Below are 111,274 nucleotides of genomic sequence, written 5' to 3'. Positions count from 1 at the left end.
TAGTATCGTTGCGTGGTTTTACGGTTGGATATGCGCGATCACAAGTGTTCAGAAGCCCGTAATCGAGCCATATATAGATTTCCACTTGGCCTTTATGGTGCGTGCGGGCTAATTTGGTGGTTAACGCGCTATAGGGGCCGCATATGAAATACGAAAAGCGGGACCGTGCGCTTTGGCATCGTCTTGAGGGATACAGCTTTCATGAACGGCCGTTGACCCGGTCATTGATCGATCAAATTGAAGATGCGACCGGCCATTCGGTGGATGTTTGTTATACGATGGCCGAGGAATACAGGCGTTTCATGTATTTGATTGGCAGTACAGGAGAAGACTTAACGCCTTCGCCAATTGTTGATCAGGTTTGGCGGTTACACATCGCCGATAAACGCGCATATTTCGAAGATTTTTGCCCACGTATTATCGGGCGTATTATTTACCGCGCCGAAGACCTGCCACCGATCGAAGACGACCCTGCCTATGGCTTGACGCTTGAATATTACGCACAAGAATTTGGCCGTCCGCAAGTGCAATACTGGCCTGACCCAGATGATGGGCTCATGAAGCTATCGCGTTTTCTGATGTGGGCCGTCGGCTGTGCTGCGTTTGCATTGTCGATGATGTTTTCATCATTTCTTTTTGCATTTTTCGGCGCAATGGTAATGACAGTTAACGCATTTCTACAGTGGAAGTATTCCTCGCTCCCCCTTCAAAGCGCTAAACCAAAGGAAAATAAAATTGATGGACCTGTTTGATGATGCGCCTGTTGACAACACGCCTGAGTTTTCAGTTGGGGAACTATCTGGTGCTGTCAAAAAGGCGATAGAAGGCGGCTTTTCGCACGTGCGGGTCCGCGGAGAGGTCGGGCGCGTTTCGCGGCCTGGATCGGGCCACCTGTATCTTGATCTAAAGGATGATCGCGCTGTTTTGTCTGCCGTCATTTGGAAAGGTCGCGCCCAAGCGTTGGCCCACCGTCCTGAAGAAGGCATGGAGGTCGTTGCGACTGGTAAGCTAACTACATTTCCCGGTCAGTCCAAATATCAGATGATCATCGAAGATATAGCACCTGCCGGAGCGGGCGCGTTGATGGCGATGCTTGAAAAGCGCAAAGCAGCCTTGGCTGCCGAAGGTCTGTTCGCGCCTGAACGCAAACAGCCATTGCCATATCTGCCAGAAATCATTGGGGTGGTCACATCCCCTTCAGGTGCGGTGATCCGAGACATTTTGCACCGCTTACGTGACCGTTTCCCACGCAAGGTTTTGGTCTGGCCTGTGGCCGTGCAAGGGCAGCGTTGCGCGCCTGATGTCGCCGCAGCAATTGAAGGGTTCAACCGTTTAACACCGGGTGGTGCGCTGCCCCGGCCTGACCTTTTGATTATTGCCCGTGGTGGCGGATCGCTAGAGGATCTATGGGGCTTTAACGAGGAGATCGTGGCCCGCGCGGCCGCTGCTTCGCAAATTCCGCTCATATCTGCCGTAGGTCACGAAACGGATACGACACTGATCGACTTTGTTTCTGATCACCGTGCACCGACCCCAACTGCGGCTGCCGAATTGGCGGTGCCTGTGCGGATGGAACTGCTGGCTTGGGTCGATCAGCAGGGGGCGCGTCTTGGGCGTGCTTTGTCGACTGGCGTGCAGCAAAGGCAGCAACGCGTTCACGATTTGGGCCGCGCGTTGCCAAGTAAAGACAGCTTGTTGAACGTCCCGGCGCAACGTTTGGATCACTTAGCTGAACGGTTACCTATTGCGTTGAAAACAGCAGCGGCAAAAAAACGTCTGCAATTGTCAGAGGCCGCATTGCGCCCAACTATCCTCAGCCGACGGGTCGCCGAGGACCGCCGTCGTTTCGCGGCACTGTCAGATCGATTAACGCCAACGTTACTTGGCGCGCGTATTTCCCGACAGTCAGAGCGCCTAGAGATGGCGCTGTCTCGTTTGTCAGACCGTGCATCGCGACAGCAGGCAGAACGGGTTGCACGGTTGGCAGCGTTAGAACGCTTGCGCGAAACGCTTGGCTATAAAGCGACGTTAGATCGTGGTTACGCCGTTGTGCGCGGCGAGGCCGGGGTTGTGACAAGACAGGACCAAGCGACCGGCAAGCTTGAAATTGAATTTGCGGATGGACGAGTTGCTGTGAGCGCCGATTGATATGATCCGTCAGGAGGATAGGTCGCTGCAGATCAGCGGATCGTTCCGGTCGGGCATTTCACGAATAACCGTAAACGGTGGGCGGTTCGTAAAAATGCCGCGAAGGCCGCCGGGTTCGTCATAGACTGTCCAGCATTTTGGTTCTGGGTCATGGTCATAGCGAAAGCAAATGTCGCCTTTGCTTTCGTACCAGACCCCATATTGGCAGATGCCTGCCTGCGACGACCACATCACACGACGTCCTGCGAGATAACGTTCAATGCCGATACTGTCGTCCGCGAGATACCTGTAAACGAGCGTGCGGCCTTCGACATGTGCTTCGAAATCGGTCGCGCCCATCCTGTCTTGGGCCTGCGTTGCCGTCGACACTGTCAGCAAGAAAAATAGCGGTCTAAGCATCTGTATACCTGTCTAGAAGTGGATCCATGATATTGCGCCAAACAGGTGGCACTAACGCAATAGCACCCATCACGGGCAATGGTTTTGGCAGCATCGGCGCTTGATCAGGAATCGTGAGGGCAGGGTAATGCCTTGATGGATGCGCGTGGTGATCTGAATGCCGGGTCGCGTTCAGCATCATGGCAGAGGTGAACCAATGCGGGCTGTTCCAGCTGTGCTCTGGTCCGATGGGGGTGGGTTTTCCGTTTTCACCCATTGCGCGCATTAGCCCATAATGCTGCACATAGTCAGACATAAGCAGCTGCATCTGCGCGTGGCCCGCCAGCAAGACATAGGCGATCAGCGCCTCCGGGCTGATCATCAGCGCAAGCAGCATAAATCCAGCGGCCCCAGCTAAATAAACGACATATGGGTTGCGCCATGTTGGACGGTTAACCTTTGCGAGACGTGCGGCCTCTGCAGCGTACCCTTGACGAAACGATCCGATCCATGCGCGAAATGCAAAGCGGTAAAAGCTTTCTCCGCGTCGCGATGTGTTTGGGTCTGTTGGTGTGGCGACATAACGGTGATGCACCAGAACATGCGCCGATGTGTGATGCCCAAACAGCAATGAAATATAAACCCACATGCCCAACCGATGCAGGGTGCGGCTACCACGGTGGATAAGTTCATGAGCGTTTGCATTGCTGACTTGGCCAAAGAACATCCCGGCAGCGATGAAGAGACCTAGTTTTTCCATCAAGGCGTGGTCATTGCCAGCAAGGGCAAACACGGTAAGTGCAAGCAGCACAAAATGCGCCAGTGCCAGCGCCACAGACAGCGTCGTGCCCGCCGGAAATTCGGATGCAGGCCTGTCAGTTTTGACAGCATTATCAACAAGTCGCGCAAAACCTGTCAGGTAGATCAACGCGGCAAGGACCCAAAGCCCACCTTGAACCGCAGCCAGGCCAAGCAAGGCAACCGGGACTAAGGTAATTATAGCAAATTGGCGCATTTGTGGGGTCATATGGCATCGGTACCATGGTGATTTGGTTGCGTCACTTCAAATGTGGCGTGAGGCGTTAACTGGCGCGTTGCGTCGCTTTCTTGTGGTCGCCCATGGGGCGTGACGATATGTTTTTGCCAACGACGAAGGGGAATGAAATGGCAGCAGACGGACAAAGCGGTGTCTGGAAATCCGGCAAGGGCAAAGGGCGTCACACCCCCAAAGGCCGTCAGTTGGACGATGCTGCTTGGGCAGAGGTCAAAGCACTTTTGGGTGATCGTCCGCGTCGCCGGGATTTGCTGATTGAGTTTTTGCACCTCATTCAAGACGCATATGGGCATCTGTCAGCGGCTCACATGTATGCATTGGCCGAAGAAATGCGATTGTCACAGGCTGAAGTTTATGAAGTCGCGAGCTTTTACGCACATTTCGACATCGTCAAAGAAGAGGACACGCCGCCGCCTGCATTGACGATCCGGGTCTGCGATAGCCTATCTTGTGAACTTGCAGGGGCGCAGCAATTGAAAACAGCATTAGAGGATGGGGTGAACCCTGCCGAAGTCCGCGTTCTGCGTGCGCCATGTATGGGGCGTTGCGATACCGCGCCGGTGTTAGAGATCGGTCACAACCATATTGATCACGCAACCGTTGATAAAGTGCAGGCCGCGATTGCTGCCAATGATACCCACGCCCATGTTCCCGAATATCAAACCTATGCAGCCTATATCGCCGACGGCGGTTATCGTGTCTTGAGCGAACTACGCGACGGTGGAGACTGGGAGGCCGTCCAAGACAAACTACTATCATCTGGCTTGCGCGGTTTAGGCGGCGCGGGTTTCCCGTCAGGCAAGAAGTGGGGCTTTGTACGTGCAAACCCTGGACCACGCTATTTGGCGGTAAACGGCGACGAAGGCGAACCGGGTACTTTTAAAGACCGATTCTACCTCGAACGCACCCCGCACCTGATGCTTGAGGGTATGTTGATCGCTGCGTGGGCGGTCGAGGCCGACACTTGTTTTATCTACATGCGCGACGAATATCCGGCCGTGCTTGAAATTTTGCGTCGCGAGATTGCCGCCTTAGAGGACGCGGGTATTGTCGCGCCGGGTTACATTGATCTGCGTCGCGGGGCTGGCGCATATATCTGTGGCGAAGAAAGCGCGATGATCGAAAGCATCGAAGGTAAACGCGGCATCCCGCGTCACCGTCCACCGTTTGTGGCGCAAGTTGGCATTTTTGATAGGCCAACGCTTGTGCACAACGTTGAAACGCTACTTTGGGTGGCGCGTGTCTGCCGCGAAGGGCCAGAGGTGCTGCACCGCAATGAATTGAACGGGCGCAAGGGCCTGCGTTCTTATTCGGTTTCTGGGCGTGTCGCCAACCCGGGTGTCTATTTGTTAGAGGCAGGATCGACCATCACCGACGTTATTGGTGCCGCTGGTGGAATGGCTGACGGTCATGTGTTCAAAGCCTATCAACCGGGCGGCCCATCCTCGGGGTTGTTGCCTGCAACGATGAACGACATTCCGCTAGATTTTGATACGCTGCAACCGCACGGCACATTCATCGGATCGGCGGCAGTGGTCGTGTTGTCAGACCAAGACAGTGCACGCAGTGCGGCACTGAATATGCTGCGGTTCTTTGAGGACGAAAGCTGTGGTCAGTGTACACCTTGTCGGGTTGGCTGTGAAAAGGCGGTTAAACTGATGCAGGCCGATCACTGGGATCAACCGCTTTTGACCGAACTTTGCACTGCGATGTCTGATGCATCGATTTGCGGGCTGGGGCAGGCGGCGCCGAACCCGATTAAACTGGTCATGCAGCATTTCAGCGACGAAATCTGACCGGGTCTTTTCAATCACTGCCCAAGGGATTAGGTCATAAGACGTAATTTACCAAAGGCGCTGGCGTATGTCGTTTTTCAAAAAGCTCAAAGATCGGCTAACGGGATCATCTTCCAAAATTGACGAAGGTCTGGACGCGATCGTAAGCGAGGGCGGGGTAGAAGAACCGCCCGTCGTTGAGACGCCCAAGGTCGAAGTACCCGAGCCTACGCCGGTCCCGGAACCTGAAGTGGCCGTTGATGAACTTGAGCAGGTCAAAGACGCTCCAGAAGTCCCTAAGAAATCAGGTATTCTGGGTCGTATGTTCGGTGCTGAACAGGCAACCGTTGTGCGCCGCACGCTTGACGATGAGATGCTAGAGCAGCTTGAAGAATTGCTGATTACGGCTGACATGGGTGTGGATACCGCGCTGCGCGTCACGGCGAACATGGCCGAAGGGCGCTTGGGCAAGAAACTGTCGGTGGCTGAAATCAAACAGCTCATGGCGGATGAGATCACGCGGATCATGGAACCTGTCGCGCGGGCCATGCCGCTTTATGCGAAGAAACCGCAGGTGGTTCTGGTCGTTGGCGTGAATGGCGCAGGTAAGACAACGACAATCGGTAAGCTAGCTAGCCAGTTTCAGGCGGCCGGCAAAAAGGTCGTTATCGCTGCGGGTGATACATTCCGTGCTGCTGCCGTTGAACAGTTGCAGGTATGGGGTGATCGCGCGGGTGTGCCTGTGCTGACAGCCCCCGAAGGGTCCGACCCCGCGAGCCTTGCATTTGATGCCATGACACAGGCCGAAGCTGATGGTGCGGATCTGTTGATGATCGACACTGCTGGGCGTCTGCAAAACCGGACCGACCTGATGGAAGAATTATCTAAGATCGTGCGGGTGATCCGCAAAAAGGACCCTGATGCGCCGCACAACACGCTGTTGGTTCTTGATGCCACGACAGGCCAAAACGCTGTGCAGCAGGTCAAGGTGTTCCAAGAACTCGCAGATGTGTCTGGATTGGTGATGACTAAGCTGGATGGCACGGCAAAGGGCGGCGTGCTGGTCGCATTGGCCGACCAATTCGGCCTGCCTATTCACGCGATTGGCGTTGGTGAGCAGATCGATGACCTTGCGCCCTTTGATCCCGAAGAATTCGCATCGGCGCTGGTTGGGGTTGAGGCATGAAGGCGTTCATCGCTGCGGCATGTCTGACAGCATCACCAGCATTCGCCTATGACACGATGACTTCCGAAATTTGCCAAAACAGCTGGGATGCGCTCAAAGATGCCGTCATTCCCTATAGAGAAATATTTCAAGCGTTTACCCAAACAAAGGTTGAATTAGCCGCGGATGGATGGTGCGAAGTTCACGATCGGCAGCTTGGCTGGGATGGTGCGGCTCAGTCATCATGGCGTGCTAAGGGGGTGTCCGGATTGGGTTTTCGTATCGAAACGGTTGATCCACTCCTCAATGGACAAGGCTTGCCGGATGCGATGGCAGTCAGATTGAGCGATTTCGAGGTCGGAACACGCAATTATGACGCGTCATTGCGATTGCGCCGTATGCCCGAAGAAGGTCAGCTTATCGTTGAGAGCTACACCTTGCGCCATGAAGACGGTAGCGGAATAGCTGCAAGCATGATCATGGATGGTGCTTATTTTAGCTCGATTGGGAATATGCAAACCAGTTTAATCGGTATGCGCATGTCCGATCTGCGGGCACAAGTCGTGGTAAACCAGCCATTGTTGGACGATCTCGATGTCGATCTGTCGGATGTAAACCGCGTTAGTGTTGGAAGTGCTTTACGCGACGTGCCGCGTTGGAATGTCAGCACTGACAGTCGTCAGGCATTTCTCGCGATGGTCGCCGATAAAGAAGGCACAATTGATGTTGAGATCAGCTCAGAATCTGGCTTGGGTATCATGCAGGCGGCATTGCCGTTCTTGAATATGCCTGACGCGCATAGTGATGATGATATCGCGACTGCGGTTGGTGTTGCTTTGTCTGGTGTGACCATCGATGTTTCTTGGAAGTCAGGTGAATTTTGAACAATCTAGCTGATTGGCTGGTATCGATTGCGGGCACCCCAGAGGGTGCGAGACTTGCGACGATACTTGCATTGGTGTCCGCAGTGGCACATGCGTTTTTTGGGGCCTTACAAAAGGGACGTTATGACCCTTGGCTATCGCGTGGGGCGATTGATGCTTGGCTTGCCGTGATTTCGGCACCGGTTGCACTGTTTTTGGTGCCATGGCCTAATGCAGCGACTGCGCTGGTGCTTGTCGGGGCAATTGTCGTGCATTTTGCATATAAGGTCACAATGGCGCTGGCGTATGAAAAGGCTGCATATACAGTCGTTTATCCGGTTGTGCGCGGCACCGGGCCATTGGTTACAGTTTTCGCGGCGTCGCTGTTCTTTGGTGAACACTTTAGCGCGGTGCAGTGGGTCGGTGTTGCCTGCCTGTCAGGCGGGATTTTGTTGCTGGCACTACGGAACTTGTCGGAAGAGGTGATTGATCTTGCCTCGCTTAAGACTGGGCTGTTGTGGGCCTTGGTCTGCGGGATGCTGGTTGCGCTTTATACGACGTATGATGCCTATGGCATCCGGCAATCACCTGATCCATTTACGTTCTTGGCGTGGTTCTTTTTTGTGACCGCAATCGACATGCCAATTCTTGCGGTCTGGCGCTATCGCCGTATGGAAAACCCGCCTGTGCTGCGTCCGTTGATGTGGCGTGGGCTTGCCGGGGCGCTGATCGCGTGGGTCAGCTTTGGCGGCGTGATGATGGCAACTCGCCTTGATAAAGTCGGTGAGGCGGCAGTTCTGCGCGAAACGTCAACTGTGTTTGCTGCGTTGATCGGTTGGTTCATTTTAGGTGAAAAAGTCGGACCGCGGCGCCTGTTCTTAATGGCGCTGGTTGCACTAGGCGCTGTGATCGTAGAGATGGGAGGCTAAAGGAGACATCCATGCCAGAAAAACAGATCAATCCCGTCGTGAAGCAGGTGCTTGAACTTGGTCCGACGCTGGCTTTTTTCTTGATCTATGTGAGGATTAAAGAAGAAACCTATCTGATTGGCGGAACGGAATATACCGGCTTTATCGTGTCTGCGCTGGTGTTCATTCCGATCCTATTGCTGTCGATGGCGATCTTGTGGAAACTGACAGGTAAGCTAAGCCGGATGCAGGTATTCACGGCATTCATGGTGATCTTTTTCGGTGGTCTGACCGCTTATTTTAACGATGAGCGTTTCTTTAAAATGAAAACCACGATTGTGTACGGTTTTATGGCAGGCATTCTTGGGGTTGGGCTGCTCCGGGGCCAAAGCTATTTGCAGTACGTCATGGAAGAATTCCTGCCGATGGAGCGTGAAGGCTGGATGATTTTCACAAAACGCGTGACGGGCATGTTTGTTGTTTTAGCGGTCGCAAATGAAATCATTTGGCGGACCCAATCAACAGATTTGTGGGTCAAGCTGGAAACCTTTGCATTCCCGGCCGCGTTGTTTGTTTTCCTTTGGGTGCAAATCGTCGGGCTACAAAAGTACCTGATAGAAGAAGACGCGAAAAACATTCCCGATTAACGCATTTCCATTAATCCAAATCCAACCGCACCGCGATGTGATCCAGCGCGAGCATCGCGCCGATAGCGTAATGTATCAAGAATATCGTCGTTGATGTGTGGGCGAAAGATGATCCCAACTTGATCGCTGGTCGACCATACCACGACGCCATTGACGGGTCGGCCTAAAACATTGAACGAAACCTTGCTGCCACGAAGCATTGGTCGGGCGCGTTCGATCCGGGCACCGTGATTATTCACGTCAGCGATTTTCCCCATCACAACACCAGCTGGGGTGCGCATTTCAACTGGGTATTGGGTGCGGTATCTATGAGAACGATGTTGCATAATTTCACCTGATAAAAGACTGTACTGACGCTAACCCGACAGGTTTAAGAAAGCGTTGCAGCAGGCCCATATATTTGCGCCGCAGTTCACGTGGATCAGGTTTCACCTATGCCTGCGTTCGCGATGACACGTGCTTCTTGACGTATATCTGCATGAGGCATATGCAAACGAGGTGGCGATTTGTTACCAGATTGCGGGCCACGTTAAACATTCTGCTAAAGAGGGTTGCGGTTTATACTGCCTCGATACCCTTTTCCCGGTGTCGGGGTTTTTTAATGCGTAAATGCGCGGGGATATGACGATGAAAAATTGGAGCAAACGTACCAAAGCGGTGCATGCAGGAACACGGCGCAGCCAATACGGTGAGGTCAGCGAAGCGATCTTTATGACGCAGGGCTTTGTCTATGAAACGGCAGAAGATGCCGAAGCGCGTTTTGTTCAACTAGGCGACGATGAATTTATCTATGCGCGCTACGGTAACCCGACTGTGCGTATGTTCGAGGACCGTATCGCAACGTTGCTGGGGTATGAGGATTGTTTTGCATGTACGTCAGGCATGGCTGCTGTCACAGGTGCGTTGACCGCCCTACTGAAAGCTGGCGATCATGTTGTGTCGTCACGTGCGTTGTTCGGATCGTGTCTGTATGTTCTTGAAGACGTTTTAGGCCGTTTTGGCGTTGAGATTACTTTGGTTGACGGCATGGATAACGCGGCATGGGATGCTGCGATCCGTCCAGACACAAAATTGGTGTTTTTCGAAAGCATCTCAAACCCGACACTTGAGATCGTCGATATGGCACATGTGGTTGCGGCAGCGCATGCTGTTGGGGCTTTGGTTGTCGTAGATGATGCAATGGCCACCCCTGTGTTTTCATATGCAAGTGAACACGGTGCAGACATTGCTGTGATTTCAACAACAAAGCACGTCGACGGGCAGGGTCGTATGCTAGGCGGCGCGATTTGTGGATCACGTGAACTTATCCGTGGGCCGATTGAAACCTACATGAAGCATACGGGCGGAGCGATGAATCCGTTTACGGCGTGGTCGCACCTTAAGGCGCTTGAAACGATTGACCTGCGTGTGCGGGCGCAATGTACGGCGGCACTCCAAGTCGCGGAGGCGTTGAATGGCCACCCCAGGCTGACGCATGTGCGTTACCCAACGCATGAGGCCCACCCACAACAGGCATTGGCCCAGTCGCATGCGCCATCAGGGGGCACGGTCTTGGCATTTGAAGTAGCGGGCGGTCGCGAGGCTTGCTTTCGCTTTATCAATGCGCTGGAAATTTTCACAATTTCAAACAACTTTGCCGACGCGAAATCCATTGTAACCCACCCTTCGACGACAACCCACCAGCGGTTGCCGCAAGATCAAAAAGACACGTTAGGTATTTCCATGGGTTTGATCCGGTTGTCAGTTGGGCTTGAAGACCCGGCTGACCTGATTGCTGATCTGATGGCAGCCCTAGATAAAGTCTAAGGATATTTACTGGCCCGAAAGCGATCGGGCCAGTAAGATGATCTGCCCTGCGCTATTGCCAAGGTTGGAACAATGACCAAGGCATAGGGCGCCACATCATGACCTAAATGAACTTTCCATGATCATTGCGCTGTTGTCGTCGTATCACCGTGTTATGGTTATCTACGTTCTCGCGACAAAAGTGGAAGCCAGTAAAATGACTGATCCAACCCAAGATGTTCTGCGTATATATCAAGACATGGTTAAAAACGCGCATGCAAACCCCCATGTAGTAAAGGGAAAGCATGATGCTGGAGGTCAGGAAATGAATGTACACGTAGCTGATTTGGATAAAGCCCCAACGCGTGAAGACGCCGACGCGGCGCTTGCGGTATTGCGCCGATGGGCTACCGATGTGACAGCAGAAGAAGTTGCGACATTAGACCCACTGGTGTCGCGTTTGATCCCGGGTCAAGAGGTTTCGAACTACCCAGCCTTGGCGCGCGCCTATCCAGACGCGTTTGAGGTGGATGATGAATACAAAGCATCTATGCCTGATCTTCAGAATGGACCGTCAAGCCTGATCAAGGGTGCAAAACAGCAAATCCAGCACGTTGGAATTTCGAATTTTCGCCTGCCGATCCGTTTTCGAACTCGTGATGGCGACGACATCCGACTGGAAACGTCGGTGACTGGGTCTGTGTCACTCGATGCCGAAAAGAAGGGCATTAACATGTCTCGGATCATGCGGACGTTTTATAAACACGCAGAAGAGACGTTCAGCTTTGATGTGATCGAACGTGCGCTTGATGCCTATAAGAACGACCTCGAAAGCTTTGACGCGCGTATCCAGATGCGATTTTCCTTTCCAATGAAGGTCGAAAGTCTGCGGTCAGGCCTGTCTGGCTATCAATATTACGACATTGCACTGGAATTAGTGGAAAGCGCAGGGGTGCGAAAAAAGATCATGCACCTTGACTATGTTTATTCGTCAACCTGCCCATGTTCATTGGAATTATCCGAGCACGCCCGCCAGTTCCGCGGACAACTGGCCACCCCGCATTCGCAGCGGTCCGTGGCACGTATTTCTGTGCTACTTGACGAGGCTGGCGATTGTCTGTGGTTCGAAGATCTGATCGATCGCGCCCGTGCTGCCGTGTCAACCGAAACTCAAGTCATGGTCAAACGCGAAGACGAACAGGCCTTTGCGGAACTAAACGCCGCCAACCCGATCTTTGTCGAAGACGCCGTTCGGTTGTTCACAGAACAGTTGCAACAAGATGACCGCGTTTCAGATTTTCGCGTGATCGCCAGTCACCAAGAAAGCTTGCACAGCCACGACGCGGTGTCGGTGCTTACCGAAGGCGATACATTCGCGAGCGAGAGCCTTGATCCAAAGCTGTTTTCGACGCTGTTCCATGTCGGGTAGGCTATGCATCAGCCTGCATAGTTTAAAAGAACCCTCCACGCATTTTCGTGGTGCATGGAGGGGCAAGTAAGAGGCCGTCGACGTTTATTTCGCGTAGCCACCTGTGTAGTCGTCGCTCTTTCTACGCACCTTAGAATGCTCGACAATGCGTTCGCGAGCGACACCGCGGAACGCTTCAATTGATGAATAATTGTTGCGTTGCAGATAGTCGCTTAGGTCGTCTTTCAATTCTTGAATCAGCTTAACGCCGATCCCACCGCTGCCTTTTTCTTCCATCGCGGCCGTGCACACTTGCAAGTTGCCAGCGCCATGCACAATGAAATTGAACGCTTCGCGAAAACCACGAATTCCGCCAATACCAGAGATAGATTTATCTGGGAAAGCGCGAGAAATATCTGACACACGCTGCAAGGATTGGTGCAAGATTGCTAATCCGCCAAGCCCACCAGAAGTAACAAGGCCATCTACTTCGACCTCAAACTTCATGGTTTCGGGGTCCATTAAGGGCAGCGACGGGAACGTGTTGCAAAGTGAAATTGAAGACGCTCCTGCAGCGTAAGCCGCCGCTGCGCCTTCGACCAGAGAGGAACTTGATGGTGTCAGTTTGACCCAAATTGGCACGTCGACAACACTGGTGACAGCTTTCAGAATTGATTTGATGATTTCTTCATCGTTGGCGATATGCGCGCCCATGTCTTTGCGGTCCATATGTGGGCATGACATATTCAATTCGAGAGCATCGCAGCCGGCATTCACGCAAGACGTTGCAAGTTTGCGCCAATTGTCCATTTCTTCTTCGCCGCCAGCACCTGCCATGATCGACCCGATAAGCATCCGATCGGGGTAGGTAGTTTTGATTTCTTCTAAATCAGGTAACCATAGATCCAGTGGTTGATCCGAGATCAACTCCCAATTCCAAGAAGAATGGGACACGGTGTCTGGTCGCTTTATGCGCGAGACATAAGGTTTTGTTTCGCTTGCGCGTTGATAGATCGTTTTTGGACCTGCCACGTTTTCGACAGGGTGCAAACCGATTGTCTTGGTGACAACACCACCCCAGCCAACCTCAAAGGCCTTTAGAATTTTGCGCTTACTTTCGGTCGGCGGCGCAGAGGCCAGCACGAATGGGTTTACGAAATCAAGACCAGTAAAATTTGTATGAAGCTCAGTCGGCATAGCACATCCCTATATTGTTATTTATTAGGAGCTTTATTTTTTACCAAATAGTCAATAATTTTTCCGACTCTTTCGGCATTCACGTGATAAACGGGTGAAATATGAAGCGGATTGATTGAAACTTGGGCAATAGCTCGTTTTGACCACACTATCGAAATCGGTCATTCCCGATTTCTGGACGGGCGTATTTTGTTCATATGTTGAGAAAGCACTAAGCGTCGATACACGCGTTTGCGAAACTACAAAAGCATCCAAGTACCGAATGCCACGCCGTGAGATAGCAGGTACTTACAGCATCAGCGATTGGCCCCAGGATATCAAAGCCGCCGTGTGTCAGATCGCACTGTGTACCGGTTTGGGTTGCCTTGAAGCTTATTGCGACGACAGTAGCCTTGGCTGCGGGTTGACCGGGGTGCCATGTGAACGACAGGAACCTACCAGGGTTATAGGCGATGATTTCGCCCCAGATGCATTCGGCGCCGCTTTTTGTTGTTTCGATGATCTTGCCACCTTTGTGCGTTTCAATCCGGATGTTGCGCGGCGTGCGGCCGTCACTGAAGGATTCTGAGTAGGCCGCACCGGGCCACCAGCTGTCGATTCCATCGGTGAATAGGGCAAAAGCGTCTTCTGGTGTTAGCGGCACATCTACGATTTTGTGGATCGGGTCGTTCATTTTTTCGGTCTCTTCGCTTGGTCATGGGCGGCACGGGCAAAGGCAGCTAGCGCATCACCCCACAGGTTATCCAGATATCTTCGCAGTTCATCGATGCCATCAGGGGCAATGGCGTAAAGCCTGCGATTCCCGGATGGTGTGACGGTCAACAGCCCTGCATCCGATAGTACGCGCAGGTGTTGACTGACGGCAGGACGGCTGATGTCCATTCCGTATGCAATCGCCCCAACAGGCAGTGGACCGCTACGCAGGCGGTCAATTATGGCGCGGCGTGTTGGATCGGCGAGGGCAGTGATTGCATGTTGGTAGGTCATGACTTACCGTAAGTCACTGCTTACGATTCGTCAAACGTACCCTGCAACCCTTGAAGCCCCTGACGCCTGTCACTAAGACTCTGTCAGGACTTTTGAATTAGGACGACACCGTCCAAGAGTGAGGCACTACATATGCAAGACCCCGTCGAGACCTACATGAACCTTGTCCCAATGGTCGTTGAACAGACCGCTCGGGGTGAACGCGCCTATGACATTTTTTCGCGCCTTTTGAAGGAGCGGATCATTTTTGTGAACGGCCCAGTGCATGACGGCATGAGTCAACTGATCGTGGCGCAGCTTCTGCACCTCGAATCGGAAAACCCGAAAAAAGAAATCAGCATGTATATCAACAGCCCCGGTGGCGTGGTGACATCTGGTTTGTCGATTTACGATACTATGCAGTACATCAAACCAAAGGTAAGCACGCTGGTTATTGGTCAGGCTGCATCTATGGGATCACTATTGTTGACTGCGGGCCATGCAGGCATGCGTTTCTCGCTGCCAAACAGCCGCGTGATGGTGCACCAACCATCTGGTGGATATCAGGGGCAAGCAACGGACATTATGATCCACGCCCAAGAAACCCAAAAGCTGAAAACACGCTTGAATGAAATTTACGTTAAGCATACCGGAAATACGCTGAAAAAAGTTGAAGCGGGACTTGAGCGCGACAACTTTATGTCTCCTGAAGAGGCTAAAGATTGGGGTTTGATCGACGAAATCGTTGAGAACCGCGAAAAAGGCGAAGATTGAGAGTAATGTTAACCTGACCACGACTTGGTCATTTTGACATTGTGGACCTTGCCGGGCTGCCCTAAAGTTGCGATAGGGGCAGCCCGAATTATGTTTGACGGGCCTATAGGCCAAGGGGTTTGAGATGGCGACTACGACCGGAAACGACAGCAAAAACACGCTTTACTGTAGCTTCTGTGGCAAAAGCCAACATGAGGTGCGTAAGCTGATTGCGGGTCCAACGGTATTCATCTGTGATGAATGTGTTGAACTTTGCATGGACATTATCCGCGAGGAAACCAAAACCGCAGGCCTTAAGGCTGGCGATGGTGTGCCGACCCCAACTGAAATTTGTCAGGTACTTGATGATTATGTGATCGGCCAAATGCACGCAAAGCGTGTTTTGTCTGTTGCTGTGCATAACCACTATAAGCGCCTTAACCACGCCGATAAATCTGATATCGAGCTGGCGAAATCCAACATTATGCTGATCGGCCCAACGGGTTGTGGTAAAACACTTCTTGCCCAAACTTTGGCGCGTATCCTTGATGTTCCATTTACAATGGCGGATGCGACTACTCTGACAGAAGCTGGTTATGTTGGTGAAGATGTTGAAAACATCATTCTAAAACTGCTGCAGGCGTCTGAATACAATGTTGAACGCGCGCAGCGCGGGATCGTTTATATCGATGAGGTCGATAAAATCACGCGCAAGTCTGATAATCCTTCAATCACCCGTGATGTATCGGGTGAAGGCGTGCAGCAGGCATTGCTAAAGATCATGGAAGGTACAGTTGCATCTGTGCCGCCGCAGGGTGGCCGTAAGCACCCGCAGCAAGAATTCCTTCAGGTCGACACGACGAACATCCTGTTCATCTGTGGCGGTGCGTTTGCTGGTCTGGATAAGATCATCGCGCAGCGTGGCAAGGGCACAAGCATGGGCTTTGGCGCTGAAGTGAATGACGTTGATGAGCGCGGTGTCGGCGAGGTGTTTCAAGACTTAGAGCCAGAAGATCTTTTGAAGTTTGGTCTCATTCCTGAATTTGTTGGCCGTCTGCCTGTCATCGCAACATTGACTGATTTGGATGCTGACGCGCTTATCACGATCCTGACCAAGCCGAAGAACGCATTGGTTAAGCAGTATCAGCGTCTATTCGAACTTGAAGATACTAAACTAACGTTTACAGATGATGCGCTAACTGCCATCGCTGCGCGTGCGATTGAACGTAAAACTGGTGCGCGTGGTCTGCGTTCGATCATGGAGGACATCTTGCTCGACACGATGTTTGACCTGCCGGGCATGGACACCGTGACCGAGGTTGTCGTGAACGAAGAGGCCGTGACATCCGACGTCGCACCTTTGATGATCCACGACGATGGTAAACAAGCCAAAGAAACGGCCTCAGCGAGCTAAACGATGAAACGGATCAAATCGGGCGGCATTTTCGAAGATAAAATCGGATATTGCCGCGCGGTTGTTGCCGATGGCTGGGTTCATGTGTCAGGGACTGTCGCGCCGGGTGACGATATTTCTGACGATGTCGCCACCCAATGTGCAGCTGCTTTATCAGTGATAGAAAAGGCGCTGACTGAAGCAGGGACGAGCTTTGCTGATGCTGTTCGGGTGACCTATGTGGTTCCTAATCCAGCAGATTTTGAGCCGTGCTGGCCGATCTTATCGCAAGCATTTGGTGGCAACCCGCCAGCTGCCATGATGATTTCTTCTCCGTTGATTGACGCAAAGTACAAAATCGAAATTGAACTGACCGCGTATCGCGCGGGGCTTTAACCGGACTGGACCTTTCTGCCTATTTCAGGCATGCACAGGTAACGCAAACGGAGACGCGACATGGGCCTTGGTCACAATATCAAACGCATCTTTACATGGTGGGACGGTCAATCCTTTGGCACCCAACTATGGACGAGCCGGAACGGCAAAAAAGTCGGCGAAGATGCCGAAGGTAACGTGTTTTACCGTAATGCTGACGATAGTCGACGCTGGGTGATTTATAACGGTGAAAACGAGGCATCACGCGTGAGCCCCGAATGGCATGGTTGGTTGCATCGTACTTGGGACGAGCCTCCGACAGAGGTGGCGTTGAACCACAAGCCATGGGAAAAGCCTCATCAGGAAAATCTGACGGGTACTGTTGCGGCGTACGCGCCAGCGGGTTCTATTCGTAAATCAACACCTGCTGAACGGTCCGATTATGAGGCATGGGCGCCTGAATAAGGGCCCGTTAATCATGTATAAGTCACTGATCATTTCTGCGATGCTTGCCGTGCCGTTGTCTGCTGCTGCGCAAGAAGAGGTCGCAGTCTCGGCCGATACTGGTGTGGTGCGTGTGCTGGATAAGCTAACTGGCGACCACATTGATTTGACGCTGCATACTGGTGAAACAGGTCGACTTGGTTACTTGCATGTTACTCTAAATGATTGCCGCTACCCAGAATCAAACCCTTCTGGGGATGCATATATCGAATTGGTGGTAAAATATCGCGACCAAGAAGAACCTGCATTCGCGGGGTGGATGATTGCGTCGTCACCAGCGCTCAATGCGATGGACCATCCGCGTTATGACGTTTGGGCGTTGCGCTGTATCACATCCTGAGCTGTCGGAACGCCGCCGGGTGCGACGAATGATGCTGGTCTGCTAATGGCAGCATTTAGATAGGCGTGATAGGTTTCTCGCGGTACTTCGACGGCACCAAGGCTTGCCAGATGATCGGTGATAAATTGCGTGTCGCACAGTTGAAAGCCGCCCATGCGTAGCCGATCAACGAGATAGGCAAGCGCCACCTTGGACGCATCGGTGGCACGGCTAAACATGCTTTCTCCAAAGAAGGCTGCGCCAACGGTGACGCCATATGCGCCACCGACCAGTAGCCCATCGCGCCATACTTCGACAGAGTGCGCGTCGCCGCGCCTGTGCAGTGTGCAATAGAGGTCAAAGATAGTATCATTGATCCAAGTTTCGTCACGGTCTGCGCAGCCTTGCACAACAGCGGCAAAATCGGTGTCAAAGCTAACGGTAAAGTCCTCGCGTCGCATGGTTTTCGCCAGACTGCGCGAAATACGGAAGCCATCCAATGGAAGCATCCCACGCATCGTAGGATCCACCCAAAAAATGTCAGGGTCATCGCGGCTTTCTGACATCGGAAAGACGCCTTGGGCATAGGCAGATAGCAATAAGTCTGGCGTAAGGTCTTGCATCGATAAACGCCCAACGCGTCACAGAATAAGAAAAGCGCGGCCCGATAAACCGGACCGCGCGAATTTGTTTAGCCGTTTAGGTTTTCTTCTAACCAGTGCTCTAGCCAGTGAATGTTGTATTCACCCGTTTGAACGGCTTCTTCAGCAAGTAGCGCGTGAAACAGTGGAATTGTTGTATCGACCCCATCTACGATAAGTTCGCCCAAGGCGCGGGCCAGACGGGCCAATGCTTCTGGGCGGTCGCGACCATGTACGATCAGTTTGCCAATCAAGCTGTCGTAATAGGGTGGAATGCGATAGCCGTCATAAAGTGCACTATCCATACGTACGCCAAGTCCACCCGGCGTGTGATACTGTGTGATTGTGCCGGGGCATGGCGCAAAGTTTGGCAGCTTTTCAGCGTTAATCCGTACTTCAATCGAGTGACCGTTGATCTGCAGATCATCTTGGGTAAATGACATCGGCATGCCAGCCGCAACGCGCAGCTGTTCGCGCACCAAATCGACACCAAAGATTGATTCGGTAACAGGGTGTTCCACCTGCAAACGTGTGTTCATTTCAATGAAATAGAATTCATCGTTTTCGAACAGGAATTCGATCGTACCCGCGCCGATATAGTTGATCTTCGCAACCGCATCCGCACAGACTTTGCCGATTTTCGCACGCAGCTCAGGCGTGATACAGGGGCCGGGGGCCTCTTCAAACACTTTCTGGTGGCGGCGTTGTAGCGAACAATCGCGTTCACCCAGGTGCACTGCGTTACCTTTGCCGTCACCGAAAACTTGAATTTCGATATGGCGCGGTGTTGTCAGGTATTTTTCGATGTAAACTTCGTCGTTACCAAAAGCGGCTTTGCCTTCCGCGCGCGCAGAATGGAACGCTTGTTCCATGTCAGCGGCTGTTTGCGCCACTTTCATGCCGCGTCCACCGCCGCCGGCTGTCGCCTTGATGATAACCGGATAGCCGACTTCTTCACCGATGCGTTGCGCGTCTTCTAACGTTGGCACGCCACCGTCAGAACCGGGGACACATGGAACGCCAAGCGCCTTCATCGTGTCTTTGGCAGTGATTTTGTCACCCATTGTGCGGATATGTTCCGCTGTGGGGCCGATAAATGTCAGGTCGTGGTCTTCGACGGCCTGCACGAATGCAGCGTTTTCAGACAAGAAACCATAGCCGGGGTGAATCGCCTGTGCGCCCGTGATTTCACAAGCCGAGATGATCGCAGGAAACGATAGATAGCTTTGCGCTGACGATGGGGGGCCGATACAGATTGCCTCATCTGCCATACGGACATGCATTGCGTCAGCATCAGCTGTTGAATGGACCGCAACGGATTTTACACCCATTTCGCGGCAAGCGCGTACAACGCGCAGGGCAATTTCGCCCCGGTTTGCAATAAGGATTTTATCGAACATGGGTCCGCCCTTATTCGATGATCACAAGAGGAGCGCCAAATTCGACAGCGCCGCCGTCTTCGACCAAGATGCGTTTGATTGTACCTGAACGCGGTGCTGGAATGTGGTTCATCGTTTTCATGGCTTCGATGATCAGCAACGTGTCGCCTTCGTTGACGGATGCGCCAACAGTTGAAAATGCGGCAGCGCCCGGTTCAGGGGCCATGTATACCGTGCCAACCATCGGTGAAGTAACCGCGCCAGGATGGCTTGCCGGATCAGCGGATTCTGTAGCTGGCGCAGCGACGGCCGCAGCAGGCGCTGCAGTGGCGACTGGGGTAGGGGTCGCTGCAGGCACCGTGGCTTGCACAACTGTCTGGGTTTGGCGGCTAACGCGAACGTTCAGGCTGTCATTTTCAGCGTAGTCACGCTTGACCTGCAATTCGGTTAGATCATTTTCGCGCAACAGCTCTGCCAGAGCCTGAATAAAGCTGACATCGCTGTCGTGAGAAGTTTTGTTGCTCATTTTGTCCTCGGCCGTTTGCCCTGAATTCCTTAGCCTTTGCGACGCTACGTCACAAAAGATTAGGTCACTTATAGGGCAAGCCTGCCGGGGGGGGAAGCGGGCGCGCATGAAAATGCAGCGCTTTGGCAAAATGGTGCGTTGCCATAGGGGGATAGCCGGGCGTTCACGCAAGATACGCCCGACTAAACGTCTTTAAATTGCGAGATATTGCGCGCGCAATTCATCATTTTCGAGAACTTCAGCCGCAGAACCGTCAAAAACAACAGTACCGGTATCAAGGATCACAGCACGGTCGGCCAATTTTAGCGCAGCAACAGCGTTTTGCTCGACGATCACGGTCGTGATGCCTTGGTCGCGGATGATGCCGAGTGTCTTGGCGATTTCCTGCACGATAACAGGGGCCAGGCCTTCGTAAGGTTCATCAAGCAGCAACACTTTGATGTCGCGAGCAAGCGCGCGTGCGATGGCCAACATCTGCTGTTCACCACCAGAAAGCGTAACGCCTTCTTGCTTACGGCGTTCACCTAGGCGAGGAAATAGATCGTAGATGCGGTCTAGCGACCAGCCTTTTGGTGGTGCGATTTGTGCAAGCTGCAGGTTTTCTTCCACTGTTAGGCCCGGAATAATCCGGCGATCTTCGGGAACCAATGCGATGCCTTCGGCAGCTGCTTGGTGGCTTTTCATTTCGTGCAGCGGTTTATGGTCTAGCCAGATTTCACCGTGCTTCAGCTCTGGGTCGTCAAGACGAGCGATTGTGCGCAGTGTTGACGTTTTACCAGCACCGTTACGGCCAAGAAGCGCGAGGATTTCGCCTTCGTGGATGTTGAAGCTCACGTTTTGGACGATATAGCTTTCGCCGTAGTAGGCTTCGATTTCCCAAACGCTAAGAAAGGCGGGGTGGGTGGCCGCGTTATTTGCGTGTTTGTTGAATGGTTCGTTCATGTTTGTCTCCGGGGTGCCAAACTCTGTGTCAGAGTTTGTGGCCAATTCCTGATACAAGAATTGGCCGCTGGATGAAGGTTAGACCTGTGCTTCGCCAAGGTAGGCTTCGCGCACTTTTGGGTGGCCTTTGATGTTTTCCGGGATGTCTTCGACAAGGGGTGTACCCTGTGCCAACACGGTGATCCGTTCCGCCAATGAGAACACAACGTTCATGTCGTGCTCAATAATGGCCATAGTGATGCCGCGTTTGGTCCGGATCTCTTTGAGCAGGTTGATCGTGTTTTCCGTATCAGCCCGCGCCATGCCTGCTGTTGGCTCATCGAGCAACAGCAGTTTTGGATCCTGCACCAGACACATCGCCATTTCCAAACGACGTTTGTCACCACGTGAAAGGCTGGATGTCAGCATGTCACGCTTTTCAAGCATGTTCACGTCGGCGAGCATTTCTTCGGCCTGTGCCCGAATACCTTTTTCGGACACGATGCTTTCGATCGCGTGCATACGGAATGCACCGTCACGTTTGGCAAAGCAGGGGATCATCACGTTTTCGAACACTGTCAGATCGGTGAAGATTTCGGGTGTTTGGAACACCCGGCTAATCCCCATCTGATTGATCTCATGCGGCTTGCGCCCCAGTACTGACTGCCCGTCAAACATGACCGAACCGCTATCAGGGATCAGTTTGCCAACCAGAACGTTCAGTAGTGTGGATTTACCCGCACCGTTCGGCCCGATGATCGCGTGGACGGTGTTTTCTTCCACGCTTAGGTTCACATCACCCAGCGCTTGCAGGCCACCGAACCGTTTGTTGATGCCTTTTACTTCAAGGATTCCCATATCCGTTTCTCCTTATTCGGCCGGTTTAGTGGCGCCGGGATTGGCGTCATCGGTTTTTTTGCGGCGCAAGGTAGCGAGGATTTTCTGACCACCTTGAACAAGGCCACCTGGCAGGAAGATCACGACAAGCATGAACACAATACCCAGTGTCAGGTGCCAGCCCTTACCCACGAATGGGTAGATCAGAGTGACAACAAAGTCTTCGAGCCCATCTGGCAGGAAGCCAAACCATTCGTGCAGAACTTGGCTGTTGATCTTGGAGAAGATGTTTTCAAAGTACTTGATCATACCTGCACCCAAAACTGGGCCAATCAGCGTACCTGCACCACCGAGGATGGTCATCAGAACAACCTCGCCTGAAGCAGTCCACTGCATACGCTCAGCACCAGCCAGTGGATCCATTGAAGCCATCAGGCCACCAGCAAGACCCGCGTACATGCCAGAGATGACAAATGCGGCCAGTGTGTAAGGGCGTGCGTTCAGACCTGTGTAGCTCATGCGCGTTTGGTTGGATTTAATCGCACGCAGCATCATGCCAAATGGTGACCGGAAGATCCGGATCGCCAGATAAAAGGCAAGCACAAGGATGATCGCAGCAAGGTAGTAACCTGCGTTAAAGGTGAACGACCATGCGCCGACTGCCATTTCGTAAGATGCACGCATCTCAAGTCCGAACAGGGATGGCACTGGGATGTTGCCGCTTGCTGTTTGTGACGCACCCAAGATACGTGGATCATCAAGTGCAAGTTGCAAGCCAGTTTCACCACCGGTGATAGGTGTCAGCACCGAATAAGCCAGCGCGAATGACATTTGCGCAAAGGCAAGTGTCAGGATCGAGAAGTAGATCCCCGAACGGCGCAGCGAGATGAACCCGATCAGCAGCGAGAACAGGCCCGCGATGATGACGCTAAGGATGATTGCTGGCAGCACGTTCATGCTAAGCAGCTTGAACATCCAGACGGCAGAGTATGAACCCACACCCAAGAACGCAGCGTGTCCGAATGACAGGTACCCAGTGAGGCCGAACAGGATGTTAAACCCAATGGCAAAGATACCAAAGATCACAAAGCGTTGCATTAGATCAGGATAGCCTGCGTTGAACTGGGCCATCTCTGACCCCGCAGGAAACGGGTTCAGGATGATTGGTGCGAATAGTGTCAGGCCAATGACAACAAGAAGCAGCCGGAAGTCTTTCTTTTCGAGACCGAGCATTGGCTTATTCCTCCATCACGCCCTTGCGACCCATCAGGCCACGCGGACGTGTTAATAGAATGATAATTGCGACCAGGTAGATGATGACCTGGTTGATTCCTGGCAGGTTGCTGACTGCCCAAGAGGTTGAGGCAAAGCTTTCAAGGATGCCCAAGAGGAAGCCTGCAGCGACAGCGCCGGGTAGGGACCCCATGCCGCCCACAACCACAACCACAAAGCTCAGCACCAGAAAGTCCATGCCCATGTGATAGTTTGGTGGATTGATTGGAACGTACATCACCCCAGCAAGACCCGCGACGGCGGCGGCGATGCCGAACATAACGGTGAACCGCTTGTCGATGTCGATGCCAAGCAGCCCAACTGTTTCGCGGTCTGCCATGCCAGCACGTACAACCATCCCAAAGGTGGTGAACTGCAAGAAAGCAAAGACGGCACCGATAACAACCAGCGAGAAGAAGAAGTACACAAGGCGCCAGTACGGATAGATAATCGCATTGACGTCAAAGCCAATCAGGACACCGAAATCAAAGCTACCTTTGAACGCGCTTGGCGCAGGTGTTGGGATTGGGTTCGCACCATAGTAATACTTGATAACTTCTTGGATCACGATAGCGAGGCCAAAGGTCACAAGGATTTGGTCAGCATGTGGGCGCTTGTAAAAGTGCTTGATGAGGCCGCGTTCCATGATGAAACCAATGCAAACCATGACCGGAATAGCAAAAATGATGGATATCGGTACGGCCCAGTCAATAATCGTATCGCCTGTGGCCGCTCCGAACCAATCATGAAGATAGGGGACATCGACTTGCATTGGGTTACCCAAAAAGTCGGTCCGGGTGTCATCCACAACTTTGTGGCTGAGTGAAAGAAGTTTGCTGACGGTAACAGCGCAGAACGCGCCCAGCATGAAGAGCGCCCCGTGGGCGAAGTTGACAACGCCAAGCGTTCCAAAGATAAGTGTAAGCCCGAGCGCAATAAGCGCATAAGCTGAACCCTTATCAAGTCCGTTAAGGATTTGCAGAATGAACTGGTCCATGAGGTGACCTCTGATCGGTTTAAGTGTTGGCGGAGTACCAAAAGACATACCGCTGCCCCGCAGGGCGCAGTTTACTGTCGACGTGACAGGCCACCACGTGATGTGGTGACCTGAGTTGTTGGTAGTTTATGCGCCTGGGTTACAGGTACCCAAAGCACCGCCTTGGAATTGCGGGTGGTTTGGATCGTAAGTGACCTGATCGACAGGTGTAACTTCAACGATTTCGAGAAGGTCGAATTCGTTTTCTGGGTTTTCTTTACCCTTCACAACCAGCACGTCTTTGAAGCACTGGTGGTCGTCGCCACGGTAAAGTGTTTTACCATTGCCCAGACCGTCGAATTCATAGTCTTCCAGAGCTTCAGCAACTGCACATGGGTTGAAAGAGCCTGCGCGTGTAACCGCATCCGCATAAAGCAGTGTTTGCACGTATGTTGTGTGCGCAGCCTGCGATGGTGGGAAGCCGTATTTTGTGCCGAATGACTGAACGAATGCTTTTGAACCTTCGTCTTGCAATGACCAGTGCCAGTTTGTTGAACCGAAGATGCCTTTAACGTTCGCACCCGCACCGCGCGCCATAAGGCGAGAGTAAAGCGGAACAACGATTTCAAAGTTATGGCCGTTTGCCATTGCATCGCGCAGGCCAAACTGAACAGCGTTGGTCAGCGAGTTCACCATGTTCCCGCCGTAGTGGTTCAGGACCAGAACGTCGGCACCAGAGTTAAGAACTGGCGCGATATAAGAAGAGAAGTCGGTCTGTGTCAGCGGTGTTTTCACAGCGTTCACAGTTTCCCAACCCATAGCTTCCGTCGAAGAGCGGATCGCTTCTTCTGTTGTATAGCCCCAGTTGTAGTCTGCTGTCAGGTGGTACGCTTTACGGTCAGTGCCGTAGTTTGCAGCCAAAACAGGCGCAAGAGCCGCACCAGTCATGTAAGAGTTAAAGAAGTGACGGAAGCCGTTGGCCCGCTTATCTTTACCAGTTGTGTCGTTCGAGTGGGTCAGACCCGCCATGAAGATCACGCCAGCCTCTTGGCAAAGCGCTTGAACAGCAACAGCTACACCAGACGATGAACCGCCTGTGATCATGATTGCGCCGTCTTTTTCGATCATCGAACGTGCAGAAGCACGCGCCGCGTCAGACTTGGTCTGCGTGTCACCGGTTACATATTTAACTTCGCGGCCCAAGATACCTGTGCCGTCTAAAACTTTTGAAGAGAAGGTGTTCAGCATACCGCCGTCACCGCCACCGTTCAGATGTTCAACAGCTAGTTCATATGCACGCAGTTCATCTGCGCCCTCGTCCGCATATGGGCCAGTCTGTGGAACGTTGAAGCCAAGAATGACCTCACTGTCACCGGGTGCGTTGGTGAAACCAGCATGGGCGTCCGCACGTAGATATGTCGGAAGCGCAAGGCCGGCACCGGCAATTGCGCCGGTCTTCAACACGCCGCGACGTGAGAAATTCGATTTTGACATTATTTTCCTCCCTAAAGGTTTGTGCTGTTTCACCCCGAAAGGCTTCACAGCTTGTACGTGTACGTACATGTCCATTGTTGGGTCTGAGGGGGCGTTTCGGCAACAACCCATTGGGACGGCTTGCTTTATTTGTAAAAAAATGTACAAATTTAATTCTCTGGTTGTAAACCAGTTTTCCCGCAGGTGCAGAAAGCGCTTGAAAGCATTAAGGTAATTCAAGGTGCCCGTTAAAAGATTGACAGGTTCGCGTATCCGCGAAAAACGATTGGACCAAGGTTTGCGGCAGGCTGCTGTGGCAGAGGCCGTGGGGATTTCGCCGTCGTATCTAAACCTCATAGAACACAATCGCCGCAGAATCGGAGGAAAACTTCTTACTGATTTAGCGCGTGTTCTTGGCGTCGATCCGACCATGTTAACCGATGGTGCCGACAGCGATCTATTAGACCAAATGCGTAGTGCTGCCGCTGCAATGGGGGGGGAGGCAGAAATTGCTCGGACGGAAGAATTCGCTGCTCGCTATCCGGGTTGGAGCGCGCTGGTCGTTGCACAAGCACGTCGCATAGCTGCGCTTGATGAACATATACTGGCGCTGACCGATCGCATCGCACATGATCCCCAGTTGGCCAATTCACTGCACGAAGTTATCTCGGCGGTAACATCCATTCGGTCGTCGGCATCGATTTTGGTCACCCAAGAACAGCTGGATGCAGATTGGCAGCGCCGGTTTCACCAGAACATCCACAAAGATAGCCTGCGCTTGGCTGATAGCAGCGAAGCGCTGATCGCATATCTTGAGGTCCCCGACACCACGGTTGAAGTCGCGCAATCCCCGTTTGAGCAGTTGGAAAATGCTTTGGCGCTACGTGACTACTTTCTTGCGCCACTTGAACAAGAATCCGCAGATACCGCGGCGTTGGCGCAGGAGTTGGGATTGAGCGGTCCTGCCGCCCAGCTATTCGAAGCTTACGCTGCGCAATATCAACAAGATGCAGCTCTGCTGCCCATGCAGTCATTTTCCGAAGCATGTCGTGCCACCGATTATGATCCATCGCAACTGGCCCGCCAGTTCAACGCTGATTTTCCCACGGTATTGCGCCGCTTGTCGAGCTTACCAACGGGCGAAGGTCATCCGCGTATGGGGCTTGCCACTTGTGATGTGTCTGGCGCGTTGACATTTTTAAAGCCTGTGCCAGGTTTTACTTATTCGCGTACCAATGGGGCGTGCCCGCTTTGGCCTATTTTTAGCGCGCTTAGCCGCCCAACGCAGCCAATCCGTGCAGAGGTGTCGTTACCTGACGCATCGCAAACGCGCTTTTTGTGCTATGCGATGGCGATGCCCGTCGGTGCGCATCAGTTTGATGTGGCACCCGTCTTGCAAAGTACGATGTTAGTCGTCGCTGATCCGGCCGAAGGGGCGGGGCTTGCTATTCCTGTGGGTGGGTCTTGCCGGATTTGCCCGCGCTCTGATTGCACAAGCCGCCGCGAGCCTGCGATTATCGGCGTTTCAGCGGCATCGGGTCTTTGACTTCGGACCCAATTGCCCCGATAGTCCGCGCTAGGGAGGCTGCTCTGGAGGGAGCAGTAAGACAATTGGGGAGGCGATGAGATGGGCAAACGTGTCCTTCTGATCGAAGATGAGCCTAACATTCTTGAGGCGATCAGTTTTATTTTGTCCCGCGATGGCTGGACAGTTCACACCCATGAAGATGGGGAAACAGCAATGCAAAAGGTGGTCGGGTTCCCACCAGATATGATCATTCTTGATGTCATGCTTCCGGGACGAAGCGGTTTTGACATCCTGCGTGATCTGCGTGGAACCGATACGACCAAAGATATTCCCGTGATGATGCTCACGGCACGCGGACAAGAAAAGGATCGCGAACTGGCACTACGTCTTGGCGCGAATCATTTCATGACGAAACCGTTTTCCAATGCGGAAGTGCGCGATCATGTGCGTAATTTGATGGAAGCATGACCATAGGCCCCAAGTCCAAGATTTTTCTTGAACAGGCGGGCTATCGTCAGCGCCGGCTACGGGACGCGGTTCGGATGCTGCCAGTTTTGGGGATTGTTCTGCTTTCGATTCCGCTGCTCTGGCCGCAAGATAGTGGAGAAATGTCCTACAGCTCGGGCGCGCTTGTCTATGTTTTTGGTGTATGGGTGCTACTAATCGTGTTGTCCGCGTTTTTGTCGCGGATGATGCACGTGGATGGTGACCCGCAGCAAAAAGGCCCGCCATCGTAATGCTAAGCTTTAACGTCGTTATTGCCATTTCGCTTTGCTATGTCGCTATTTTGTTCATGGTCGCATTCATGGCCGAACGGCGTGCGATGATGGGGAACGCGACTTGGTTGTATTCTCCGCTTATCTATACGCTTTCGCTGAGTATCTATTGTACGGCTTGGACGTTTTACGGCGCAGTGGGGTATGCGGCGCGTTCGGGGTTAGAATTCGCTACAATTTATCTTGGGCCGACATTGATGATGATTGGCTGGTGGTGGATACTTCGTAAACTGGTCCGTATTGGACGCGCACAGCGCATTACCTCGATTGCTGACTTGGTGTCATCACGGTTCGGAAAATCCACCTCTTTGGGGATGATCGTTACGGTGATTTCTGTTGTTGCAGCAACACCTTACATTGCGCTTCAACTTCAATCTGTGACCCTATCATTTGCCGTCTTTGCGCAAAGCAACGGACACGTGTGGCGCGACGCAGAATTGAATGCGACTGCAATGTGGGTGTCTGTTGGATTGGTCATCTTCACGGTCATTTTTGGAACGCGCAATCTTGATGCAAACGAACGCCACCATGGTATTGTTATGGCCATCGCTGTTGAAGCGGTGGTCAAGCTGGTCGCACTGTTAGCAGTTGGAGTGTTTGTGGTCTGGGGGGTTGCGGGCGGCCCTTCAGAAATGCTGACACGTATTGATGCGTCGCCGATTACGCTCTGGGATCATAACGGCGGCCGCTGGATTAGCCTGCTGTTTCTATCAGCTGCGGCATTCATTTGTTTGCCGCGCATGTTTCAAGTTCTTGTCGTCGAAAACGCAGATGAACGTCATTTGGCGATCGCAAGTTGGGCGTTTCCGGCATACTTGATGTTAATGAGCCTGTTCGTCGTGCCCATTGCCGTCGTGGGGCTGGATTTACTTCCTACGGGCAGCAACCCAGATTTGTTTGTTCTGACGGTTCCCTTGTCTCAGGGCAGGGACGGGCTTGCCATGTTGTCATTCCTTGGCGGGTTTTCGTCTGCGACTTCAATGGTGATGGTCGCCACGATTGCGCTTGCAACAATGGTGTCGAACCACATCGTTGTGCCGATCTGGCTATCGATGCGTCCAAATCAGCAGGCGGTCATGTCAGGCGATATCCGGCATGTGATCTTGTTGGCGCGTCGACTGTCGATCGCAGCGGTCTTATTCTTAGGTTTCATCTATTACCGTGTGTCGGGCGGCGGCACTGCGCTCGCTGCAATCGGATTGGTATCGTTTTCGGGCGCGGTTCAAATTTTGCCGGCAATGATTGGCGGCATCTTTTGGCGCGGGGCAACCCGCATCGGCGCAGCTGCGGGCCTGATCGTCGGATTGACGCTATGGCTTTGGACGCTGTTCTTACCCAGTTTTGGGGCTGATGCGTTGATTAGTCAGTCCGTTTTCGACAATGGCCCCTTTGGTCTGAGCTGGTTGCGGCCGCAGGCACTGTTTGGGATCAGTGGTCTGGATCCGCTGGTGCATGGCATTTTATGGTCGATGATACTGAACACTGGGACCTTCATTATTGGGTCGTTGGTTAGTTTTCCAACGCCGTTAGAACGGCTTCAGGGGGCTCAGTTCGTAAATATATTTGAACACTCGGCCGCTGCACCAGCGTGGACAAATGCGGCCGCAGGTGCCGAGGATTTATTGATCATGGCGCAACGCATCATGGGCAGTACCGATGCGCAGGCGATATTTGAACGCGAAGCAACCCGCCAAGGTAAAAAGGGTTACCTGCCAGAGGTCACACCCGCGTTCATCGAATTGCTTGAACGCGAATTGGCGGGCTCTGTGGGGGCTGCGACCGCGCATGCTATGGTTGGCCAGTTGATTGGCGGCAGTGGTGTTTCAGTCGAAGACCTGATCGCGGTCGCGGATGAAGCAGCGCAAATTCTAGAGTATTCTAATCGGCTAGAAGCTAAATCGACCGAGCAAGAGCAAACAGCGCGGGCATTGAGGGATGCCAATGCCAAGTTGACGGCGCTTTCAATTCAGAAAGACGCGTTCCTCAGCCAAATTAGCCATGAATTACGCACGCCGATGACTTCAATCCGATCATTCTCGGACATTTTGCGCGACGGCGAAGTCGGAGGAGACGCACAAAAACGCTATTCCGGAATTATCCATGATGAGGCGATCCGGCTAACCCGTCTGTTGGATGATCTTCTTGATCTGTCCGTGCTTGAAAATGGGCAAGTCATGTTAAACGAACAAACCGGAAGTCTATCTGCATTGTTGGATCGTGCGATTGGTGGTGCTGGTCTGTTGGGGAGTAACCTGAAAATCGTGCGTACGCCCGAAGTTGACGATGTTACCATCACCACAGATTTAGATCGTTTGGTGCAAGTTTTCATCAATTTGATCGCGAACTCTCGGAAATATTGCGACGCGCGGCACCCAAGATTGAAGATATCAGTCTTTGACCGTGGGTCGCATTTTTATATTGATTTTGTTGACAATGGCAGCGGTATCGCTGCGGACAATCAGCAGCTTATATTTGAAAAGTTTTCGCGCGTTGCCGATGGATCAAAGGCCGGAGGAGCGGGCCTTGGGCTTGCGATTTGTCGCGAAATTATGCGCCGATTGGGTGGTGATATCACCTATCTACCTGGGCAATATGGAACTGCATTTCGATTAAGGTTACCTAAGAAGAAATTGAAAAACACGTTAGGGGAACTGTAACGCTTATCTGGTTAATATGCTGTTGGGCTACCGGTGACAGGCGTATGACAGACGAGACACATTTATCAATCTTGCGCCGGATGTCCGGGGGCGGCGATCTTGTCGTCGACGATAGTCCGCTAACGTCGTCGCGTGCGATGCGTCTGGCGCTCGCAAAATCAGCAAACGACGCGGTGGGACTTATTCTAACGGTTAATACCGTCACCGATGACATCTTGCAGCTTGATGAGATGCTAAACACAATCGACGATACGCTCATGCTTGTTGGGGTAAATCGGAATGATCGTTTGATTGGGGTTGTGGCGCTTGATATGCAATTGCGCGCGGCCATCCTTGAGATGCAATTGATGGGAACCTTGATCCCGCGCGAGGCGGAACAGCGTGCACCGACGGTGACTGATAAAACAATGTGTGGTCCGATGCTTGCGATGTTGCTATCATCGCTTCCCGGCGCGATGCCCGCTGAAGAATTCGCCGGGTGGGCTGACAATGTTCACGCTGATGCATTGATAGAGAGCAGGCGCGAAGTTGGTTTGATGCTGGACGACTGTACCTATCGGGTGCTTCGCATGAACGTGGATCTAGGCATTGCGGATCGTCAGTCTGTCCTAACGCTTGCACTGCCTTGCGTATCGACCGAGGAAGAGCATGCAACCATCCCGCCAGAACCCGTAGACTGGTCGACGGCATTCCAAGCTGCGGTAGAAGATGCACCGGCCTCTTTGGATGCCCTTTTGCATCGTTTTAAAATGTCCTTGGGTAGTGCGCAGGACCTTGAGGTTGGGCAGCTTATCCCGCTGCATGGGTGTACTGTTGGCTCTGTCCGGCTCCTGGCGCTGGACGGTCAAGTGGTTGCTAATGCTAAGCTAGGGCAGGTGGGAGGCATGCGTGCCGTTCGGATCGAAAGTGAAATAACCCAACCGATGGCTGATCTGAACGGGTTACCGTGCAGGTCTGGTGTCGCACCTGAGCCGTCCCAAGGCGTACCAAAAATTGAGAACGCAATGACGGCGGATAGGTTACCCGCCGCTGATACAGTCTTGAACGAAACTGCTACGGTCGAAGCAGGTGCGTTAGAAAACAGTTAGCCGCCAGCCAAGGCATCAAGCTGGCCGCGCATACCGCCTAGATCATAACCTGCTGCTGTTGTTGCTGCGATGATGTCATCAGTTGGCAAATCGCCAGCTTTGCCAAGCGACCAGACGATCGAAGATCGCGTACCAGAAGCACAATATGCAAGGGTCGGGCCAGATGACGTTTCCATGGCTGCGTTTTGAGCGTTTACCATTTCCATGTTCAAGCCCTGATGTGTGATGGGATTGATAACAAAGTTCAGCCCAGCCGCTTTCGCGGCGGCTTTGATTACCGCTGCGCTATGGCTTGGCGGAACTTCTGAATCAGGTCGGTTGCAGATGATGGTCGTGAACCCGGCCGCGACAATGGCTGGGATGTCTGCGACATCGATTTGTGGCGTGACCGCGTAGGTCGGGCTTATTTGTCTAATATCCATGAAACACCTTTTAGCTTGCAGTCGCTGCTTGGTCTAGGCGTGTCCGCACATGCGGTGCGATCAGCATTCCTGCAGCCATAGACAGAACAAAGGCAACACCACCGACACCTCCAAAGCTAAGCGAGGCAATAGCGGGGCCGGGGCACAGTCCAGCTAAGCCCCAGCCCATACCAAACAGGGTCGAACCTATGACAAGATTACGACCAATTTGCGGGGCAGGCGGCGTTGGGAAACTGTCAGCAAAGACGGGCTTTCGTGCTTTGGTAAGCTGCCACGCAATCGCCATCGGGATGATGGCTCCCCCCATTACAAACGCGAGGGTAGGATCCCAAGCACCAAAGATATCAAGCCATCCCTGCACTTTGTTTGTGTTGGTCATGCCGGAAATCAATAGACCAAGCCCAAAGAGAGAACCAACAACGAATGAAACTAAATTGCGCATTAGATTACCCCCAGAAGATGTTTAAAGATGACGACGGTTAGGCCGCCGGCCACAATATAGAACCCTGTGGCGACAATCCCGCGCAAAGAAAGGCGTGAAATGCCACAAACACCGTGCCCCGATGTGCATCCATTGGCCAGGCGAGTTCCCACGCCAACAAGCAAACCCGCTGCAACGATGACGCCGTAGTTACCTGTAATGTTAGTTTCCGAACCACCCATGATCAGGGCACCGAATGCAGGCGCTAAGAACAGGCCGGCGATCAATAGTGCACGTTCGGTCCAGTCACTTTTACCGCTGCCATCAACAAGACCGCCGATGATGCCGGACGCGCCCATGATCCGCGCGTTGAATAACAGAAAGATAGCGGCAGCCAGCCCAATAATGCCGCCCCCGACAAGTCCATAAATCCAATCTACTTGCATGCGTTTTCCTATGTTCTGACCTCTCGTTGCCCCCAAATTTCGCGAGAATTCGACGGGGTTACCACGCGCTCAAAGTTGTGCAATGATGCGCGCCAGAGAAGATGCCTTTGTTTGCTGCGTTGTTTCGAATCTTTAACTCGGCATAACATATGGGCTTTTATAAACATTTCAATATTGAAATGTTTTAATGGTGTTGTAGAGTAGATCGTATGAACGAAACTGTTGAAATCGTTGCAGACCCAATGGAAGCTGCGGCTGCAGAAGCTGCAGAGCTGTTGAAGGCGCTGTCGAACCCGGGCCGCTTGCGTATTTTATGCGCACTAGTTCCGGGAGAATTGACCGTGGGCGAGTTGGAAACCATGCTTGGCGCAAGCCAGTCATATGTTTCTGGACAACTTTTACGATTGCGTAATGAGGGGCTTGTCACTTGCGAACGCGAGGGACGCAGCATGCGGTACCGGTTGTCAGATCCGCGTGTACGTCCCGTGCTCGAGCGGATCTATGAAATATTTTGTCCGGCCGAGTGATGCGTGGGCTGTCAGCCCAGCATAACGCCAACGACGACCGCCATTAGGCCAATCATCGAGATAAGAAGTGCGCCCAAATTGATTGGCAGCACTTTGCTTACGCGTGCGCGCATTTCTTCGTCGGATAGGTTTGCGCGCTTTGCTTTGACTATTGTGATGATGCTATAAACAATCCCAGCAAGGCCGATCACCGACAGTACTGCACCAATCCAAACAACGATTTCCATACCGGGTCTCCTAAAGTTATGACCGCCTAACCTGCGGGGGCGGCCCATGCAAGGGTTGCAGCGGTCGGGGTCTGAGGCTAGGGAAAGACAAGCCTGTCAGGAGAGCATTTATGAACGATTCAGTCACCGATTCAGTTTCTAACGTCGCCGGCGAAGAGCTGCGCCAATTTATCGAACGTTATGAACGCCTTGAGGCGGAAAAGAAAGACGTTGCTGAGGCGCAAAAAGAAGTCATGGCCGAAGCCAAAGGGCGTGGATATGATACCAAGGTTTTGCGCAAAATAGTTGCTATTCGCAAGCGTGACGCGAATGATATCGCTGAAGAAGAGGCCGTTATGGATATGTATATGTCCGCAATGGGCATGTAATTTTAGCTGAATGGCAAGACAAGCGTGACGCCGTCCATAGCCGCGATCTCGGCTAGGTCGGCTTCATAGTTTTCAGTAATCTGCGCGATGGCATATTCATCTAAATCGGGCAGATCAATTTCTTCCTCATCGGTTTCTGGGATCGCGTAGTCTTCCCAATAGTCGGCGATCAACGTCTGGCGTTCTAGTTCCGAGGCTTGGGGGTTGGCGTTCAGTTGCTCTCGTAATTGATCTATTCCTTCACGTTCCATCAGCCCTATTAGCGGCGTAAGCCCACCCAGAGCCTGAGCGGCTTGGGGCAATCCCATGAATTGACGGATTAGTTTTGGCCAAACAATTGGCGCGTCTTCATTGCACCAAACGATAAGTTCAGCATCGGGTGTACCGGTATGGATGCGGCGAACCACATCTGCCCACCGAACCTCTTCAGGGTGCATGATACCAAGGAAATCACCTAAAGGTGTTGATTTAGGGCGTCGCAGCGCATCTTGGATGAATGTCGCAGGGTGACATATGCTAAGATAAAAACTGAGTTCATCATCGGGGAACAGTTTACGCATGGCGCGCGTTTTGGTTTCGGCTTGAGGGTAAAAAACCCCGTGTTCGAAAATTCTATTGGCGATGCAGATAAAATTGGCATTGCTAAGCAAAAGGCGCTGCACGTCGTCGCTTTCAACGATGCTATCCAGCAATACATCACGGGTGCCCGGCGCAGGATGCGCGCCATCTAACCCTTGAATCGTGCTTCTTATGAGGCTGCGGTATTTTCCGGGTCCGGGTACTGCGATACCTTTCTTTGCAAGCATATCAACATTTCTTAGCGTCGACTTTAGCAGTTGATCCTCATCAATGCTGTGTGCGCCAATATGATATGCGATTTGCATAGGTGTGACCTCTTCGTTCAAGTCATTGCATCATAGTGGGATTTCTGGACAGTTAAACTGCTTTCGGATAATCGGATTTTATGTCCGAACTCTCTCAACAGATAACAATTCAGCCGCCGCGACGCGCGCGGATGTCCCCTTGGTCCATTGGTGCGGTATTGATCGCTACTATGGTGTTAATTCCAATCGTTGCTGTGATTTGGTTTGCGCTGACGCCAACGGAAAATATCTGGCCACATATGTTGCGTACGACGTTGCCACGTTATCTGACGAATACGGCTGTGTTAATGTTCAGTGTCGGGGCATTGACCGCGATGATCGGCACTGGTGCTGCATGGCTTGTGGTTATGTATCAATTTCCGGGGCGTCGGGTGTTGCAATGGGCACTGCTGATGCCGCTTGCTGTGCCTGCGTATGTTGGCGCTTACGCTCTTGTTGATTTTTTTGAATACGCGGGTCCCGTGCAAACGGCGCTACGCGAAGCAATGGGGTGGACGACGGCGCGTGACTATTGGTTCCCAGCAATCCGAACGCGTGGCGCTGCTGTGCTTGTTCTAAGTGCGGCGCTGTACCCTTATGTCTACCTTCTTGCGCGCGCCGCATTTCGCGAACAATCAGGGGCCGCTTATGAAGTGGCTCAAGCGCTTGGCGCTGGCGCGTTTGCAAGGTTTTGGCGGGTTGGGCTACCGCTTGCCCGTCCTGCAATCGCCGCCGGTGTTGCCGTTGTCATGATGGAAACAGTCAATGACTTCGGGACCGTAGATTACTTTGCAGTGCAAACGCTCACGACAGGAATTTTTTCTGTATGGTTGCAGGGAGGGAACCTTGGAGGGGCTGCGCAACTCGCAACATGTGTTCTTGGTCTGGTCATTATTCTTGTGACGTTGGAGAAGCTAAGCCGCCGCAAAAGTAAGTTCTTTGGATCCGCACGGGGGCAACGCCCGGTGACGCCCACAAAGCTGCGTGGATGGTGCTCATACATGGTGACATTGCTATGCCTTCTGCCTGTGATCGGCGGCTTCTTACTGCCTGTGGGCGTTCTGCTAACGCATGCATTTGACGCGAGCCAATGGGTCGCGCCAGGGTTGCGCAAGGCGATGGCCCACACGATCACCGTTGGCGGGATAGCTGCGATTCTCACCGTGCTTGGTGGGGTGTTTATGGTTTACGGCGTGCGGCTAACGCGCAAACGACTTCCCGCTTTATTAATGCCGGTCACAGCAATTGGGTATGCAGCTCCCGGAGCTGTACTTGGGCTTGGCATTCTCGTGCCATTGGCGCGTTTCGATAATGCCCTAGCGGATACTGTTGTGAAGTTTGGGTTCAATGATCCCGGGCTGATCTTCACTGGAAGCGCCGCCGCGCTTGTACTTGCATATGTCGTTAGATTTTTCGCGATAGGGCAGGGGACAGCCGATGCGGCCTTAGGGCGGGTATCGCCCAGTCTTCCTATGGCGGCGCGCTCGCTGGGGCGCACTGCCGGCGGCACATTAAGGGCTGTGCATTTGCCGTTGCTCAAAGCATCAATCGGATCGGCATTGCTTTTGGTCTTCGTTGATTGCGTCAAAGAGCTGCCGGCCACCTTGCTGCTTCGCCCGTTCAGCTACGACACTCTCGCGACTCGCGTATACGCAAAAGCATCCCTCGAAAACATTTCTGAAGCCGCCCCAGCCGCGCTGATGATTACTTTGGTTGGGCTCGCAGCCGTTATTTTCTTGGCTCGGGCGAACCGCTGAGAAAGTTAATTATTTTTTTTGGCATTTGATGCAAAAAGCCCATTGCATTGCCGAGTTTCTCACTGCTATACGCCGCTCAGTCGATAAGACGAAGCAGGAAACTGCATACCAGTGCCCCTATAGCTCAGCTGGTAGAGCAACTGATTTGTAATCAGTAGGTCCGCGGTTCGAGTCCGTGTGGGGGCACCACTTTCACCTCTTGAAGGTGTTGTTTTTCAAGCATATCATAGCGTTAGAACCCTTCCCGAGACACAAATTGGGACACATTGGGGACACTTCGCATGGTTTTTGTGATGAAGCTCAAATACGTTGATACGCTTTCAGGGGGCCGTAAGCGGTTCCGTAAGTTAAAGGCTGCGACTCAAGCAATGGAACGGGCTATCGAATTCATGCCCCGTGCAGGCAAATAAATCGTGTAATGAAATACGGTGAAGACACTCGCCGCAGAGGAATCGACAGACCTTCGCTGCGCTCTGCGTAATTGTTTGCTGAGTCGCACAACTCCCTTTGCCTAACTGGAACCTCCTACGGCTCGACAACTTTTAGGGGCGGACACCGGACCTCCGCTGTATTTACACAGGATTTATGACGATGAGCGGCGACGCGTTGCGCAGGCGGACGAGGTGATCGACCACATCGACATAAGACATGCCACGGAAGCGATCAGCATGGACCACTGTGCGCTCTCGCGGGCCGACGATGATCTTGCCGTCGTCCACAATGGGCAGTGCCTGATCCTTGATCACGATGACCGCACTGTAATCATTCGCCTGGAGGCTGTTAGAGGGGACAGGACGTCGAGGTTCTGAAAACGTTGGGCTGAGAGTGGGAGACGTGTATTTTTGAAACGAAAGTCGGTGAGTGCTCATTGTAATCTCTAGTGCCAGACGATGATGCGTTGATAGTGGGCCCAGTAAGTGTTTCGAGCTTACTCCGCATTTTGCCATTGACCGTTGGCTAAGCCGTCTAACGTCCAACTCCCTACGCGCCAGCGAACAAGTCGTAGTGTTGGGAAGCCAATATGTGCCGTCATGCGCCGAACTTGACGATTTCGGCCTTCGCTGATTGTGATTTCGATCCATGTATCGGGAACCGATTTTCGGAAACGTACCGGGGGATCGCGCTCCCATAGGGTAGGGGGATCAATGAGGTGTGCCTTGGCAGGGCGCGTTGGCCCATCCTTAAGGGTTATTCCTTCACGCAAAGCCTGCAGGTCCTTGTCGGTCGGTGCGCCTTCGACTTGGACAAGATAGGTTTTGGTGAGTTTGTGTTTCGGGTCTGCAATTTTTGCCTGCAGTTTCCCATCATCGGTCAGTACCAACAGTCCTTCGCTGTCGCGGTCGAGCCGCCCAGCTGGATAAACGCCGGGGACGTCTATAAAGGCCGACAATGTCGGACGTGGAGACGGGCTGCGCGCGTCTGTGAACTGCGACAAAACGCCAAAGGGTTTGTTGAATAAGATTATTTTTGCCATGCGACTGCCTAGCCCGAGATATGCCTTGGCGTCCATGCTGTTATGAAAAAATGCATCGCATGCATTTTCCTACTTGCAACGAATCCCAACTTGCCGCAAATGGCGGTTTATAGACGCCAACGCACGCGCCTCTGGCCGGTGATAGTCAACGCACACGTGTTTACGTAGCGACGGTAACGTCTCTTTTGGAACTGAGCGGTCTTAGGCGGTGTGAATCCGTTATGGCCGGGTCTACTGGAGATGACCCATGACTGTACACTTCGCTGACGCTGCGGCGTCATTCCCTGTTGTTGCACCATCCCGTTTGGACAGCTTTGTCGCGGCGCACAGCTTTGATAAACCTACATTGGTGATGGACCTTGATTTGGTGTCGCGCCAATACCGTGCATTGAAAGCTGGTTTGGGCCGGGCTGACATTCACTATGCTGTCAAAGCAAACCCTGCGCCGCAAATCATTGCGCGTCTAGTTGATCTGGGTTCGCATTTCGATGCTGCATCACGTGCTGAGATCGCGCTTTGCCTTGAGCAGGGTGCAGAGCCGCGCGATGTGTCGTTTGGCAACACAATCAAACGCGCTTCTGACATCGCATGGGCATTTAACCAAGGCATTCGTCTCTTTGCTGCCGATTCGGAAGAAGAGTTGGAAAAGATCGCTGTGCACGCACCGGGCGTGTCTGTTTACATCCGTCTTATTGTCGAAGTTTCCCAAGCGGATTGGCCGCTGTCACGCAAGTTCGGCTGCGACCGCGATATGGCGCTGCAATTGCTGGATACTGCAAAGACATTGGGCCTGAACCCAGTCGGTTTCTCGTTCCACGTCGGGTCACAAACCCGTCGCGCGGAAATGTGGGCGCCAAACTTGGACGTTATGGGTGGCATTTGGCAAGCAGCCCAAGATGCGGGTCACGATCTATCGTTGATCAACATCGGTGGTGGTTTCCCTGCGTTCTATGGCGAAGAGATTGACGCGCCAAAGGCATATGCAGCAAAAGTCATCGACATGGTCGAAGCACGTTTCCCTGGCGTTGCTAAAATCATGGCAGAGCCGGGCCGCGGTATGGTTGCCGAAGCTGGCGTGATCGTTGCTGAAGTCATGTTGGTCAGCCGTAAGTCTGAGCGTGATATGCATCGTTGGGTCTATCTGGATATCGGTCGTTTCTCGGGTCTGGCGGAAACTGAAGGCGAGGCAATTCGCTATCAGTTTGAAACTGCGCGCGATGGCGACGCGATGGGTCCATGTATTGTTGCTGGGCCAAGCTGTGACAGCGCTGACGTGCTATATGAGAAGCGTCCGATGCAACTGCCGATGACATTGCGTGCTGGTGATCGCGTCCTGATCCGCAACACAGGTGCCTATACGTCGACATATTCGTCGGTTTGTTTCAACGGCTTCCCTCCACTGGCGGTGGTTGTGATCTAAACGATTGGCGGCGCACGGTATACCATCGTGTGCCGCTAAGCTTTTGTAAGATAACAGAATTTCTTTACAGGTCATGAAAATGCGCTAACCTGCGGTGATGAGTTTACCGTGAAGGCATTGCATGACACCTATTACTGACCATCCGTTGCGATTTGCATTGGCCAATGAATTGCATGCGCGTCCGTTTCCGTCGATGCGCGCGCCGGGGCGGGCTGCGTTCCTTGCCTTAAAGCCCAGCAAAAATGCAGCAGGCCGTGATCGAGCTGCGGATATGGCGCATCTTACTGATTTACTTGATCGTTTTGCTGCCCCACATCCGGAACCTGACGCGACCCATTACTTTGGCCAGATTGGGAAACATCAGCTTAAGTGGGAAAGCCACACCGAGTTCGTGACCTATACGATCTTGGGCGAGGGCGTCGCAGAGCGCCCCTTTGACGCGGCGACATTTAGTGTGTTTCCCAATGACTGGCTGTCTTCAGCCCCCGGAACTCGGATTACATCGGCTTTGATCCGTGTTGAAGTGGGTGATGATGACGACGCCATCGCGAGCAAGGCACAAGAATGGTTTGTACCCGAAAGCCTTGCCATTAGTCGGGTCCTAGATGACGAACTGGTCATCGCTGGTGACTTTCGGATCGATCCGGCTGGTCACATGCGTTTTGCGGTTTTCGCACGTCCTCAGGTTGGGATGCGCCGGATAGGCCGCGTCGTGCAGCGCCTGTGCGAGATAGAAACTTACAAGGCGATGTCGATGCTGGGGCTGACCCGCGCAAGGGGACTTGGTCCGCAAATGGGTATGATTGACACAACGCTGTCAAAGCTGATCGACGACATGCGTGGGCCGATGCCTGATCCGGCGGCACAGCTGCACTCGCTATTAGAAGTATCCGCCGAGCTGGAAAGTATCGCAGCGCAATCGTCGTTTCGCTTTGGTGCCACAGGCGCATATGAAACCATCGTAAACCAGCGGATCACCGTCTTGCGCGAAGAGCGATTTGGCGGGCGTCAGACATTCGGTGAATTCATGATGCGGCGGTATGATCCGGCGATGCGCACGGTGAAATCTACGCAGGAAAGACTGCATGCGATGTCTGATCGGGCGCTACGGGCGGGTGATCTGCTGCGCACGCGCGTTGATGTTGAACGCTCCGCCCAGAACCAAGCCTTGCTAACAAGCATGGATAAGCGTGCTGATCTCCAGCTCCGGTTGCAACACACTGTGGAAGGTTTGTCGATTGTCGCGATCAGCTATTACGCTCTGAACCTTGCTCTCTATGTTTTGGGGCCGCTGCAGTATAGTTTAGGCATCAGTAAAACCATTATGGCTGCCATCGCGACCCCGGTTGTCGTGCTGTGTGTTTGGGCGCTGTTGCGGCGCATTCGTAAACATATGGACTGACACCCTCTTGCGCGGGCTTGGGGACGTGATAACCATGCGATCCTTGGGAGGGGATCGAATGAACTATGCAGTAATGATTGCAGCCATATTGTGCGGGCAGGTGGCAGTAGCCCAAGAATTGCCACGCCCAATTACCCATGCTGATTTCGCCCCCATAAACATGGACGAGGCCCGGCTTGGGCAGCTTTTGTTTTACGATCCAATTCTATCAGGCAACCAAGAGGTCGCCTGCGCGACCTGTCACCATCCGGCATTCGGAACCAGCGATGAGCTCTCACTGGGAATTGGGGATGGCGGAATTGGTCTAGGGACCCAGCGTGTCGCAGATCCAGAAAATATGCCCGAACAACGCATTCCACGGAATGCGCCTGCGCTGTTTAATCTTGGTGCCAACGAATTCACGCGCCTGTTCCATGATGGTCGGATCGAAGTCGACTTGGATCGCCCCGGTGGTATTCGGACACCGCTAGATGCTGATATGGCCGCAGGGTTTGCATCGCTTTTATCGGCACAAACAATGTTCCCCGTGCTTAGCGGCGATGAGATGGCTGGACACTATAGCGAAAACGAAGTGGCCAAGGCAGTGCGGCGCGGTGTTCTGACAGGGCCGGGTGGTGCTTGGGATATCATATCGCGTCGCGTCGCGGGTTTCCCTGAATATGCCGATGCTTTTGTCGCGACATATGATAATATCGATACGCCGGATCAGATTGGTTTCACCGACATTTCAAATGCTGTCGCTGCGTTCATGGCGTTTGAGTGGCAATCTGACACGTCGCCCTTTGATGCAGTGCTACGCGGGGACGGCACTTTGCCGGAACCCGCCGCGACAGGTATGGCCCTATTTTATGGTGAAGCAGGCTGTGCCAGCTGTCACGCAGGGCCATTCCTGACCGACCATGGGTTCCATCCGATGGGCAGCCCACAAATCGGCCCCGGAAAAGCAGCGCGTTTCGAAAGCCACGCGCGCGATGAAGGGCGGTTCAGGGTGACTGGCGATCCTACCGATCTGTATGCGTTCCGCACGCCCAGCCTGCGCAACGTGGCGCTGACCGGACCATACGGGCATGCAGGCGCATACGCAGATTTGCGTGCCTTTGTCATCGCGCACTTGGATCCGATTGCGGCGCTGAACAACTATGACCTGACCGTGGCGCGTTTGCCTGAGCTTCCCGTTGATGATCTGCGTGAAAGCCCGGATGCAATTGCCGCTGTCGCGCAGCCCGCTGGCCCCGAGATGTCCGAAGATCAGGTCACAGCACTGCTGGCATTCTTGGACAGTCTGACGGACCCCGCAGCACAAGCCGGTCGTTTGGGTGTACCCGAAGCCGTGCCAAGCGGGCTAAGCATACCGAACCCAGGTTAAGAAATCGCCGCAACTGCTTGATCTGTCACTGCAGAAAGCGCGAGGGCTGTTGCGCCACGCGCCCAGACTAAATCGCCCCAAGCATGGGTTTCAACGGCACAGGCGGATCGGCCATCGTTCAGCGTAAGGCGATGCATCTCAGCAAGGACTTCGTCAGCATAAAGATAGTCATACTGCATGCGTTCGCCTGAAATGATGATCAGTGCCGGGTCAAACAGCTGAACAACATTGGCAAGCCCGACCGATAGATATCTTCCGGCACGACGAAAGATTGTCTGCGCCGCCTCGTTCCCAGCCTTGGCTTGGCTGAACAATGCGTCCAGCAACGCGTTCGGGCTTTGGCGTTCGCTTGGCTGGTGGTGCAGGGCGGTCGCAGCCTCGCGGGCGAGCGCGTAGTCAGCAAGATATGCTTCTAGGCAACCACGTTGCCCGCAACGGCATAGCGCGCCGTCTAATTGCACTTTGGTATGACCTAGTTCTAGCCCCATCCCGCGCGCGCCCCGGTACAGCCGATTGTCGATCACCAATCCCATACCGACACCATGTTCGATGGTGACAACGGCAAAGTCAGACTTGGCGCGCCCCGCGCCGAACCACAGCTCCGCAAGGGTTAGCATGTTGGCATCATTGTCTAAATGAAGTGGGATCGCAAAGCGGGTTTCAAAGTGAGAGGCGAAATCACTGTTGCGGGTGGCTAGCAGGGGTGACCACGGCACCGTTCCCGCCTGATGGTCCACAATGCCCGACATGCCAATTCCAACGGCGGCGATGTTCTGTTGGTTTTTGTTCGCCGCGGACAATACGTCCTGCATAAGAGTACCGACTTCGGTTAGTATTTCATCCAGAGATTTCGGGTGTGGCGGTGTTTTTAGCGACGCCGTCGCAAGGGTGTTGCCCGCGAAATCGGTAAGTACAGCGGAATGAAATTCATCCGACAGTTTGATACCGATGGCAAAATGTGTATCTGGGATTACCTCAAGGGCGACGGCAGGGCGCCCACGTCCGGTTTCGCGTGGGATGCTTTCGACCTCGCGCAAAAGGCCGGCGTTAATCAAATCGGCGGTTAGGGCGGTGGCTGACCCTGCGCTAATACCAAGGGCACGGATCACATCGGTTCGGGTTGCACGGCCGGCGGCACGGACATGTTCAAATATCTGCTGGCGCATTGATTTAGCGTTCGCGGTTCCCGAAGGTAAAAGCGGGCCACAACCGACCGGAGCGCCCGAGTCGTCACTTGCTGTGAGTTCATTTAACATAGTTCGATGCCTGAATTATATTTTGGGCAGTTAGACCTCGTTTTCGATATTTTATCAAGTACGTTCACGTTTGCTCATGGTTTTAGCGTCAGGTGGAGGTTTTGAACGCGTTTTTTAATTCGAGAGATGAATTTAATTTGACAACGCGCAATCCGATGGTCAGAACATGCCACGAGGGAAATCAAACGGAGGGGGTAGCCGTATGTATATTGGGTTAGATCTTGGGACTTCTGGTCTTAAGGCAGTGTTGATTGATGACACCCAGACAATTCTGGCCGAGGCAACTGCGCCGTTAGAGGCTGCGCGCCCAGAGCCCGGTTGGTCTGAGCAGGCTCCGGCAACATGGCTTGATGCGGCAGATGCCGCGATGCGAGCGTTGAAAAATCAGACTTCGTTAGATGCGGTGCGTGGGATTGGCCTGTCGGGTCAGATGCATGGCGCAACATTGCTTGATGCAAACGACGAGGTTCTTCGCCCCTGTATTCTATGGAATGACACCCGTTCGGCGGTAGAGGCCGCTGAACTAGATGCGGACCCAAAGTTTCGCGCACTTACTGGAAATATCGTGTTTCCCGGATTTACTGCACCTAAGCTAGTTTGGGTTGCCCGTCATGAGCCCGAGATTTTCGCCAAAGTAAAACGTGTTCTTCTGCCTAAAGATTACCTACGGCTTTGGCTAACGGGCGAGGCCGTGGCCGAAATGTCAGATGCTGCGGGCACCAGCTGGCTGGACGTGGCTAAGCGTGATTGGTCTGATGAATTGCTCGCCGCGACTGGATTAAGTCGTGATAACATGCCGCGTTTGGTCGAAGGGTCCGAAGTATCGGGCGTTCTGCGCGATGAATTGGCCAGCCGCTGGGGGCTACCGAGTGGCGTCGTCGTGGCCGGCGGCGGTGGTGACAATGCTGCCAGCGCTGTTGGTGTCGGTGTGGTTAAAGCAGGCGATGCCTTTGTTTCGCTTGGTACATCCGGCGTTCTTTTTGCGGCCTCTGATGCATATCAGCCCGATGCGGCTACGGCTGTGCACACGTTCTGTCACGCGCTGCCGGGAACGTGGCACCAGATGGGGGTCATTTTGGCCGCTGCTGATGCGCTGAATTGGTATGCGAAATCTGTTGGCCAACCTGCGGCCAAGCTGACCGAAGGTTTAGGTGCGCTTCAGGCACCAAGCCAAACATTATTCCTGCCGTATCTGGGCGGAGAACGTACACCGCATAATGACGCAAACATCCGTGGCGCGTTCGTGCATTTGGATCATGCGACAGATCAGGCGGCCATGACGCGGGCGGTTTTGGAAGGCGTGACCTTTGCGCTGCGCGACAACTATGACGCACTGACATCGACGGGCACCCAGATCAACCGGCTGATCGCCGTCGGCGGAGGGTCAAAATCTGACTACTGGGTGCAGGCCATTGCGACCTCATTGGGGATCCCGGTTGAGCTACCCGTTGCTGGTGACTTTGGCGGTGCGTTCGGCGCTGCACGTCTTGGCCTGATGGCCGCGACAGGGGCAGGCGTCGAAGTCGCCACGATCCCGCAGATCGCCCGCACAAGTGAACCTGACCTCGCGCTGACCGACAGCTTTGCCGAGGCCCACACAAGATATCGCGCTAGCTATGACGCTTTGAAAGGACTGAAATGACCGACTTCTTCAAAAACATCCCCGCCATCAAGTACGAAGGTCCAAATACGGACAACGACTATGCATTCCATCACTACAATCCCGATGAGATTGTGATGGGTAAACCGATGAAGGACCACCTGCGTTTTGCGGCGGCTTATTGGCATTCATTTGCTTGGCCTGGTGGTGACCCATTTGGTGGTCAGACATTCGAGCGTCCATGGTTCAGCGACACAATGGAAGCGGCCAAGCTAAAAGCTGACGTTGCATTCGAGATGTTTCAAATCTTGAACGTTCCATACTTTTGTTTCCACGATGCGGACGTTCGTCCCGAAGGAAACAGCTTTGCTGAGAACACGAAGAATCTCGAAGAAATCGTTGATTACTTTGCAGAAAAAATGGACGAGACTGGCGTTAAGTTGCTTTGGGGTACTGCGAACCTGTTCTCGCACCGTCGCTTTATGTCAGGTGCTGCAACAAACCCTGATCCCGATGTATTCGCGTTCTCCGCTGCAACAATCAAAACCTGCATGGATGCGACCATGAAACTGGGTGGCGAAAACTATGTGCTTTGGGGCGGTCGTGAAGGCTATGAAACACTGCTGAACACAGACATGGGCCGTGAACGCCAACAGGCTGGCCGGATGTTGCAGATGGTCGTCGATTACAAGCATAAGGTGGGCTTTAAAGGCGCGATCTTGATCGAACCTAAGCCGCAAGAGCCAACCAAGCACCAGTACGACTATGATGTCGCTACGGTCTATGGTTTCCTTAAGGAGTTCGGTCTTGAAGGCGAAGTGAAGATGAACATCGAGCAAGGTCACGCGATCCTGGCTGGGCATTCGTTCGAACACGAACTGGCCGTCGCACGCGAGCTGGGCATCTTTGGTTCCATCGATATGAACCGCAACGATTACCAGTCTGGTTGGGACACCGACCAATTCCCGAACAATGTTCCTGAAACCGCGCTGGCCTACTACGAAGTCTTGCGCGCTGGTGGGTTCACGACAGGTGGTACCAACTTTGATTCAAAACTGCGTCGTCAGTCATTGGATGCAGAAGATCTTATTCTTGCGCATGTTGGTGGTATGGATACCTGTGCTGCTGGCCTTAAGGCCGCCGCTGCGATGCTCGAAGATGGTAAGCTAGAAGCCGCACGCAATGAGCGCTATGCGGGCTGGGATACTGACGCTGGCAAAGGTCTGTTGAATAGCGACCTTGATAGCATCACTGCCAAGGTTCTGGCAGATAAAACGAACCCAGAGCCACGTTCAGGCCGTCAGGAACGCCTAGAAAATCTGGTAAACCGTTACCTGTAAGCTATCTTAAAAACTGGCGCTTGCCCCTTTGGGGCAGGCTGCCTAACCTGCGTGAAATAACGACAGGTTTCTTTTCTTGATCAGCGCCTTATTTAAAACGCTTGGACGCAAATATTTGGACGTGACCATGCGGTCCGGACCTGACCTTAACGTCCGAATTATTGAACGTCCCGGCGTCTGGATGGATGACGCGCAGCTCGAACATCTATCGGCGGATTTGCGGGCCGTTGCATCGCGCACGCTTGATGCAGGCAATCTGACCTATGGTGTCTTTGCAGGTGATGCCAAACGGATGAAACAGGTCATCATTACGCTTATCAGTCGTATTGAGGGCACGCCAATTGCGTTTAACGCGCTTGCGATCATGGAACTTGATACAAAACCCAACACGACAGAAGTGTTGCACCTTGGGCTTGTTATGGTTGATCCGGATGAGCGGTCAAAGAACCTGTCGTGGGTTCTATATGGGCTGACCTGCTTCCTCATCTTCTTTCGCCGTCAGTTCCGACCGGTTTGGATTTCAAATGTCACCCAAGTACCAGCCGTCGTTGGTATGGTTTCGCAGATGTTTTCAGGCGTCTGGCCACGCCCTAATGGTGGGCGGCGGACGTTAAACCATCTGCTTTTGGGGCGGCAAATCATGGCGCAGCATCGCGATGTGTTTGGTGTAGGGCCAGAGGCCGGATTTGACGAAGACCGGTTCGTGATCACCGACGCCTACACTGGTGGATCAGACGACCTGAAAAAGACTTGGAAGAACGCGCCAAAGCATCGTGATGTGCAATACAATGACTTTTGCGCAGAGCAACTAGACTATGACCGGGGCGATGACGTGATCCAGTTGGGTCAAATGGATTTGGCGGCAATGCGCGGATATTTACGCCGCGAGGTTCCGAGATCAGCGGTTATCCGATTGTTGCTAACGGGAGGGTTAGTCGCCTTGCAGCGCATTGTATTACCTGCGCTTTACTGGGCGGACAGTCGGCGACAGTGGGAAACGTTGCGCCCGTACGACGAGGCGCAGAAATGATTGGTTCCGCTGCCGCGTTGACGCAGGTCTGTATGTCATTCTCTGCGCTGGTGGGACTGTTGACCCTGCAAATGGTGCTTTTGCGTCGGGATCGGCGCGATCCGATCAACCGGCGTTTTTTATTTTGTGTGCGTATCACCATGCTGTTGTTTGTCGGGCGGGTGCTTGTCGCGTTGACGGGATGGCAGGTTTTTAGAATCTTTGTGTTACTTGGGGCCGCATTTATCCCTCTTGCTGCGCTACTACTGACCGAAGGGCTGTTACGAAGGCACGCACCACCCACTGCGAAGCACGCGATTGCCTGGAGTACGGTGTTCTTTGTCATTAGCGCATTTTGGTATTCAGGTGGGATTGATCCTCTTCGACTTTATGCGTTGTTGGCCTTTCAGATGATCGGCTTTCTTATCGCGGGTGGACTGATTGTTCGGCGCGACAGAACGGCATTGTCCGCCAGTGAAAACAACACGGTCACACGGATTGGTCTTTCGCTGTTACTATTCATTCCGCTGGCTTTGGGTGACTTTTTGATGGCGGTGTTGCACCTGCCAATCCAATTTTCTGCGCTTGGGGTTTTGATCATGTGCTGGCTTGCGATTGGGTTGGGGCGGACACAGATTGGACATCGTGTCGTAATTACAAACTTTACGGTGATGGTGTGCGCTGCGGTTTTTGTCGGACTGTTGGTTGGGACGATTGCCGCCTTAGATAGGGATGGGTTTTTGCTATGCTCTGCCTCGGTTATGACCGCACTGCTATTAGTTTCCATTTTGAACGATGCGCGTGCATTAAGAACCGAGGAACAAAGTCTTGGCCTGCTACAGTACCTCGCTGAAACAGATACTGACGATCCGGTTGTCTTTTTGCGTGACCTGCGCGGACATCCGTTGGTCGAAGGGGCTGCGATGATCAGCCGTTTCAGTCTTGCTGAACTTCAAGAAACTACTTTGCAGCAGATATTCGAAGCCGCTCCAGTATTGCGGCGATCTGACCCTCCGAAGCTGGGTGCGTTGGCAGATGACCATATCGCACATCTGTTCGAACGTTATAGTGCAACCCATGTGATCCTTGCATCCAGCACACCACGTGTTTTGATTGCACTGTCGATGCCTTCGCTTAGCGCGTCGCCGATGGCGGAACTCGAACTCAAGGTCGTGCAGCGTATGGCTGTTTTAATGGCGCAGCGGCGCATAGATAGGGAATAGGACAGTGAACGAGACGCGCCAGCAGGCTTTTGATATTTTTATGGCCGGGGTTCGCGCCGCCGACCCATTTGCGGCGGTCCAAGGCGCATTGGGACCTGTGGTTCAACCTGCACTTATTATTGCAGTGGGCAAGGCGGCTCGCCTTATGGCCAAAGCGGTGCTCGAGCGGTTTAATGGCATACCTTGTCTCGTTGTTACGAACTATGAAAATGCTAAACCTTTGGCCGGGGCACAGGTGTTTGCGGCGGGTCATCCGGTGCCAGATCAAAACGGTGCAGACGCAGCGAATGCCGTAATTGCGGCATTGCGGGCGGCTAAAGGGCCAGTGCTCGGTCTTATTTCTGGGGGGGGCTCTGCGCTGTTGCCAGCACCCGCAGGAGATATATCGCTGGCGGATAAGGCACGAGTAAACGAGATATTGCTTGGTGCTGGGTTGGACATCACTGCGATGAACCTGATCCGGCAGCAGTTGTCAGACATCAAAGGGGGTGGCTTCTTACGCCATGCCAGCCCTCAGAGGGTGACTGCGTTGATCCTATCTGATGTGATTGGTGATGATCTGGCCGCGATCGCGAGCGGCCCAACCGTTGGCCCAATTGGGACAGCACCACAGGCGATTGAATTACTGAAAGACGCGGGGGTTTGGAAAGATGTTCCTGCGACGGTACGTTCACACTTGGAAGCCAAAGGTGATGCCGATCCATTGCCGACAGCTGTTAATGTTTTGGTTGGGTCCAACGCCCAAAGCGTGGACGCGATGGCCCGTGCCGTGCCGGCTGCACATGTGATCGCAAAACCTGTCGAAGGCGATGTAGCAGACGCCGCTAAATACATATGTGACAATGCCGCGGATGGTATAACTGTTTGGGGTGGCGAGACGACTGTCGTTCTGAAAGGTACCGGACGAGGGGGGCGCAACCAAGAACTGGCGCTTCGGATCGCACAAGAAGCGCAGCAGCGCGGTTGGCAGGACTATGTCTGCGTCCAAGGCGGTAGCGACGGGCGCGATGGGCCGACGGATGCGGCTGGCGGTATCGTTGATCAAGATACGTTGCGTAAGATCGATAACTTGCCCGCCCTTTTGGCAAATAATGATAGCTATGCAGCTTTGTCGCAGGCGGGTGATCTGCTGGTGACAGACGCCACAGGGACCAATGTCGCCGACCTTGGGGTCTTGATCCGCCGCAATTAGTTTGGTCTGATAAGCTGTAAATGATCGTTGCAAATTTTGGCTGGAACAGTTTTGCGTAAGGCTTTGAAATATCTGCTGATTGGGCTGCTTGCAATCGCCGCGACTGCTTGTGTTCAGATTGTCCGAAATTCGGGTGCGACTATTATATCGTCCCCTGCGCCTGCGGGCCTACGACTTGCGACGCTGAACGTACATTACATCGTGCTACGACGGCAAACTGGCGCATGGTCGCTGGACGACTGGGAACGGCGTAAGGTTGCTCTTGATCTCGCTTTTAAAGAGATTGCGCCGGATGTCATGGGCTTTCAGGAGATGGAGAGCTTCGCAGGGGGCGACAATGGTGATACCAATCTTGGGCTTGATTGGTTGCTTTCCCAAAATCCGTCTTACAAAGCTGCCGCAGTGGGCGATTGGCGCAGTTTCCCATCGACGCAGCCGATCTTGTACCGGGATGATCTGAACCTCATTGATCAAGGGTGGTTCTTTTTCTCCGATACGCCTGATGTGATTTACTCTCGAACGTTTAACGGATCATATCCAGCGTTCGCGTCATGGGCCGCATTTTCTACTAACGATGGCAAGCGCTTTAGGGTCGTCAACGTACATTTCGAATATAAAAGCCGTGGCAACCGGCTGCAATCAGCGGCGCTGGTTGCCGATCGCATTCGACCTTGGATTGATGCTGGTGAAAACGTTGTTGTATTGGGCGATCTTAACGCACGAAATGGCGCGCGTACGCAACGTATTCTGGCTGAAGCTGGCATCACCTTTGCCGCAGTTAAAGGAAGCACCTACCATTTTAATCGTGGTTTGAACTTATTTGGTGCTATTGATCATATCGGCGCGACCGCCGATTTTCATTTAGAAACATCGCCAGTTGTTTTGCGGCAAGAATTCAATGGTGAATGGCCGACCGATCACTATCCGGTTGTCGTCGACTATACGCTCTCACGTTAATCGGACCAATAGTTTCGAAGGCCGCAGTATAATACATAAAACACCCGCATAACGTTGTCGGCGGGTGTCGGTTATTGCGATATGTCAGTCGGAGCAGTTAGTTATTCTCTGCCGTGAATACCACAAGGCAGTCATCACCTTCGCATGTCGCAAGGTTAGCAGGAACGTGCAGTGGACCGGCTGTTGTAATCAGGATGTACGCATCATCTTGAAAACCCGCAAATTCGCCGCTGATTGTTACGCCGTTTGTTTCGAATGTCAGCGCAATTTCACCAGCCGATGACATGGATGGCAAAGTCAAGGCGAAGGTTGCACACAGTACTTTCGAGAGATTAGTCATTAGATACGCGTCCACTTGTAAAAAACTATTATGACAGTTTACCTACGCGTAAAGAGGTATTTTATCAACTAGACTAAAGTACAGTGTAACATAGATTAGCTTCAAAGAAGCCCGCTAACACTGGCGATTTCTCATGGAAAGGTGCTAGACGCCTCATTGCTGACAACTATTTTAAATGGATTGATCATGGATAAACGCGATAGATTGACCGCAGCGCAAGTCCGCCACGCGGGCCGGCTATCCATTGCCCCGATGATGGATTGGACATACTGATCTCCTTGGCCCCTTATATTATTGGCCATTTTTTGTATTCCAAAAGGGTTGTAGCAAAATTGTAGCACCGCGAGGTCTGGAAACAGCCCGTCGGGAGGACTGTATTCTTTGATTTAGCCTGCAGCAACGATGGATTTCGAAGCGCATGTCATCTCTGGCGCCTGTTATAAATTTCTGGGTTGCTCCGCGAATATATTCTCTGCGATCCGTTCTTGCGATAGAAAACGATCTTTGGTTATGAACTCTACGGAAGCAAAACCAAATTCTGAATCTGGGGAAACTGCTTCCTTGTCTGGCCTGCGCGATCGTAAGGCGTGAAGGCGCCAGGATCGGCCACTCGCACTTGAGTTACGCGCTACGGGTGTTGCTATACCAGCATTTGTCCACCTGGTGTGAAACATGCCAAAATCCAACGTTCAGTTTGAGCCCATTCTCCATTTGCTGCGCAGTAACCGAATGTCTGCTGCTTATTCGTTTTGGGCGCTATTGTAAGTCGGGGACTATCAAATGTGCACCCAACGGCCCCGCGAAGAACTCACCGCAGCTTTCGATAAACATCTGCACAAGTTTTCGTCTTGGGCCGGGTGCAAACCCGAGTGAGAGGGTAATGCCGCTCAAGCTGTCGGTGATTGGCACGCAGCGAATGTTGCCACCTGCGTAGGTTAGCATGTCTGGAGGTCTCATGTTCAGAAGGGAAATTCCGATATCCGAAGCAACGAGTGAGCGGACCATTTCAGTTGAATTGGCGGTTGCGACAATACGCAGGTCTTCTCCGCCTTGTTCAAGCACTTCCAGATAATACCCCCGCGCGGCGGGGCGGTCCAAAAGGATGAGTGGTTCGCGCACAATTTGTGAAACGGTCAGGCTGTCAAGCTGTGCAAGGGTATGATTGGAAGAACACAAGCAGTAGGTTGGCGCAAAGATCAGCGGTTGCACCTCGATCTGAGGGTTGGGAAATTCTTCGACAAACAAGATCACATCGAACTCTCCGTCAAGCAGTCCCTTTTGCACAGAGATATTGTCACCTTCGTTAAATGTGAAAGTGATGTCAGGATGGACCGCAACCATTTGGGCAGCGAGCCTTGGCAGAAAGCTTGGTGCAACCGGCGCGTTGTAGCCAACTGACAGATTGCCTGACAGGTTGGATTGCAGGTCAGATACCCCGGTCAGCAACGTATCATATCGTTCCAACAGATCCTCGATACGTCGCCCGACATCGCGGCCTGCCTTTGTGGGGAATATGCCCTTTGCCCGCGCTCGAGTAACGAGGGCCATCCCAAAAGTGGCCTCAGCTTGGTCCAATGCTGAGGCAATGGCGGAGGGGGTCACATGCATTGCATCGGCTGCGCCCGTGATACTGCCAGTGCGTAGTGCTGCCTGAACGTAGCGCATCGCGCGAAGAGAAAGAGACATCAAATAACCTCGGAAATTACGAGATATTACCTCATATAAAACTATTTTTCAAAGGATGGTGTATTTGCGAGAGTTCCCATGGTCGCGCAATATGGGAACCTGTCATGAAATCCAGAACCAAAGTCGTTGTTATTGGGGGTGGCATCGCGGGTTGTTCAACGCTGTATCACCTTACGCAAGAAGGCTGGTCAGATGTCGTGTTGGTCGAACGTGACGAGCTCACCTCGGGGACGACTTGGCATTCGGCCGCACAAGTTACCAATTTCGGCATGACCCAGACGATGGTCGGCCTTAAATCGCATTCTATCGCGCTTTATAAAAAACTGCGTGACGATCCTGAATATCCCGTGGGTTATCATCATGGCGACGGGGGTATCCGGTTGGCCAACACCGAGGCGCAGATGCAGGGCTATCGCCATTTTGCGTCAATGGCGCGCGGGATGGGAGTGGATTACGAAATCATCGACGCTGCGGAATGCGCCCGCCGCCACCCACTCATTTCTACCGACAATTTGCTTGGCGGGCTTTGGGATGGCGAGGATGGTGATATTGACCCAGCACAGCTTTGTCAGGCGCTGGCTTTCCATGCGCGCAAGGCAGGGGCAGAGGTGTATCGCAATACGCCGGTGACAGGCCTAAGCCAGCTAAAGGACGATACGTGGACTGTTCACACCGAACATGGGGATATCGATTGCGATATTGTCGTGAACGCTGGTGGCTACCGGGTGAACGAAGTCGCCGCAATGATGGGAGTCCAGCATCCCGTCGCATCGATGGAACACCAGTATTTCATCACCGAAGACATCCCCGCCATCGCAGAGGCCGGGCACCGTATGCCGCTGCTACGATGCCCGATATCGGATTACTATTCTCGGCAAGAAAAGGGTGGTCTGCTCGTCGGTTTCTACGAACAGGATTGCAAAACATGGGGGATGGATGGGATCAGCCCAGACTTTTCCAACGACCTTTGTCCTGATGATCTGGATCGTGTTATGGACGTTCTCGAAGGTGCATTTGAGCGTATGCCGGCACTGACTGAGGTCGGCATTAAACGCGTTGTGAACGGGCCAATCACCTACACAATTGATGGCGCGCCCTTGGTCGGGCCGATCCCGGGCAAACGGAACGCGTTCTGTATCATCGGGCTGCGCGCCGGGTTGGGTGAAGGGGGCGGCCATGGCTGGCTTCTTGCGCAGCAGATCGTCCATGGTGAGGCATGCTATGATACGTGGGTGATTGATCCGCGTCGGTTCACCGGTCACGCAACCGTTGAGCTTACCGCGGTCAAGGCGATCGAGGACTATCAAAACGAGTTCCGTTTTCACTTTCCACATGAACACCGCCCTGCGGGTCGCAATATTAAGACCACGCCACTGACACCTGTCATGGCTGCAGAGGGTGCAGAATTCACCGTCGTAAATGGTTGGGAACGTGTGGATTACATTAAACCATCGCCAGAGTTTCACCCCACACCGAGCTATAATTTCGACGCGGTATTTGACGTTGTCGCAGCAGAGGTCGCCAATGTGGCGACAAATGTGGGATTAGCAGAGGTAAACGGTTTTAACCGGATCGAAATTACCGGCAAGGATCGACACAGTTTCCTTGATCGGATGATGTGCGGCACCGTTACAAAGCGCGACGGCCGCATAGGTTTAGGCTATTTGCTAAATCACCACGGCTGTATCAAGGCCGAGGCGACAGTTGCCAACTTGCCCGCCTCGGACAGAGGAGGACAGCGTATCTGGTATGGTTCAGCCGCTGCATCAGAATACCACGACATGGATTGGCTCACTGCGCATCTTAGGCCAGGCGAGGACGTGCAATTGCGCAGCCTGACGAATGATCAAACAATTCTTGTTTTGGCTGGGCCGAAGGCACGTACGGTGCTTTCCGCCTGCGCGCGCGGCGATTGGTCTGCCGACGTATTTCCATGGTTATCCGTACGCGAGTGCTGCATAGGATTTGCACCTGCCACAATAATGGTTGTCAGCTTTTCGGGCGAACTGGCTTATGAAATTCATGTGCCGAATGCCTCGCTCTATGCTGTCTATCTGGCACTGCGCGAGGCAGGTAAAGCGTATAACCTTAGACTCTTTGGTGCACGTGCTGTCGACTCGATGCGCATGGAAAAGGGTTTTTTACATTGGAAGGCAGACCTGATCACAGAATTTGATCCGTTCGAAACGGGACTGTCGCGGTTTGTGAAGATGGGTAAGGGCGACTTCATTGGCAAAGAGGCACTGCTCGACCGCCAAGCAGCCGGTCCACGAAACCAGCTTGTTACACTCAAAATCGATACAACACACGCGCCTGCACACCCTGGCGCATCGTTGATGCAAGGCGACAAAGTGGTCGGCACAGTCACATCGGGAGAGTACGGACACCGCGTCGGCATGAACCTCGCTTATGCTTTCGTTTTACCTGAATTCGGCAACCCAGGTTCAGCGATGGAATTAGACCTATGTGGGGACCGAATTCGCGCTCAGGTCATCGAACCATCGCCTTATGACCCTAAATTCGAACGTATGCGGAGTTGACCAGTTTACACATTTAGGTGTTTCAAAAGCAGCTATCGTCGCAGCCGCAACGAAAATAACTTTGTCCCGCGATGCAGACATATGTGGCTTCGGGCGATGGATACTTCAGGATGTGCACACAGTAAACGATAGCATTAGTCCGAGAACACCTCGCTCGTGTTTGGTCACACCCTCCAGTTAAATCCCGTTGCCTTTTCAGATATGTCCCACAATTTTGTCATGATCGCTTTGTCATAGGCATGCGGATGCAGCGTGCCCTTACCAACCGGTCCGACGAACTCCATGCGACCGGTTGGACCGTAGAGCGCCCTTTGCTCCAGCCCTTCTTCAGTGGCGCACATGACTTCTGGCCAGGAGCCTTTCTCGGCTGACTGCACCAGGGGCGACAGGGACATGAGCCGGAACATGATCCGCGTCGCCAGGTTGCCGCTCGTTGTGATGAGCGATGTCCGCGACGATCCGGGGTGGCAGACGTAGACCTCGACATCGCTTTTGCCCGCTGCGGCCAGCCGATCCTGCAACTCATAGGCAAACATCATCTGCGCCAGCTTGCTCTGAGAATAGGTTTTGTTCTGGTGGTAGTTCTTGTCCCAGTTCATGTCGTCGAGCTGGATGCTCTTGATCCCCATGTTGTAGCCAAGACTACTGACGACCACGATCCGGCCTTTTGACGCCTCGATCCGCTCAAACAGCAACCCGCAAAGCAGGAAGTGTCCATAGTGATTGGTGCCGAGCATGCTCTCAAAACCGTCCTCGGTGAGCTTTTGCGTCGGCACTTGCGCGATGGCAGCGTTGCAAATGAGCGCGTCGATCTGGGGGGCAGTTTTCAGAACTTCCGCCGCGGCTTCGCGTACGCTGGAGAGCGAGGCGAGGTCCATGCGGACGAAACTAACATCGGCACTGGCTCCGAATTCGTTTTTCAACTCCGCGACGGCGGCTTGCGATTTCTGGGCCGAGCGGTTCAGCATCACCACCTTGGCGCCCTTATTCAGGAGCGTTCGCGCTGCCTGAAATCCAGCACCAGCGTTGGCGCCCGTGATGAGGTAGGTTTTGCCATTCAGGTTACCCAGACGCTCTGGGGTCCAACCTTTGGATCCAAATGTTGTATCTGCCATTTTCATATTCCTTCCGGCGCCGAGCGATTTGCATATTCGTGTTGAAATGACATTAAATCTCATGTGTGCTAAAAAATAGATCAGATTATTGCAAATACTTGCCTGATTGTATCAGTATGATTGTGATGGGTGATTTTTACATGCTAAACATGCTGTATGAGCAAAGAACAAATCAAGCAACTCATCGAGGGTAGGATCCACGAAGATGGCCTGATGGAAACCGGTGTCAAAGGTGTGCAGCTTTTCCGGGCCATCAATCCGGTCCCATGCGCCCCTGCAGTCTATGAACCCAGTGTCGTTGCCATTGTGAGCGGATCCAAAGAGGCCGTGCTGGAAGGCACGCGTTACGTCTATGACAGCAACGAGTATATGTGCTGCCCCATGTCGATGCCGGTGAAGGCAGGAACGTCCACAGCGTCTCCGGACACCCCACTTTTTGGCGTCTACATTGCACTGGACCCGCGCGTGATGGCCGAACTCGCCATGGATATGGACAACGCCGGTGGTGTTCTCCAATCGAACAAAGGAAGCACAGGACTGCAAGGCATCAGGCTGGCCCGCTGGGACGTGGCGTTCACCGACGCCCTGCTGAGATTACTGCAATTGGGCGACAGCCAAACGGATACAGCCGTCCTTGGCGCCACGCGGCTGCGCGAGCTTTACTACGCCATTCTGAAAGGCGAGGCAGGGATTTTCGCGCGCCAAGCCTTTGGCGCGGGCAATGCCATCGCACGGTCCATCACGCATGTGTCTTCCAATCTGGACGCGCCGATATCGATCGACGATATGGCCTCTCGCGCGGGCATGAGCCGGGCCGTGTTCCACCGCAAGTTCAAACAGGCGACGACGATGTCGCCAATCCAGTTCGTAAAATCGATGCGCCTCAACAACGCCGCGATGAAGATTGCCGGCGGCACGACGGTGAACGAAGCGGCATTGGATGTGGGTTACGTAAGTGCGTCTCAGTTCAGCCGGGAGTTCAAACGCATGTACGGACAATCGCCGCGACAATGGGGGGAGTCCCAACCCGTCCCGGTGTAGGGACTGCTTAGACCGTATAAGTTGGTTAAGCTTTGTCAAACGCGGACTTTGGTCCAAGCGATTTGAATGGCAACTTCGTCCGCATATTCGCGCATGCTGGGATGCAGCTTAGCCTAAGTCGACAGTTGCAATGACGCGCAGCATTTGACAAAGTTGATGTCTGCTTTGTGGGATAAAGCACCCATTTGCCAAGCGATTATTAACGACTGGGTTAGGACCACGGCCGAGATGCTATTTATTAAAAATCTCTAAAATGGGTCATGCTGTCTTCCAAGCTGCGGCATCGGAAAAAGAAGGCACCTATGAATTACGGAACGCGTTTACCGGCCAGCTTAGCATCGTCCAATCGTCCAATCAGAAAATCCATAAAGCATCTGACTTTCGGGGTTAGCACATTCGACTTCGGATAGATCAACCAAAGGACGGATTGGTCATGTAAGCGCCAATCGGGCAGCACGCGAACCAAACGCCCATTGTCGATATCTTGCGCGACACTCCAAAGCGAATTTACCGAGATACCCATCCCCGCCAGTGTCGCAAGGCGTTGCGACGTACCGTCGTCAAGGATTGTGCGGCAAATCATCTTCGCAGGATCAAGCGATGCGGTGTTGCCATCTACATGAATGATCTTGCGAGCGGCAAGGGTGGACCATGATAGGAAACGGTGCTTCGTGAGGTCTTCAAGTGTCAAAGGTTGGCCGTAAGCTTCGATGTAGGATGGTGACGCGCACAGGACCCGCGTATCGTCCGCAAGTTTGCGCCCCAACAGGCTGCTGTCTTCGAGGGGCGCGCTACGCAAGGCCAGGTCGAAGCTACCTTCGATGATGTCTTGACGCGTGTCGGAAAGCCTTAGGTCGAGAGTAATGTCGGGAAAGAGCGACTGGAATTCTGGCAGGAGTGGGATGATATGAAGTTGTGCAAAACTGCAGGGGGCCGCGAAACGAAGCGTTCCGTTTGGCCGTAGTGTGCCTTCTCCCAACGCCGCGCAGCCTGCGTCTACTTGTGCGAGGATCTCTCGGGCGTAGGGGAGGAACGCTGCACCTTCTTGACTGATCGAGATTTTGCGTGTGGTGCGGTGCAACAGTTCCGCGCCGAGATGCCGCTCTAATTTTGCAAGGCGATTGCTGGCCATGGCTGGCGCAAGGCCAAGATCACGGCCCGCAGCAGTGATGTTCAGCCGTTCAGCAGCAGCGACGAAAAGGCGAAGGGTATCCGTATCCATTGACTTCCATTATATCAAAAATCGGAATTCTGAAACAAAATATGACCGGTTTTATTGCGAATTGAGAGTGATAAGTGTTGTCCAACAAGCCAATTAGGAGCATTGAACATGAAAGCACTCGGTTACACTCAAAACGGACCTATTGAGGGCGCAGGCGCACTAAAACTGATCGATGTTGACAAGAAACCGCTTAGTGCGCGCGACGTTATGGTTGCTGTCAAAGGCATCTCGGTAAATCCGGTTGACGTCAAATTGCGCATGGCCCGCGCACCGGAATCTGCTGTCGGCATTCTGGGTTATGATGCGGCTGGCACGGTTGTAGAAATCGGGTCCGAGGTAACCGGATATGCGGTGGGTGATGACGTGTTCTATGCAGGAGACGTCACCCGCGATGGAACAAACGCAGAGTTCCATATTGTTGACGAACGTATCGTCGGCAAGAAACCCGCAACGCTCGATTTTGTTGAAAGCGCGGGCCTGCCCCTGACGTCCATCACTGCTTGGGAAATGCTGTTTGATAGCTTCCGTTTGATTGAAGATGGCGGGGATGGCGAGACGCTCTTGGTGATTGGTGGCGCGGGTGGTGTGGGTTCGATCTTAATCCAGCTTGCCAAAACTCTGACAAACCTGACGGTCATTGCGACAGCCTCTCGTCCCGAGACCGAAGATTGGGTGCGCAAAATGGGTGCTGATTACGTCGTCAACCACCGTGATGATTTGGCAGCGCAGGTGAATGCTTTGGGCCTCGTGCCGACATATGTCGCTGCTTTGACCGCGACAGACCAACACTGGCCCGCGATTGTCGACCTTATTGCCCCACGCGGCCACATCACTCTGATCGATGACCCTGAAAATCTCGATATCTCGATTGCCAAACCAAAGGCTCTCACGATCTCTTGGGAGTTCATGTTCACCCGCTCGATGTTCGGCGCCGACGATATCACCGCGCAACGCGATCTGCTGAACCGCGTGTCTCAGCTAATTGATGCAGGAACACTTCAGTCCACGGTCACCGAACGCGCGGACGCGCTGACGGTGGAAACGCTGACTGCGGCGCATAAGCGCCAAGAAAGCGGCCGTGTCATCGGTAAACAGGTTCTTCCCGGACTACCTTTTTAACCAATCTAAAAGGAAAACGAAAATGGCCTACTATTCTGTTCTCGACGTAACCCCAACCAACGACGAGTGGATCCCCGACTATCTGCCTACTGCCAATGAGCGTGTTGCTGCACATGGTGGCAAATATATCGCTCGCACGACCAGCCACGAACAGGTGGAAGGCGAAATGCAGGAAGCTGGTCTGCGTATCATCATCGAATGGCCATCCAAAGGGGCCGCACAGGCATTCATGGCCGATGAAGCATACGCACCGCACCTTGCGGCACGAACCGCTGGCTCGGTCAGCCATCACTATCTCATCGAGGGCAAAGACGACCTCGCCTAAGAAATCTCCGCTGCCCCAAAAGGGGCGGCGCGACTTGCCGGAGAGAACCCATGCGTGACGAGACCCACACGCCATTCGAACAGATCAATCGCGGCTACAATACGACGTTTCAGAACGGTCGTTTGAGTGTCGGGCTGGTGGTGCCGATTGCGCAATACGGGCAAAGCCCCGTGCCGGACATGACAGGCCATTTGAGTCGCGTTCAACAGGCTGAACAGCTTGGTTTCAAAGCTGTCTGGCTGCGCGATGTACCCTTCAATGTCCCCAGCTTTGGCGATGCGGGCCAGCTTTTTGATCCCTTCGTCTATCTTGGTTATCTGGCCGCGAAAACAACCGATATTGCTTTGGGCGTTGCCAGTATCGTCCTGCCGCTGCGCCACTCCGCCCATGTCGCCAAGGCGGCTGCGACAGCTGATGTTCTGTCAAATGGCCGGCTGATCCTTGGTGTGGCCTCTGGCGACCGCCCCGAAGAGTACCCGGCCATGAACCGCGATTTTGACGCACGCGGCGACGCCTTCCGTGAAAGCTTCGACTATATTCGGGCAATGGGGACGCCCGTACCGCAGATAGACAATCGTTTCGGCACGGTGGATTTACCAATCGATATGCTGCCCAAGCCGTCCGGGTCGAAGTTGCCGCTATTGATCACAGGATCAAGCCGCCAATCTGCGGACTGGATTGCGCAACATGGCGATGGATGGATGACTTATCCACGCCCCGGTGTGGTGCAAGATCGTGTATTGCAGGATTGGCGTGCGCGGTTGACCAATTTGGGACAGCCTCCAAAACCTGTCCTGCAACCACTCTATGTTGACCTCGCTGATGATCCGGATGAGCCACCAAGCCCGATCCATCTTGGCGTCCGGTCCGGCCATCGCTCCATTGTTCAGTATTTGCAACAGCTTGAAGACAGTGGCGTCAACCATGTCGCACTGAATTTGCGCTTTAATTCCTCGCCTGTTGAACCAACGCTCGATAGGTTGGCCGAACATGTGCTGCCTGCTTTCAATTAAGGAAAAGACCATGACAAAGACAATCCTCATCACCGGTGCCACGGACGGCCTTGGCCGAGCAACCGCACTCGCATTGGCGGCCCAAGGGCACAACGTTATTGCTCATGGTCGAAACGCCCAGAAGCTGGACAAACTGAAGGCCGAGATTGGCGCAAACGTGTCGACTGCGCAGGCCGATATGTCAGACCTGTCGGAAGTCGCCCAGCTGGGGCGTGATCTCTTGCACGCATATGAAAGCATTGACGTGCTGATCAACAACGCAGGTGTCTTCAAAACGTCGCAGCCACGCTTGAACGACGGTATGGACGTGCGCTTTGTCGTCAATACCTTTGCACCCGCATTTTTGTCAAAACTCCTACTCCCCAACATGCCAAAGGACGGACGTTTGGTGCATCTGTCCTCTGCCGCACAAGCGCCAGTCGATGATGACGCCATGGTAGGCAAGCGACAGCTCCAAGACATGGAGGCCTATGCCCAAAGCAAGCTGGCCCTGACGATGTGGAGCCAAGACTTTGCATCGAAACATCCCGATGGGCCGGTCTCGGTCGCTGTCAATCCAGGCTCTCTTTTGGCGACCAAGATGGTGCGCGAAGGGTTTGGAACAACCGGCAATGATATAAATATCGGCGTCGACATCCTAACCCGCGCGGCCCTGTCTGATGAATTCGGAACGGCATCGGGGCAGTACTTCGACAATGACAGCGGGCAATTTGTGGCTCCCCATCCGGACGCCGCCAATGCCGCGAAGGTTGCGAAAGTTGTTGCTATCATTGATGCGCACACAACAGATTAGACAGGGCTTGCGCGGTGCTTCCTTCAGGCAACTGGCAAAAGTGAAGCGTGGCGCGTCGCGCATGGATCCCAGCACTGTCGACGTTCGCCCGCTGCGCAGCATTCGGTAACCCGACGCCCAGTCAGATCATGGAGGATTGCATCGCGATGTTCATGGCGCACTACAAAGCTGGCACCTGAACCACTCACCGAAGTGGAGCGATAATAACTCGGCTACCAACGGAGAATTTGACACGTCAATATCCGCGCAAAGTAGCAGGCTGCGGGCAACGAACGAGGATGATTTCTCACGTTTTGCAATTTTACGGAAATCTGCTATTGAAACTTGGCAATCACATTGCTTTAGCAGCCAACACTGCAGTGCACACCAAAGCGACATACGTCGCTCGTGGAAGGAGAACTTTTGACCGATACCTTGAACGACCCAGGCACCGAGGTGCCCCATCCGATAGAAACCGATTTTGAAATCGGACAGGACAACGTCCAGCGCTTCGGTCTCGACATCCACAACCCGGTCTTCGCAATTTCAAGTATCGCGATCGTGGCTTTCGTAATCATCACCTTGATGTTTCAGGGGCAAGCGACGGATTTCTTTGGCTGGCTGCGCCCTTTCCTTACTTCGACCTTCGACTGGTTTTTCCTCAGTGCGGCGAATGTCTTTGTGCTATTTTGCTTGTTCCTCGTGTTCTCACCGATGGGCAAGATCCGCCTCGGAGGCAAAGAGGCGCGCCCAGAATATGGCTATCTTGGTTGGTTCGCGATGTTGTTCGCTGCCGGGATGGGCATCGGGCTTATGTTCTTTGGTGTTTCCGAACCAATGTCGCATTTCACCTCTTCCGTGGGAGGAACCGCCGCAGAGGCTGACGCCCGCACTGATTGGGCTCCCCTTGGTGCCGCAGTTGGTGACGCTATCGCAGCGCGCGATCTCGGTATGGCCGCGACGATCTTCCACTGGGGCCTGCATCCTTGGTCGATCTATGCGGTTGTCGCACTGTCGCTTGCATTTTTCACCTTCAATAACGGTTTGCCGTTAACCTTGCGCTCGGCTTTCTATCCGCTCTTGGGCGACCGGGTTTGGGGCTGGCCAGGGCATGTCATTGACATTCTCGCAGTGTTCTCGACGCTGTTTGGCCTTGCTACCTCGCTTGGCTTCGGCACCGAACAGGCGCTTGCGGGATTCAATTTCCTCTTCGGTTGGGGCACTGGGAATGTCGCCAAAGTTGTGCTCATCGGCGTAATCACTGCGCTGGCGACCATCTCGGTGATCCGTGGGCTCGACGGTGGGGTGAAGATCCTTTCAGAGGTCAATATCGCGCTTGCTGTGCTGCTTTTGCTATTCATCATCGTGGTCGGACCAACCGGCGTTATCTTCGAAACGATCTTTTCTGGCGGGGTTGCTTACGCGCGCGACATTATCCCTCTTTCCAATCCGTTCGGACGCGAAGATACTAACTTCTCGCAAGGCTGGACCGCATTCTACTGGGCGTGGTGGATATCTTGGTCACCATTCGTCGGTATGTTCATCGCACGGGTCTCACGTGGCCGCACGGTGCGTGAATTCCTGACCTGTGTTATCTTGATTCCGATGCTTGCCAGCGTGATCTGGATGGGGGCTTTCGGCGGCACAGCTGTTTCTCAGGTGATGGCTGACAGCAGTGCTCCGGTTATCGACGCCGCACAAGAACTGAAGCTTTTCGTTATGCTTGAACAGTTACCACTTTCGGCGATCACATCATTTATCGGCATCATCCTCGTCCTGGTGTTCTTCGTGACCTCTTCTGATTCTGGCTCGCTGGTCATTGATACGATCACAGCAGGTGGCAAGATCGACGCGCCAATTCCCCAACGCGTGTTCTGGTGTGTCTTCGAAGGCGTGGTCGCTGCAACCCTACTGCTCGTTGGTGGCAGTAGTGCGCTAACAGCGTTGCAAGCGATGGCGGTTTCTACGGGCTTCCCATTCACTATCGTGCTTCTCACGATGTGCGTAAGCCTGTACATAGGGATGCGCCGTTACCTAAAAGCAATGGCCTAATTCTATATGGCTCCCGGTCTCCGGGGGCCATGAGGGTGATCCTGGAAGCCCGCACGCGCCAAATTGGAGGAGGTTGGCGCGGCTGAAGCAACCTCACACAATTGAGCTTGCCTCCCCTTTGCTTTGATGTCCGTCCCACTGATGGATAGGGATGATGCTGTGCCATTTTGCTCCTTAACTCATTGAGAGTGTTGGACTCTAATATTGTGCCAATATTCGTGTAGCAATTAGGTTGTTGCTCATCAGAGCATTTGTGAATTTTTGCCGTTACTCAAAGTTGTCGAAATCACTGATATCTTGCCGGTCTCTCGGCCTTTGTTCATCGGCGCGGACGGGTCGCTCCCGCTGCCCAATCGCCGATTCATCGAGTGGCTCTATCCTTGCAGCCAGCCTCCCAACAACCGATCGTAGCGTCTCGATCTCTGTTACCAGCTCTTCTCGTGTCATGCTCTCCGTTGGTCGCCAGACCATTGTCACTCCACTTCGCTGTAAGGTGCTATGTTGATCAGCCACTGGATATCATCGGGTTCCGGTAACTGCCAGGTCATCAACCCTGGCCCGAACTGAGGATGACAGAATGCTGATCGTAGTAATAGCGGTCTGTATGATTTGAGCCGACCGATCAGAACACGCCATGTCTTCATGGAGACAATACATAATGACCAGTTTGTCATCAGATACGGACAGTAATGAGACCCCTGGGCTTTTTCGCCGTTGTTGGATGCAGATATTGAGCTGACAATTTGCAGCCATTGACTGGTGAGCTTGCGGCGAGGATGCAGCAGACGGCACAAAACATAGAGATCGATATGGATGAGTGCGCATCGTTTCAAACAACCAATGACAATCGGTTTTTCGCGTTGGAAATGTCTCGACCAAGTTGACTGCGATTTTGCGGTTCTTCTTTTTGCGAACTTGAGCGGTGAAGCTTGATTTGCCATTGACTTTGGTGCGCTCGGTTATGGTTCCCATTGTGTATCCTTTGAGTTTTCGGAGTGCGATGCTCTGAAGGTCTGGTCGCCTCCGAAATTTCGGAAAAAAGTTTGGTTTGGTTTGAATGATCCAAAACCGGTGGGGATCGCGCCGAATAGGGCAGCCGCGAATTGCGTCTGTTGACGTCCGGGACACGGGGGCTTTGACGGCTGGAAAGTGGAGCCAAAAAAGTGCTACACGGCACTCGCGGTGCTACATTCTGTAGCACTTTCTCTGAAAACCGGCTTGAAACAGCCAAAATAAGCGGAAACGCAAACTGAGGCTCACATGGAAAACCATGTAAAATTAAGTGTTTCCGAGGTGCGACGCGCCGGTCGCTTGTCCGTCGCCCCGATGATGGATTGGACGGATCGTCATTGCCGCTATTTGCACCGCCTGATGTCACGTCATGCTTTGCTTTATACAGAGATGGTGACAGCGCCCGCAATTATTCATGGTGATCGTGATCGCTTATTGGGGTTTGACGATGCAGAGCATCCGGTTGCTGTTCAACTGGGTGGTTCAGATCCTGTGCAATTGGCCGAAGCTGCACGCATCGCTGCGGATTACGGGTATGATGAGATTAACCTTAACTGTGGCTGCCCCTCTGACCGGGTGCAATCCGGCAGCTTTGGTGCGGTGTTAATGGAAAACGCGGCACTTGTCGCGCAATGTGTTGCGGCTATGAAAAATGCTGTTGATGTTCCGATCACTGTGAAATGCCGCATCGGTGTGGACGATCAAGAACCACGCGAGATATTGCCGGACTTTCTAGCACGGGTTTCAGCGGCAGGTGTCGATCACTTTACGGTTCATGCGCGCAAGGCTTGGTTGCGGGGGCTAAGCCCGAAGGAAAACCGTGATATTCCGCCTTTGGACTATGACCTTGTTTTAGAAATGAACGGATTATTTCCTAGTCTTAACCTGTCGATCAACGGTGGTGTTGCGACTTTGGACGCGGCGCAAGAGTTGCTGGATAAGGGGCTGGACGGCGTGATGATCGGGCGTGCGGCCTATCATACGCCATGTGATATTTTATTGAATGCTGACGTACGGATCTTTGGCGATACGTCTCGCCGTACTGCCGAAGAGGTGGTGCATTTGATGCTACCTTATATCGAAGCACATATTGCGCAGGGTGGTCGCTTGGGGCAGGTTACGCGCCACATGCTTGGAATGTTTCAGGGGCGGCCAGGCGCACGCGGATGGCGCCGTCACCTATCTGAAAATGTGCATGCAGATGGTGCTGGGCCGCATGTTGTGCTTGAGGCATTGGACCACGTGACGCGGCTTGCCGCCTAAGGGATAGACCATGGACGATATAACACTTTTACTAACCATGGGCGCGTTGCTTTTGGCCATCGGGGCATTTGCGGGCGTTTTGGCCGGGCTTTTGGGCGTTGGGGGCGGGATTATCCTTGTCCCTGCTTTTTACTATGTGTTCAGCGCCTTGGGCTATGATAGCCCGCAGTTGATGCAGCTGTGCCTTGGTACGTCACTGGCAACGATTATCGTTACATCGATACGGTCGGTTCTGTCGCACAATAAAAAAGGTGCCGTTGAATGGCCAATCCTGAAAACATGGGCGCTGGGTATTGGTATTGGGGCGTTGGTTGGGGTGCTGGTCGTATCGTCATTGCGGTCAGTGGTACTGCAAAGCATCTTTGGTGGCCTAGCTATTATTGTCGGGTTGTACATGGCTTTTGGTCAAAGCCACTGGCGATTGGGTGACCGCATGCCAGTCGGGATAAAACGCGCGATACTGTCACCGATGCTAGGCTTTTTGTCCGTTCTCATGGGGATAGGTGGCGGATCGTTTGGCGTGCCGACAATGTCACTGTTCAACGTACCTATTCACCGCGCCGTGGCAACAGCAGCAGGCTTTGGAGTGTTGATTGCAGTGCCGTCGGTGGCTGGTTTGCTGTTTGTCGACATGGATGTCGCGCCACCATTCACAATTGGTGCCATCAACGTTGCGGCGTTTTTTGTGATTATCGCTATGACCTTGATCACGGCACCGTGGGGGGCAGCGCTAGCGCATAAATTAGACCCGAAGCCGTTGAAACGAATATTTGGAATATTCCTGATCCTTGTGGCTCTTAATATGATCCGCAAAGCAATGGGCTGGTAGTCGTTACCAGCGCGAAAGTAATCTCTGCATAGGTATGGGCAGCTTAGCCCAGACTTTTGCCTTTTGATACAATGCATCTTTACGGTCTTGATTTACCTCACAGATTTGGGCGATGTCAGTAAAGTGGATTAAACTAAGATCGACATCATCGGCATCAATCATTCTATAATCAATTTCCGGAAAACGGATGCCGTAGCTTTCATTCAGCCAAGCAAGGTCTGGTGCTGCCCAATTGGTTAATGTGTGGGCGGCCTCATCACGTAGTTTCGGTTTTGTCGGGGTCGGAATTTTTTGATCTGCTTTAATAATTTGTTGAATCAGTGATATGGGATCAATTGTTTCATCCAAGCGACCATGCATCCGGTCAATCATCAATGCCATTGCTTCGACAGACGGGCGTGGCCTTGCGGCATTGGGCCGAACTAGCAGGTCGAGATCAAAGTTTGGCAGGTGCCGAGAAACAAAATCATCGACGACATTGCCATTTTTCATCGTCGCGTCAGAAAACACCTCGAGCATGATGGTACCAGACCATGCTTTGGCTAAGGGCTCGATACGTTCTTTTATTCGGGTGCGCGATGGTATGGTTGGCTCTCGCATTTGATGTAGGCGTTGTTGCGTCAGCATGAGGAAATGAGAATCTGGCGCACGCAGGTAGGCAACGATGGATTTTTCGCGTGCAATTCCGCTTGTCTCTTCTTCAAATTTATCAATAGTTTGGGCCGATAATTGTTTGAAATATTTTTGGTTGCTGACGACAATTGTTTCGCAGCCAGACGGGTGTTGTGGCGCGCGAATTTTGTCCCAGTGGCTTGTCAGGGGAGCCGAGGCAGGATCGATTTCGCCCAGTTCATGGTCCGTATCGCCATTTGGATCGAAACCTAACGTGAACCGTTCAACGTTATCCGTCGTAAATGCCGGGAGGTATATTTTTTGGCTAGACAGCGCATTTTGGGAAGCAAAAAGAGCATCCTGTAAAGATATGGCATCCGTATTTCGGTGCCCAATATGAATTAGAAGTCGGTTCGCAGTCATTAAGGACGCCAGAGTATAAAGTCACATTCGACTCAGACATTGACGGATTGATAATTCAACTACCAGCATTAACGCGGCGGGCGTTAAAATCGGCCAAAGATTTCCCATTCTCGTCAACAAAGAGGCTGGGCAGTATGCGAAGTTCGGTGATTTGATCAACGCGTAGCTCGCTGAAATCTTTTAGTTTTTCACACCAAACAATGCAGGTCCACAAGCGCCCCCAATAGTCGAGCTGAAGTGGGCGAACTGTGCGTAATTCGCTATTAAGGGTTATCGATAGTTTCTGCCGGGTGCGTATTGCTTGACGCAGCGTAGGAAGGTGCTGAAAGCCGCGCGCAGCGTCTGCAAATGGATAAACTGCAAATCCATATCCGGTTGGGGCGCGTGTGCGATCCTCTGGCATGACGGCGTCCAGCTTCGCTGATAAAGCACGTGCCGCCGCGGAAAGCTCCTTATCCTCGCTTTGCCCGACAGCGCTTAAACCTAAATGCAAGGCTTCGACTTCGGTCATGGTTAGGTTCAGCGGTGGCAGAGTGACTGCGGCGGTCACACGATAACCAATCCCGCGTTCACCGGTGATCGGTACACCAGATGCTGCCAGCGTTTCCATGTCGCGATAGATCGTACGCAGTGACACGTTTACGACTGCCGCAAGATCAGCAGCCTTATGCAAATTACCATCTCGTAGAACTTGAACAAGCTGCATTAACCGGTCGGCACGTCGCATAATATTCCTTTCGATTCGTGGTAGTTTTGTCAATTTTCTGGCAACTGACAACTATTTGTCACAGAATCAGATAAACCCTTGTTAAAAAGGGTCGTGAACTGGGCGAAAACACGAATTTCACGCTTTCCTTGCCTTGCGCCGGGCCGTATTTGTGAATCTGATAGAGTTCATTACGGGACCGGGACCCGTCAGAGGAGAAAACCATGCTTAACAACATCGGCCTGCCAGGCCTTCTACTTATCGCAGTTGTCGTTCTTGTGCTGTTCGGGCGCGGCAAAATTTCCAGCCTGATGGGCGAAGTCGGCAAGGGTATCACTGCGTTTAAAAAGGGCGTGGATGACGGCAAGCAAGAGATCGAAGAAAGCATCGAAAATGCGCGCGACGTCACACCTGAAGAAGACAAAGACAAAGCCTAATTCACCATAAGGAATATCGTTCATGTTTGGCTTAGGCTGGAGCGAAATGGTGCTGGTAGGCATCGTGGCCCTCATTGTAATTGGGCCAAAAGATTTGCCGGGTATGTTCCGTACATTGGGACAATTCACTGGCAAGGCACGTGGCATGGCACGCGAGTTTTCGCGAGCGATGGAAGCGGCCGCCGACGAATCTGGTATGAACGATATTTCCAAAACGGTACGCGCCGCCGCCAACCCTCAGAAATTTGGTGTCGATAAAATCAAAGAAGCGACAGGTATGACGCAGGCACCAGAAAAACCAATTCTGTCGCCTGAACGCCAAGCCGCCAAGGAAAAAATGAGCGACGCGATGGCTAAGGCCGCCACTGACCGCAAAGCGCGCGAAGCGGAAGAGGCCGCTGCTGCAGAGCCAAAGGGTGACGACAAATGAGCGCGACAGACGAAATGGAAGACAGCGCTGCGCCGTTGATCGAACACCTAACTGAATTGCGGTCACGGCTTATCTGGTCGTTGCTGGCGTTTATTGTTGGGATGGTGATCTGTTTTACGGTCTGGAACCCGGTTTTTAACTTTCTGACACATCCTTTGTGTGATGCGCTCGCATCGCGTGGGCAGGCATGTGATTTACAGTTTATCGCGCTTGAAGAAGGTTTCTTTGTCGCGATCTCGATCTCACTTTTGGGTGGATTGATGCTGTCTTTTCCCGTGATTAGCTATCAGATGTGGCGCTTTGTTGCGCCCGGCCTGTACAAAAGCGAAAAGGGGGCGTTCCTGCCGTTCTTGGTCGCGTCTCCGTTCATGTTCTTTCTTGGCGCAGCTTTTGCTTACTATGTGATTACACCGCTTGCGTTCGGTTTCTTCTTGGGCTTCCAGCAGCCGGGAACGCTTGAGGCAGGCACCGATAGCGCCACCCAAGCAGCCGGAATTTTGTTCCAAGGGTCCGCCAAAGCGTATTTGAACCTGACGATCAAATTTATCGTTGCCTTCGGCCTGTGTTTCCAGTTGCCAGTGCTTTTGACGTTGATGGGCAAGGCCGGATTGGTGTCTGCGCGTGGTCTGCGCGGTACACGAAAATATGCAATGGTTGGTATCTTGATCGTTGCGGCGCTGGCTACTCCACCGGACGTTATCAGCCAGGTCATCTTGTTTGTTGTCGTATACGGGCTTTATGAAATTTCGATCCAGCTTGTCGCCCGAGTAGAACGCCAGCGCGAAGCCAAACTGCGTGCCGAAGGGCTGTGGGATGATGAAATCCACGGTGACGGTGCGACGGACGAGGCCGATGAGCGTGAGTAAAAAGTCACTGCGCCGGATTGCCGACGCGCTTGAGCGGATGAGCCCGCCACCGGTTGATGCGCCTAAATTCAAAAAGGCTGCCGCATTCGTGTGGCATCCTGACCCGGATCGGCTGGTGCCTGTCCCAAAGGTGAACCGCATACCTGTTGAACTGCTGGTGGGCGTGAACCGATCACGTGATACATTGATGGCAAATACGGCACAGTTTGCGGCTGGTATGCCTGCCAACAATGCGCTGCTTTGGGGCGCGCGTGGTATGGGTAAATCTAGCCTAGTGAAAGCAGTACACGGCGCTTTGCAGGCTGATTATCCTGGCCTCAAGATGGTCGAAGTTCAGCGCGAGGATCTACCGAGTATCGGTCGTTGCTTGAATATGCTGCGCGGCGCGTCAGAACGATTTATCATGTTCTGCGACGACCTTTCGTTCGGACATGATGATGCACATTACAAGTCGCTTAAGGCAGTATTGGATGGCGGTATCGAAGGGCGTCCGGAAAATGTCGTGCTTTACGCGACATCCAACCGCCGCCACCTGATGCCGCGCGACATGATCGAAAACGAACGTTCATCCGCGATTTCGCCATCCGAGGCGGTAGAGGAAAAGGTATCCTTGTCAGACCGCTTTGGCCTGTGGCTTGGATTTCATCCTTGTGATCAGGATGAGTATTTGGCGATGATCCGCGGCTATTGCGACGCCTATGGTGTCGATATTAGTGATGAAACCATGCGGGCTGAAGCTATTGAATGGCAAGCCACACGAGGAAGCCGTTCAGGCCGTGTGGCATGGCAATATTTCACAGATTTAGCAGGGCGTCGTGGAATAAAGTTGGCGTAAGGTGGATTGAAATCCACCCTACATCATCCATCATCTCTTAGGGCAGATAGCCAGAAGGATCGACACTTTGCAGTCCGCGACGGACTTCAAAGTGTAGCATGCTTGGTTCGCCTGCACGCACCTTACCAATGGTCTCGCCGCGGCTGACTGTGTCACCTTTTTCAATCGTGAGGCTGTCGAGATGTGTGTACAGCGTCAGCAAACCGTCGCTATGTTTGATAACAACGACTGAACCGCCGCTTGTGTCTGCTGTTACTGCGGCGACGCTGCCAGCGTCGGCGGCTTTGACAGCTGTTCCTGCTGGTGCGCCAATGTCGATCCCTTCATTCCGCCCAGCTGCATATTCACGAATGATGCTACCTTGGACAGGCTGAACCATGCGCGCGCTGTTAGACTCAGCGGGCGCAGCTGTCGCGCCGATGTCAGGCGCGGCTGGTGCCGCTACTGGGGCCGAAGGGGTTGCTGCTGGCAGGGGTGTAGATGCGCTTGGTGGCACAGGTGTCGCTGTGCCTTGCCCCGGTGCCGTCACAGGTGCGGTCGTCGTCGTCGTTGTCGCCGGGGCAGGGCGGCTGCCACCTTGAGGGATCAACAGGAACTGACCTTGGCGAATGGTGAATGCGCTATCAAGCCCATTCCATTCTGCAATGGCGGTCACCGGCACATTGTACAGGCGTGAGATCGAATACACGGTTTCGCCGCGCGCGACTTGGTGGCGGATCGGCTCTGCTTGCGTGGTGGGCGCGCTGCTCGGCGTTGCGATTGGCGTTGCCGCTGCTACTGGCGCCGGATCAAGCGGTGTCGCGGTGACTGTGCCGCCATTTGCCTCGGCGCGGTCAAGCGCTGTGGTTGCTACTGCCGTTACATCGAATGGTTGTGTGGCGCCGGTGGCGGCAGAAGGTTCTGCCACGCGACCGGGCAACGCGATGATTTCATCGCGGCGCAAGATGACATCTGGTTCGACGCCGTTGTATTCTGCCAGTTCATTCGCATCGATACCAAGCCGAATAGCGATGCCGCGGATGGTATCATCTTTGCGTGCGACGACGACTTGATAGGTTGGGTAAGAAATCACGCCACGGTCATCTGGGCGTGGTCGGTTTGGCAGGTTCGCCACTGAGCTTGAGGTGTCAAACCCGTTGCCAACATCGCGAAAGTCTGGATCAAAGTCTTCGCAAGCAGCCAGCGCAGCCAGCGCGACGCCTGTCATTAAAATACGTTTTACTGTGCGTTGCCCATTGGCCATCGTACCGCTCCTTATGCCAAGCCGCCCCTTGTTGCCGGGGTCGTGCCTTATTTTGTTATATGTTTACTCTTGTCCGAGCCCTTCAAGCAAGGGGACAAACCGAACCGAGCGTAATTCGTCATAATCATACCCATGTTCATGCCGGGTTACGCGGATCAGGCTTTGCACCGTATCGGACTGGCCGACGGGCAAAACCATGATGCCGCCAACGCGCAATTGCGCAAGCAACGGGCCGGGCGGATCTTCGGCGGCTGCGGTCAATAGGATGCGATCAAACGGTGCCTGTTCGATTAACCCATGACTGCCATCCGCCGTAAATGTGGTGATGTTGCTAATACCTTGCTGTTCGAACGTGGCGCGCGCCGCATGAACAAGACTACGAAACCGATCTACGGTGTAAACGCGGCGCGCAAGTTTCGAAAGAACGGCCGCCTGATATCCAGAGCCGGTTCCAATCTCAAGAACCTTGTCACGTGGGCTGATCTTGAGCGCTTGGGTCATTAACCCAACAACCGAAGGTTGGCTGATCGTTTGACCACAAGCGATTGGCAGCGGCATGTCTTCGTAGGCGCGTTCGGCAAAGACGCCTTTGATATATGCGGCGCGGTCGACCTGCTCCATTGCAGTCAGAACGCGGGTGTCAGTGATGCCTTTGCTGCGCAGTGCATAAACAAACTGCATCTTTGTCGGGGCATCGAAGGTCACGACAAAACATCCTCGAGCGCAGCAATCATGTCGTAGTCGGTAAGATCAGCACGCATCGGCGTCACTGATATGTAACCATCAAGGTTCGCAGCCGCATCCGTGCCGGGGGCGGTTGGTTCGTGTTGTGGGCCGCCGCGCACCCAAAGAAACTTGCGGCCAGTCGGTGACGTTTGTGCTTCTGCTGTGAAATTGGTGTTTTTCCGAAAACCTTGCGATGCAGCTTGAACGCCTTTTACGTCGGCCGCAGGGACAGGTGGGAAATTGACGTTGTAAAATAGCCGGTAGTTGGCATCGTCCCAAAGAGCAGGATCAAGAAGGGTTTTGATTATTGATGCACCATGGGCAAGGGCTGCTTCGAATGGGTCATCAAGCGCCGCGTTTCCAGCGCCATAATATTGCGACAGTGCAATTGCTGGGATGCCCTGCAGCGCGGCTTCCATTGCGCCGCCTATGGTCCCTGAATAAAGCGTATTTTCAGCCGCATTGTTGCCGCGGTTTACACCTGATAGCACGAGATCGGGCCGCTTGTCTTTCATCACGTCATACAGACCTGCGATCACACAATCTGCTGGCGATCCCTCTGCCGCAAAACGACGTTCTTCAAGTTGGGCGATCATTGTGGGGTGGGTATAGCTGATGCAGTGTCCCACACCAGACTGTTCGAACGCAGGGGCGACGGTCCAGACTTCGCCATCCGCGCCTGCAATCTCTTGCGCGATCGCAGTCAGCACTTTCAGCCCTGGGGCATTGATGCCGTCATCATTGGTAATAAGAATGCGCATTGTATTGTCCCTCGTCCGTTAATGACGTTCCTAGGCGAGCAAACCTTAGGCGGCAAGCCGTCGGGGCAATACAGTTGTGGCGTTTTTAGTGCTGTGGCTGAAAGGACTCAGAAAGCAGCAGTTAGTTAAGTATCTCGGGCAGCAGGCGGGCGGCTTCAATATTCGGGTCCGTCAATACGTCACGGCTTTCACCGGGATAGAACCGCGCGCGTGTTGCGGTTGGCATCGGCTCGGGTGAAAGGATTTTAACCTCCGGCCCGGTTTTGACAGATTCAGATTGCCAGCTTCGTGCAAGCGCGATCTGAGCAGCCTTCGTCGCGCCATATGCGCCGAAAAAACGTTCACCGCCGCGTGGGTCATCAAAAAATACAGCTTTGCCCGTTTCCCCGAGCAGAGGCGCAACATACGAAATCAAGCGTGACGTGGCTTCGATGTTGATTGAAAGCGACTTGGCAAGGTCTTTGGGGCCGATGTGACCCGTTGGTGCCAGCGGTGCGGCGTGGATCGCTGTGTGCACCCAAAGATCAAGCTTTCCCCAGCGGTCAAATATGCCACGGCACAATTGCTGCATCGCTGCATCAACGGTGATGTCCATCGGCGCGAGGGTGGTTTGCCCGCCAGCTGCTTGAATCGCGTCGTCCAGCTCTTCTAGTGCGCCAACAGTTTTACCCACTGCGATGATGTGATGCGTGGGCGCAAGCGCCTTTGCTAGTGCTGCGCCAAGGCCGCGTGATGCGCCGGTGATAAGTGCAATCTTTGTCATATGCGCGGTTTGCTGCGATTGCGGCGCAAGGTCAAGGCCTAGCTACCCGGAACCGAAAGGACATGTTGCGTGCCGACACGGTCTGTCAGAACCACTTGGTTGCCATTAATGGCCGCGATCACCACTCCAAAGGCGGTTTCGCCAGGTGATACGCGCGCAATATCGCCACGCGAGGACCGGACGAGCGCAGCAGGCAGGGCTTGCCCGGAGATGACGCCGATGACGGTTAGATTATCTAAAGTTAGCAGATCAATCTGTGTCGCTGATTTTGCAACATGGCTGGGTGTTTCGTTTGTCATTTACTGAATACCAAGTCGATTTTCACTTTGATCGACAGGTATTGTCAGACACTCTAGGGCAAGGAAAGCCCTTATACGTAACGTTATTGTGTGTAACGTGACGCGGTACTATGGGCGCATGATCTCGGACCCATCTTCGTTATAAACGGGCCCGTTCAGTGCGATTTCAAGCAAAGGCAAAATATTTTCGGCGGGACGACACAATGCAACACCTTTGGGCGTGCACACAATTGGACGTTCGACCAAAGCCGGGTGTTTTACCATCGCGTCTAAGATCGTATCGTCACTAACGTTCGGGGCAAGCAACCCAAGCTCCGTGGCTGGGGGCGTTCTTGTACGAAGCGCCGAACGTGGCGTTAGGTTAGCTGCGGCAAATAGCGCCAGAAGCTGGGGACGGGTCCAACCGCTATCAAGATATTTGATGACGATTGGTTCCGTCCCAGAGGCGCGGATCACGGTCAGCACGTTGCGCGATTTGCTACAATCGGGATTGTGGTGAATGACCGTCGCCATGACTTACTCGGCTGCGATTTTTGGTTTGAAACCTTTTGCAATCATGTCCGAGGGGGCGACCGGATAGTCACCCGTAAACACAGCATCATGATATGCAGGGTTGTTCGGGTCACGGCCATTCGGTTCGCCAACAGCGCGATATAGGCCGTCGATTGAAACAAATTTCAACGAAGCAACGCCAAGGTATTCGCACATCTCTTCTTCGGTCATGTGTGCCGCAAGCAGGTCTTCGCGGTTCGGCATGTCGACACCGTAGAAGTCTGGCCAAACAGTTGGTGGGCTGGCAACGCGGAAGTGAACCTCTGCAGCGCCTGCTTCAAGAACCATATCCTTAATCTTGCGGCTGGTCGTGCCACGCACAACGCTGTCATCAACAAGGATTACACGTTTGCCACGCATCAGTTCGCGGTTCACGTTTAGCTTTAGACGAACGCCCATGTTACGGATTTGCGCTGTTGGCTCGATAAACGTACGGCCAACATATTGGTTGCGCACAATGCCCATTTCGAATGGGATACCGCTTTCTTGGCTATAACCGATCGCAGCAGGGGTGCCACTGTCTGGAACAGGGCAGACCATATCTGCTTCGACAGGGGCTTCCCGGGCCAGCTCTTTACCAATGTTACGACGCACTTCGTAGACAGATTTTCCTGCGATCACAGAATCTGGACGGCTGAAGTACACATATTCAAAGATACATGGACGCGGCTTTTTAGCTTCGAATGGACGGTAGCTTTTGACTTCGTCTGTCGTGACAACGACCATTTCGCCCGGTTCGATTTCGCGCACAAATTCGGCACCCAGAATATCTAGCGCGCAAGTCTCGGATGAGAGGACATATGCCTTACCGATTTTGCCGAGGACGAGTGGGCGAATACCCAGCGGATCACGGACACCGATCAATTTGCTGCGGGTCATCGCCACAATTGAAAAAGCGCCCTCAACTTGGCGGAGCGCTTCTTTCATACGGTCAGGAATTGTGCGGCCCATCGAGCGCGCCATCAGGTGAATGATACACTCACTGTCAGACGTGCTGTGGAAAATCGCGCCACGCTCGATCAGGTCACGGCGTAGGGCGATGGCATTGGTGAGGTTGCCGTTGTGCGCAACAGCCGCGCCACCCATCGAAAATTCGCCAAAGAATGGCTGTACGTCGCGGATCGCCGTATGCTGGCTTTTGCTACCAGTGGTCGAATACCGTACGTGACCGACTCCAATATCACCCGGAAGCATAGCCATCATGTCGTTGGTGGTAAAGTTATCGCGAACCAGCCCCATGCGACGCGCTTGATTAAAGCCAGTCTTTGGGTCGTGGGTTACGATTCCACCTGCCTCTTGGCCGCGATGCTGAAGCGCATGTAGGCCAAGAGCAACAAAGTTGGCAGCGTCCGGGGCGCCAATCACACCGAAAACGCCACACTCTTCGCGTAGCTTGTCGTCATCATATGGGTCGATTGGGGAATTTTGGTTGGACAAGGTGCCGCTCCGAATCCGAGTTGTGGTTGATTGCCTCCCTCTTAGTAGGTCGGGGGCATGGTGTCACGAAACGATCATACTTCTGTGGCGCGAAAATGGCAGGCACAGCTACGTGATCGGAATTTGGGCAGTGCTAGAACGTAAAAAGCCACCGCAAAGAGCGGTGGCTTTTTGAATTCATGCCATGGTTGCATTACTGCGCTGGCGCGCCGCATGACCCAACGAGCTGCTGATATTGTTCTTTAATCCAACCCAGCGCTTCTTCTGGGTTTTGTTCTTCGATTTTGCCGGTTAACTGGTCAAATACTTGTGCAGCACGGCTGTCGTCGATCAATGCGATTTCTTGCGAGGCGAAGATCGTATCGTAAACAAAGAACGCAACGGCGATCAACAAGATGCCGCGTAGGACACCAAAGAAGAAACCTAGCGCCTGATCAACACCACCCAGCGCAGAACGCTGAATGACGCTTGAGAAAAGCGGCGTGAATATTGATGCAACGACGAGAGCCACGGCAAACACCGCAGCAAAGGCCGCGATGATCGCTAGTTCACAGCTGTCTCCAATAAAATCGCCAAGAACCGGAATTTGCCGCACCAGCGGTTCAACCTGATCTGCAAAGATAAATGCCACGATTGTTGCGCCGACCCAGCCCAAGATCGCCATCGTCTCGCGTACCAAGCCACGGCTATATGCCAATACGCCTGATAGTAAGATGATAATGGCGACACCTGCGTCGATAAGTGTGAAGCCTTCCATAGTTCGTCTCCTGCCCGGCGCTATCTTGCGCCAAATACTTCTTCTACAAACCCGGCAAGGTCATCTGCATGCCTCAAACCTAGACCGGTAACCGCAGGCTGTTTTGCCTGATGCGGTATAATTGCTGTTGTAAAACCAAGTTTTTGGGCTTCTTTCAATCTATTTTCCGTTTGCACCACAGGACGGAGCGCGCCCGATAGGCTGATTTCCCCGAAAATGACAGCCTCTGCGGGCAGTGATGCGTCCTCTCTTGCGGATACCAATGCTGCGGCGACGGCAAGGTCTGCAGCAGGTTCTGAAATGCGCAAACCCCCTGCTACATTGAGGTAAACGTCCAATCCGGTGAACGGAACACCACATCGCGATTCAAGCACGGCAAGGATCATGGCAAGGCGGCCACTGTCCCAACCGACCACTGATCGCCGTGGTTGGCTGTGTGGCGAAGGAGCCACAAGTGCTTGGATCTCGCAAAGCATGGGCCGGGACCCTTCGATGCCGCAAAACACGACCGATCCGGGCGATGGCTTGCCGCGTTCGGATAAGAAAAGTGCAGAGGGATTCTTAACCTCGGCCAGTCCTTTGCCCGTCATTTCAAAGACGCCGATTTCATCCGCAGGCCCAAACCGGTTCTTTACTGCGCGCAAAATGCGGTATTGGTGGCCGCGCTCGCCTTGGAAATATAGCACTGTGTCGACCATATGTTCGACAACACGCGGACCTGCGATGCTGCCGTCCTTGGTGACGTGACCGACCATGATGACGGACATTCCGTTGCGTTTCGCAAATGTCGTCAGCTCATGCGCTGAAGATCGGACCTGCGAAACCGATCCGGGGGCGCTATCGACATTGTCGGCCCACATCGTTTGGATCGAATCGATAATCGCGAGATCAGGCTTTTCGTTTTCCAGCGTCGTCAGAATATCGCGCAGGTTCGTTTCAGATGCTAGTAACACAGGACTTTTTTCTAGTCCTAGTCTTCGCGCGCGCATCTGCACCTGAGCGTTCGATTCCTCGCCCGAGATGTAAACGACCTTTAGTCCGTTACGGGCAAACCGTGCGGCGGCCTGTAACAGTAGCGTTGACTTCCCGATGCCGGGGTCGCCACCAACCAATAAGGCAGAGGCCTTAACCAAGCCGCCGCCAAGCACGCGATCCAACTCGCCCACGCCTGCTTGGGTGCGGGGTGGTTCTTTTTCTTGGGTATCAAGATCAGTCAGGGGGATCGTTTTGCCGCGAATTGCGCCCAGCGATTTACCCTTTGGACCGCTAGATAGCGCTTTGCTTTCGGTGATGGTGTTCCATGCTTGGCAGGCATCGCATTGCCCAGACCATTTGCCAAAGGACGCGCCACATTCCGAACATGAGAAGTTAAGTTCTTTTGCCATGTTCACCTTTTGGACCAAATTTGATCCTTGGGCAAGGTGATCTGTTTATCACGCTAGTTGCGTTTGGATGTCAGTGTGGAAATTACGATCGAAGCTAAGATGCACGCCGTGAACAAATACAGCCCCCAAGCCGTTTCGACTTTGCCAATGCCGACACCTTTGGCCAAGACAATATAAAGCGCGATCAAGAACACGTCTGCCATCGCCAATTTGCCCAACCACGACAACACAGGTAGCACCTTGCGGCGCATGAGGTTGAAGTGGATCATCGTAAGGCCAATTGTTTTGAGGTAGGGTGCAAATAGAGCAAAGAACGTCACGAGCAGCGCCAGCACGACATCGCTGTCCCATAGCGACTGCATCCCGGAAATGACGCTGATCTCGCTTAAGCCAAATACCGGCAAGAGGCCTGCGCGCATCAAAGGGGCAAACCATGCGATTGGGAACAGGATCAAAAGGGCGAGGTTCGCGACGCGAAGAACATTCAGCATCTATTTGCCGTATGTGCGGCGGTTATAGCGCGCACCAAGCTGGGTCAAAACTTCGTATCCGATGGTTCCTGCCTTCGCAGCGAGAGTGTCGAGGCTTTGCTGTGGGCCGATAAGCGTCAGGCGCTCTGGGTCCTCAGAAAGGTCGGTGACATCAATCGTCAACAGGTCCATGGAAACACGTCCGATCAACGGGCAGGGCTTGTCACCGTGGTACAGCGTTGCCTTGTCGGAAAGCATACGGAAAATGCCATCTGCGTAACCGCCTGAAACGGTTGCAACGCGTGATGGGCGTTCAGCTTGCCAGCTGTTGCCGTAACCCACGACTTCGCCCTCTGCGACGTCACGGATTTGTACGACAGGTAGTTCAAGCTCAATCACCGGGGTGGCCTGTTCGAACGGTAGGCCGCCATACAGTCCAATACCCGGACGGGTCAGATCAAAGTGATAATCGGGGCCCAACAGAATACCGCCCGTCGCCGCAAGCGAACGCGGCACGTTAATGCCATCAGTCAGTTGCTTAAACACGTCAAGCTGATGCGGGTTCATCGGATGGTCGGGTTCATCCGCACAGGACAGATGGCTCATCACCAATTTTGGGCCTTGCGCGAGAACCAAATCAGCGACAGCTCCCCATTCTTGGGGTTCCATCCCAAGACGGTTCATTCCGGTATCAATTTGAATACCAAACGAATGACCGGGTAGCGTTTCAAAGTGCTGAGTCATCTGTTCAACAGAGTTCAGCATTGGTGTCAGATTTAGTTCGCGAATAAGATCAGTATCACCGCGCATGTGTCCTGAAAATACAGAGATTTCCGGGCCCGGCCCTAAAGCTTCGCGAAGCACTACGGCCTCTTCTGCGACAGCGACAAAGAACTTGCGGGCGCCTGCTTTAAACAGGGCCTTTGACACGTTCTCTGCGCCGACGCCATAAGCGTCAGCTTTGACCACGGCGGCAGTCTTGCAATTCGTCATGCCGTCTAGCGTGCGCCAGTTGGCGACGACGGCGTCTAAGTCGATAGTTAGGCGTCCTGTACTCATACGGACCTTTTGGCAGGGGGCACGCACTGCGGCAAGAGGTTTAAGTCGCGCGCGATGTCGCAAGGCTATGAAAGCGTGGTTTTGGTGCAATGGTTTTTAGAGTCGGCGGAATAATGCCGTTTGTCGAAAGCGTGTGGGCTGGGCGGCTAATTCTGACGGCTGATGTGAATGGCAGCCCCTTTTTTTTCACTGACCTGCTCAAATGTGATCCCTTTGGTTTCTAATGCGGTGAAAACCTTGTGAGGGTTAATCCCAGAGTTTTGCCCGTCGATTTTCATCGGATGACCATTGCGCAAAATGATCTCCCACTTTTTATCAGGCGTGCGTTTCCCATGTTTAAAGTGGGTAAGCGTGAAGCGCGTTTTGTCGATGTCTGACAAGGCAAGTTTGAATGACTTCATCATTTCTGGAACTGGCGAGTCCCAAAACAACATTTCGTCATCAATGACGACGCGCCATTCATGCCCATCCGCAAGAACCCTTTTGATATCGATAAGAATTGCGATCGTAATGAAGATCGAAACTATAACTGCAATCGCAGAGGCCAAATTCACAATGATTTCACCGGACACGCCACCCAACAAAACGAACGCAAATGCGGCACCAACGATCAACGCGATGAAGAGTATGAGCAATTTCTCAAGCGCGATGCGCTTTGCTGACTTCACAAATTCAATTGCCATCCCAGTACCGTCCTCAAACTTACGTTGCAGGCCGAAAGATCGACCTGCCAGAATAATCGTTAACTATTCATCTAAGTTGAGGACCGCGCTGGCAAGGTGACCTTGGGGCAGGTTTTCCCCGCAGACAGGGGTTAGTATTCGTCCGCCGCGTTGCTTTGCCATGGCTTAACGAGATCACCAAAGCGGGTAAATTCGGCTGTAAATGCAAGCTCAACTGTACCAATCGGACCGTGGCGTTGTTTGCCCACGATGACCTCGGCTTTGCCGTGCAGGCTCGACATTTTTTCCTGCCATGCTGCGATGGCTTCCATGTTGGAATCATCCGGTTTTTCACGTTCAGTATAATATTCGCCACGGTAAACGAACATAACCACATCCGCATCTTGCTCGATCGAACCCGATTCCCGAAGGTCAGACAGCTGCGGGCGTTTATCTTCGCGGCTTTCCACCTGACGCGACAACTGGGATAGGGCGATGACAGGGATATTCAGTTCCTTCGCGATAGCCTTAAGGCCCATCGAGATTTCACCGATTTCCTGCACCCGGTTTTCTGACGTGCCGCGCACCAGCTGCAAATAGTCGACGATCAACACATCAAGCCCATGCGTCCGCTTTAAGCGGCGCGCACGCGCGGAAAGCTGCGAAATCGGGATCGCGGCAGTGTCATCAATGAATAGGGGGCATGATTCGAGGCTTTTGGCGGCGTCCACAAAACGGCGAAATTCGCCTTCCGTCATGTCACCTTGACGGATTTTATGTGACGAAATTTCAGAGGCCTCGGCCAGAATACGACCTGCAAGCTGTTCGGCGCTCATCTCAAGGGAAAAGAAGCCTACAACACCGCCATCAACCGCACCTTCGGTGCCGTCAGGCATCTTACCACGTTGATAAGCCTTAGCGACGTTATAAGCGATGTTTGTCGCAAGCGATGTTTTTCCCATCGATGGACGACCAGCAAGGATCAAAAGATCGGACTTGTGTAAGCCACCTAGCTTACCATCAAGGTCAACGAGGCCAGTCGAAATTCCGGCAAGCCCACCTTCACGTTGATAGGCGGTGTTGGCCACATTCACTGCCTCTGTCACAGCACGAAGGAATGATTGGAAACCGCTTTCTGATGTGCCTTGTTCGGCAAGGTTATAAAGCGCCTGTTCGGCCTCGACGATCTGTTCTTTGGGTTCAGAATCAACCTCGACCCGACCAGCCTTATCCGAGATTTCGCGGCCAACTTTGATCAATTCCCGACGGACCGACAGATCATAGATCATCTGCGCATAGTCACGCGCAGCAAATGCGGAAATCGCCGCACCAGCAAGGCGCGCAAGATATGCCGGACCGCCCAGTTCCTTGAGACCCTCATCATCTTCCAAGAACGTTTTGAGCGTAACGGGGCTGGCCAGTGCGTTTTTAGCGATCCGCGCTGCCGCTGTTTCAAAGATGCGGGCGTGAACAGGGTCGTAGAAATGCTTTGGCCCAACGACCGAGGCCACGCGGTCAAAGATATCGTTGTTGGTCAGAATTGCACCCAAAAGCTGTTGTTCAGCTTCGGTCGAGTGGGGCATTAGATTTGTCGTAGTTTCCTCGACGCCGGACGCATTGAATGTCGTAATTTCGTTCATTGTCGACTCTCACCAATTCATCGTGGGGTTTTAGCAGGGCGCGTGCAAAGCTGGCTAGTGCGCATTCTGTGGATCAATGCGGATAAGTCCTGCTTGAATAGCAGGATTCCAAAAATTTACCAATATATGGAAGGTGCCAAGGCTGCGTACACTATACCTATGATATCTTATACACAGCCTGTGGGTAAGTTCAGGCAGGTTTCCACCCAGCTGGATCGCGGAGGTACGCTTCGACTGTCTCTAGTGTGGCTGCGTCATAAGCACCGCGTGCTTTGGCCTCGGCCAGAACATCCCACCATGTGCACAGGCTAATCAGTTGTACGCCGTGATCCGCCAGCGTTTTTTCTACGCCGTCGAAGATACCATAGTAAAAGATTACAGCAGTCGCGCTGCATGTCGCGCCAGTTTCACGGATCGCGTCAACGAACGAAAGCTTTGATCCGCCATCAGTGGTCAGATCTTCGACCAGAAGCACCCGTTGGCCTTCAGTCATCACACCCTCGATACGGGCGTTGCGACCATAGCCTTTGGGCTTTTTGCGGACATATGTCATCGGCAGGGCAAGGCGTTCGGCAACCAATGCACTGAACGGGATACCTGCGGTTTCACCGCCAGCAATGTTATCGAATGCTTCGAACCCAGCCTCGCGCATGATCGATACCGACAGAAAATCCATCAGGGTCGCACGGATGCGCGGGAAGGAAATGAGCTTGCGGCAATCAACATATGTTGGCGCTTGTTTGCCTGAGGCATGCGTAAACGGTTCAGTTGCGTTAAAGTCAATCGCGCCAATTTCGATGAGCATACCTGCAGTCAGTCGGGCGATTTCTTCTTTGGTGGGGAATGAGGTGGGGATCATAACGCGGACCTATTTTTCATTTATCTAGTTTGCTCTGATAGCCAAGGCTTCAGGCTTCGACGTGCCAATGCAGATCAAATCCAGGGTCAAACACTGTCACTGGGCCGTCTTCTGTGGCGATATGTGTTGGGTATTTGACGGGATCGCCCTTGCGTAGCGTAATGGTCTGTTCGCTTGCCGGCAGGCCATAGAAACGGGGACCGTTAAGGGATGCAAATGCCTCGAGCTTTTTCAGCTCGCCAGCGGCTTCGAATACTTCGGCCAAGCAAGACATTGTGTTTGGCGCGGTAAATATACCCGCACACCCGCATGTCTGTAACTTGTTCGGATCTGTATGCGGCGCACTGTCAGTTCCAAGGAAGAAGCGTTTGTCACCAGATACGGCGGCCTGCACAAGCGCAACGCGATGTGCTTCGCGTTTGGCAACGGGCAAACAATAATAGTGAGGTTTGATGCCACCTGCCAGAATATGGTTCCGGTTGATGATCAGGTGGTGGGTTGTGATCGTAGCCGCAAGATTTTTATGATTGTCGCGAACGTAGTCAACGGCGTCTTCGGTTGTGACATGTTCCATTACGACTTTTAGATCAGGCACCTTTTTCCGAAGAGGCTTGAGGATTTTGTCTATGAAGACAGCTTCGCGGTCAAAGATGTCGATGCTGCTGTCCGTCACCTCACCATGTACGCATAGTGGCATGCCGATTTCGGCCATTGTATCGAGTACTGGCCGGACTTTTTCAAAATCGCGCACACCCGATGCCGAATTTGTCGTAGCGCCAGCAGGGTATAGTTTCACCGCTGTGGCGATCCCACTTTCGAAAGCGGCGCGCACATCCGCAGGGTTGGTGGTTTCTGTAAGATACAATGTCATCAACGGTTCAAACTGCATGCCATCGGGCAGGGCAGTCATAATCCGGGTGCGGTATTCAGATGCTTGTTCGGCTGTCACGACGGGAGGAATAAGGTTCGGCATGATGATTGCGCGGCCAAAATGGCGGGCGGTTTCGGGAAGAACAGCGCGTAGCATATTCCCATCCCGAAGGTGAAGGTGCCAGTCGTCAGGGCGGCGGATCGTCAGTGTTGTAAGGTCTTTATCAGGCATGTTGCCGGGTTACACCGTTGCGCCCGCCAAGGCCATAGGTCTTGTGATTGCCCTTGCGATTTCCCCTTGGGATACTGATATAAGTCATTAACATTTTTTATGAAACGGAGAGACCACATGTTTGGTTTTATTATCGCCGCCGCGGCTGGGTTTCTAACGCCGCAAATCGAAACCATCATTGCGCCCTTTGTCAAAGGTATTGAAGAACACATTGTGATCGCTGAAACCGAAAAGCGATTGGTTGCCTTTATGGTCGCTATGCTGATTGCGGGTATTGCCTCTGCGATCTTATATAGCGGCACAGCGTTTTGGGTCGTTGCTGGTGGTGTTCTCGGCTATTTTGGCACGCGCATCGTTGAAGCGGTCAAAAAGTTCTTCGACGAACGTAACGCTTCTGAATGATGCCATGCGGCAGACGCAATGCGGCAATGCAGCATTGTCGGTTTTAGGTCAACATAAGTGACGTATATTGGGTGCATAGGAAATGCACCTGATAGGAGCTTACGATGGCCTTTTTTAGTGATACCGTATCTGCACAACCTCAAGCTGGCATTCTGTCCAAAGTTGGGGCAAGCATTGCGTCCGCGTTTAGCCGCATTATCGAAGCACAAGACCGCAGCCACGAAGTGCGCCGTCTAGAAGCACTAAGTGATGTGCAGCTTGCTGAGATGGGAATTGCGCGCCAAGATATCGTACGTCACGTGTTTCGCGATGTTTACGGCATCTAAAGAACTTACCGCGCTAAGTCATCTAACGTCTTAGCGTAGAACGGGTTTTTGCCGCGCTGTAGTTTATATTCGCATATCACTCGTGCAAGCCCTGTGTGATTTGATTTCACAAGATGTGTTACCAGATCTTGCCCGTAGACGTCATCATAGCGCCTTGCGCGCAGCAGCTGATTAAAGCGTTTTGCGGTCAATGATCCTGTCATCGCAAGCTTGATGATGACCTCCAAAATACGCAATCGGTCGAAAGTCTTATCAAGGTTTCCCCCCATCAAGGGGCAGGGTAGCAGCGTGACGTGGGGCTTGCGGAACAATGCGGCATGACAAGCGTCCAGGTGTTCTTGCGGGTCAAATGCAATAAAAACTTCTTTTGCGCCTTCGACCATTTCCGGGGCATAGCCGTAAGGGCCCGAAAAATCCGTCCTGCGGGCGCTCCTAAATCGTGTGTCCCAGCCTGCGCTGATGGGCTCAAGAGTTGCTTGAGGATTTAGGGCGACAATAGTTGATCCCGGTGACGCTAAGGAAAATGCTGAAGCTGCATATCCCGCTTGGTTTGCACCGAAGAACACAATGTTTTCGAAGTCTTCAAAAAATGCATCATCCGTCATCCGATCAAAAAAGTCGATGACGGCTTCATCGCGAAACCATCCATTATCAAAGGAAAGCAGTGCCAGATGCGACCAACCTTCATGACGGGTAAATGGAAATCCGCGCGGCTCTGCATCGGTGTTGTTTTCTTGAACGTCAGGAATATTTTCGAAAGTGACCAGCAGGTTATTACCCGCCTCAAGAAACGCGGCGCAATGAGAACGACCTAATTGTTCGAAAAAGCCAAGTTCGTCGCAGATATCGTCAATCTCACCCAGCCATGCGTTTTGAGAAAGATTTGTGAGATTTGTCACAAATGCCGATTGTCGGTCGATCATACTAGAGTCCTTATACCCAACACGGGCGCTACTTATTAACATATACACCCGCAATATGGCATTATTGGGCGGCGCGACCCGTCTAATTGTTTCACTATCTTATTGAAACTGTTTTTTGCGCTAGGGTTGTATTTATAATTGCGTGAATAATAAAAATTAATGTTTTGCGTGCGGCTGATCATTGTCTTTCCGGCGTTTATTGCGGGTTTCGCAACATCCGGGTCGTTTTAATTAGATACGAAACTATTTTTTTCCGTTCAATCAAGGAAACTTAAAATGTTTCTTAGCTTTCTTTCTTGCGACGCGGACGTAGTAGAGAGCCTACGCGCGGGCGGTCAGGATGTTTATGGTAATCCAGCAGAGCTCACAATTTATGAGGGTGTCGGCGCTCCGTGTCGATGCTGTCTGGATAACGTTCCATATGGAAAAGAGATGTTGATCTGCGCTGCACGCCTATTTTTGCATGACTGCAGCCTTATGCTGAAACCGGCCCGATTTTCTTGTGCGCTGATCGTTGCGTGCCGTTTGCGAGAAACGATCGTTCGCAGGTTTTTGAAGTATTCGCCTATTTTTCTTGTAAAGGCATATAACGCTGACCAGCGCATTATGTATGGAACTGGGCAAATCACAGAAAGCAAAATGGTTGCGCAATACGCGCAAGAACTGTTTGATCGCGGTGACGTTTCATTTGTAGATGTACGTTCTGCAAAGAATAATTGTTTTTTTACAAGGATTGTAACGCAAGAATGACAGACCCGATTACTGATTTATCGAATCTGGCGTTGGATTGGTATCGCGCCGGACGCGGTGTTGCGATCGCCACGGTGGTGCAAACTTGGGGATCCGCGCCGCGGCCCGTGGGCAGTCAATTGATTATTGATGTTGATGGCGCGATGGAAGGATCGGTTTCTGGAGGCTGCGTCGAAGGTGCGGTCATAACCGAGGCTTTGGAAGCGATAGAAGATGGCAAACCACGTTTGCTAGCTTTTGGTGTAAGCGATGATGATGCCTTTGCGGTCGGGCTTGCATGCGGTGGCGAAATTCGAATTCTCATTGAACCTGTTGGCGCTGTTATGCCAACCGAAGCGCTCGAAGGGATAGTTGAGGCACGTAAAAACGCCCAGCCTATTGCCTATGTGACTGATTTGGAGACGGGTGGGGCACATTTGGTCGGTCCTCCAGCATATCCAGACCGTTTCAGATTAGATCGGTCTGGCGTCGAAGCTGACGGTCGTACGTTTGTCGTGATCCATAATCCGCCCCTTAGGTTGGTTGTCGTCGGTGCGGTCCATATCGCGCAGCCATTAGTGTCCTTTGCGCGCTCTTGCGGGTATACACCTATTTTGATTGATCCTCGTGGGGCGTTTGGATCCGCTGATCGTTTCCCCGGAGAGCATATAATCGACGACTGGCCTGACGACGCCATGCGTGCGCTGAAGTTAGACGCACGTACGGCCGTTGTTACACTTACGCATGACCCAAAACTGGACGATCCTGCAATTGTGGCAGCACTCGGCACGGATGTATTCTATTTGGGCAGTTTGGGATCAAAGCGCACTCATGCAAAACGTATCGAACGGCTGAGGGGGTTAGGCTTTTCAGATGCAGAGCTAAACCGCATTCACGCGCCGGTTGGTCTTGACCTTGGGGGGCGGCATCCTGCTGAAATTGCGGTCAGTATTATGGCCGAAATTACGCAAACTTTACGTAAAACAGATAGCTAGGACGGGGAAGGCTGTCATATATTTACGGTTCTCAATCGGCGTGCGGCGTGTTTAACTTGTCGAATACAAGAATTTCGGAGAGATCAAATGCCTACGGTAACTATGGTCGTGAATGGGCAGCCCGTGTCGCAAGACGTTGAGGCGCGGACGTTACTCGTTGATTTGTTGCGCAATGACTTGTCGCTGACAGGGACCCATGTCGGATGTGATACGTCACAATGTGGTGCCTGTGTGGTCCATGTGAATGGTGACGCCGTCAAAGCCTGCACAATGTTCGCCTTCGAAGCCGAAGGGGCAGAGGTCGCCACAATTGAAGGGCAGGCCGCAGCTGACGGAACGCTAAGTAATATTCAGCAAGCATTCCAAGATCATCACGGGTTGCAATGCGGGTTCTGCACACCTGGCATGATCATGTCAGCTTCGGCTCTTCTTAAGGATAATCCAAAGCCGTCCGAGGATGAAATTCGCGCCTATCTTGAAGGCAACATTTGCCGCTGCACGGGGTACCATAACATCGTCAAAGCGATCATGGCTGCATCAGGTCAAGATATAACTGCAGTTGCAGCTGAATAATCCGGGGGGGAACACTTGCAATGTATGCTTTTGAAATAGAACGACCTTCGACGATCGCCGATGCAGTCTCAGTACTGCAAAATGAAGATGCACAAGCCCTGTCGGGGGGGCAGACGCTCATCCCGACACTGAAGGCACGGCTTGCGATGCCTGAAACGTTAATTAGCCTAACGGGCATCCCAGAGATGCAGGGGATTTGCATGAATGAAGCCGGCCAGCTGTGTATTGGTGGTGCCACCACCCACGCATCTGTTGCTACGGGCGCTATCCAGTATCCGGCGCTTGCGCAGATGGCGGGACATATCGGTGATCCTGCGGTACGCAACCGTGGTACAATTGGTGGTTCGCTCGCGAATAATGATCCCGCCGCATGTTATCCTGCCGCTGTCTTGGGCTCTGGCGCGACCATCGTCACTAATACACGCGAGATCGCCGCGGATGACTATTTTCAGGGTATGTTTGAAACAGTGTTGGAAGACGGTGAAATCATTACCGAGGTAAGGTTTCCATTGCCAAAACGCGCGAATTATCAAAAGTTCCAGCAGCCAGCATCGCGGTTTGCTTTGGTCGGCGTATTTGTTGCCAAACACGCGGATGGCGTTCGCGTAGCTGTTACTGGCGCGTCCGAAGAAGGCGTATTTCGCTGGACCAATGCAGAGCTTGCGCTGGACGCAGATTTTTCGACGACGGCGCTAAGCGAATTGATGGTTACGGCTGACGGTCTGCTTGAAGACATCCACGGATCGCCAGAGTACCGGGCCAATCTAATAAAGGTAATGGCGCAACAGGCGGTTGATGCCGCTTAACCTCGGTCATGCAAATACTAACGATTTTTAATAGTTTCATGCGTCCAAGAAAAAAGCCCCAGCAAATGCCGGGGCTTTTATATTTGTAGTCTTGTGCCGCGATTATTTTGGTAGTGGACCGATCAGCATGACCATCTGACGGCCCTCCATCTTTGGAAAGTTTTCGACGCGGCCAGTTTCTTTGGTGTCTTCAGCAACGCGTTCGAGCAACTGACGACCCAGTTCTTGGTGGGCCATTTCACGGCCGCGGAAACGCAATGTGATTTTAACTTTGTCACCGTTTTCCAAAAATTTGAAAACGTTGCGCATTTTGACTTCGTAGTCGTGGTTATCCGTGTTTGGGCGGAATTTCACTTCTTTGATTTCAATGATTTTCTGTTTCTTACGTGCCTCAGCTTCTTTTTTCTGAGTCTCGTATTTGAACTTACCATAGTCCATGATCTTGCAAACCGGCGGTGTTGCGTTGGGAGAAATTTCAACCAAGTCTAACCCAGCTTCATCTGCCATCGCCATTGCACGCTGTGGCGTTACAACGCCCACGTTTTCACCTTCCGCACCGATAAGGCGGATTTCATTAGCGCGGATTCGGTCGTTGATCCGTGGCCCTGTCTCGCGTTGCGGTGGGGCGTTATGCGGTCTGCGTCCTATGGTCTTTATCCTTTAATTGTTCCGTTCAGGTGTCCTATAAAGTAGACTGCAAGGCATGGGTCTTCAACCCGCAAAACTGCGCCGATACGCTAGATTTTCCCCGTGTTTTCTACTTCACCTTGTTTGTTGCATCTGACATATCCGCATTGAGGGCCATTGGGCCTGTAAAAATAGATCTGAAAGGATGTTAAAATGAGAGCAATCGCCATTTTGGTCATTGTCGCAGTACTGGGTTTCTTTGGTTACCAATATGCCGCTAAGGGCCGAGGACCAGTTGAAGCTGTTGGCGTTTTGACCGGCGCAACTGCTGCGGCTGAACAAGCCGCTGCTGAGGCTGCAGAAGCAGCCGCCGCTGAAGCTGCTGCACAAGCTGCTGCCGAGGCTGAAGCTGCCGCTGCAGAAGAAGCTGCTGCCGCCCAAGCTGCGATTGACGCTGCTGCTGCAGAAGCAGAAGCTGCTGCCGCTGAAGCCGCCGTTGCCGCTGAAGCAGCTGCAGAAGAAGCTGCCGCACAGGCTGCTGCTGAGCTTGAGGCTGCAGAAACTGCTGTAGCTGAGGAAGCTGCTGCATTAGAAACCGCCGCCGCTGCAGAACTTGAAGCTGCAGAAGCTGCCGCTGAAGAAGCCGCTGCGCAAGCTGCTGCCGAAACCGAAGCTGCAGAAGCTGCTGTAGCCGAAGAAGCTGCCGCCGTGGCCGAAGAGGCTGCTGATGCAGCAGAAGAGGTTGCGACTGAAGCAACCGAAGCTGCTGGCGAAGCGGCAGAAGCTGCTGATGAAGCCGCTGATACCGCTATGGGCTCTGTTGCTGACCTGCTGACAACTGACGGTTTTGATTCTGAAAAGGTTATGGAAATGATCGACAGTTCCGATCTTTCCGGCATCCAAAAGACAACCATCACAACAGCGCTGAACGCTGCAAAAGATAACCCAGAACTACTGGAAGCAGCTTTGGAGCAGTTGAAGGGTATGCTGGGCATGTAAGCCCACCATATTTGTAAACAAAAAGGGCCGCGTCAGAAATGACGCGGCCCTTTTCTCATTCTATAATAGTGGCTTAACCTACAAAGGCTTTTTCAATCACGAACTCGCCTGGCTCAGAGTTCGCACCTTCTTTAAGACCAGCCTTTTCCATCAATTCTTTGATGTCGAGGTTGAACGCTAGCGAACCACAGACCATCGCACGGTCCGTTGCTGGGTCGATCGCGGGTATGTCCAGATCACTAAACAGCTCACCGTTTTCGATCAACGTTGTGATGCGTCCCATTTTAGGGCTCTCTTCACGTGTTGTAGTCGGGTAATACTTGATCTTTTTCCAGAAGCCTTCGCCGATTACTTCGTTCAAAAGCTCATCGGTTTTCAAGCCCTCGATCAGGTCGCGACCATAGGTCAGTTCGTCGACTTCACGGCATGTATGTGTCATGATGATTTCATCATAATCTTCATAGGTTTGCGGTTCGCGCAGTAGGCTAGCGAAAGGTGCAAACCCTGTCCCGGTCGAGAAGAAATACAAGCGTTTACCCGGTAGCAGCGCGTCATGCACCAACGTCCCAACTGGCTTTGGCTTAAGGATGATTTGATTACCAACTTTGACGTGCTGTAGTTTTGATGTCAGTGGGCCATCTTGGACTTTAATCGAATAGAATTCCATTTCTTCATCCCACGATGGGGACGCGATGGAATATGCGCGCAGCAATGGGCGCTGTTTGCCGGTCTTTGGGTCAGGGTCGCCCATCAGGCCAATCATTACGAATTCGCCTGAACGGAACCGCAAAGATGCAGGGCGCGTTACGCGAAATGAGAAAAGACTATCCGTATAGTGCTTTACTTCGGTGATGGTCTGCGCGTCAGGCAGGACAGGTACGGCTTTGGCTGTGGTTTCGGTCACTGGTTTTTGCTCGGTCATAATGTAATTCGGCGACCCTTTTTCGGGCCGCCCTCCGGTCTAGTCGTTGATCTGGATCAGGGAAAGGGGCCTTAGCCGCGCATCCGGGCCTGATAGTTATGGTTTTGCCAATCAGCGCGGAATAGCCATTGGTCTTCTGGCTGGCGGGTCGCTAGCGTTTCGTCGATTTCGACCTCATCAAAACCAGACCGACGCGCCATGGCGTATTGGTCGGCAATGACATGGCCCTTAGCACGCAGGCGTCCTTTGAAACCTGCGCGGCGCAGCATCGCGGCGAGGGTAAAGCCGCGACCATCTGCAAATGATGGGAAATCAATGCGGATCATTGGCGCGTTCGTCAACTGTGCCAATGTGTCCGGTGCGGTGTCAGAAGGCAAGTCAACACAATAGTCGCCGTTTGCCGGGGCTTCGTCACGCGCAACAAAGCCGTTGGCCCAATCGTCTGTTCCAAACCCGTTATCAGTTACGATCACGCTCATGCTGCTTTTCCTTCGCGTACCATTTTACCGTTTTGAACGTGGATACCACATTCGTTTTTTTCGCTGCTCTGCCAACGGCCTGCACGGAAATCATTGCGGGCTATGACCTGTCCGTCAACCTCTTTTGAAGCCTCCGTCCGTGTGCGGATATCAAGCGGCATTCGCTTTGTCCTCGGCAGGGTAAAGGATCGCCTTGAACGGCTCCATTCCTAGGCGGCGGTAGGCCTGAAGGAATGTTTCATCCGCGTCCTGACGCAGATCGAGATAACCTGTCACTAACCGTTCAATCGCAGGCACGATGTCGTCAGCGCTAAAGCCGGGGCCTGCGCGTGTGCCGATCGTGGTGGTCTCGGTGCCGTCACCGCCAAGCGTGATCTGGTAGTTTTCAACACCAGCACGATCCAGTCCAAGAATACCGATGTGCCCCACATGGTGGTGGCCACAGGCATTGATGCAGCCTGAAATCTTGATCTTTAGCTCGCCGATGTCATGCTCGATCTTAAGCTCGTCAAAGCGCGTTGCGATTTCTTGAGCGATCGGGATCGACCGAGCAGTCGCCAAGGCGCAGTAGTCCATGCCGGGGCAGGCGATGATATCGCTGACCAGACCGATGTTGGCGGTTGCCAAGTCAGCCTCGCGCAGCGCTGCGTAAACAGCGGGCAGGTCAGCTTTGTGGACATGCGGCAGGATCACGTTCTGTTCGTGGCTGATCCGCAGTTCACCGTGACCGTATTGTTCGGCAATATCCGCCATCACGCGCATCTGGTCAGAAGTCGCATCGCCCGGCGTTTGACCGTGTTTCTTGATGCTGATCGACACGATCGCATAACCCGGCGCCTTATGCGCAGCCAAGTTGGTGTCAGACCAGGCGCGGAAAGCAGGGTTTGCAAGGCGCGCCGCTTCATAGCCATCTTCAGATTTTCTGACATAGGCGGGCGGGGCGAAAGCGGCTTCGATGCTTTTCAGCAGTTCTTGGTCGAAACCGGTAAAGCCTTTGCGGATGGCCTCAAAACGTTCTTCGACCAGCTGTTGCATTGTTTCAAGACCGTTTTCGTGAACAGTGATCTTGATGCGTGCTTTGTATTTGTTGTCGCGGCGGCCAAGCAGGTTGTAAACGCTGACGATGGCCTCGCAATATGCAAGTAGCTCTTCGCGAGGAAGGAATTCGCGCAGTACTTTTCCAACCATTGGCGTACGACCAAGGCCACCACCAACGATGATTTCATAGCCCGGGGTGCCTTCTGCGTTGCGGACCATGCGGACGCCGATGTCGTGGGCGCGGGTTACAGCGCGGTCATGTTCAGAACCGCTCACCGCGATTTTGAATTTGCGCGGCAGGAACTGGAATTCTGGGTGGTCAGTGGACCACTGGCGCAGCAATTCAGCAACCGGGCGAGGGTCTTCGATCTCGTCCGCGGACGCGCCTGCAAAATGGTCTGCGGTCACGTTGCGGATTGTGTTCCCAGATGTTTGAAGCGCGTGCATGCCAACATCGGCCAGAGCCTCGAGAATATCAGGCACGTCGTCCAGCTTTGGCCAGTTGTACTGGATATTCTGGCGGGTGGTGAAGTGGCCGTAACCTTTGTCCCAACGATCAGCGATATACGCCAACTGGCGCATCTGTGATGGGTTCAGCGTGCCGTAAGGCACAGCAACACGCAGCATGTAGGCGTGCAGTTGCAGGTACAGGCCGTTCATCAGGCGAAGCGGCTTGAATTCGTCTTCGGTCAGTGATCCGTCGATACGGCGTTCAACTTGACCGCGGAACTGGGCAACGCGCTCGCGGACAAATGCTTCGTCAAAATCGTTGTATACGTACATCTGGTTTCTTCCTTCGCGTTTCGGGACAGACCGAAACATCGTGGGTTATGTGGAGGTCGCGGATCAGGTCCGTGACGCGTTATCTACTTGTTTGCCATGGGCATAGTTCGACGGGCCGCGTGTGCGGAACTCTTCGCGAAAATGCGTGGGCTCTGGGCCGTTTGGACCTTCTTTAGCATCTGCCAGGTAGGCGCCTGCGATTTCGCTTTGACGCGCCTGCGCTTCTAACAGGCGTAGGTCAGCGTGAGCTTCATCGGTGATGAATTCAGCTTCGGACATGTGTGGGGTCCAGCGATCATCAGCGGTGAACCAAACGGCGTCGCCTTCTAACAACGCATTTGCGGTGATGACTTTTGGGGTAAAGGCGCGGGCCATTATGCGAACTCCTTGAGTGTCAGCGATTGTGCGGCAGCATCGCGCGGGGCGAGGCCGTAAAATGTAATTGCGGGACCAGTCAAGCCAGCGTTCGACATTGTTGGTTCCAGTTCGACCAAAGTGGTCGCGATGATACGTTGGTCGGCACGGCTCACGTTCTCGATGATCGTGACCGGTGTTGCCGGGTTCGCACCGTGCATTAGCAGGCGGCCCTGAATAAAACGAGCAGATTTTTTACCCATATAGATCGCAGCGACTTCACCGGGGGCAGCAAGGGCTTTCCAGTCGTGATCGGCGTAACCTTTGGTGTCGTGCCCCGTAATTAGGCGAACAGACGAGTTGCGGTTGCGCTTAGTCAGGCTTTGGCCAATATTTGCAACAGCAGCTGATGCAGCCGTAATGCCTGGAATGATCCGGTAACGCACATCTGCGGCTTCCAGTGCTTCGATTTCTTCATCTAAACGCCCAAAGACAGTGGGATCACCCGCCTTAAGGCGCACAACGTGGTGGCCATTTTGGGCATGTTCAACGATTAGTGCGTCAATGTCAGACTGTGCCATGGATGGGCCAAAGCCTTCTTTGCCGGCATCGATGATGATCGCTTCGCGGCGGGCAAGTTCCAAGATTCCTGGCGTTACCAACCGATCGTGAATAACGACGTCAGCCTTGTCCAGCGCGTTGCGAGCTTTCAGTGTCAGCAGTTCTGGATCGCCGGGGCCCGCACCAACGAGGTCAACATGACCCGCAGTGTCTGTCGCCATGATTTGCTGATCAAGAAGCGTTTCCAAGGTGGGAACGATCGCGGCCGCGCCTTTTTCTTCAAAGGCCTTCGGGCCCGCGCCGAAGTAGAACGAAGACCAGAAGTTACGGCGCTTACGGCCCATGGGCAGGACATCAACAGCATGGCGGAATGTTTTGCCTATCCGGGCAAGTGCGCCCAACGACTGTGGTAGGCGTGCTTCTAGGTCTGCTTTGATTGCACGGGCCAAAACTGGGGCAGCACCTTCGGTGCCGATGGCCACGGTTACAGGATCGCGGTCTACGATGGCGGGCGTGATGAACTGGCTGTCAGCAAGGTTATCGACGATGTTGATCAATGCGCCTTCAGCGTTCGCAATCGCAGCGACGCGTGCATCTTCGGCATCATCTTCGTTAGCGGCATAGAATAGCGCAGCGCAGAGCGCATCGCCCGGCTGCATAGCACGGTTGATGATTGTCAGCTTGTCTTGGGTAGCCCAGCGTTGGATTTCTGGTGCAACGTCTGCCGCGATGACAGTCAGCTTTGCTTCGGTTTTCATCAGTAGGCGCAGCTTTGCCATGGCCGCATCAGCACCGCCCGAAAGGACAATGCGACGACCGGCGACGGCTAGGAAGATTGGAAAGTGCTGCATAGCGAACCTCTGATTTCTTGGGTTTAATATAGAATATCGTTCTGCTATTTACGCCCCCTACAGGGCAGTTAAGGAAAACTGTTCTGGTTGCCTGTGAATTTGGACCGTCTGTCCTAAGAATGCGGAGAAATAAGAATGTCGGTACGGATTGATGCGACAGACCGGAAAATTTTGGCAGCATTGCAGGCCGATGCCGCGCAATCATTGGATGAAATTGCCAAAAATGTAGGGTCTTCGAAAACACCTGTTTGGAATCGCATTCGCAAGATGCGCGAGGCCGGGATCATTGGTCATCAGACAGTGATGCTTGATGCCGAAGCACTGGGATTTGAGGCCTGTTTTTTCGTGCTGATCCGCACCTCAGAGCATGACGCGGACTGGCAGGGTAAATTCCTTAAGGCCCTGAAATCACGACCCGAAGTGCAAGAGGCCCACCGGCTGGCTGGGGACATTGATTACATCCTCAAGGTGCGCGTGAAAAACGCGCGGGCGTATGACACATTCTATCAGGCGCTGATATCCGAGGTGAAGGTACACAACGTCACCGCACTGCTGTCGATGGAAGAGATCAAATCGACCGTGGCGCTGCCGCTTTAGGCGCGTTTCGGGCCATTGAGCTATATCAATGCGGGGCGGTCGCTATTGCTCGAAACTGGCCAGTAGAAAAGGAGATTTGTTATGAAAAACACTGTTATTCTACTTGCCGTGATCGGGATGCTTGCGGCTTGCGAAGATACGATGTCCGCATATCCCGCAGACGACCAAATGTCTGATGCAAGCGAAGCTGCTACCGATGCTGCCGAAACGGAGCCGGGCGACCGCGACCGTGATCAAGACCAAACGACCAGCCACAGCGGCGGCTAAGTTACACGGTAGTTGTAACGATGAATTTGGTTAACGAAGCGTGCGCAGTTTTTTTGCGCATGCTTATCTTCAGCAAATATGCTGGGTTAATACCTGAAAGTATGGACGATGCGGCGATGCAGATGCCGTACAGACTGCGTGCAGCAGGCGTATGTACGGCTGTATGTATTTGAGTAGTTTAACGTGGCGTACGGTCGGGAAGGGTTAATGTCGGCGATGCGGATTCGCTACCGTTCCCTGCTCAAGTTTGAACGTCCGCTTTGCTCGAATTTGACGGGAACGAAACACGACATTTAGATTTCGACCAATATAGCGTCGACTGCGGGGCATCGGGATACCCAGATTGATCCCAGTCAACTTTGCACCTAGGGTAATATAGTAACTATAGGCAATTGCAAAGCAATCACATTTTGCGGTAGTTGTTGATCTTGGAGGTGACTGTTGACTGTGCTCACAAATGGCGATTTTTCGTCTGGATTAACTGATTGGACGGTAACGGGAGCAGGGCCAACCTCGCCTACCGCGGACGCAGCGTCGGGTGGCGTCATCTTCGGCTATAGCAACGACGTCCAGGACGGTGATTCAATTTCTCAAGGGGTCAACCTGACAGCTGGTGAGGAATACTCGTTCACTCTTACTCTCTCCGAAGTCGGTCCAAGTTTGGGTTATGGAGGTGGTGCACTCACCATTGATCTCCAAGACAATGCATCGAGTGGCTTTACCAATATCGGCAGCATAACCGTCGGTCATGAAGAGACTAATACAGTCACATTCACTTTTACCTCCCCCTATGACAGCTCCACTCTGATTATTCGTGGTCAGTATGCTTTTGGCGATGGAAGCAACTACCTACTATTGGATGACCTTGTCCTGACACCTACCACTGTACCGTGTTTTACAAGGGGGACCATGATTCACACGCCGAATGGGCCGAAAGCCATTGAAAAGCTGAAGGTCGGCGATCTGGTCGATACCCTCGATCATGGCCCCCAAGCAATTAGATGGATCGGAACAAGCCCCATAAGCTTTGTAGAACGCCCGCTTAGCTGCAAACTACGCCCGATTATCATCCGGGCAGGTGCGCTTGGCCCCGGCGTGCCGCATGTCGATATGCGGGTGTCGCGACAGCATAGAATGCTTATCTCTTCCAAAATCGCAGAGCGCATGTTCAACGTTCCTCAGGTCCTAATACCCGCGGTCCGTTTGTTGATCCTTCCGAATGTTGAAATTGATGAAGAAGTACAAGAAATCGATTATCTGCACTTAATGTTCGACCGGCATCAGGTCATTTGGGCGGATGGCGCACCTGCGGAGAGCTTCTTTTTTGGTCCCGAGGCGATAAAATATCTGGAACACGATGCCCGAGAGGAAGTTGAAGCACTGTTTCCTGAGCTTGTATCAGGCGAGGCTATGTATGAACCAGCGCGGATCATTCCTGTAGGTAAAAAACAGAAGAAGCTTATCGAGCGTCATGCATCCAATTCGCAGGATCTCTTGTCAAATAGGTTTCTAAGGTCTGGACTTCGGTTGCAGGTAGATCTCCGATAAAGTTTTTTGGAGGACCATAATTTAGCGACAACCGTAGCTTCTATCAGTCGCCAAAGCTGACGTCTGCTGCAATGCGGGAAATTGTCATTTTGGGCTCGCAGTATGCGTAATTGGGCTACCTCTATTCTGAGGTCAAGCTCCCGATAGGATCACAAGATGATTTTTGAACAAGGGAGATAGTAGATGAAATATTTTGCCGGTTTAGATGTGTCGTTACGATTCTGTTCGTTTTGCATTGTTGATAGCGTCTGACTTCGACACCTACGGGTCCAAATAGGGTGATTTGATGTAAAGTGGCTCAAATCTGCCATTCGCTGCAATACGGAAACTCGAGATGCTAATCGAGGGAGACTAATTGCGGCTCGGTATATTGTTAAGCGCTACATGGTTACCATCAACCGTTCCAAGCCGTGAAAGTGAAATACGTCTCCGTACTGCGGTTCTTCGGTGAGTTTTAGATTAGGGCAGCGCTCGAATAGCGTTTCTAGTGCGATGCGGAGTTCTAGTCTTGCGAGTGGTGCGCCGACGCAGAAGTGGATGCCTCCGCCGAAGCTGGTGTTTTGGGGGCCTTTGCGTGTGGGATCGAATGTGTTGGGGGTGTCGTAGGCGAGAGGGTCACGGTTTCCGGCGCCGAGTAGGCAGGCGATTTGGTCGCCGCGTTTGAAGGACTGCTCGCCGATGGTCACGTCTTCGTAGACCCAGCGTGTGAACATGTGCAGGGGCGGATCGAAGCGGATGATCTCCTCGACGCAGGGGTCTGTAATTTCGCGGATATTTCGTTCGAGGAGTGTTTTTACACCATTACCAAGCGTGTGCACCGTGGCCTCGTGTCCGGCGTTGAGAAGCAGGATACAGGTGGTGATCAATTCATCCTCTGACAGTTTTTCACCGTCTTCTTCGGCCGCGATCAGGGTCGAGATCAAGTCGTCGGTCGGGGATTTGCGCCGCTCATTGATGTAGCCGCGCATGAAGGCGGTAAAGTCGTTGGTGGCAGCGATTGCGGCGGCTTCGATCTCGGGGGTGCGTCGTGCTTGGTACATGGAGACCATCGCGTTGGACCAGCGTAGCAGGTCATCGGACCGGTCTTCGGGGACGCCTAGCAGTCGCGAGATCACGACGACGGGGACGGGTTGCGCGTAGGCGGTAAGCAGATCGAAGGGCTCGGATGGAAACTTGTCGATCAGGTCGTGGCAAAGTTGGGTGATATCGGGTGCCAGTGCGGCGATGGTCCGGCTGGTGAAGGCGCGTAGGACCAGAGACCGCAGGCGCGTGTGTTTGGGGGGTTCCAGTTCCAGCATAGAGTGGGCTTCGACATCGTAGAATGGCTGGAGTGCCTTTGGGATGTCGGGTGCTAATTCCGGCGGGCATTCGCGCCCCATTTTCCGATTGCGCAGTACCGCGTGTACGGCGCTGTGCGAAACCGCGCAGGCCATGTCATATTCGTCCCACCAAAAGAATTCTCCGCCCGCGCGGGCGCGGTCATAAAACGGGTAGGGGTTTTGGACAAAAGCGGGGTCCGTCGGGGACTGAGAAAAGCGTTGCATATGGCAGGTTTGACGCGCCTGTCTGGCCATTGCAAGTGCGCGTCGATAAGTTGTGATCTATGGAACGATTTCTAAGACCACGGCTATTGGTGATTGCTGCTTTTTTGGCGGCAGTGGTGGGCTTTGCTGGGGCGGTCTATTGGTATGGCTATGTGTCTGCTTTGGGTCCATTGGAGCAGCGTGCTCGTGCTGACCTTGCGCTTGCGTCGGATAGTTTGACCGGAGAGTTGCAGCGGTTTCGTGAATTGGCGGTGCTGACCTCGGATCATCCTCAGGTGCGGTCCGTTGTGGCAGGTGACAGTAATGCCGCTTCGGTGCAGCCGGTATTGCAGGAAATCGCGGACAAGACGGGTGCGTTGGATATTATGCTGGTCGCCCCCGATGGCAGTACGATGATCGCGACCCAAGGTGCGCCAAGCGTGGATCATTGGGGGCGCGTATATATGACACGTGCGTTAGATGGCGCGCTGGGCTTTCATCATCTGTATAGTGAGGCCTATGGTCGCCGTGCCTTTGTCTTTGCGGCACCTGTGTTTTCGGATGCTGGCCCGGTTGTTGCGGCATTGCTGGTCTACGCCGATGTGGAGGCTGTCGAGTCTGCATGGCGTGGTGCGCGTCCGGCGTTGTTTTTCACTGATGCGCAAGGCGTTGTGTTTCTATCAAACCGGTCAGAGCTGGTCTTTACTGCGAAGGGGGCGATGCCTGCCGGGTTAAGCAGCTATCCGATTGAACGTCTGACACCGTTTGTGTCCTATTCTGAACAGCCAATCCGTGATTTTGATATTTGGCAGGTGGATGGTGGGCGTTATGTTCCAGGTCGTGCGCTGCATCTGACATTGGACTTGCCGGTTATTGATATGACGGGCGAAGTGTTAGTCGATGTTGCACCTGCGCGTAAGTTGGCGTCCCTTCAGGCCGCTGTGGTTGCTGCCGTATGTTTGGCCTTTGGTATGTTGTTATTTATCGCCACGCAGCGGCGTCGGACGTTGGCAGCGCTGAATACACGGTTAGAACGCCGAGTAAGCGACCGGACTGCTGAATTGCGTGCTGTGAATGCCGACCTGCGTCGCGAAGTGGCTGAGCGCACTGCCGCTGAGGCCCGGTTGCAAAAGGCCCAAGATGATCTTGTTCAGGCAGGAAAGCTGACCGCGCTGGGCCAGATGTCTGCGGGGATTAGTCACGAGCTAAATCAGCCGCTGACCGCGATCAGATCCTTTGCCGAGAACGCCCAAGGGTTCATTGAACGCGGTAAGCCAGAGATTGCTGGACAGAATTTGGGCCGGATATCGGAGCTTGCCCGCCGCATGGGGCGTATCATTAGCAATCTACGTGCCTTTGCCCGCCAAGAGGATGAACCGCCAAAAGACGTGGATATTGTTGCCGCGATTGATGCCGTGCTTGAAATCACTGCGCCGCGTGCTGCGCAGGATGGTATTGCCGTCATCTGGGACCGTCCGCATATGCCGATGATCGTCAGAGGCGGGGAGGTCCGGTTGCAGCAGGTTATTCTGAACCTCGTTTCCAACGGCATGGACGCGATGGAGGGGAGTGATCCGAAGCAGGTCACTATTACGATTGAACAGCATGGCGCACGTACGACTGTATCCGTGCGTGACACCGGGCCGGGTATCGCGGAGCCAGAAAAGATATTTGATCCGTTTTACACGACAAAGGCCGTCGGTGCCGCCGAAGGTATGGGCTTGGGGCTGTCCATTTCTTACGGCTTGGTGCAAAGCTTTGGCGGAATGATCCGGGGGCGTAATCACCCTGATGGGGGGGCTGTGTTTACCATTGAGCTGGATTCTGTTGCGCAAGAGGCCGTCGCATGACCAAACGTGTTTTACTGGTAGATGATGACCGCGATATCCGCGAAGCCTTGGGGCAGACGCTTGAGTTGGCTGATTTGAAGCCGACGTTATCGGGGTCTTTCGTTGAGGCGAAAGACCACATGACCCGCAGTTTTGATGGGGTCATTGTGTCCGATATTCGCATGCCCGGTCGCGATGGGTTCCATTTGCTTGACTATGTGCGTGATACCGATCCCGAACTTCCTGTCATTTTACTGACAGGAGAAGCTGATATTCCCATGGCGGTTCGAGCGATGTCTGCAGGCGCCTATGAGTTTCTTGAAAAACCATGTGCACCGCAGGATTTTGTCGCCGTGGTTGAAAGGGCGCTGAAGGCGCGTGGGCTCGTTCTTGAAAATAGACGCCTTAAGTCAGAGCTCGAGGCAGGTGATGCCGCGTCACGTATGTTGGTTGGTCGCTCTAAGTTATCAGACGATTTGCGCAATCAGGCGCGTGCTGCGGCGCGCGCAGGGACCGAGGCATTGATTATGGGAGAGCCAGGATCGGGCACCCCGAAGATGGCCGAGGTGATACACCTTCTTTCTGCCGCGGCTGGGCGACCATTCATTAAGCGTGCTGCATCATCCTTGGATGCGGATGGTCTGACAGAGGCCTTTAACGACGCTTTAGATGGTACGCTTTATTTGGACGAGATTACCGGCCTTAGCCCGGCCATGCAGTTGCTGCTATTGGACCGGCTTGAGGAAGGCGGTGTCGCGCGTATTTTGGCGGGAACTACACAGAACCTTCAAGATGCTATGGGGGCAGGGCGATTTAACCCGGAATTGTTTTATCGGCTTGATTTAATGCGCGTGCGAATCCCACCATTGCGTGAGCGCCCCGAGGATATTCCGGTGCTGTTCCATCACTATGTGCTTTTGGCCTGTGAGCAGGCCAACCTTGCCCCGCCAGAGATCACGGCGGACTTGACCGCGCGCCTTATGGCACAAGATTGGCCGGGTAACGCGCGTGCACTGATGAACGTCGCGATGCGCTTTGCGCTGGGCCTTGATGAGGAAGATACTCAGGTCGCTGGTGGTCTTGTTGCGCAGATGGCGCAAGTGGAACGGTCGTTGTTGATCGCTGCCCTGCAACGACACAATGGCCGGGCGACAGAGGTTGCAAAGGAGCTGCAACTGCCGCGCAAAACCTTTTATGATAAGCTCACGAAGCATGGGCTGCGCGCAGAAGATTATCGGGTAAATTAGGATTCTCATTTGTTAGCGCAAACCTGTGCGGAATTTCGCACATGGTCATAATTTAGTGTGTGGAAAACCGCCACACCCCTAGGGTGTGACGGGTTATTTTTTAAATAAGATAATTAATATCAGTTTGTTATGTGTCAGTCTTTATCTCAAGGTAAAAGGTGCTTGTCGCTCACGACGCTGCAATATTTGTTTCAGTGGCTAGCCCAATAAATGCTGGGCCACTGGAATTCTCTAGGGAGGAGAAAATATGACCTTTTTGAAATCCGCAGCCGTATTGGCTGCGATGTCTGTTATCGCAACATCCGCACAAGCCGACACAATGGGCTGTGACGATGGTGAAATCGTCGTTAAGTTCAGCCACGTGACAAACACTGACCGTCACCCAAAAGGCATCGCTGCGACGCTTTTGGCTGAGCGTGTGAACGCCGAGATGGACGGCACAATGTGCATGGAAGTTTTCCCAAACTCCACACTGTACAACGATGACCAAGTTCTTGAAGCAATGCTTCAGGGTGACGTTCAGTTGGCGTCTCCTTCACTGTCAAAGTTCGAAACGTTCACCAAGCAGTTCCGTATCTTCGATTTGCCATTCATGTTCGTGAATATGGACGCGGTTGATGCGTTCCAAGCGTCTGAAACGGGTCAGGCCATGATGGATTCAATGCAGCGTCGTGGTCTGCAAGGGCTTGGTTTCTGGCACAACGGCATGAAGCAGTTCTCGGCCAACGTTCCGTTGAATGCACCTTCGGATGCAGAAGGTCTGAAGTTCCGCGTTCAGACATCTGACGTGCTGGTCGCGCAAATGGAAGCACTGGGTGCATCACCGCAGCCAATGTCATTCTCTGAAGTTTACGGTGCTCTGCAAACGGGTGTTGTTGACGGTCAAGAAAACACTTGGTCTAACATCTACGGCCAAAAGTTCTTTGAAGTTCAAGACGGTACAACAGAAACCAACCACGGTGTGCTAGATTACCTTGTTGTTGCTTCGGTTGACTGGCTCGACAGCCTAGACGCAGAAGTCCGCGATGATTTCATGGAAATCTTCCTTGAAGTAACTGCAGAGCGTAACGCGGCTGTTGGTGAAGTCGATGCGAACAACCGTCAGGCTGTTTTGGATGCGGGCGGTGTGATTCGCGAATTGTCTGCTGAGCAGCGCGCCGAGTGGGTTGCGACCATGCAGCCAGTTTGGACACAGTTCCTTGACGATGTGGGCCAAGAAAACATCGACGCCGCACAAGCAATCAACGCTTCTGTCGTAAACTAAGTTGATCAGGGCCGGGTCGGGCTGGCCCTGACACCAATCCGGCGGGCGCAAATGTGCCCGCCGTTTTTACATCCAGCGATGTAGGGGACATATCATGGCATCTAAATACACGCCCTCTGGGCCAGTATCGCGCGTGATCCACGAAATAGAAGAGACGATGATTGCTCTTCTGCTTGGGCTCATGACGCTTGTGACGTTTACCAATGTGGTGTTGCGTTACGTATTCAATTCACAACTGATCTGGGGGCTAGAGTTAACGCTGATTCTGTTCGCATGGCTGGTGATCTTTGGGATTTCCTATGGGTTTAAGGTCACGATGCATTTAGGCGTTGATGCCGTTATCGCATTGGTTGGGAAACCCGTTCAGTTTGCAATGGCGTTGATCGGTGCAGGCGTTACGCTGGTATATGTTCTACTGCTGATGAAGGGCGCTTGGGATTATTGGGCACCGTTTGCGGGGTTCAACGCCACGACGGGGCACTGGTTCCCAACAGGGTTCGCCAATAGCCGTGACCAAGGCTGGTACGAGACCGAGCAGGTCCCAATCCCGTTCCTACAGGGCTGGTTGGAAGCGACGTTTAACATGGGCGAGACCTATGAAAAGCTTCCGCGCTTCATCCCCTATTTCATTCTGCCGTTCGGCGTTTTGCTGATGGTGATCCGTGTGATCGAGGCAACCGTGCGCATCATCCGCGCGGGTGAAGGATCATTGATCGTCAGCCACGAAGCCGAAGATGCCGTCGAACAAGCGGCTGCCCTGAACAAGGAAGACTAAGAACATGGAAGTCGCACTTCTCTTTATCATGATTATCGGCCTGCTGATGCTTGGCGTGCCGATTGCTGTGGCGCTCGGCTTTTCGTCGATCATGTTTCAGCTTCTTTTTTCGGATACGTCTCTCGCGTCGGTCGCGCAGTCGCTTTATCAGGCGATGGCGGGGCACTACACGCTGTTGGCTATTCCGTTCTTTATCCTCGCGTCGTCGTTTATGTCGACGGGTGGTGTGGCGAAACGGATCATCCGGTTTTCGATTGCCTGCGTTGGTCACCTTCAAGGTGGTCTGGCAATTGCCGGTGTGTTTGCTTGTATGATGTTTGCCGCGTTGTCCGGGTCTTCGCCCGCGACTGTTGTTGCTATCGGTACAATCGTGATCGCAGCGATGCGTCAGGTTGGATATACCAAGGAATTCGCAGCAGGCGTTATCTGTAACGCCGGTACGCTTGGTATTCTGATCCCGCCGTCCATCGTGATGGTCGTCTATGCATCTGCGACAGACGTGTCTGTTGGCCGTATGTTCTTGGCGGGTGTTATTCCGGGTATCATGGCTGGCGTGATGTTGATGATCACCATTTATGTCATGGCGCGTATCAAAAACATGCCTAAAGGCGAATGGCTGGGCTGGGGCGAAATCTGGGCCAGCTTCCGCGATGCCGCTTGGGGCTTGTTGCTCATCGTGATCATCATGGGCGGTATCTATGGTCACCCTTGGATCCGCTTTGAGCAAGGCGCGAGCCTGTTCTATTGGAAGGGTGGGGCGTTTACCCCAACAGAGGCCGCTGCGGTCGCTGCTGTCTATGCCTTCATCGTCGCAAGCTTTATCTACCGCGACATGGGGCCACTTGCGTCACGTGAGCCAGATGGCAGTCTGCCCGTTGGATTTGCGTCGCCAGAGGCGAGCAAGCGCAGCAGCCTGATCCAAAAGCCTTGGGCGCTGATCACTGCCTTCTTCCACAAAGACACGCGTCAGACAGTTTTTGAGGGCGGTAAGCTGACCATCACTTTGATGTTCATCATCGCTAACGCACTGTTGCTAAAGCACGTGTTGACGGACGAACAAATCCCACAGCACATCGCTGACATGATGCTTAGTGCTGGATTGGGCCCGATTACCTTCTTGATCATGGTCAATGTGATCCTGCTGATCGGTGGTCAATTCATGGAGCCATCAGGCCTGATCGTAATCGTGGCACCGCTAGTGTTCCCGATCGCGATCCAGTTGGGCATTGATCCAATTCACCTTGGCATCATCATGGTTGTGAACATGGAAATCGGGATGATCACGCCGCCTGTCGGTCTGAACCTATTCGTGACCTCTGGCGTGGCTGGTATGCCGCTGATGTCAGTCGTACGCGCAGCGCTGCCATTCTTGGCTGTCTTGTTCGTGTTCCTGATCATCGTGACATACGTTCCTGCGATTTCCACCTATCTGCCCACGCTCTTTATGGGGCCGGAGATCATCGTGAAGTGATAAGCTTCTGAATGAGGGATGTAGTAAGAAAACCGCCGGAGACCTCTCCGGCGGTTTTTTGTTTAGTTGATGAAATTTGCCTATCAAGGTGTTTTCTGCTCATCTGGCAATAGAACATTTCGACAGCGGAGAAACTGATGGTGAGGGTTCTTGGAATCGGAGGCGTATTCTTTCGTGCGAAAGATCCGGTGGCGCTTGCGCAGTGGTATGACGAACATCTGGGTGTTTCACCGGCACCAACTGCGGCAGATATGCAGCCTTGGAAAACTGAGCAGGGGGTTACTGTGTTTGCTCCATTTGACGAGGAGACCGACTACTTTCCTAAGGATCATGCATTTATGCTGAATTTTCGGGTCGCAGATTTGGATGTAGCGTGTAAGGAATTGAAGTTGGCTGGCATTGCCATCGGAGAGGTGATGGCAATGGATGGCGTCGGAAAGTTCGTCCGAATCCACGATCCAGAAGGCAACCCGATAGAACTTTGGGAAGCGCAGTAGCGTGTGGCTTGGGCTGACCAAGCCACGTCGCGATGCTTAACCCTTTTCCAGTGCGCTGATGATGGGGCTGAAGTCGTCGGCTTTGAGGCTGGCGCCTCCGACGAGTGCGCCATCAACGTGTGGGACCGCAAAGATGTCTGCGGCGTTGCTGCCTTTGACTGATCCGCCATAGAGGATACTCATGTCAGCACCGTCGCTGAACCTTGCCTGTAGCTTCGCGCGGATGTGGGCGTGAACTTCGGCGATTTGTTCTAGGGTGGGGACTTTGCCTGTGCCAATGGCCCAAACAGGTTCATAGGCTATGACGGTGTTGTCGGCGGTTGCCCCGTCGGGAATCGATCCAGCCAGCTGTCCTTCGATGATGTCTAGCGTTGTGCCAGCTTCGCGTTGATCTAGCGTTTCGCCCACGCAGATGATCGCCGTGAGGCCAGCCGCATTTGCGGCAGCAGATTTTGCGGCGACGATTTGGTCGGTTTCGCCATGGTCCGCGCGCCGTTCTGAATGCCCTGTGATCACGTATGTTGCACCAGCGTCGGAAAGCATCGGCGCGCTGATGTCGCCTGTATATGCACCGGATTCGGCTGTGTGGCAGTCCTGACCACCGATATCGAATAACGTGTCTTGGCATGTCGTAATCAGTGTTGTCGGCAGACAAATGAGAATATCAACGCTCGCGTCGGAGTGGCGCTGTGCAAGTGTTTCAAGTTCCTTCAGGTTGGCGCGAAGCCCGTTCATTTTCCAGTTTCCAGCGGCCAGTTTACGGGGCATGAGCACGTCCTTTTGTCTATGTTCGGTTCTTGCTATCAAGCAAGCGCGTAGATCGGAAGGGGTCCCATGTCAGATATGATTATTCCGCGTATTGATGCTGCCGCGCTATTGGCTGGTGATACTGCCGCGAAAGAGGCGGCACTCGTTGCTGCGGGCGGCGTTGGTTTCATGACCGTTTACAATACCCCGATTTCTGAAGGGCGCGCCAAAGATGTGATTTCGGCGTATCAGGCATTCTTTGACCTGCCTGCTGCGGACAAAGCCCAGTTCGATATGGCGAAGACGGGTTCGAACCGTGGCTGGGGCGCGCCCGGATCAGAGCAGGTCGATCCTGATGCGAACCCTGATTATAAGCAGGTGTTTGATTGCGGGCTTGAGTTGCCAGAGGGTGACCCGCTGACGCAATTGTCCTGCTATGCACCAAACCTGTGGCCAGATGTGCCAGAGGGCTTTGCTGCGCTTCTGCGCGATTATTATGCGCAGGCGACGGGTTTTGCTTTGGATTTATTGTGTGCGATTGCAGAGGCGACGGGTGAGGATGGCGCGTATTTCCGCCCATTGTTTGATCGTCCTATGGCGCTACTGCGCGGCAATTATTACCCTGAGCGGCCGGAATGGGCGGGTGAGAATGATTTCGGGATTGCGACCCATACGGATTATGGATGTTTGACCTTGCTCGCCACTGATGGATCACCGGGGTTAGAGGTCCGCAAGCGCGGCGGTGGCTGGATACCCGTGTCGGCGCAGCCGGGTGAATTTGTCATTAACTTTGGCGAGATGCTTGAGATGTGGACGAACGGTCGGATCAAGGCTACCCCGCATCGGGTGATCGGCCCTGACCATGCGCGTATTTCTGTACCGCTATTCTTTAACCCGAACCATGATGCCAATGTCGCGCCGATTGGATCGGGCGACGTGATCAACGCGCGTGAGCATTTGGATAAACGCTATGCCGAGACATACGTTCACCTGAATAAAGCTTAGGCTTTGGCAGAGATCGCGTCGTCGAATTTGATGGATTCACCGCAGCCGCAGGCATCAACCACATTGGGGTTGCGGAACTTGAACCCGGATTCAAGAAGCGACGTTTCATAGTCGATTTCTGTGCCAAACAGGAACATCTGGGCCATAGGTGCGATCATCACGCGTGCGCCGTCTAGTTCGACGACTTCATCAAGTGGATCGACCTCGGTCACGTAGTCCATGGTGTATTCCATGCCTGCACAGCCGCCTTTTTTGACGCCAATGCGCAGCCCTTTGTGGCCGTCTTTTTCCATGAGCGCTGCAATTTTTGCGGCGGCTTTTGGGGTGATGCTGACAGCTTGTTTGCCTGGAATACCGAACATACGCGTTCTCCTTTGAGGCTAACTTAGTCCTTCGGTGGGATGATCTCAAGAAGTGCTGTGCCGTTTAACCCATTGTTGATCGTGAGGATCAGGATAGAAATCGCAATTGCCCAGCTGAAAGAGGCAAGCGTGCCGATGATTACGTATTCGGCCTTGGCGTTGTTTGATGCTGCGTCAAAGCGCAGGATGGATTTGGCGGCGATCAAAAAGCCGATCCCGGCGGGTTGGCCTGCGATGAACATCAGATAGATCAATCCGCGTTCCAGCAGCCCGATCATCATGCCGCCAGCGGGGAGGCTTTCTTTGGGGGCGCCTTCGGCAAATGGACCCATGAGTTTTCCGACAGCGAAACCACCGGCGCGCGTGGTATAGATGGCCCCGGCGATCAGCAGCATGACTTTGGGTGCCCAACTGGTGGCGTTGATAAGTCCGCCATTTCCAAATTCACGCGCCCAGATACCGTTTGCCCAAAGGGTAGGGGCGATGGCTGCGATGGCGATAATCGTCAGAAGGTGTGCTGCTTGGTCGAGTAGGTAGGGGTTGATCCCGTCGTCATCGCGTTTTCTGATCCAAACGGTTTTTGCGATATCGACAAGCAGGTGTATCCCGGCCAGCGTGGCGATCCGCCAGTCGATAGACCCTGTTGCGATAACGGCTGTCACAAAGACCGCCAGCGTGTGTAGCGCCAATGTGAGCGCGCGGTCTTTGGTTTCAACCATGGTGTTGGTTTGCAGGACATAATCCGCAAGAACATGTGCGAAAAACAGGGCGGCAAGTGTCTCAAACATCAGTCGAAATCTCTTTCAAGTGTTTCAAGCGCAAGCTCAATCGCACCAAATCCTGCGCCGTCTAATGATTTTGTTACGGCTTGGCGTGATTTGCCAAGCGTCTGGGCAATATGCGTATATGAAATGTCTTCTAGCGGTGTGATGCTGTGGAGTATGGCGGCGGCTTGGGCCTGCGTCCAGCCTTGTGAAATGTGATCGGCAAGGATTGTCGCGGCACCTGTGGCGGCTTGGTCTTGGTGCAACATGCGTTGCGCGTTTTTGGTTGCCTTTAGATCGTCTAGCGCTTGACCCGATCTGATGAAGGCTTCGCTGCTTTCGTGATTAAGATCAGTGGGGAGTGTTGATGGGGCGTCACCAGTGGCAATGGCGATGTAGCTATCAAAACCGGGGTTATGGCTGCGTAAAGCAGCGCGAAACGCGAGTGCCGAGCGCAGCGCATAGTGTGGTTTTGCCAGCGCGACCTGCCAGCCGTCACCACGGTGGCGCGTGAAATGTAGTGACGTTCCCATCCAATCGGCTTGGGCATTTGCACAGTGTTCAAGTGCTGAGAGCGCATGTTCTAATTGCGCAGCGCCCAGCGCCGTGGAGCCGACGATGTCGCCAGTTAAGACAGCGATGGTATGGCGTTTTTGTTTCATAATGCATCCAATAT

Annotated in this window: 118 protein-coding genes, 1 tRNA gene and 1 riboswitch; of the genes, 62 read left to right on the top strand and 57 right to left on the bottom strand. The window is 53.2% G+C overall.

Annotated features, from left to right (window positions below; genetic code table 11):
* The first annotated feature begins 143 nt into the window (after positions 1 to 143).
* Both CLV80_RS06355 and xseA read left to right on the top strand, forming a co-directional pair.
* The gene (locus CLV80_RS06355; protein ID WP_106356023.1) at positions 144 to 752 is read left to right on the top strand and encodes a glycine-rich domain-containing protein; all 609 of its coding nucleotides are present in this window, start codon (positions 144 to 146) and stop codon (positions 750 to 752) included.
* Positions 739 to 2,148 carry an exodeoxyribonuclease VII large subunit gene (xseA, locus tag CLV80_RS06350; protein WP_165793335.1) on the top strand — a complete coding sequence of 470 codons (1,410 nt, stop codon included), beginning with the start codon at positions 739 to 741 and terminating at the stop codon, positions 2,146 to 2,148. The genes CLV80_RS06355 and xseA overlap by 14 nt, the downstream gene beginning before the upstream one ends.
* A 9-nt stretch (positions 2,149 to 2,157) precedes the next feature.
* On the opposite strand, the gene CLV80_RS06345 is transcribed toward xseA, so the two are convergent.
* Positions 2,158 to 2,547, bottom strand: a complete 390-nt coding sequence (locus tag CLV80_RS06345) for a hypothetical protein (protein ID WP_106356018.1) — start codon at positions 2,545 to 2,547, stop codon at positions 2,158 to 2,160.
* The gene (locus tag CLV80_RS06340) at positions 2,540 to 3,541 is read right to left on the bottom strand and encodes an alkane 1-monooxygenase (RefSeq protein WP_243394446.1); all 1,002 of its coding nucleotides are present in this window, start codon (positions 3,539 to 3,541) and stop codon (positions 2,540 to 2,542) included. Before CLV80_RS06340 ends, CLV80_RS06345 begins: the two co-directional genes overlap by 8 nt.
* Positions 3,542 to 3,690: 149 nt before the next feature.
* Between CLV80_RS06340 and CLV80_RS06335 the strand changes: the two genes are divergently transcribed.
* The 5 genes from CLV80_RS06335 to CLV80_RS06315 all read left to right on the top strand — a co-directional run bounded on the left by CLV80_RS06335 (position 3,691) and on the right by CLV80_RS06315 (position 8,938).
* A complete protein-coding gene (locus CLV80_RS06335) occupies positions 3,691 to 5,376 on the top strand; it encodes an NAD(P)H-dependent oxidoreductase subunit E (RefSeq protein ID WP_106356176.1) in 1,686 nt (561 codons plus the stop codon).
* Positions 5,377 to 5,443: 67 nt separating this feature from the next.
* Positions 5,444 to 6,541: a signal recognition particle-docking protein FtsY gene (gene ftsY, locus CLV80_RS06330; protein ID WP_106356014.1), complete on the top strand. Its 1,098-nt coding sequence runs from the start codon at positions 5,444 to 5,446 to the stop codon at positions 6,539 to 6,541.
* On the top strand, positions 6,538 to 7,404 hold the full coding sequence (locus tag CLV80_RS06325; RefSeq protein WP_106356012.1) for a hypothetical protein: 867 nt from the start codon (positions 6,538 to 6,540) through the stop codon (positions 7,402 to 7,404). The genes ftsY and CLV80_RS06325 overlap by 4 nt, the downstream gene beginning before the upstream one ends.
* Positions 7,401 to 8,312: a DMT family transporter gene (locus CLV80_RS06320; RefSeq protein ID WP_106356010.1), complete on the top strand. Its 912-nt coding sequence runs from the start codon at positions 7,401 to 7,403 to the stop codon at positions 8,310 to 8,312. The genes CLV80_RS06325 and CLV80_RS06320 overlap by 4 nt, the downstream gene beginning before the upstream one ends.
* Before the next feature lie 11 nt (positions 8,313 to 8,323).
* On the top strand, positions 8,324 to 8,938 hold the full coding sequence (locus CLV80_RS06315) for an inner membrane-spanning protein YciB (RefSeq protein WP_106356007.1): 615 nt from the start codon (positions 8,324 to 8,326) through the stop codon (positions 8,936 to 8,938).
* On the opposite strand, the gene CLV80_RS06310 is transcribed toward CLV80_RS06315, so the two are convergent.
* Complete coding sequence (locus CLV80_RS06310) at positions 8,935 to 9,264, bottom strand: PilZ domain-containing protein (RefSeq protein ID WP_106356004.1); 330 nt, start codon at positions 9,262 to 9,264, stop codon at positions 8,935 to 8,937. The two genes, CLV80_RS06315 and CLV80_RS06310, sit on opposite strands and share 4 nt — an antisense overlap.
* A 162-nt stretch (positions 9,265 to 9,426) precedes the next feature.
* Positions 9,427 to 9,504, top strand: a riboswitch (SAM riboswitch).
* A 61-nt stretch (positions 9,505 to 9,565) separates the two neighbouring features.
* Here CLV80_RS06310 and CLV80_RS06305 point away from each other — a divergent pair.
* Both CLV80_RS06305 and folE2 read left to right on the top strand, forming a co-directional pair.
* On the top strand, positions 9,566 to 10,744 hold the full coding sequence (locus CLV80_RS06305) for an aminotransferase class V-fold PLP-dependent enzyme (protein ID WP_106356174.1): 1,179 nt from the start codon (positions 9,566 to 9,568) through the stop codon (positions 10,742 to 10,744).
* A gap of 304 nt (positions 10,745 to 11,048) precedes the next feature.
* Positions 11,049 to 12,152 (top strand): GTP cyclohydrolase FolE2, encoded by a 1,104-nt coding sequence (gene folE2 / locus CLV80_RS06300; RefSeq protein ID WP_106356172.1) that lies wholly within the window; start codon positions 11,049 to 11,051, stop codon positions 12,150 to 12,152.
* 84 nt (positions 12,153 to 12,236) lie between these two features.
* Here folE2 and CLV80_RS06295 read toward each other — a convergent pair whose 3' ends face one another.
* The 3 genes from CLV80_RS06295 to CLV80_RS06285 form a co-directional block, all read right to left on the bottom strand.
* Positions 12,237 to 13,328 (bottom strand): tRNA-dihydrouridine synthase, encoded by a 1,092-nt coding sequence (locus CLV80_RS06295; protein ID WP_106356002.1) that lies wholly within the window; start codon positions 13,326 to 13,328, stop codon positions 12,237 to 12,239.
* Positions 13,329 to 13,539: 211 nt separating this feature from the next.
* On the bottom strand, positions 13,540 to 14,001 hold the full coding sequence (locus CLV80_RS06290) for an SRPBCC domain-containing protein (protein WP_106356000.1): 462 nt from the start codon (positions 13,999 to 14,001) through the stop codon (positions 13,540 to 13,542).
* Positions 13,998 to 14,315: an ArsR/SmtB family transcription factor gene (locus CLV80_RS06285; protein ID WP_106355998.1), complete on the bottom strand. Its 318-nt coding sequence runs from the start codon at positions 14,313 to 14,315 to the stop codon at positions 13,998 to 14,000. The genes CLV80_RS06290 and CLV80_RS06285 overlap by 4 nt, the downstream gene beginning before the upstream one ends.
* Before the next feature lie 132 nt (positions 14,316 to 14,447).
* Here CLV80_RS06285 and CLV80_RS06280 point away from each other — a divergent pair, with 132 nt between their 5' ends.
* From CLV80_RS06280 to CLV80_RS06260, 5 genes are all read left to right on the top strand, one after another.
* Positions 14,448 to 15,068: an ATP-dependent Clp protease proteolytic subunit gene (locus CLV80_RS06280; RefSeq protein WP_106355996.1), complete on the top strand. Its 621-nt coding sequence runs from the start codon at positions 14,448 to 14,450 to the stop codon at positions 15,066 to 15,068.
* Positions 15,069 to 15,192: 124 nt separating this feature from the next.
* On the top strand, positions 15,193 to 16,461 hold the full coding sequence (gene clpX, locus CLV80_RS06275; protein WP_106355994.1) for an ATP-dependent Clp protease ATP-binding subunit ClpX: 1,269 nt from the start codon (positions 15,193 to 15,195) through the stop codon (positions 16,459 to 16,461).
* Positions 16,462 to 16,464: 3 nt separating this feature from the next.
* Positions 16,465 to 16,836: a RidA family protein gene (locus CLV80_RS06270; RefSeq protein WP_106355992.1), complete on the top strand. Its 372-nt coding sequence runs from the start codon at positions 16,465 to 16,467 to the stop codon at positions 16,834 to 16,836.
* 60 nt (positions 16,837 to 16,896) lie between these two features.
* Positions 16,897 to 17,280: an NADH:ubiquinone oxidoreductase subunit NDUFA12 gene (locus CLV80_RS06265; RefSeq protein WP_106355990.1), complete on the top strand. Its 384-nt coding sequence runs from the start codon at positions 16,897 to 16,899 to the stop codon at positions 17,278 to 17,280.
* 13 nt (positions 17,281 to 17,293) lie between these two features.
* Positions 17,294 to 17,659 carry a DUF2155 domain-containing protein gene (locus CLV80_RS06260; RefSeq protein ID WP_106355987.1) on the top strand — a complete coding sequence of 122 codons (366 nt, stop codon included), beginning with the start codon at positions 17,294 to 17,296 and terminating at the stop codon, positions 17,657 to 17,659.
* Here CLV80_RS06260 and aat read toward each other — a convergent pair.
* The 8 genes from aat to CLV80_RS06220 all read right to left on the bottom strand — a co-directional run bounded on the left by aat (position 17,623) and on the right by CLV80_RS06220 (position 25,684).
* Positions 17,623 to 18,261, bottom strand: a complete 639-nt coding sequence (aat, locus tag CLV80_RS06255) for a leucyl/phenylalanyl-tRNA--protein transferase (protein WP_106355985.1) — start codon at positions 18,259 to 18,261, stop codon at positions 17,623 to 17,625. The two genes, CLV80_RS06260 and aat, sit on opposite strands and share 37 nt — an antisense overlap.
* Positions 18,262 to 18,329: 68 nt before the next feature.
* A complete protein-coding gene (gene accC, locus CLV80_RS06250) occupies positions 18,330 to 19,679 on the bottom strand; it encodes an acetyl-CoA carboxylase biotin carboxylase subunit (protein WP_106355983.1) in 1,350 nt (449 codons plus the stop codon).
* Positions 19,680 to 19,689: 10 nt separating this feature from the next.
* On the bottom strand, positions 19,690 to 20,184 hold the full coding sequence (accB, locus tag CLV80_RS06245; RefSeq protein WP_106355981.1) for an acetyl-CoA carboxylase biotin carboxyl carrier protein: 495 nt from the start codon (positions 20,182 to 20,184) through the stop codon (positions 19,690 to 19,692).
* Positions 20,185 to 20,376: 192 nt separating this feature from the next.
* Positions 20,377 to 21,126 carry an ABC transporter ATP-binding protein gene (locus CLV80_RS06240; protein WP_106355979.1) on the bottom strand — a complete coding sequence of 250 codons (750 nt, stop codon included), beginning with the start codon at positions 21,124 to 21,126 and terminating at the stop codon, positions 20,377 to 20,379.
* A 78-nt stretch (positions 21,127 to 21,204) separates the two neighbouring features.
* Positions 21,205 to 21,963: an ABC transporter ATP-binding protein gene (locus CLV80_RS06235; protein WP_106355976.1), complete on the bottom strand. Its 759-nt coding sequence runs from the start codon at positions 21,961 to 21,963 to the stop codon at positions 21,205 to 21,207.
* 12 nt (positions 21,964 to 21,975) lie between these two features.
* Positions 21,976 to 23,175: a branched-chain amino acid ABC transporter permease gene (locus CLV80_RS06230; RefSeq protein ID WP_106355974.1), complete on the bottom strand. Its 1,200-nt coding sequence runs from the start codon at positions 23,173 to 23,175 to the stop codon at positions 21,976 to 21,978.
* A 4-nt stretch (positions 23,176 to 23,179) separates the two neighbouring features.
* Entirely contained in the window at positions 23,180 to 24,211 is a 1,032-nt protein-coding gene (locus tag CLV80_RS06225; RefSeq protein ID WP_106355972.1) for a branched-chain amino acid ABC transporter permease, read from the bottom strand.
* A gap of 126 nt (positions 24,212 to 24,337) precedes the next feature.
* Complete coding sequence (locus tag CLV80_RS06220; RefSeq protein ID WP_106355969.1) at positions 24,338 to 25,684, bottom strand: substrate-binding protein; 1,347 nt, start codon at positions 25,682 to 25,684, stop codon at positions 24,338 to 24,340.
* Positions 25,685 to 25,904: 220 nt separating this feature from the next.
* On the opposite strand from CLV80_RS06220, the gene CLV80_RS06215 reads away from it, so the two are divergent.
* From CLV80_RS06215 to CLV80_RS06195, 5 genes are all read left to right on the top strand, one after another.
* Entirely contained in the window at positions 25,905 to 27,209 is a 1,305-nt protein-coding gene (locus CLV80_RS06215; RefSeq protein ID WP_106355967.1) for an XRE family transcriptional regulator, read from the top strand.
* 81 nt (positions 27,210 to 27,290) lie between these two features.
* The gene (locus tag CLV80_RS06210) at positions 27,291 to 27,659 is read left to right on the top strand and encodes a response regulator transcription factor (RefSeq protein ID WP_106355964.1); all 369 of its coding nucleotides are present in this window, start codon (positions 27,291 to 27,293) and stop codon (positions 27,657 to 27,659) included.
* The gene (locus CLV80_RS06205) at positions 27,656 to 27,928 is read left to right on the top strand and encodes a hypothetical protein (protein WP_106355961.1); all 273 of its coding nucleotides are present in this window, start codon (positions 27,656 to 27,658) and stop codon (positions 27,926 to 27,928) included. The genes CLV80_RS06210 and CLV80_RS06205 overlap by 4 nt, the downstream gene beginning before the upstream one ends.
* Positions 27,928 to 30,624 (top strand): ATP-binding protein, encoded by a 2,697-nt coding sequence (locus CLV80_RS06200; RefSeq protein WP_106355959.1) that lies wholly within the window; start codon positions 27,928 to 27,930, stop codon positions 30,622 to 30,624. Before CLV80_RS06205 ends, CLV80_RS06200 begins: the two co-directional genes overlap by 1 nt.
* Positions 30,625 to 30,668: 44 nt before the next feature.
* Positions 30,669 to 31,712 carry a FliM/FliN family flagellar motor switch protein gene (locus CLV80_RS06195; RefSeq protein WP_106355956.1) on the top strand — a complete coding sequence of 348 codons (1,044 nt, stop codon included), beginning with the start codon at positions 30,669 to 30,671 and terminating at the stop codon, positions 31,710 to 31,712.
* On the opposite strand, the gene CLV80_RS06190 is transcribed toward CLV80_RS06195, so the two are convergent.
* From CLV80_RS06190 to CLV80_RS06180, 3 genes are read right to left on the bottom strand one after another with little or no spacing between them, the layout of a single operon-like run.
* Positions 31,709 to 32,134: a protein tyrosine phosphatase family protein gene (locus CLV80_RS06190; protein ID WP_106355954.1), complete on the bottom strand. Its 426-nt coding sequence runs from the start codon at positions 32,132 to 32,134 to the stop codon at positions 31,709 to 31,711. The two genes, CLV80_RS06195 and CLV80_RS06190, sit on opposite strands and share 4 nt — an antisense overlap.
* Before the next feature lie 10 nt (positions 32,135 to 32,144).
* Complete coding sequence (locus CLV80_RS06185; protein WP_106355952.1) at positions 32,145 to 32,576, bottom strand: DUF6691 family protein; 432 nt, start codon at positions 32,574 to 32,576, stop codon at positions 32,145 to 32,147.
* Complete coding sequence (locus CLV80_RS06180) at positions 32,576 to 33,001, bottom strand: YeeE/YedE family protein (protein ID WP_106355950.1); 426 nt, start codon at positions 32,999 to 33,001, stop codon at positions 32,576 to 32,578. The genes CLV80_RS06185 and CLV80_RS06180 overlap by 1 nt, the downstream gene beginning before the upstream one ends.
* Before the next feature lie 209 nt (positions 33,002 to 33,210).
* Here CLV80_RS06180 and CLV80_RS06175 point away from each other — a divergent pair, with 209 nt between their 5' ends.
* Positions 33,211 to 33,528 (top strand): ArsR/SmtB family transcription factor, encoded by a 318-nt coding sequence (locus CLV80_RS06175; protein WP_106355948.1) that lies wholly within the window; start codon positions 33,211 to 33,213, stop codon positions 33,526 to 33,528.
* 11 nt (positions 33,529 to 33,539) lie between these two features.
* On the opposite strand, the gene CLV80_RS06170 is transcribed toward CLV80_RS06175, so the two are convergent.
* The gene (locus tag CLV80_RS06170; protein ID WP_106355946.1) at positions 33,540 to 33,755 is read right to left on the bottom strand and encodes a hypothetical protein; all 216 of its coding nucleotides are present in this window, start codon (positions 33,753 to 33,755) and stop codon (positions 33,540 to 33,542) included.
* Between the two features lie 110 nt (positions 33,756 to 33,865).
* On the opposite strand from CLV80_RS06170, the gene CLV80_RS06165 reads away from it, so the two are divergent.
* Complete coding sequence (locus CLV80_RS06165) at positions 33,866 to 34,123, top strand: DUF2312 domain-containing protein (RefSeq protein WP_106355944.1); 258 nt, start codon at positions 33,866 to 33,868, stop codon at positions 34,121 to 34,123.
* 2 nt (positions 34,124 to 34,125) lie between these two features.
* Here CLV80_RS06165 and CLV80_RS06160 read toward each other — a convergent pair whose 3' ends face one another.
* On the bottom strand, positions 34,126 to 35,007 hold the full coding sequence (locus CLV80_RS06160) for a hypothetical protein (protein WP_106355942.1): 882 nt from the start codon (positions 35,005 to 35,007) through the stop codon (positions 34,126 to 34,128).
* A gap of 80 nt (positions 35,008 to 35,087) precedes the next feature.
* On the opposite strand from CLV80_RS06160, the gene CLV80_RS06155 reads away from it, so the two are divergent.
* Positions 35,088 to 36,743, top strand: coding sequence for an ABC transporter permease (locus tag CLV80_RS06155; protein WP_106355940.1), 1,656 nt, complete (start codon positions 35,088 to 35,090; stop codon positions 36,741 to 36,743).
* A 113-nt stretch (positions 36,744 to 36,856) separates the two neighbouring features.
* Positions 36,857 to 36,932 (top strand) — tRNA-Thr (locus CLV80_RS06150).
* Between the two features lie 383 nt (positions 36,933 to 37,315).
* Here CLV80_RS06150 and CLV80_RS18410 read toward each other — a convergent pair.
* Positions 37,316 to 37,489, bottom strand: a complete 174-nt coding sequence (locus CLV80_RS18410) for a hypothetical protein (RefSeq protein WP_165793322.1) — start codon at positions 37,487 to 37,489, stop codon at positions 37,316 to 37,318.
* Between the two features lie 182 nt (positions 37,490 to 37,671).
* Complete coding sequence (locus tag CLV80_RS06140) at positions 37,672 to 38,217, bottom strand: pseudouridine synthase (protein WP_106356169.1); 546 nt, start codon at positions 38,215 to 38,217, stop codon at positions 37,672 to 37,674.
* 247 nt (positions 38,218 to 38,464) lie between these two features.
* On the opposite strand from CLV80_RS06140, the gene CLV80_RS06135 reads away from it, so the two are divergent.
* The 3 genes from CLV80_RS06135 to CLV80_RS06125 all read left to right on the top strand — a co-directional run bounded on the left by CLV80_RS06135 (position 38,465) and on the right by CLV80_RS06125 (position 42,405).
* Positions 38,465 to 39,637, top strand: a complete 1,173-nt coding sequence (locus CLV80_RS06135; protein ID WP_106355936.1) for a type III PLP-dependent enzyme — start codon at positions 38,465 to 38,467, stop codon at positions 39,635 to 39,637.
* 121 nt (positions 39,638 to 39,758) lie between these two features.
* The gene (locus tag CLV80_RS06130; protein WP_106355934.1) at positions 39,759 to 41,039 is read left to right on the top strand and encodes a DUF3422 family protein; all 1,281 of its coding nucleotides are present in this window, start codon (positions 39,759 to 39,761) and stop codon (positions 41,037 to 41,039) included.
* A gap of 58 nt (positions 41,040 to 41,097) precedes the next feature.
* Entirely contained in the window at positions 41,098 to 42,405 is a 1,308-nt protein-coding gene (locus tag CLV80_RS06125; RefSeq protein WP_106355931.1) for a cytochrome-c peroxidase, read from the top strand.
* Here CLV80_RS06125 and CLV80_RS06120 read toward each other — a convergent pair.
* The gene (locus CLV80_RS06120; RefSeq protein ID WP_106355929.1) at positions 42,402 to 43,661 is read right to left on the bottom strand and encodes an ROK family transcriptional regulator; all 1,260 of its coding nucleotides are present in this window, start codon (positions 43,659 to 43,661) and stop codon (positions 42,402 to 42,404) included. The genes CLV80_RS06125 and CLV80_RS06120 overlap by 4 nt on opposite strands.
* A gap of 202 nt (positions 43,662 to 43,863) precedes the next feature.
* Here CLV80_RS06120 and xylB point away from each other — a divergent pair, with 202 nt between their 5' ends.
* From xylB to CLV80_RS06090, 6 genes are all read left to right on the top strand, one after another.
* A complete protein-coding gene (gene xylB, locus CLV80_RS06115; protein WP_106355927.1) occupies positions 43,864 to 45,303 on the top strand; it encodes a xylulokinase in 1,440 nt (479 codons plus the stop codon).
* Positions 45,300 to 46,601, top strand: coding sequence for a xylose isomerase (gene xylA, locus CLV80_RS06110; RefSeq protein WP_106355925.1), 1,302 nt, complete (start codon positions 45,300 to 45,302; stop codon positions 46,599 to 46,601). The genes xylB and xylA overlap by 4 nt, the downstream gene beginning before the upstream one ends.
* A 127-nt stretch (positions 46,602 to 46,728) precedes the next feature.
* Positions 46,729 to 47,631 carry a hypothetical protein gene (locus tag CLV80_RS06105; RefSeq protein WP_243394443.1) on the top strand — a complete coding sequence of 301 codons (903 nt, stop codon included), beginning with the start codon at positions 46,729 to 46,731 and terminating at the stop codon, positions 47,629 to 47,631.
* The gene (locus tag CLV80_RS06100; RefSeq protein WP_106355921.1) at positions 47,628 to 48,833 is read left to right on the top strand and encodes a hypothetical protein; all 1,206 of its coding nucleotides are present in this window, start codon (positions 47,628 to 47,630) and stop codon (positions 48,831 to 48,833) included. Before CLV80_RS06105 ends, CLV80_RS06100 begins: the two co-directional genes overlap by 4 nt.
* 40 nt (positions 48,834 to 48,873) lie before the next feature.
* The gene (locus CLV80_RS06095; protein WP_106356167.1) at positions 48,874 to 50,025 is read left to right on the top strand and encodes a glycerate kinase type-2 family protein; all 1,152 of its coding nucleotides are present in this window, start codon (positions 48,874 to 48,876) and stop codon (positions 50,023 to 50,025) included.
* 36 nt (positions 50,026 to 50,061) lie between these two features.
* Positions 50,062 to 50,982, top strand: a complete 921-nt coding sequence (locus CLV80_RS06090) for an endonuclease/exonuclease/phosphatase family protein (protein WP_106356165.1) — start codon at positions 50,062 to 50,064, stop codon at positions 50,980 to 50,982.
* Between the two features lie 97 nt (positions 50,983 to 51,079).
* Here the strand turns inward: CLV80_RS06090 and CLV80_RS06085 are convergent, their stop codons facing one another.
* Together CLV80_RS06085 and CLV80_RS06080 are read right to left on the bottom strand one after the other, a co-directional pair.
* On the bottom strand, positions 51,080 to 51,322 hold the full coding sequence (locus CLV80_RS06085; RefSeq protein ID WP_133169759.1) for a hypothetical protein: 243 nt from the start codon (positions 51,320 to 51,322) through the stop codon (positions 51,080 to 51,082).
* A gap of 756 nt (positions 51,323 to 52,078) precedes the next feature.
* Complete coding sequence (locus tag CLV80_RS06080) at positions 52,079 to 53,008, bottom strand: LysR family transcriptional regulator (RefSeq protein WP_106355917.1); 930 nt, start codon at positions 53,006 to 53,008, stop codon at positions 52,079 to 52,081.
* A gap of 104 nt (positions 53,009 to 53,112) precedes the next feature.
* Here CLV80_RS06080 and CLV80_RS06075 point away from each other — a divergent pair, with 104 nt between their 5' ends.
* Complete coding sequence (locus CLV80_RS06075) at positions 53,113 to 55,548, top strand: GcvT family protein (RefSeq protein WP_106355915.1); 2,436 nt, start codon at positions 53,113 to 53,115, stop codon at positions 55,546 to 55,548.
* Positions 55,549 to 55,712: 164 nt separating this feature from the next.
* Here the strand turns inward: CLV80_RS06075 and CLV80_RS06070 are convergent, their stop codons facing one another.
* Complete coding sequence (locus tag CLV80_RS06070; RefSeq protein ID WP_106355913.1) at positions 55,713 to 56,663, bottom strand: SDR family oxidoreductase; 951 nt, start codon at positions 56,661 to 56,663, stop codon at positions 55,713 to 55,715.
* A gap of 156 nt (positions 56,664 to 56,819) precedes the next feature.
* Between CLV80_RS06070 and CLV80_RS06065 the strand changes: the two genes are divergently transcribed.
* A complete protein-coding gene (locus CLV80_RS06065) occupies positions 56,820 to 57,704 on the top strand; it encodes an AraC family transcriptional regulator (protein WP_106355910.1) in 885 nt (294 codons plus the stop codon).
* Between the two features lie 307 nt (positions 57,705 to 58,011).
* On the opposite strand, the gene CLV80_RS06060 is transcribed toward CLV80_RS06065, so the two are convergent.
* Positions 58,012 to 58,926 (bottom strand): LysR family transcriptional regulator, encoded by a 915-nt coding sequence (locus CLV80_RS06060; RefSeq protein ID WP_106355908.1) that lies wholly within the window; start codon positions 58,924 to 58,926, stop codon positions 58,012 to 58,014.
* Between the two features lie 108 nt (positions 58,927 to 59,034).
* On the opposite strand from CLV80_RS06060, the gene CLV80_RS06055 reads away from it, so the two are divergent.
* The 5 genes from CLV80_RS06055 to CLV80_RS06035 all read left to right on the top strand — a co-directional run bounded on the left by CLV80_RS06055 (position 59,035) and on the right by CLV80_RS06035 (position 64,207).
* Positions 59,035 to 60,045 (top strand): zinc-binding alcohol dehydrogenase family protein, encoded by a 1,011-nt coding sequence (locus tag CLV80_RS06055; RefSeq protein WP_106355906.1) that lies wholly within the window; start codon positions 59,035 to 59,037, stop codon positions 60,043 to 60,045.
* A gap of 22 nt (positions 60,046 to 60,067) precedes the next feature.
* Complete coding sequence (locus tag CLV80_RS06050; protein WP_106355904.1) at positions 60,068 to 60,370, top strand: DUF1330 domain-containing protein; 303 nt, start codon at positions 60,068 to 60,070, stop codon at positions 60,368 to 60,370.
* Between the two features lie 50 nt (positions 60,371 to 60,420).
* The gene (locus CLV80_RS06045) at positions 60,421 to 61,383 is read left to right on the top strand and encodes an LLM class oxidoreductase (RefSeq protein WP_106355902.1); all 963 of its coding nucleotides are present in this window, start codon (positions 60,421 to 60,423) and stop codon (positions 61,381 to 61,383) included.
* Positions 61,384 to 61,393: 10 nt separating this feature from the next.
* Positions 61,394 to 62,176, top strand: coding sequence for an SDR family NAD(P)-dependent oxidoreductase (locus CLV80_RS06040; protein ID WP_106355900.1), 783 nt, complete (start codon positions 61,394 to 61,396; stop codon positions 62,174 to 62,176).
* A 402-nt stretch (positions 62,177 to 62,578) separates the two neighbouring features.
* Positions 62,579 to 64,207: a BCCT family transporter gene (locus tag CLV80_RS06035; RefSeq protein ID WP_207766522.1), complete on the top strand. Its 1,629-nt coding sequence runs from the start codon at positions 62,579 to 62,581 to the stop codon at positions 64,205 to 64,207.
* 473 nt (positions 64,208 to 64,680) lie between these two features.
* Here CLV80_RS06035 and CLV80_RS18290 read toward each other — a convergent pair whose 3' ends face one another.
* Positions 64,681 to 65,148, bottom strand: coding sequence for a hypothetical protein (locus CLV80_RS18290; RefSeq protein WP_133169758.1), 468 nt, complete (start codon positions 65,146 to 65,148; stop codon positions 64,681 to 64,683).
* 319 nt (positions 65,149 to 65,467) lie between these two features.
* On the opposite strand from CLV80_RS18290, the gene dusA reads away from it, so the two are divergent.
* Both dusA and CLV80_RS06020 read left to right on the top strand, forming a co-directional pair.
* Positions 65,468 to 66,481: a tRNA dihydrouridine(20/20a) synthase DusA gene (gene dusA / locus CLV80_RS06025; RefSeq protein WP_106355896.1), complete on the top strand. Its 1,014-nt coding sequence runs from the start codon at positions 65,468 to 65,470 to the stop codon at positions 66,479 to 66,481.
* A gap of 10 nt (positions 66,482 to 66,491) precedes the next feature.
* The gene (locus CLV80_RS06020) at positions 66,492 to 67,310 is read left to right on the top strand and encodes a sulfite exporter TauE/SafE family protein (protein ID WP_106355894.1); all 819 of its coding nucleotides are present in this window, start codon (positions 66,492 to 66,494) and stop codon (positions 67,308 to 67,310) included.
* Between the two features lie 3 nt (positions 67,311 to 67,313).
* On the opposite strand, the gene CLV80_RS06015 is transcribed toward CLV80_RS06020, so the two are convergent.
* Positions 67,314 to 68,345 carry a hypothetical protein gene (locus tag CLV80_RS06015; protein ID WP_106355891.1) on the bottom strand — a complete coding sequence of 344 codons (1,032 nt, stop codon included), beginning with the start codon at positions 68,343 to 68,345 and terminating at the stop codon, positions 67,314 to 67,316.
* Between the two features lie 55 nt (positions 68,346 to 68,400).
* Complete coding sequence (locus CLV80_RS06010; protein ID WP_106355889.1) at positions 68,401 to 69,072, bottom strand: helix-turn-helix transcriptional regulator; 672 nt, start codon at positions 69,070 to 69,072, stop codon at positions 68,401 to 68,403.
* A gap of 203 nt (positions 69,073 to 69,275) precedes the next feature.
* Here CLV80_RS06010 and CLV80_RS06005 point away from each other — a divergent pair, with 203 nt between their 5' ends.
* From CLV80_RS06005 to CLV80_RS05990, 4 genes are read left to right on the top strand one after another with little or no spacing between them, the layout of a single operon-like run.
* Positions 69,276 to 69,488 (top strand): twin-arginine translocase TatA/TatE family subunit, encoded by a 213-nt coding sequence (locus tag CLV80_RS06005; RefSeq protein WP_106355887.1) that lies wholly within the window; start codon positions 69,276 to 69,278, stop codon positions 69,486 to 69,488.
* Positions 69,489 to 69,510: 22 nt separating this feature from the next.
* A complete protein-coding gene (tatB, locus tag CLV80_RS06000) occupies positions 69,511 to 69,918 on the top strand; it encodes a Sec-independent protein translocase protein TatB (RefSeq protein ID WP_106355885.1) in 408 nt (135 codons plus the stop codon).
* Positions 69,915 to 70,784 (top strand): twin-arginine translocase subunit TatC, encoded by an 870-nt coding sequence (gene tatC, locus CLV80_RS05995; protein ID WP_106355883.1) that lies wholly within the window; start codon positions 69,915 to 69,917, stop codon positions 70,782 to 70,784. The genes tatB and tatC overlap by 4 nt, the downstream gene beginning before the upstream one ends.
* Positions 70,771 to 71,619, top strand: a complete 849-nt coding sequence (locus tag CLV80_RS05990; protein WP_375342189.1) for an ATP-binding protein — start codon at positions 70,771 to 70,773, stop codon at positions 71,617 to 71,619. Before tatC ends, CLV80_RS05990 begins: the two co-directional genes overlap by 14 nt.
* A gap of 37 nt (positions 71,620 to 71,656) precedes the next feature.
* On the opposite strand, the gene CLV80_RS05985 is transcribed toward CLV80_RS05990, so the two are convergent.
* The 15 genes from CLV80_RS05985 to pyrC form a co-directional block, all read right to left on the bottom strand.
* Entirely contained in the window at positions 71,657 to 72,862 is a 1,206-nt protein-coding gene (locus tag CLV80_RS05985; protein WP_106355881.1) for a peptidoglycan DD-metalloendopeptidase family protein, read from the bottom strand.
* A gap of 63 nt (positions 72,863 to 72,925) precedes the next feature.
* Complete coding sequence (locus CLV80_RS05980) at positions 72,926 to 73,567, bottom strand: protein-L-isoaspartate(D-aspartate) O-methyltransferase (protein ID WP_106355879.1); 642 nt, start codon at positions 73,565 to 73,567, stop codon at positions 72,926 to 72,928.
* Positions 73,564 to 74,349, bottom strand: coding sequence for a 5'/3'-nucleotidase SurE (gene surE / locus CLV80_RS05975; RefSeq protein ID WP_106355877.1), 786 nt, complete (start codon positions 74,347 to 74,349; stop codon positions 73,564 to 73,566). Before surE ends, CLV80_RS05980 begins: the two co-directional genes overlap by 4 nt.
* A gap of 121 nt (positions 74,350 to 74,470) precedes the next feature.
* Positions 74,471 to 75,112, bottom strand: coding sequence for an SDR family NAD(P)-dependent oxidoreductase (locus CLV80_RS05970; protein WP_106355875.1), 642 nt, complete (start codon positions 75,110 to 75,112; stop codon positions 74,471 to 74,473).
* Positions 75,113 to 75,150: 38 nt separating this feature from the next.
* Entirely contained in the window at positions 75,151 to 75,411 is a 261-nt protein-coding gene (locus CLV80_RS05965; RefSeq protein ID WP_106355873.1) for a hypothetical protein, read from the bottom strand.
* A 108-nt stretch (positions 75,412 to 75,519) separates the two neighbouring features.
* Positions 75,520 to 75,924: an arsenate reductase (glutaredoxin) gene (arsC, locus tag CLV80_RS05960; RefSeq protein WP_106355871.1), complete on the bottom strand. Its 405-nt coding sequence runs from the start codon at positions 75,922 to 75,924 to the stop codon at positions 75,520 to 75,522.
* Positions 75,925 to 75,927: 3 nt separating this feature from the next.
* Positions 75,928 to 77,400, bottom strand: coding sequence for an amidophosphoribosyltransferase (gene purF, locus CLV80_RS05955; RefSeq protein WP_106355869.1), 1,473 nt, complete (start codon positions 77,398 to 77,400; stop codon positions 75,928 to 75,930).
* 193 nt (positions 77,401 to 77,593) lie between these two features.
* On the bottom strand, positions 77,594 to 78,157 hold the full coding sequence (locus tag CLV80_RS05950) for a CvpA family protein (RefSeq protein WP_106355866.1): 564 nt from the start codon (positions 78,155 to 78,157) through the stop codon (positions 77,594 to 77,596).
* 20 nt (positions 78,158 to 78,177) lie between these two features.
* The gene (gene radA / locus CLV80_RS05945) at positions 78,178 to 79,542 is read right to left on the bottom strand and encodes a DNA repair protein RadA (protein ID WP_106355864.1); all 1,365 of its coding nucleotides are present in this window, start codon (positions 79,540 to 79,542) and stop codon (positions 78,178 to 78,180) included.
* A gap of 53 nt (positions 79,543 to 79,595) precedes the next feature.
* Entirely contained in the window at positions 79,596 to 80,033 is a 438-nt protein-coding gene (locus CLV80_RS05940) for a paraquat-inducible protein A (protein WP_106355862.1), read from the bottom strand.
* Positions 80,034 to 81,071: an alanine racemase gene (gene alr / locus CLV80_RS05935; RefSeq protein WP_106355859.1), complete on the bottom strand. Its 1,038-nt coding sequence runs from the start codon at positions 81,069 to 81,071 to the stop codon at positions 80,034 to 80,036.
* Positions 81,072 to 81,217: 146 nt separating this feature from the next.
* A complete protein-coding gene (locus CLV80_RS05930) occupies positions 81,218 to 81,754 on the bottom strand; it encodes a hypothetical protein (RefSeq protein WP_106355856.1) in 537 nt (178 codons plus the stop codon).
* Between the two features lie 131 nt (positions 81,755 to 81,885).
* Positions 81,886 to 83,373 (bottom strand): replicative DNA helicase, encoded by a 1,488-nt coding sequence (locus tag CLV80_RS05925; protein WP_106355854.1) that lies wholly within the window; start codon positions 83,371 to 83,373, stop codon positions 81,886 to 81,888.
* 190 nt (positions 83,374 to 83,563) lie between these two features.
* Entirely contained in the window at positions 83,564 to 84,232 is a 669-nt protein-coding gene (locus tag CLV80_RS05920) for an orotate phosphoribosyltransferase (RefSeq protein ID WP_106355851.1), read from the bottom strand.
* Between the two features lie 49 nt (positions 84,233 to 84,281).
* The gene (gene pyrC / locus CLV80_RS05915) at positions 84,282 to 85,334 is read right to left on the bottom strand and encodes a dihydroorotase (protein ID WP_106355849.1); all 1,053 of its coding nucleotides are present in this window, start codon (positions 85,332 to 85,334) and stop codon (positions 84,282 to 84,284) included.
* A 117-nt stretch (positions 85,335 to 85,451) separates the two neighbouring features.
* Between pyrC and CLV80_RS05910 the strand changes: the two genes are divergently transcribed.
* Positions 85,452 to 85,736, top strand: a complete 285-nt coding sequence (locus CLV80_RS05910; protein ID WP_106355846.1) for a hypothetical protein — start codon at positions 85,452 to 85,454, stop codon at positions 85,734 to 85,736.
* Positions 85,737 to 85,840: 104 nt separating this feature from the next.
* The gene (locus CLV80_RS18550) at positions 85,841 to 86,062 is read left to right on the top strand and encodes a DUF1127 domain-containing protein (RefSeq protein WP_207766520.1); all 222 of its coding nucleotides are present in this window, start codon (positions 85,841 to 85,843) and stop codon (positions 86,060 to 86,062) included.
* Between the two features lie 5 nt (positions 86,063 to 86,067).
* On the opposite strand, the gene CLV80_RS05900 is transcribed toward CLV80_RS18550, so the two are convergent.
* A complete protein-coding gene (locus CLV80_RS05900; protein WP_106355844.1) occupies positions 86,068 to 86,985 on the bottom strand; it encodes a phosphoadenosine phosphosulfate reductase in 918 nt (305 codons plus the stop codon).
* A 276-nt stretch (positions 86,986 to 87,261) separates the two neighbouring features.
* On the opposite strand from CLV80_RS05900, the gene CLV80_RS18800 reads away from it, so the two are divergent.
* The 4 genes from CLV80_RS18800 (at position 87,262) to CLV80_RS05880 (ending at position 90,088) form a co-directional block, all read left to right on the top strand.
* A complete protein-coding gene (locus tag CLV80_RS18800) occupies positions 87,262 to 87,735 on the top strand; it encodes a DUF1203 domain-containing protein (protein WP_106355842.1) in 474 nt (157 codons plus the stop codon).
* Positions 87,732 to 88,709 carry an XdhC family protein gene (locus tag CLV80_RS05890; RefSeq protein WP_106355840.1) on the top strand — a complete coding sequence of 326 codons (978 nt, stop codon included), beginning with the start codon at positions 87,732 to 87,734 and terminating at the stop codon, positions 88,707 to 88,709. The genes CLV80_RS18800 and CLV80_RS05890 overlap by 4 nt, the downstream gene beginning before the upstream one ends.
* 87 nt (positions 88,710 to 88,796) lie before the next feature.
* Positions 88,797 to 89,282 (top strand): (2Fe-2S)-binding protein, encoded by a 486-nt coding sequence (locus CLV80_RS05885; protein ID WP_106355838.1) that lies wholly within the window; start codon positions 88,797 to 88,799, stop codon positions 89,280 to 89,282.
* A gap of 20 nt (positions 89,283 to 89,302) precedes the next feature.
* Complete coding sequence (locus tag CLV80_RS05880) at positions 89,303 to 90,088, top strand: FAD binding domain-containing protein (protein WP_106355836.1); 786 nt, start codon at positions 89,303 to 89,305, stop codon at positions 90,086 to 90,088.
* A 102-nt stretch (positions 90,089 to 90,190) separates the two neighbouring features.
* On the opposite strand, the gene infC is transcribed toward CLV80_RS05880, so the two are convergent.
* Positions 90,191 to 90,685: a translation initiation factor IF-3 gene (infC, locus tag CLV80_RS05875; RefSeq protein ID WP_311135519.1), complete on the bottom strand. Its 495-nt coding sequence runs from the start codon at positions 90,683 to 90,685 to the stop codon at positions 90,191 to 90,193.
* Between the two features lie 243 nt (positions 90,686 to 90,928).
* On the opposite strand from infC, the gene CLV80_RS05870 reads away from it, so the two are divergent.
* A complete protein-coding gene (locus CLV80_RS05870; protein ID WP_106355832.1) occupies positions 90,929 to 91,714 on the top strand; it encodes a hypothetical protein in 786 nt (261 codons plus the stop codon).
* Positions 91,715 to 91,787: 73 nt separating this feature from the next.
* Here CLV80_RS05870 and CLV80_RS05865 read toward each other — a convergent pair whose 3' ends face one another.
* From CLV80_RS05865 to cysG, 6 genes are all read right to left on the bottom strand, one after another.
* A complete protein-coding gene (locus tag CLV80_RS05865; RefSeq protein WP_106355830.1) occupies positions 91,788 to 92,636 on the bottom strand; it encodes a ferredoxin--NADP reductase in 849 nt (282 codons plus the stop codon).
* A 71-nt stretch (positions 92,637 to 92,707) separates the two neighbouring features.
* Complete coding sequence (locus CLV80_RS05860) at positions 92,708 to 93,115, bottom strand: DUF934 domain-containing protein (RefSeq protein ID WP_106355828.1); 408 nt, start codon at positions 93,113 to 93,115, stop codon at positions 92,708 to 92,710.
* On the bottom strand, positions 93,112 to 93,276 hold the full coding sequence (locus CLV80_RS18545) for a hypothetical protein (RefSeq protein ID WP_207766518.1): 165 nt from the start codon (positions 93,274 to 93,276) through the stop codon (positions 93,112 to 93,114). Before CLV80_RS18545 ends, CLV80_RS05860 begins: the two co-directional genes overlap by 4 nt.
* The gene (locus CLV80_RS05850) at positions 93,266 to 94,936 is read right to left on the bottom strand and encodes a nitrite/sulfite reductase (protein WP_106355826.1); all 1,671 of its coding nucleotides are present in this window, start codon (positions 94,934 to 94,936) and stop codon (positions 93,266 to 93,268) included. Before CLV80_RS05850 ends, CLV80_RS18545 begins: the two co-directional genes overlap by 11 nt.
* A gap of 63 nt (positions 94,937 to 94,999) precedes the next feature.
* Entirely contained in the window at positions 95,000 to 95,311 is a 312-nt protein-coding gene (locus CLV80_RS05845; protein ID WP_106355824.1) for a DUF2849 domain-containing protein, read from the bottom strand.
* Positions 95,311 to 96,702 carry a siroheme synthase CysG gene (cysG, locus tag CLV80_RS05840; protein WP_106355822.1) on the bottom strand — a complete coding sequence of 464 codons (1,392 nt, stop codon included), beginning with the start codon at positions 96,700 to 96,702 and terminating at the stop codon, positions 95,311 to 95,313. The genes CLV80_RS05845 and cysG overlap by 1 nt, the downstream gene beginning before the upstream one ends.
* Positions 96,703 to 96,837: 135 nt before the next feature.
* Here cysG and CLV80_RS05835 point away from each other — a divergent pair, with 135 nt between their 5' ends.
* From CLV80_RS05835 to CLV80_RS05825, 3 genes are all read left to right on the top strand, one after another.
* Complete coding sequence (locus CLV80_RS05835) at positions 96,838 to 97,299, top strand: Lrp/AsnC family transcriptional regulator (protein WP_106355820.1); 462 nt, start codon at positions 96,838 to 96,840, stop codon at positions 97,297 to 97,299.
* 81 nt (positions 97,300 to 97,380) lie between these two features.
* The gene (locus CLV80_RS05830) at positions 97,381 to 97,566 is read left to right on the top strand and encodes a hypothetical protein (RefSeq protein ID WP_106355818.1); all 186 of its coding nucleotides are present in this window, start codon (positions 97,381 to 97,383) and stop codon (positions 97,564 to 97,566) included.
* Positions 97,567 to 98,013: 447 nt separating this feature from the next.
* On the top strand, positions 98,014 to 99,114 hold the full coding sequence (locus CLV80_RS05825) for a Hint domain-containing protein (protein ID WP_243394457.1): 1,101 nt from the start codon (positions 98,014 to 98,016) through the stop codon (positions 99,112 to 99,114).
* A gap of 380 nt (positions 99,115 to 99,494) precedes the next feature.
* Here CLV80_RS05825 and CLV80_RS05820 read toward each other — a convergent pair whose 3' ends face one another.
* Positions 99,495 to 100,658: a cytochrome P450 gene (locus CLV80_RS05820; protein WP_106355814.1), complete on the bottom strand. Its 1,164-nt coding sequence runs from the start codon at positions 100,656 to 100,658 to the stop codon at positions 99,495 to 99,497.
* 59 nt (positions 100,659 to 100,717) lie between these two features.
* Between CLV80_RS05820 and CLV80_RS05815 the strand changes: the two genes are divergently transcribed.
* The 6 genes from CLV80_RS05815 to CLV80_RS05790 all read left to right on the top strand — a co-directional run bounded on the left by CLV80_RS05815 (position 100,718) and on the right by CLV80_RS05790 (position 107,720).
* On the top strand, positions 100,718 to 102,487 hold the full coding sequence (locus CLV80_RS05815) for a sensor histidine kinase (protein ID WP_106355811.1): 1,770 nt from the start codon (positions 100,718 to 100,720) through the stop codon (positions 102,485 to 102,487).
* Entirely contained in the window at positions 102,484 to 103,713 is a 1,230-nt protein-coding gene (locus CLV80_RS05810; RefSeq protein ID WP_106355809.1) for a sigma-54-dependent transcriptional regulator, read from the top strand. The genes CLV80_RS05815 and CLV80_RS05810 overlap by 4 nt, the downstream gene beginning before the upstream one ends.
* A gap of 247 nt (positions 103,714 to 103,960) precedes the next feature.
* Positions 103,961 to 104,977 (top strand): DctP family TRAP transporter solute-binding subunit, encoded by a 1,017-nt coding sequence (locus CLV80_RS05805; RefSeq protein WP_106355807.1) that lies wholly within the window; start codon positions 103,961 to 103,963, stop codon positions 104,975 to 104,977.
* A 94-nt stretch (positions 104,978 to 105,071) separates the two neighbouring features.
* Positions 105,072 to 105,752, top strand: a complete 681-nt coding sequence (locus tag CLV80_RS05800; RefSeq protein ID WP_106355805.1) for a TRAP transporter small permease — start codon at positions 105,072 to 105,074, stop codon at positions 105,750 to 105,752.
* A gap of 4 nt (positions 105,753 to 105,756) precedes the next feature.
* Positions 105,757 to 107,223 carry a TRAP transporter large permease gene (locus CLV80_RS05795; protein ID WP_106355803.1) on the top strand — a complete coding sequence of 489 codons (1,467 nt, stop codon included), beginning with the start codon at positions 105,757 to 105,759 and terminating at the stop codon, positions 107,221 to 107,223.
* Between the two features lie 137 nt (positions 107,224 to 107,360).
* Positions 107,361 to 107,720, top strand: a complete 360-nt coding sequence (locus CLV80_RS05790; RefSeq protein ID WP_106355801.1) for a VOC family protein — start codon at positions 107,361 to 107,363, stop codon at positions 107,718 to 107,720.
* 36 nt (positions 107,721 to 107,756) lie between these two features.
* Here the strand turns inward: CLV80_RS05790 and tpiA are convergent, their stop codons facing one another.
* The gene (tpiA, locus tag CLV80_RS05785) at positions 107,757 to 108,488 is read right to left on the bottom strand and encodes a triose-phosphate isomerase (RefSeq protein WP_106355799.1); all 732 of its coding nucleotides are present in this window, start codon (positions 108,486 to 108,488) and stop codon (positions 107,757 to 107,759) included.
* Between the two features lie 66 nt (positions 108,489 to 108,554).
* Here tpiA and CLV80_RS05780 point away from each other — a divergent pair, with 66 nt between their 5' ends.
* The gene (locus CLV80_RS05780; protein WP_106355797.1) at positions 108,555 to 109,472 is read left to right on the top strand and encodes an isopenicillin N synthase family dioxygenase; all 918 of its coding nucleotides are present in this window, start codon (positions 108,555 to 108,557) and stop codon (positions 109,470 to 109,472) included.
* Here CLV80_RS05780 and CLV80_RS05775 read toward each other — a convergent pair.
* Genes CLV80_RS05775 through CLV80_RS05765 form a run of 3 tightly spaced genes read right to left on the bottom strand, consistent with a single transcriptional unit; the run spans position 109,469 to position 111,260 of the window.
* Positions 109,469 to 109,834, bottom strand: coding sequence for a HesB/IscA family protein (locus CLV80_RS05775; RefSeq protein WP_106355795.1), 366 nt, complete (start codon positions 109,832 to 109,834; stop codon positions 109,469 to 109,471). The two genes, CLV80_RS05780 and CLV80_RS05775, sit on opposite strands and share 4 nt — an antisense overlap.
* 23 nt (positions 109,835 to 109,857) lie before the next feature.
* Positions 109,858 to 110,622, bottom strand: a complete 765-nt coding sequence (locus tag CLV80_RS05770) for a DUF3307 domain-containing protein (protein ID WP_106355793.1) — start codon at positions 110,620 to 110,622, stop codon at positions 109,858 to 109,860.
* Complete coding sequence (locus tag CLV80_RS05765; protein ID WP_106355791.1) at positions 110,622 to 111,260, bottom strand: hypothetical protein; 639 nt, start codon at positions 111,258 to 111,260, stop codon at positions 110,622 to 110,624. The genes CLV80_RS05770 and CLV80_RS05765 overlap by 1 nt, the downstream gene beginning before the upstream one ends.
* Positions 111,261 to 111,274: the final 14 nt, after the last annotated feature.

Source organism: Yoonia maritima, assembly GCF_003003285.1.
Lineage (GTDB): Bacteria > Pseudomonadota > Alphaproteobacteria > Rhodobacterales > Rhodobacteraceae > Yoonia > Yoonia maritima.
This window is presented reverse-complemented; position numbering and strand designations above follow the sequence as displayed.

Bases quoted from the DNA above. Each gene is read 5' to 3' on its own strand.
- CLV80_RS06355 (WP_106356023.1), top strand. From the start codon at position 144: ATGAAATACGAAAAGCGGGACCGTGCGCTTTGGCATCGTCTTGAGGGA.
- xseA (WP_165793335.1), top strand. From the start codon at position 739: ATGGACCTGTTTGATGATGCGCCTGTTGACAACACGCCTGAGTTTTCA.
- CLV80_RS06345 (WP_106356018.1), bottom strand. From the start codon at position 2,547: ATGCTTAGACCGCTATTTTTCTTGCTGACAGTGTCGACGGCAACGCAG.
- CLV80_RS06340 (WP_243394446.1), bottom strand. From the start codon at position 3,541: ATGCGCCAATTTGCTATAATTACCTTAGTCCCGGTTGCCTTGCTTGGC.
- CLV80_RS06335 (WP_106356176.1), top strand. From the start codon at position 3,691: ATGGCAGCAGACGGACAAAGCGGTGTCTGGAAATCCGGCAAGGGCAAA.
- ftsY (WP_106356014.1), top strand. From the start codon at position 5,444: ATGTCGTTTTTCAAAAAGCTCAAAGATCGGCTAACGGGATCATCTTCC.
- CLV80_RS06325 (WP_106356012.1), top strand. From the start codon at position 6,538: ATGAAGGCGTTCATCGCTGCGGCATGTCTGACAGCATCACCAGCATTC.
- CLV80_RS06315 (WP_106356007.1), top strand. From the start codon at position 8,324: ATGCCAGAAAAACAGATCAATCCCGTCGTGAAGCAGGTGCTTGAACTT.
- CLV80_RS06310 (WP_106356004.1), bottom strand. From the start codon at position 9,264: ATGCAACATCGTTCTCATAGATACCGCACCCAATACCCAGTTGAAATG.
- CLV80_RS06305 (WP_106356174.1), top strand. From the start codon at position 9,566: ATGAAAAATTGGAGCAAACGTACCAAAGCGGTGCATGCAGGAACACGG.
- folE2 (WP_106356172.1), top strand. From the start codon at position 11,049: ATGAATGTACACGTAGCTGATTTGGATAAAGCCCCAACGCGTGAAGAC.
- CLV80_RS06295 (WP_106356002.1), bottom strand. From the start codon at position 13,328: ATGCCGACTGAGCTTCATACAAATTTTACTGGTCTTGATTTCGTAAAC.
- CLV80_RS06290 (WP_106356000.1), bottom strand. From the start codon at position 14,001: ATGAACGACCCGATCCACAAAATCGTAGATGTGCCGCTAACACCAGAA.
- CLV80_RS06285 (WP_106355998.1), bottom strand. From the start codon at position 14,315: ATGACCTACCAACATGCAATCACTGCCCTCGCCGATCCAACACGCCGC.
- CLV80_RS06280 (WP_106355996.1), top strand. From the start codon at position 14,448: ATGCAAGACCCCGTCGAGACCTACATGAACCTTGTCCCAATGGTCGTT.
- clpX (WP_106355994.1), top strand. From the start codon at position 15,193: ATGGCGACTACGACCGGAAACGACAGCAAAAACACGCTTTACTGTAGC.
- CLV80_RS06270 (WP_106355992.1), top strand. From the start codon at position 16,465: ATGAAACGGATCAAATCGGGCGGCATTTTCGAAGATAAAATCGGATAT.
- CLV80_RS06265 (WP_106355990.1), top strand. From the start codon at position 16,897: ATGGGCCTTGGTCACAATATCAAACGCATCTTTACATGGTGGGACGGT.
- CLV80_RS06260 (WP_106355987.1), top strand. From the start codon at position 17,294: ATGTATAAGTCACTGATCATTTCTGCGATGCTTGCCGTGCCGTTGTCT.
- aat (WP_106355985.1), bottom strand. From the start codon at position 18,261: ATGCAAGACCTTACGCCAGACTTATTGCTATCTGCCTATGCCCAAGGC.
- accC (WP_106355983.1), bottom strand. From the start codon at position 19,679: ATGTTCGATAAAATCCTTATTGCAAACCGGGGCGAAATTGCCCTGCGC.
- accB (WP_106355981.1), bottom strand. From the start codon at position 20,184: ATGAGCAACAAAACTTCTCACGACAGCGATGTCAGCTTTATTCAGGCT.
- CLV80_RS06240 (WP_106355979.1), bottom strand. From the start codon at position 21,126: ATGAACGAACCATTCAACAAACACGCAAATAACGCGGCCACCCACCCC.
- CLV80_RS06235 (WP_106355976.1), bottom strand. From the start codon at position 21,963: ATGGGAATCCTTGAAGTAAAAGGCATCAACAAACGGTTCGGTGGCCTG.
- CLV80_RS06230 (WP_106355974.1), bottom strand. From the start codon at position 23,175: ATGCTCGGTCTCGAAAAGAAAGACTTCCGGCTGCTTCTTGTTGTCATT.
- CLV80_RS06225 (WP_106355972.1), bottom strand. From the start codon at position 24,211: ATGGACCAGTTCATTCTGCAAATCCTTAACGGACTTGATAAGGGTTCA.
- CLV80_RS06220 (WP_106355969.1), bottom strand. From the start codon at position 25,684: ATGTCAAAATCGAATTTCTCACGTCGCGGCGTGTTGAAGACCGGCGCA.
- CLV80_RS06210 (WP_106355964.1), top strand. From the start codon at position 27,291: ATGGGCAAACGTGTCCTTCTGATCGAAGATGAGCCTAACATTCTTGAG.
- CLV80_RS06205 (WP_106355961.1), top strand. From the start codon at position 27,656: ATGACCATAGGCCCCAAGTCCAAGATTTTTCTTGAACAGGCGGGCTAT.
- CLV80_RS06200 (WP_106355959.1), top strand. From the start codon at position 27,928: ATGCTAAGCTTTAACGTCGTTATTGCCATTTCGCTTTGCTATGTCGCT.
- CLV80_RS06195 (WP_106355956.1), top strand. From the start codon at position 30,669: ATGACAGACGAGACACATTTATCAATCTTGCGCCGGATGTCCGGGGGC.
- CLV80_RS06190 (WP_106355954.1), bottom strand. From the start codon at position 32,134: ATGGATATTAGACAAATAAGCCCGACCTACGCGGTCACGCCACAAATC.
- CLV80_RS06185 (WP_106355952.1), bottom strand. From the start codon at position 32,576: ATGCGCAATTTAGTTTCATTCGTTGTTGGTTCTCTCTTTGGGCTTGGT.
- CLV80_RS06180 (WP_106355950.1), bottom strand. From the start codon at position 33,001: ATGCAAGTAGATTGGATTTATGGACTTGTCGGGGGCGGCATTATTGGG.
- CLV80_RS06175 (WP_106355948.1), top strand. From the start codon at position 33,211: ATGAACGAAACTGTTGAAATCGTTGCAGACCCAATGGAAGCTGCGGCT.
- CLV80_RS06170 (WP_106355946.1), bottom strand. From the start codon at position 33,755: ATGGAAATCGTTGTTTGGATTGGTGCAGTACTGTCGGTGATCGGCCTT.
- CLV80_RS06165 (WP_106355944.1), top strand. From the start codon at position 33,866: ATGAACGATTCAGTCACCGATTCAGTTTCTAACGTCGCCGGCGAAGAG.
- CLV80_RS06160 (WP_106355942.1), bottom strand. From the start codon at position 35,007: ATGCAAATCGCATATCATATTGGCGCACACAGCATTGATGAGGATCAA.
- CLV80_RS06155 (WP_106355940.1), top strand. From the start codon at position 35,088: ATGTCCGAACTCTCTCAACAGATAACAATTCAGCCGCCGCGACGCGCG.
- CLV80_RS06140 (WP_106356169.1), bottom strand. From the start codon at position 38,217: ATGGCAAAAATAATCTTATTCAACAAACCCTTTGGCGTTTTGTCGCAG.
- CLV80_RS06135 (WP_106355936.1), top strand. From the start codon at position 38,465: ATGACTGTACACTTCGCTGACGCTGCGGCGTCATTCCCTGTTGTTGCA.
- CLV80_RS06130 (WP_106355934.1), top strand. From the start codon at position 39,759: ATGACACCTATTACTGACCATCCGTTGCGATTTGCATTGGCCAATGAA.
- CLV80_RS06125 (WP_106355931.1), top strand. From the start codon at position 41,098: ATGAACTATGCAGTAATGATTGCAGCCATATTGTGCGGGCAGGTGGCA.
- CLV80_RS06120 (WP_106355929.1), bottom strand. From the start codon at position 43,661: ATGTTAAATGAACTCACAGCAAGTGACGACTCGGGCGCTCCGGTCGGT.
- xylB (WP_106355927.1), top strand. From the start codon at position 43,864: ATGTATATTGGGTTAGATCTTGGGACTTCTGGTCTTAAGGCAGTGTTG.
- xylA (WP_106355925.1), top strand. From the start codon at position 45,300: ATGACCGACTTCTTCAAAAACATCCCCGCCATCAAGTACGAAGGTCCA.
- CLV80_RS06105 (WP_243394443.1), top strand. From the start codon at position 46,729: ATGCGGTCCGGACCTGACCTTAACGTCCGAATTATTGAACGTCCCGGC.
- CLV80_RS06100 (WP_106355921.1), top strand. From the start codon at position 47,628: ATGATTGGTTCCGCTGCCGCGTTGACGCAGGTCTGTATGTCATTCTCT.
- CLV80_RS06095 (WP_106356167.1), top strand. From the start codon at position 48,874: ATGGCCGGGGTTCGCGCCGCCGACCCATTTGCGGCGGTCCAAGGCGCA.
- CLV80_RS06085 (WP_133169759.1), bottom strand. From the start codon at position 51,322: ATGACTAATCTCTCGAAAGTACTGTGTGCAACCTTCGCCTTGACTTTG.
- CLV80_RS06080 (WP_106355917.1), bottom strand. From the start codon at position 53,008: ATGTCTCTTTCTCTTCGCGCGATGCGCTACGTTCAGGCAGCACTACGC.
- CLV80_RS06075 (WP_106355915.1), top strand. From the start codon at position 53,113: ATGAAATCCAGAACCAAAGTCGTTGTTATTGGGGGTGGCATCGCGGGT.
- CLV80_RS06070 (WP_106355913.1), bottom strand. From the start codon at position 56,663: ATGGCAGATACAACATTTGGATCCAAAGGTTGGACCCCAGAGCGTCTG.
- CLV80_RS06065 (WP_106355910.1), top strand. From the start codon at position 56,820: ATGAGCAAAGAACAAATCAAGCAACTCATCGAGGGTAGGATCCACGAA.
- CLV80_RS06060 (WP_106355908.1), bottom strand. From the start codon at position 58,926: ATGGATACGGATACCCTTCGCCTTTTCGTCGCTGCTGCTGAACGGCTG.
- CLV80_RS06055 (WP_106355906.1), top strand. From the start codon at position 59,035: ATGAAAGCACTCGGTTACACTCAAAACGGACCTATTGAGGGCGCAGGC.
- CLV80_RS06050 (WP_106355904.1), top strand. From the start codon at position 60,068: ATGGCCTACTATTCTGTTCTCGACGTAACCCCAACCAACGACGAGTGG.
- CLV80_RS06045 (WP_106355902.1), top strand. From the start codon at position 60,421: ATGCGTGACGAGACCCACACGCCATTCGAACAGATCAATCGCGGCTAC.
- CLV80_RS06040 (WP_106355900.1), top strand. From the start codon at position 61,394: ATGACAAAGACAATCCTCATCACCGGTGCCACGGACGGCCTTGGCCGA.
- CLV80_RS18290 (WP_133169758.1), bottom strand. From the start codon at position 65,148: ATGGCAAATCAAGCTTCACCGCTCAAGTTCGCAAAAAGAAGAACCGCA.
- dusA (WP_106355896.1), top strand. From the start codon at position 65,468: ATGGAAAACCATGTAAAATTAAGTGTTTCCGAGGTGCGACGCGCCGGT.
- CLV80_RS06020 (WP_106355894.1), top strand. From the start codon at position 66,492: ATGGACGATATAACACTTTTACTAACCATGGGCGCGTTGCTTTTGGCC.
- CLV80_RS06015 (WP_106355891.1), bottom strand. From the start codon at position 68,345: ATGACTGCGAACCGACTTCTAATTCATATTGGGCACCGAAATACGGAT.
- CLV80_RS06010 (WP_106355889.1), bottom strand. From the start codon at position 69,072: ATGCGACGTGCCGACCGGTTAATGCAGCTTGTTCAAGTTCTACGAGAT.
- CLV80_RS06005 (WP_106355887.1), top strand. From the start codon at position 69,276: ATGCTTAACAACATCGGCCTGCCAGGCCTTCTACTTATCGCAGTTGTC.
- tatB (WP_106355885.1), top strand. From the start codon at position 69,511: ATGTTTGGCTTAGGCTGGAGCGAAATGGTGCTGGTAGGCATCGTGGCC.
- tatC (WP_106355883.1), top strand. From the start codon at position 69,915: ATGAGCGCGACAGACGAAATGGAAGACAGCGCTGCGCCGTTGATCGAA.
- CLV80_RS05990 (WP_375342189.1), top strand. From the start codon at position 70,771: ATGAGCGTGAGTAAAAAGTCACTGCGCCGGATTGCCGACGCGCTTGAG.
- CLV80_RS05985 (WP_106355881.1), bottom strand. From the start codon at position 72,862: ATGGCCAATGGGCAACGCACAGTAAAACGTATTTTAATGACAGGCGTC.
- surE (WP_106355877.1), bottom strand. From the start codon at position 74,349: ATGCGCATTCTTATTACCAATGATGACGGCATCAATGCCCCAGGGCTG.
- CLV80_RS05970 (WP_106355875.1), bottom strand. From the start codon at position 75,112: ATGACAAAGATTGCACTTATCACCGGCGCATCACGCGGCCTTGGCGCA.
- CLV80_RS05965 (WP_106355873.1), bottom strand. From the start codon at position 75,411: ATGACAAACGAAACACCCAGCCATGTTGCAAAATCAGCGACACAGATT.
- arsC (WP_106355871.1), bottom strand. From the start codon at position 75,924: ATGGCGACGGTCATTCACCACAATCCCGATTGTAGCAAATCGCGCAAC.
- CLV80_RS05950 (WP_106355866.1), bottom strand. From the start codon at position 78,157: ATGGAAGGCTTCACACTTATCGACGCAGGTGTCGCCATTATCATCTTA.
- radA (WP_106355864.1), bottom strand. From the start codon at position 79,542: ATGGCAAAAGAACTTAACTTCTCATGTTCGGAATGTGGCGCGTCCTTT.
- CLV80_RS05940 (WP_106355862.1), bottom strand. From the start codon at position 80,033: ATGCTGAATGTTCTTCGCGTCGCGAACCTCGCCCTTTTGATCCTGTTC.
- alr (WP_106355859.1), bottom strand. From the start codon at position 81,071: ATGAGTACAGGACGCCTAACTATCGACTTAGACGCCGTCGTCGCCAAC.
- CLV80_RS05930 (WP_106355856.1), bottom strand. From the start codon at position 81,754: ATGGCAATTGAATTTGTGAAGTCAGCAAAGCGCATCGCGCTTGAGAAA.
- CLV80_RS05925 (WP_106355854.1), bottom strand. From the start codon at position 83,373: ATGAACGAAATTACGACATTCAATGCGTCCGGCGTCGAGGAAACTACG.
- CLV80_RS05920 (WP_106355851.1), bottom strand. From the start codon at position 84,232: ATGATCCCCACCTCATTCCCCACCAAAGAAGAAATCGCCCGACTGACT.
- pyrC (WP_106355849.1), bottom strand. From the start codon at position 85,334: ATGCCTGATAAAGACCTTACAACACTGACGATCCGCCGCCCTGACGAC.
- CLV80_RS05910 (WP_106355846.1), top strand. From the start codon at position 85,452: ATGTTTGGTTTTATTATCGCCGCCGCGGCTGGGTTTCTAACGCCGCAA.
- CLV80_RS18550 (WP_207766520.1), top strand. From the start codon at position 85,841: ATGGCCTTTTTTAGTGATACCGTATCTGCACAACCTCAAGCTGGCATT.
- CLV80_RS05900 (WP_106355844.1), bottom strand. From the start codon at position 86,985: ATGATCGACCGACAATCGGCATTTGTGACAAATCTCACAAATCTTTCT.
- CLV80_RS18800 (WP_106355842.1), top strand. From the start codon at position 87,262: ATGTTTCTTAGCTTTCTTTCTTGCGACGCGGACGTAGTAGAGAGCCTA.
- CLV80_RS05890 (WP_106355840.1), top strand. From the start codon at position 87,732: ATGACAGACCCGATTACTGATTTATCGAATCTGGCGTTGGATTGGTAT.
- CLV80_RS05885 (WP_106355838.1), top strand. From the start codon at position 88,797: ATGCCTACGGTAACTATGGTCGTGAATGGGCAGCCCGTGTCGCAAGAC.
- CLV80_RS05880 (WP_106355836.1), top strand. From the start codon at position 89,303: ATGTATGCTTTTGAAATAGAACGACCTTCGACGATCGCCGATGCAGTC.
- CLV80_RS05870 (WP_106355832.1), top strand. From the start codon at position 90,929: ATGAGAGCAATCGCCATTTTGGTCATTGTCGCAGTACTGGGTTTCTTT.
- CLV80_RS05865 (WP_106355830.1), bottom strand. From the start codon at position 92,636: ATGACCGAGCAAAAACCAGTGACCGAAACCACAGCCAAAGCCGTACCT.
- CLV80_RS05860 (WP_106355828.1), bottom strand. From the start codon at position 93,115: ATGAGCGTGATCGTAACTGATAACGGGTTTGGAACAGACGATTGGGCC.
- CLV80_RS18545 (WP_207766518.1), bottom strand. From the start codon at position 93,276: ATGCCGCTTGATATCCGCACACGGACGGAGGCTTCAAAAGAGGTTGAC.
- CLV80_RS05850 (WP_106355826.1), bottom strand. From the start codon at position 94,936: ATGTACGTATACAACGATTTTGACGAAGCATTTGTCCGCGAGCGCGTT.
- CLV80_RS05845 (WP_106355824.1), bottom strand. From the start codon at position 95,311: ATGGCCCGCGCCTTTACCCCAAAAGTCATCACCGCAAATGCGTTGTTA.
- cysG (WP_106355822.1), bottom strand. From the start codon at position 96,702: ATGCAGCACTTTCCAATCTTCCTAGCCGTCGCCGGTCGTCGCATTGTC.
- CLV80_RS05835 (WP_106355820.1), top strand. From the start codon at position 96,838: ATGTCGGTACGGATTGATGCGACAGACCGGAAAATTTTGGCAGCATTG.
- CLV80_RS05830 (WP_106355818.1), top strand. From the start codon at position 97,381: ATGAAAAACACTGTTATTCTACTTGCCGTGATCGGGATGCTTGCGGCT.
- CLV80_RS05820 (WP_106355814.1), bottom strand. From the start codon at position 100,658: ATGCAACGCTTTTCTCAGTCCCCGACGGACCCCGCTTTTGTCCAAAAC.
- CLV80_RS05815 (WP_106355811.1), top strand. From the start codon at position 100,718: ATGGAACGATTTCTAAGACCACGGCTATTGGTGATTGCTGCTTTTTTG.
- CLV80_RS05810 (WP_106355809.1), top strand. From the start codon at position 102,484: ATGACCAAACGTGTTTTACTGGTAGATGATGACCGCGATATCCGCGAA.
- CLV80_RS05805 (WP_106355807.1), top strand. From the start codon at position 103,961: ATGACCTTTTTGAAATCCGCAGCCGTATTGGCTGCGATGTCTGTTATC.
- CLV80_RS05800 (WP_106355805.1), top strand. From the start codon at position 105,072: ATGGCATCTAAATACACGCCCTCTGGGCCAGTATCGCGCGTGATCCAC.
- CLV80_RS05795 (WP_106355803.1), top strand. From the start codon at position 105,757: ATGGAAGTCGCACTTCTCTTTATCATGATTATCGGCCTGCTGATGCTT.
- CLV80_RS05790 (WP_106355801.1), top strand. From the start codon at position 107,361: ATGGTGAGGGTTCTTGGAATCGGAGGCGTATTCTTTCGTGCGAAAGAT.
- tpiA (WP_106355799.1), bottom strand. From the start codon at position 108,488: ATGCCCCGTAAACTGGCCGCTGGAAACTGGAAAATGAACGGGCTTCGC.
- CLV80_RS05780 (WP_106355797.1), top strand. From the start codon at position 108,555: ATGTCAGATATGATTATTCCGCGTATTGATGCTGCCGCGCTATTGGCT.
- CLV80_RS05775 (WP_106355795.1), bottom strand. From the start codon at position 109,834: ATGTTCGGTATTCCAGGCAAACAAGCTGTCAGCATCACCCCAAAAGCC.
- CLV80_RS05770 (WP_106355793.1), bottom strand. From the start codon at position 110,622: ATGTTTGAGACACTTGCCGCCCTGTTTTTCGCACATGTTCTTGCGGAT.
- CLV80_RS05765 (WP_106355791.1), bottom strand. From the start codon at position 111,260: ATGAAACAAAAACGCCATACCATCGCTGTCTTAACTGGCGACATCGTC.